Origin of the sequence: Altererythrobacter rubellus, from assembly GCF_030284385.1 — a bacterium.
GTDB lineage: Bacteria > Pseudomonadota > Alphaproteobacteria > Sphingomonadales > Sphingomonadaceae > Erythrobacter > Erythrobacter rubellus.
In genome coordinates, this window is sequence record NZ_CP127221.1 from 567024 (window position 1) to 679793 (window position 112770).

General features: G+C 57.2%; 112 protein-coding genes, 1 tRNA gene and 3 pseudogenes (2 of these 116 running past the window's edge). 72 read left to right on the forward strand and 44 right to left on the reverse strand.

Annotated elements, in window-relative coordinates; genetic code table 11:
• Window positions 1–739: the 5' portion of a sulfate adenylyltransferase subunit CysN gene (gene cysN / locus QQX03_RS02770; protein WP_285976360.1), read on the reverse strand. It extends 1184 nt beyond the left edge of the window; 739 of the gene's 1923 nt are visible here — the first part of the coding sequence; its start codon is at window positions 737–739; its stop codon lies off the left edge, out of view.
• Window positions 739–1641, reverse strand: a complete 903-nt coding sequence (gene cysD / locus QQX03_RS02775) for a sulfate adenylyltransferase subunit CysD (protein WP_285976361.1) — start codon at window positions 1639–1641, stop codon at window positions 739–741. Before cysD ends, cysN begins: the two co-directional genes overlap by 1 nt.
• A gap of 171 nt (window positions 1642–1812) precedes the next feature.
• Between cysD and QQX03_RS02780 the strand changes: the two genes are divergently transcribed.
• A tRNA-Gly gene (locus tag QQX03_RS02780) sits at window positions 1813–1886 on the forward strand.
• A 293-nt stretch (window positions 1887–2179) separates the two neighbouring features.
• On the opposite strand, the gene panC is transcribed toward QQX03_RS02780, so the two are convergent.
• Window positions 2180–3043 (reverse strand): pantoate--beta-alanine ligase, encoded by an 864-nt coding sequence (gene panC, locus QQX03_RS02785; protein WP_285976362.1) that lies wholly within the window; start codon window positions 3041–3043, stop codon window positions 2180–2182.
• An 89-nt stretch (window positions 3044–3132) separates the two neighbouring features.
• On the opposite strand from panC, the gene QQX03_RS02790 reads away from it, so the two are divergent.
• From QQX03_RS02790 to QQX03_RS02810, 5 genes are all read left to right on the forward strand, one after another.
• Window positions 3133–3942 (forward strand): division plane positioning ATPase MipZ, encoded by an 810-nt coding sequence (locus tag QQX03_RS02790; RefSeq protein ID WP_285976363.1) that lies wholly within the window; start codon window positions 3133–3135, stop codon window positions 3940–3942.
• Between the two features lie 3 nt (window positions 3943–3945).
• Window positions 3946–4245, forward strand: a complete 300-nt coding sequence (locus tag QQX03_RS02795; RefSeq protein WP_285976364.1) for a J domain-containing protein — start codon at window positions 3946–3948, stop codon at window positions 4243–4245.
• A gap of 61 nt (window positions 4246–4306) precedes the next feature.
• The gene (gene pgmG / locus QQX03_RS02800; protein WP_285976365.1) at window positions 4307–5710 is read left to right on the forward strand and encodes a phosphoglucomutase/phosphomannomutase PgmG; all 1404 of its coding nucleotides are present in this window, start codon (window positions 4307–4309) and stop codon (window positions 5708–5710) included.
• 49 nt (window positions 5711–5759) lie between these two features.
• Window positions 5760–6536 (forward strand): DUF2059 domain-containing protein, encoded by a 777-nt coding sequence (locus QQX03_RS02805; protein ID WP_285976366.1) that lies wholly within the window; start codon window positions 5760–5762, stop codon window positions 6534–6536.
• A gap of 28 nt (window positions 6537–6564) precedes the next feature.
• The gene (locus tag QQX03_RS02810; RefSeq protein WP_285976367.1) at window positions 6565–9027 is read left to right on the forward strand and encodes a ligase-associated DNA damage response DEXH box helicase; all 2463 of its coding nucleotides are present in this window, start codon (window positions 6565–6567) and stop codon (window positions 9025–9027) included.
• 325 nt (window positions 9028–9352) lie between these two features.
• Here QQX03_RS02810 and QQX03_RS02815 read toward each other — a convergent pair whose 3' ends face one another.
• The 4 genes from QQX03_RS02815 to QQX03_RS11540 all read right to left on the reverse strand — a co-directional run bounded on the left by QQX03_RS02815 (window position 9353) and on the right by QQX03_RS11540 (window position 11612).
• Window positions 9353–9793: an ExbD/TolR family protein gene (locus QQX03_RS02815; RefSeq protein ID WP_285976368.1), complete on the reverse strand. Its 441-nt coding sequence runs from the start codon at window positions 9791–9793 to the stop codon at window positions 9353–9355.
• A 33-nt stretch (window positions 9794–9826) separates the two neighbouring features.
• On the reverse strand, window positions 9827–10357 hold the full coding sequence (locus QQX03_RS02820) for an ExbD/TolR family protein (RefSeq protein WP_285976369.1): 531 nt from the start codon (window positions 10355–10357) through the stop codon (window positions 9827–9829).
• 76 nt (window positions 10358–10433) lie between these two features.
• On the reverse strand, window positions 10434–11213 hold the full coding sequence (locus QQX03_RS02825; protein ID WP_285976370.1) for a MotA/TolQ/ExbB proton channel family protein: 780 nt from the start codon (window positions 11211–11213) through the stop codon (window positions 10434–10436).
• Between the two features lie 63 nt (window positions 11214–11276).
• Complete coding sequence (locus tag QQX03_RS11540) at window positions 11277–11612, reverse strand: TonB family protein (protein ID WP_432762841.1); 336 nt, start codon at window positions 11610–11612, stop codon at window positions 11277–11279.
• Here QQX03_RS11540 and QQX03_RS11545 point away from each other — a divergent pair.
• The 4 genes from QQX03_RS11545 (at window position 11524) to QQX03_RS02845 (ending at window position 14944) form a co-directional block, all read left to right on the forward strand.
• Complete coding sequence (locus tag QQX03_RS11545; protein ID WP_432762855.1) at window positions 11524–11724, forward strand: hypothetical protein; 201 nt, start codon at window positions 11524–11526, stop codon at window positions 11722–11724. The genes QQX03_RS11540 and QQX03_RS11545 overlap by 89 nt on opposite strands.
• A gap of 596 nt (window positions 11725–12320) precedes the next feature.
• Complete coding sequence (locus tag QQX03_RS02835) at window positions 12321–13124, forward strand: hypothetical protein (protein WP_285976372.1); 804 nt, start codon at window positions 12321–12323, stop codon at window positions 13122–13124.
• Window positions 13125–13221: 97 nt separating this feature from the next.
• The gene (locus QQX03_RS02840) at window positions 13222–13641 is read left to right on the forward strand and encodes an acyl-CoA thioesterase (RefSeq protein WP_285976373.1); all 420 of its coding nucleotides are present in this window, start codon (window positions 13222–13224) and stop codon (window positions 13639–13641) included.
• Complete coding sequence (locus QQX03_RS02845; protein WP_285976374.1) at window positions 13634–14944, forward strand: homoserine dehydrogenase; 1311 nt, start codon at window positions 13634–13636, stop codon at window positions 14942–14944. The genes QQX03_RS02840 and QQX03_RS02845 overlap by 8 nt, the downstream gene beginning before the upstream one ends.
• A 203-nt stretch (window positions 14945–15147) precedes the next feature.
• Here QQX03_RS02845 and QQX03_RS02850 read toward each other — a convergent pair whose 3' ends face one another.
• A complete protein-coding gene (locus QQX03_RS02850; protein ID WP_285976375.1) occupies window positions 15148–15426 on the reverse strand; it encodes a hypothetical protein in 279 nt (92 codons plus the stop codon).
• A 189-nt stretch (window positions 15427–15615) separates the two neighbouring features.
• On the opposite strand from QQX03_RS02850, the gene glpX reads away from it, so the two are divergent.
• Both glpX and QQX03_RS02860 read left to right on the forward strand, forming a co-directional pair.
• Entirely contained in the window at window positions 15616–16611 is a 996-nt protein-coding gene (gene glpX, locus QQX03_RS02855; RefSeq protein WP_285976376.1) for a class II fructose-bisphosphatase, read from the forward strand.
• Between the two features lie 98 nt (window positions 16612–16709).
• On the forward strand, window positions 16710–17645 hold the full coding sequence (locus tag QQX03_RS02860) for a ribose-phosphate pyrophosphokinase (RefSeq protein WP_285976377.1): 936 nt from the start codon (window positions 16710–16712) through the stop codon (window positions 17643–17645).
• On the opposite strand, the gene QQX03_RS02865 is transcribed toward QQX03_RS02860, so the two are convergent.
• The 3 genes from QQX03_RS02865 to QQX03_RS02875 all read right to left on the reverse strand — a co-directional run bounded on the left by QQX03_RS02865 (window position 17642) and on the right by QQX03_RS02875 (window position 18630).
• Window positions 17642–17944, reverse strand: coding sequence for a hypothetical protein (locus QQX03_RS02865; RefSeq protein WP_285976378.1), 303 nt, complete (start codon window positions 17942–17944; stop codon window positions 17642–17644). The two genes, QQX03_RS02860 and QQX03_RS02865, sit on opposite strands and share 4 nt — an antisense overlap.
• Window positions 17945–18159: 215 nt before the next feature.
• On the reverse strand, window positions 18160–18330 hold the full coding sequence (locus QQX03_RS02870; protein WP_285976379.1) for a hypothetical protein: 171 nt from the start codon (window positions 18328–18330) through the stop codon (window positions 18160–18162).
• A gap of 45 nt (window positions 18331–18375) precedes the next feature.
• Entirely contained in the window at window positions 18376–18630 is a 255-nt protein-coding gene (locus tag QQX03_RS02875; RefSeq protein ID WP_285976380.1) for a hypothetical protein, read from the reverse strand.
• Window positions 18631–18715: 85 nt separating this feature from the next.
• Between QQX03_RS02875 and hisN the strand changes: the two genes are divergently transcribed.
• The 13 genes and pseudogenes from hisN to QQX03_RS02940 all read left to right on the forward strand — a co-directional run.
• Complete coding sequence (gene hisN, locus QQX03_RS02880; RefSeq protein WP_285976381.1) at window positions 18716–19498, forward strand: histidinol-phosphatase; 783 nt, start codon at window positions 18716–18718, stop codon at window positions 19496–19498.
• Window positions 19499–19710: 212 nt separating this feature from the next.
• Window positions 19711–19914 carry a 50S ribosomal protein L35 gene (rpmI, locus tag QQX03_RS02885; RefSeq protein WP_160727701.1) on the forward strand — a complete coding sequence of 68 codons (204 nt, stop codon included), beginning with the start codon at window positions 19711–19713 and terminating at the stop codon, window positions 19912–19914.
• A 27-nt stretch (window positions 19915–19941) separates the two neighbouring features.
• Window positions 19942–20301, forward strand: a complete 360-nt coding sequence (gene rplT / locus QQX03_RS02890; RefSeq protein ID WP_285976382.1) for a 50S ribosomal protein L20 — start codon at window positions 19942–19944, stop codon at window positions 20299–20301.
• Window positions 20302–20441: 140 nt separating this feature from the next.
• Complete coding sequence (locus tag QQX03_RS02895) at window positions 20442–21308, forward strand: helix-turn-helix domain-containing protein (protein ID WP_285976383.1); 867 nt, start codon at window positions 20442–20444, stop codon at window positions 21306–21308.
• 64 nt (window positions 21309–21372) lie between these two features.
• A complete protein-coding gene (gene pheS, locus QQX03_RS02900; protein WP_285976384.1) occupies window positions 21373–22473 on the forward strand; it encodes a phenylalanine--tRNA ligase subunit alpha in 1101 nt (366 codons plus the stop codon).
• Window positions 22470–24836, forward strand: a complete 2367-nt coding sequence (gene pheT, locus QQX03_RS02905; protein WP_285976385.1) for a phenylalanine--tRNA ligase subunit beta — start codon at window positions 22470–22472, stop codon at window positions 24834–24836. The genes pheS and pheT overlap by 4 nt, the downstream gene beginning before the upstream one ends.
• Before the next feature lie 20 nt (window positions 24837–24856).
• Window positions 24857–26389 carry a peptide chain release factor 3 gene (locus QQX03_RS02910; protein ID WP_432762842.1) on the forward strand — a complete coding sequence of 511 codons (1533 nt, stop codon included), beginning with the start codon at window positions 24857–24859 and terminating at the stop codon, window positions 26387–26389.
• 50 nt (window positions 26390–26439) lie between these two features.
• Window positions 26440–27309: an alpha/beta fold hydrolase gene (locus QQX03_RS02915; RefSeq protein ID WP_285976387.1), complete on the forward strand. Its 870-nt coding sequence runs from the start codon at window positions 26440–26442 to the stop codon at window positions 27307–27309.
• Window positions 27309–27869, forward strand: a complete 561-nt coding sequence (locus QQX03_RS02920) for a pyridoxamine 5'-phosphate oxidase family protein (RefSeq protein WP_285976388.1) — start codon at window positions 27309–27311, stop codon at window positions 27867–27869. Before QQX03_RS02915 ends, QQX03_RS02920 begins: the two co-directional genes overlap by 1 nt.
• Before the next feature lie 26 nt (window positions 27870–27895).
• Window positions 27896–28588 carry an endonuclease/exonuclease/phosphatase family protein gene (locus tag QQX03_RS02925; RefSeq protein WP_285976389.1) on the forward strand — a complete coding sequence of 231 codons (693 nt, stop codon included), beginning with the start codon at window positions 27896–27898 and terminating at the stop codon, window positions 28586–28588.
• A 166-nt stretch (window positions 28589–28754) separates the two neighbouring features.
• Entirely contained in the window at window positions 28755–29093 is a 339-nt protein-coding gene (locus tag QQX03_RS02930; RefSeq protein ID WP_285976390.1) for a P-II family nitrogen regulator, read from the forward strand.
• Between the two features lie 17 nt (window positions 29094–29110).
• A complete protein-coding gene (locus QQX03_RS02935) occupies window positions 29111–30448 on the forward strand; it encodes an ammonium transporter (RefSeq protein ID WP_285976391.1) in 1338 nt (445 codons plus the stop codon).
• A gap of 230 nt (window positions 30449–30678) precedes the next feature.
• Window positions 30679–31017, forward strand: a pseudogene (locus QQX03_RS02940) (GNAT family N-acetyltransferase); the annotation flags it as partial.
• Here the strand turns inward: QQX03_RS02940 and QQX03_RS02945 are convergent.
• Genes QQX03_RS02945 through QQX03_RS02955 form a run of 3 tightly spaced genes read right to left on the reverse strand, consistent with a single transcriptional unit; the run spans window position 31014 to window position 33981 of the window.
• Window positions 31014–32600: a GMC family oxidoreductase gene (locus QQX03_RS02945; protein WP_285976392.1), complete on the reverse strand. Its 1587-nt coding sequence runs from the start codon at window positions 32598–32600 to the stop codon at window positions 31014–31016. The pseudogene QQX03_RS02940 and the gene QQX03_RS02945 overlap by 4 nt on opposite strands.
• A gap of 24 nt (window positions 32601–32624) precedes the next feature.
• Window positions 32625–33572: a sterol desaturase family protein gene (locus QQX03_RS02950; protein ID WP_285976393.1), complete on the reverse strand. Its 948-nt coding sequence runs from the start codon at window positions 33570–33572 to the stop codon at window positions 32625–32627.
• A complete protein-coding gene (locus QQX03_RS02955) occupies window positions 33565–33981 on the reverse strand; it encodes a hypothetical protein (RefSeq protein ID WP_285976394.1) in 417 nt (138 codons plus the stop codon). Before QQX03_RS02955 ends, QQX03_RS02950 begins: the two co-directional genes overlap by 8 nt.
• Before the next feature lie 63 nt (window positions 33982–34044).
• On the opposite strand from QQX03_RS02955, the gene QQX03_RS02960 reads away from it, so the two are divergent.
• Entirely contained in the window at window positions 34045–35466 is a 1422-nt protein-coding gene (locus QQX03_RS02960; RefSeq protein WP_285976395.1) for an amidohydrolase, read from the forward strand.
• A gap of 16 nt (window positions 35467–35482) precedes the next feature.
• Here QQX03_RS02960 and QQX03_RS02965 read toward each other — a convergent pair whose 3' ends face one another.
• The gene (locus QQX03_RS02965; protein ID WP_285976396.1) at window positions 35483–35923 is read right to left on the reverse strand and encodes a protein tyrosine phosphatase family protein; all 441 of its coding nucleotides are present in this window, start codon (window positions 35921–35923) and stop codon (window positions 35483–35485) included.
• A gap of 290 nt (window positions 35924–36213) precedes the next feature.
• Between QQX03_RS02965 and QQX03_RS02970 the strand changes: the two genes are divergently transcribed.
• The 7 genes from QQX03_RS02970 (at window position 36214) to QQX03_RS03000 (ending at window position 43093) form a co-directional block, all read left to right on the forward strand.
• On the forward strand, window positions 36214–36951 hold the full coding sequence (locus QQX03_RS02970) for a cold-shock protein (protein ID WP_285976397.1): 738 nt from the start codon (window positions 36214–36216) through the stop codon (window positions 36949–36951).
• A gap of 121 nt (window positions 36952–37072) precedes the next feature.
• On the forward strand, window positions 37073–38254 hold the full coding sequence (locus QQX03_RS02975) for an aspartate aminotransferase family protein (RefSeq protein ID WP_285976398.1): 1182 nt from the start codon (window positions 37073–37075) through the stop codon (window positions 38252–38254).
• A gap of 8 nt (window positions 38255–38262) precedes the next feature.
• Entirely contained in the window at window positions 38263–39216 is a 954-nt protein-coding gene (argF, locus tag QQX03_RS02980; RefSeq protein WP_285976399.1) for an ornithine carbamoyltransferase, read from the forward strand.
• 54 nt (window positions 39217–39270) lie between these two features.
• Entirely contained in the window at window positions 39271–40161 is an 891-nt protein-coding gene (gene hslO / locus QQX03_RS02985; protein ID WP_285976400.1) for an Hsp33 family molecular chaperone HslO, read from the forward strand.
• Between the two features lie 86 nt (window positions 40162–40247).
• Entirely contained in the window at window positions 40248–40664 is a 417-nt protein-coding gene (locus QQX03_RS02990) for a hypothetical protein (protein WP_349665846.1), read from the forward strand.
• A gap of 60 nt (window positions 40665–40724) precedes the next feature.
• Window positions 40725–41420, forward strand: coding sequence for a 7-cyano-7-deazaguanine synthase QueC (gene queC / locus QQX03_RS02995; RefSeq protein WP_285976401.1), 696 nt, complete (start codon window positions 40725–40727; stop codon window positions 41418–41420).
• A 26-nt stretch (window positions 41421–41446) separates the two neighbouring features.
• Window positions 41447–43093, forward strand: a complete 1647-nt coding sequence (locus QQX03_RS03000; protein ID WP_285976402.1) for an MFS transporter — start codon at window positions 41447–41449, stop codon at window positions 43091–43093.
• Here the strand turns inward: QQX03_RS03000 and QQX03_RS03005 are convergent.
• Entirely contained in the window at window positions 43090–43602 is a 513-nt protein-coding gene (locus QQX03_RS03005) for a superoxide dismutase family protein (RefSeq protein ID WP_285976403.1), read from the reverse strand. The two genes, QQX03_RS03000 and QQX03_RS03005, sit on opposite strands and share 4 nt — an antisense overlap.
• A gap of 106 nt (window positions 43603–43708) precedes the next feature.
• Complete coding sequence (locus QQX03_RS03010; protein ID WP_285976404.1) at window positions 43709–44791, reverse strand: OmpA family protein; 1083 nt, start codon at window positions 44789–44791, stop codon at window positions 43709–43711.
• Window positions 44792–45082: 291 nt separating this feature from the next.
• Between QQX03_RS03010 and QQX03_RS03015 the strand changes: the two genes are divergently transcribed.
• Window positions 45083–45727 (forward strand): YqaA family protein, encoded by a 645-nt coding sequence (locus tag QQX03_RS03015; RefSeq protein ID WP_285976943.1) that lies wholly within the window; start codon window positions 45083–45085, stop codon window positions 45725–45727.
• A 2-nt stretch (window positions 45728–45729) separates the two neighbouring features.
• Here QQX03_RS03015 and QQX03_RS03020 read toward each other — a convergent pair whose 3' ends face one another.
• On the reverse strand, window positions 45730–46410 hold the full coding sequence (locus tag QQX03_RS03020) for a Crp/Fnr family transcriptional regulator (protein ID WP_285976405.1): 681 nt from the start codon (window positions 46408–46410) through the stop codon (window positions 45730–45732).
• Between the two features lie 50 nt (window positions 46411–46460).
• On the opposite strand from QQX03_RS03020, the gene QQX03_RS03025 reads away from it, so the two are divergent.
• Window positions 46461–47306, forward strand: a complete 846-nt coding sequence (locus tag QQX03_RS03025; RefSeq protein WP_285976406.1) for a sterol desaturase family protein — start codon at window positions 46461–46463, stop codon at window positions 47304–47306.
• Between the two features lie 60 nt (window positions 47307–47366).
• On the opposite strand, the gene spt is transcribed toward QQX03_RS03025, so the two are convergent.
• The 3 genes from spt to QQX03_RS03040 form a co-directional block, all read right to left on the reverse strand.
• Window positions 47367–48581, reverse strand: a complete 1215-nt coding sequence (spt, locus tag QQX03_RS03030) for a serine palmitoyltransferase (protein WP_285976407.1) — start codon at window positions 48579–48581, stop codon at window positions 47367–47369.
• A 10-nt stretch (window positions 48582–48591) separates the two neighbouring features.
• A complete protein-coding gene (locus QQX03_RS03035) occupies window positions 48592–48834 on the reverse strand; it encodes an acyl carrier protein (RefSeq protein WP_285976408.1) in 243 nt (80 codons plus the stop codon).
• A 114-nt stretch (window positions 48835–48948) separates the two neighbouring features.
• Window positions 48949–49317 (reverse strand): response regulator, encoded by a 369-nt coding sequence (locus QQX03_RS03040; RefSeq protein ID WP_285976409.1) that lies wholly within the window; start codon window positions 49315–49317, stop codon window positions 48949–48951.
• Between the two features lie 95 nt (window positions 49318–49412).
• Between QQX03_RS03040 and QQX03_RS03045 the strand changes: the two genes are divergently transcribed.
• Genes QQX03_RS03045 through QQX03_RS03065 form a run of 5 tightly spaced genes read left to right on the forward strand, consistent with a single transcriptional unit; the run spans window position 49413 to window position 52610 of the window.
• Window positions 49413–49661, forward strand: a complete 249-nt coding sequence (locus QQX03_RS03045; RefSeq protein WP_285976410.1) for a DUF3572 family protein — start codon at window positions 49413–49415, stop codon at window positions 49659–49661.
• Window positions 49658–50287, forward strand: coding sequence for an HAD family hydrolase (locus QQX03_RS03050; RefSeq protein ID WP_285976411.1), 630 nt, complete (start codon window positions 49658–49660; stop codon window positions 50285–50287). The genes QQX03_RS03045 and QQX03_RS03050 overlap by 4 nt, the downstream gene beginning before the upstream one ends.
• Window positions 50284–50739: a RidA family protein gene (locus tag QQX03_RS03055; RefSeq protein WP_285976412.1), complete on the forward strand. Its 456-nt coding sequence runs from the start codon at window positions 50284–50286 to the stop codon at window positions 50737–50739. The genes QQX03_RS03050 and QQX03_RS03055 overlap by 4 nt, the downstream gene beginning before the upstream one ends.
• Window positions 50740–50748: 9 nt before the next feature.
• Entirely contained in the window at window positions 50749–51477 is a 729-nt protein-coding gene (locus tag QQX03_RS03060; RefSeq protein ID WP_285976413.1) for a glycerophosphodiester phosphodiesterase family protein, read from the forward strand.
• On the forward strand, window positions 51474–52610 hold the full coding sequence (locus tag QQX03_RS03065) for a GNAT family N-acetyltransferase (RefSeq protein WP_285976414.1): 1137 nt from the start codon (window positions 51474–51476) through the stop codon (window positions 52608–52610). Before QQX03_RS03060 ends, QQX03_RS03065 begins: the two co-directional genes overlap by 4 nt.
• On the opposite strand, the gene QQX03_RS03070 is transcribed toward QQX03_RS03065, so the two are convergent.
• A complete protein-coding gene (locus tag QQX03_RS03070) occupies window positions 52607–52729 on the reverse strand; it encodes a hypothetical protein (protein ID WP_285976415.1) in 123 nt (40 codons plus the stop codon). The genes QQX03_RS03065 and QQX03_RS03070 overlap by 4 nt on opposite strands.
• A 302-nt stretch (window positions 52730–53031) precedes the next feature.
• Between QQX03_RS03070 and dksA the strand changes: the two genes are divergently transcribed.
• The 8 genes from dksA (at window position 53032) to QQX03_RS03110 (ending at window position 59024) form a co-directional block, all read left to right on the forward strand.
• Window positions 53032–53490: an RNA polymerase-binding protein DksA gene (dksA, locus tag QQX03_RS03075; RefSeq protein WP_285976416.1), complete on the forward strand. Its 459-nt coding sequence runs from the start codon at window positions 53032–53034 to the stop codon at window positions 53488–53490.
• A gap of 98 nt (window positions 53491–53588) precedes the next feature.
• A complete protein-coding gene (locus QQX03_RS03080; RefSeq protein ID WP_285976417.1) occupies window positions 53589–53864 on the forward strand; it encodes a PilZ domain-containing protein in 276 nt (91 codons plus the stop codon).
• 112 nt (window positions 53865–53976) lie between these two features.
• On the forward strand, window positions 53977–55413 hold the full coding sequence (locus QQX03_RS03085; RefSeq protein WP_285976418.1) for an ABC transporter substrate-binding protein: 1437 nt from the start codon (window positions 53977–53979) through the stop codon (window positions 55411–55413).
• A gap of 18 nt (window positions 55414–55431) precedes the next feature.
• Window positions 55432–55848: a DUF4112 domain-containing protein gene (locus QQX03_RS03090; RefSeq protein WP_285976419.1), complete on the forward strand. Its 417-nt coding sequence runs from the start codon at window positions 55432–55434 to the stop codon at window positions 55846–55848.
• Window positions 55849–55884: 36 nt separating this feature from the next.
• Window positions 55885–56679, forward strand: a complete 795-nt coding sequence (locus QQX03_RS03095) for a tryptophan 2,3-dioxygenase (RefSeq protein ID WP_285976420.1) — start codon at window positions 55885–55887, stop codon at window positions 56677–56679.
• Window positions 56679–57326, forward strand: coding sequence for an arylformamidase (gene kynB / locus QQX03_RS03100; RefSeq protein WP_285976421.1), 648 nt, complete (start codon window positions 56679–56681; stop codon window positions 57324–57326). The genes QQX03_RS03095 and kynB overlap by 1 nt, the downstream gene beginning before the upstream one ends.
• Window positions 57316–58545: a kynureninase gene (gene kynU / locus QQX03_RS03105; protein WP_285976422.1), complete on the forward strand. Its 1230-nt coding sequence runs from the start codon at window positions 57316–57318 to the stop codon at window positions 58543–58545. The genes kynB and kynU overlap by 11 nt, the downstream gene beginning before the upstream one ends.
• Before the next feature lie 230 nt (window positions 58546–58775).
• On the forward strand, window positions 58776–59024 hold the full coding sequence (locus QQX03_RS03110; RefSeq protein ID WP_285976423.1) for an anthrone oxygenase family protein: 249 nt from the start codon (window positions 58776–58778) through the stop codon (window positions 59022–59024).
• A gap of 157 nt (window positions 59025–59181) precedes the next feature.
• Here QQX03_RS03110 and QQX03_RS03115 read toward each other — a convergent pair whose 3' ends face one another.
• Window positions 59182–59790, reverse strand: coding sequence for an HNH endonuclease (locus QQX03_RS03115; protein WP_285976424.1), 609 nt, complete (start codon window positions 59788–59790; stop codon window positions 59182–59184).
• Window positions 59791–59918: 128 nt separating this feature from the next.
• Between QQX03_RS03115 and gluQRS the strand changes: the two genes are divergently transcribed.
• From gluQRS to QQX03_RS03135, 4 genes are all read left to right on the forward strand, one after another.
• Window positions 59919–60746, forward strand: coding sequence for a tRNA glutamyl-Q(34) synthetase GluQRS (gluQRS, locus tag QQX03_RS03120; protein WP_285976425.1), 828 nt, complete (start codon window positions 59919–59921; stop codon window positions 60744–60746).
• Window positions 60747–60758: 12 nt separating this feature from the next.
• Window positions 60759–60989, forward strand: a complete 231-nt coding sequence (locus QQX03_RS03125; RefSeq protein WP_285976426.1) for an HIG1 domain-containing protein — start codon at window positions 60759–60761, stop codon at window positions 60987–60989.
• A 21-nt stretch (window positions 60990–61010) separates the two neighbouring features.
• Entirely contained in the window at window positions 61011–61586 is a 576-nt protein-coding gene (locus QQX03_RS03130) for a cob(I)yrinic acid a,c-diamide adenosyltransferase (RefSeq protein WP_285976427.1), read from the forward strand.
• A 97-nt stretch (window positions 61587–61683) separates the two neighbouring features.
• Window positions 61684–62553: a 3-hydroxyacyl-CoA dehydrogenase NAD-binding domain-containing protein gene (locus QQX03_RS03135; RefSeq protein ID WP_285976428.1), complete on the forward strand. Its 870-nt coding sequence runs from the start codon at window positions 61684–61686 to the stop codon at window positions 62551–62553.
• Here the strand turns inward: QQX03_RS03135 and QQX03_RS03140 are convergent, their stop codons facing one another.
• Together QQX03_RS03140 and mutS are read right to left on the reverse strand one after the other, a co-directional pair.
• Complete coding sequence (locus tag QQX03_RS03140) at window positions 62554–62892, reverse strand: hypothetical protein (RefSeq protein ID WP_285976429.1); 339 nt, start codon at window positions 62890–62892, stop codon at window positions 62554–62556.
• A gap of 26 nt (window positions 62893–62918) precedes the next feature.
• Window positions 62919–65570: a DNA mismatch repair protein MutS gene (gene mutS / locus QQX03_RS03145; RefSeq protein WP_490401894.1), complete on the reverse strand. Its 2652-nt coding sequence runs from the start codon at window positions 65568–65570 to the stop codon at window positions 62919–62921.
• Window positions 65571–65680: 110 nt separating this feature from the next.
• Between mutS and QQX03_RS03150 the strand changes: the two genes are divergently transcribed.
• Window positions 65681–67942 (forward strand): NADP-dependent malic enzyme, encoded by a 2262-nt coding sequence (locus QQX03_RS03150; RefSeq protein ID WP_285976430.1) that lies wholly within the window; start codon window positions 65681–65683, stop codon window positions 67940–67942.
• An 84-nt stretch (window positions 67943–68026) separates the two neighbouring features.
• Here the strand turns inward: QQX03_RS03150 and QQX03_RS03155 are convergent, their stop codons facing one another.
• Together QQX03_RS03155 and trmB are read right to left on the reverse strand one after the other, a co-directional pair.
• Window positions 68027–68737, reverse strand: coding sequence for a DUF3592 domain-containing protein (locus QQX03_RS03155; protein ID WP_285976431.1), 711 nt, complete (start codon window positions 68735–68737; stop codon window positions 68027–68029).
• A gap of 137 nt (window positions 68738–68874) precedes the next feature.
• Complete coding sequence (gene trmB / locus QQX03_RS03160) at window positions 68875–69579, reverse strand: tRNA (guanine(46)-N(7))-methyltransferase TrmB (protein WP_285976432.1); 705 nt, start codon at window positions 69577–69579, stop codon at window positions 68875–68877.
• Window positions 69580–69684: 105 nt separating this feature from the next.
• Here trmB and QQX03_RS03165 point away from each other — a divergent pair, with 105 nt between their 5' ends.
• Window positions 69685–70896 carry a mechanosensitive ion channel family protein gene (locus QQX03_RS03165; protein ID WP_285976433.1) on the forward strand — a complete coding sequence of 404 codons (1212 nt, stop codon included), beginning with the start codon at window positions 69685–69687 and terminating at the stop codon, window positions 70894–70896.
• A gap of 70 nt (window positions 70897–70966) precedes the next feature.
• Here QQX03_RS03165 and ctrA read toward each other — a convergent pair whose 3' ends face one another.
• The 3 genes from ctrA to lptB form a co-directional block, all read right to left on the reverse strand.
• The gene (gene ctrA / locus QQX03_RS03170) at window positions 70967–71662 is read right to left on the reverse strand and encodes a response regulator transcription factor CtrA (protein ID WP_285976434.1); all 696 of its coding nucleotides are present in this window, start codon (window positions 71660–71662) and stop codon (window positions 70967–70969) included.
• A gap of 173 nt (window positions 71663–71835) precedes the next feature.
• A complete protein-coding gene (gene rpoN / locus QQX03_RS03175; RefSeq protein WP_285976435.1) occupies window positions 71836–73308 on the reverse strand; it encodes an RNA polymerase factor sigma-54 in 1473 nt (490 codons plus the stop codon).
• Window positions 73309–73313: 5 nt separating this feature from the next.
• Window positions 73314–74042 (reverse strand): LPS export ABC transporter ATP-binding protein, encoded by a 729-nt coding sequence (gene lptB, locus QQX03_RS03180; RefSeq protein ID WP_285976945.1) that lies wholly within the window; start codon window positions 74040–74042, stop codon window positions 73314–73316.
• 247 nt (window positions 74043–74289) lie between these two features.
• On the opposite strand from lptB, the gene QQX03_RS03185 reads away from it, so the two are divergent.
• Window positions 74290–74670 (forward strand): hypothetical protein, encoded by a 381-nt coding sequence (locus QQX03_RS03185; RefSeq protein WP_285976436.1) that lies wholly within the window; start codon window positions 74290–74292, stop codon window positions 74668–74670.
• A 12-nt stretch (window positions 74671–74682) separates the two neighbouring features.
• On the opposite strand, the gene ppa is transcribed toward QQX03_RS03185, so the two are convergent.
• Window positions 74683–75219 (reverse strand): inorganic diphosphatase, encoded by a 537-nt coding sequence (gene ppa / locus QQX03_RS03190; RefSeq protein WP_285976437.1) that lies wholly within the window; start codon window positions 75217–75219, stop codon window positions 74683–74685.
• Window positions 75220–75345: 126 nt separating this feature from the next.
• On the opposite strand from ppa, the gene hisS reads away from it, so the two are divergent.
• The 6 genes from hisS to metK all read left to right on the forward strand — a co-directional run bounded on the left by hisS (window position 75346) and on the right by metK (window position 82362).
• Window positions 75346–76584: a histidine--tRNA ligase gene (hisS, locus tag QQX03_RS03195; protein ID WP_285976438.1), complete on the forward strand. Its 1239-nt coding sequence runs from the start codon at window positions 75346–75348 to the stop codon at window positions 76582–76584.
• Between the two features lie 125 nt (window positions 76585–76709).
• Entirely contained in the window at window positions 76710–77777 is a 1068-nt protein-coding gene (gene prfA / locus QQX03_RS03200) for a peptide chain release factor 1 (protein WP_285976439.1), read from the forward strand.
• Entirely contained in the window at window positions 77774–78595 is an 822-nt protein-coding gene (gene prmC, locus QQX03_RS03205; protein ID WP_285976440.1) for a peptide chain release factor N(5)-glutamine methyltransferase, read from the forward strand. The genes prfA and prmC overlap by 4 nt, the downstream gene beginning before the upstream one ends.
• Before the next feature lie 232 nt (window positions 78596–78827).
• Window positions 78828–79439 (forward strand): DUF4167 domain-containing protein, encoded by a 612-nt coding sequence (locus QQX03_RS03210; protein WP_285976441.1) that lies wholly within the window; start codon window positions 78828–78830, stop codon window positions 79437–79439.
• 45 nt (window positions 79440–79484) lie between these two features.
• Window positions 79485–81080: an apolipoprotein N-acyltransferase gene (gene lnt, locus QQX03_RS03215; RefSeq protein ID WP_285976442.1), complete on the forward strand. Its 1596-nt coding sequence runs from the start codon at window positions 79485–79487 to the stop codon at window positions 81078–81080.
• A gap of 40 nt (window positions 81081–81120) precedes the next feature.
• A complete protein-coding gene (gene metK, locus QQX03_RS03220; RefSeq protein WP_285976443.1) occupies window positions 81121–82362 on the forward strand; it encodes a methionine adenosyltransferase in 1242 nt (413 codons plus the stop codon).
• On the opposite strand, the gene QQX03_RS03225 is transcribed toward metK, so the two are convergent.
• From QQX03_RS03225 to QQX03_RS03240, 4 genes are read right to left on the reverse strand one after another with little or no spacing between them, the layout of a single operon-like run.
• On the reverse strand, window positions 82359–83495 hold the full coding sequence (locus QQX03_RS03225) for a CaiB/BaiF CoA transferase family protein (protein ID WP_285976444.1): 1137 nt from the start codon (window positions 83493–83495) through the stop codon (window positions 82359–82361). The genes metK and QQX03_RS03225 overlap by 4 nt on opposite strands.
• Before the next feature lie 3 nt (window positions 83496–83498).
• Complete coding sequence (locus tag QQX03_RS03230) at window positions 83499–84161, reverse strand: CoA transferase subunit B (RefSeq protein WP_285976946.1); 663 nt, start codon at window positions 84159–84161, stop codon at window positions 83499–83501.
• Window positions 84161–84694, reverse strand: a complete 534-nt coding sequence (locus tag QQX03_RS03235) for a nuclear transport factor 2 family protein (RefSeq protein ID WP_285976445.1) — start codon at window positions 84692–84694, stop codon at window positions 84161–84163. Before QQX03_RS03235 ends, QQX03_RS03230 begins: the two co-directional genes overlap by 1 nt.
• Entirely contained in the window at window positions 84691–85398 is a 708-nt protein-coding gene (locus QQX03_RS03240; protein WP_285976446.1) for a CoA transferase subunit A, read from the reverse strand. Before QQX03_RS03240 ends, QQX03_RS03235 begins: the two co-directional genes overlap by 4 nt.
• A 187-nt stretch (window positions 85399–85585) precedes the next feature.
• On the opposite strand from QQX03_RS03240, the gene QQX03_RS03245 reads away from it, so the two are divergent.
• The 3 genes and pseudogenes from QQX03_RS03245 to QQX03_RS03255 form a co-directional block, all read left to right on the forward strand.
• Complete coding sequence (locus QQX03_RS03245) at window positions 85586–85879, forward strand: hypothetical protein (protein ID WP_285976447.1); 294 nt, start codon at window positions 85586–85588, stop codon at window positions 85877–85879.
• A 70-nt stretch (window positions 85880–85949) separates the two neighbouring features.
• Complete coding sequence (locus QQX03_RS03250) at window positions 85950–86318, forward strand: hypothetical protein (protein WP_285976448.1); 369 nt, start codon at window positions 85950–85952, stop codon at window positions 86316–86318.
• A 254-nt stretch (window positions 86319–86572) separates the two neighbouring features.
• A pseudogene (locus QQX03_RS03255) lies at window positions 86573–86854 on the forward strand (AAA family ATPase); the annotation flags it as partial.
• A gap of 55 nt (window positions 86855–86909) precedes the next feature.
• Here QQX03_RS03255 and QQX03_RS03260 read toward each other — a convergent pair.
• Both QQX03_RS03260 and polA read right to left on the reverse strand, forming a co-directional pair.
• Window positions 86910–88001 carry a mechanosensitive ion channel family protein gene (locus tag QQX03_RS03260; protein ID WP_285976449.1) on the reverse strand — a complete coding sequence of 364 codons (1092 nt, stop codon included), beginning with the start codon at window positions 87999–88001 and terminating at the stop codon, window positions 86910–86912.
• A 66-nt stretch (window positions 88002–88067) separates the two neighbouring features.
• Window positions 88068–90911, reverse strand: a complete 2844-nt coding sequence (polA, locus tag QQX03_RS03265; RefSeq protein WP_285976450.1) for a DNA polymerase I — start codon at window positions 90909–90911, stop codon at window positions 88068–88070.
• 249 nt (window positions 90912–91160) lie between these two features.
• Here polA and QQX03_RS03270 point away from each other — a divergent pair, with 249 nt between their 5' ends.
• Window positions 91161–91403: a hypothetical protein gene (locus QQX03_RS03270; RefSeq protein ID WP_285976451.1), complete on the forward strand. Its 243-nt coding sequence runs from the start codon at window positions 91161–91163 to the stop codon at window positions 91401–91403.
• Between the two features lie 104 nt (window positions 91404–91507).
• Here the strand turns inward: QQX03_RS03270 and QQX03_RS03275 are convergent, their stop codons facing one another.
• Window positions 91508–92533: a serine hydrolase gene (locus QQX03_RS03275; RefSeq protein ID WP_285976452.1), complete on the reverse strand. Its 1026-nt coding sequence runs from the start codon at window positions 92531–92533 to the stop codon at window positions 91508–91510.
• Window positions 92534–92834: 301 nt separating this feature from the next.
• On the opposite strand from QQX03_RS03275, the gene QQX03_RS03280 reads away from it, so the two are divergent.
• On the forward strand, window positions 92835–95066 hold the full coding sequence (locus tag QQX03_RS03280; protein ID WP_285976453.1) for a DUF305 domain-containing protein: 2232 nt from the start codon (window positions 92835–92837) through the stop codon (window positions 95064–95066).
• A 69-nt stretch (window positions 95067–95135) separates the two neighbouring features.
• Here QQX03_RS03280 and QQX03_RS03285 read toward each other — a convergent pair whose 3' ends face one another.
• The 4 genes from QQX03_RS03285 to QQX03_RS03300 form a co-directional block, all read right to left on the reverse strand.
• Window positions 95136–95375, reverse strand: coding sequence for a baeRF12 domain-containing protein (locus QQX03_RS03285; protein WP_285976454.1), 240 nt, complete (start codon window positions 95373–95375; stop codon window positions 95136–95138).
• Window positions 95376–95516: 141 nt separating this feature from the next.
• Window positions 95517–97175, reverse strand: coding sequence for a chaperonin GroEL (groL, locus tag QQX03_RS03290; RefSeq protein ID WP_285976455.1), 1659 nt, complete (start codon window positions 97173–97175; stop codon window positions 95517–95519).
• Between the two features lie 57 nt (window positions 97176–97232).
• Window positions 97233–97520: a co-chaperone GroES gene (gene groES / locus QQX03_RS03295; protein WP_285976456.1), complete on the reverse strand. Its 288-nt coding sequence runs from the start codon at window positions 97518–97520 to the stop codon at window positions 97233–97235.
• A 139-nt stretch (window positions 97521–97659) separates the two neighbouring features.
• Window positions 97660–99051: an MATE family efflux transporter gene (locus QQX03_RS03300; RefSeq protein WP_285976457.1), complete on the reverse strand. Its 1392-nt coding sequence runs from the start codon at window positions 99049–99051 to the stop codon at window positions 97660–97662.
• A gap of 336 nt (window positions 99052–99387) precedes the next feature.
• Between QQX03_RS03300 and QQX03_RS03305 the strand changes: the two are divergent.
• Window positions 99388–100170: pseudogene (locus QQX03_RS03305) on the forward strand (sulfotransferase domain-containing protein).
• Between the two features lie 173 nt (window positions 100171–100343).
• Here QQX03_RS03305 and rplL read toward each other — a convergent pair.
• Together rplL and rplJ are read right to left on the reverse strand one after the other, a co-directional pair.
• Complete coding sequence (rplL, locus tag QQX03_RS03310) at window positions 100344–100721, reverse strand: 50S ribosomal protein L7/L12 (protein WP_067597473.1); 378 nt, start codon at window positions 100719–100721, stop codon at window positions 100344–100346.
• 85 nt (window positions 100722–100806) lie between these two features.
• On the reverse strand, window positions 100807–101322 hold the full coding sequence (gene rplJ, locus QQX03_RS03315) for a 50S ribosomal protein L10 (protein ID WP_285976458.1): 516 nt from the start codon (window positions 101320–101322) through the stop codon (window positions 100807–100809).
• 354 nt (window positions 101323–101676) lie between these two features.
• On the opposite strand from rplJ, the gene QQX03_RS03320 reads away from it, so the two are divergent.
• From QQX03_RS03320 to gltX, 5 genes are all read left to right on the forward strand, one after another.
• A complete protein-coding gene (locus QQX03_RS03320; RefSeq protein ID WP_285976459.1) occupies window positions 101677–101976 on the forward strand; it encodes a hypothetical protein in 300 nt (99 codons plus the stop codon).
• A 296-nt stretch (window positions 101977–102272) separates the two neighbouring features.
• The gene (gene rpoB, locus QQX03_RS03325) at window positions 102273–106460 is read left to right on the forward strand and encodes a DNA-directed RNA polymerase subunit beta (protein ID WP_285976460.1); all 4188 of its coding nucleotides are present in this window, start codon (window positions 102273–102275) and stop codon (window positions 106458–106460) included.
• Window positions 106461–106527: 67 nt separating this feature from the next.
• Window positions 106528–110805 carry a DNA-directed RNA polymerase subunit beta' gene (rpoC, locus tag QQX03_RS03330; RefSeq protein WP_285976461.1) on the forward strand — a complete coding sequence of 1426 codons (4278 nt, stop codon included), beginning with the start codon at window positions 106528–106530 and terminating at the stop codon, window positions 110803–110805.
• Between the two features lie 152 nt (window positions 110806–110957).
• The gene (locus QQX03_RS03335) at window positions 110958–111224 is read left to right on the forward strand and encodes a hypothetical protein (RefSeq protein ID WP_285976462.1); all 267 of its coding nucleotides are present in this window, start codon (window positions 110958–110960) and stop codon (window positions 111222–111224) included.
• Window positions 111225–111459: 235 nt separating this feature from the next.
• Window positions 111460–112770, forward strand: partial view of a glutamate--tRNA ligase gene (gene gltX, locus QQX03_RS03340; RefSeq protein ID WP_285976463.1) — the 5' portion only. It continues 21 nt past the right edge of the window; only the first 1311 of its 1332 coding nucleotides appear in the window; the start codon lies at window positions 111460–111462; its stop codon lies off the right edge, out of view.

Here is a 112770-nt window from a genome sequence, read left to right on the forward strand (position 1 = left end):
CGCGAGTGTTTGCAAGCTCGACCGTTTCCAGATGATCGATCAGGCTTGAACCTGCATACCAAGGCGTGTTGGCCGATGGCGCGGTTGTAATGTTGTCGCCCTTGAACCCCGAGATGGGAATGGGGGTGAATGCCTCAGCGCCAATCTCCTTGGCGAAGATCTGATAATCGGCAACGATGCGATCGAAGATTGCCTGATCGTAGCCGACCAGGTCCATCTTGTTCACCGCCAACACCAGATGCCTGATGCCAAGTAGATGGACGAGGAAACTGTGCCGCTTGGTCTGTTCGAGCACGCCCTTGCGTGCATCGACCAGGATCACGGCCAGATCAGCTGTCGAGGCGCCGGTCACCATATTGCGTGTATATTGTTCGTGGCCCGGTGTATCCGCGACGATGAACTTGCGTTTCTCGGTCGCGAAGAAGCGGTACGCGACATCAATGGTGATGCCTTGCTCGCGTTCCGCCGCCAGCCCGTCAACCAGCAAGGCAAAGTCGATCGCATCGCCTTGCGTGCCGTGCTTTGCGCTGTCGCCCTCCAATGCGGTGAGTTGATCTTCGAAGATCATCTTCGAATCGTACAGCAGCCGCCCGATCAGCGTGCTTTTGCCGTCATCGACCGATCCGCATGTGATGAACCGCAGCATCTCCTTGTGCTGCTGCGCATCGAGATAGGCGGCGATATCGTCCGCAATCAAAGCTTCAGGGGCGTATGCCTGGTTCTCTCCAGAATAGGGCATCAGAAATACCCCTCCTGCTTCTTGGCTTCCATCGAGGCGCTTTCACCTTTGTCGATCGCGCGTCCCTGTCGCTCGGAGCCGGTCGCGAGCAGCATTTCCTGTATGATATCGGTTAGCTCGATCGCATCGCTTTCGGTCGCGCCGGTCAGCGGATAGCAACCCAGGGTACGGAACCGGACAGAACGCTCGACAGGTACTTCACCATCCTCGAAGCGGAAGCGTTCGTCATCGACCACCAGCGTCAACCCGTCCCGCTCAACAGTGGGGCGTTTCGCCGAATAATAGAGCGGTACGATGTCGATCTTCTCGGCCAGAATATATTGCCAGATGTCGAGCTCGGTCCAGTTGGAGATAGGGAAGACACGAATGCTCTCGCCGTCCTTCTTGCGGGCATTGTACAGATTCCAAAGCTCCGGCCTCTGGTTCTTCGGGTCCCAGCGATGCGATGCATTGCGGAAGCTGAATACCCGTTCCTTCGCGCGGGCCTTTTCCTCGTCGCGTCGACCACCGCCGAACGCTGCGTCAAATCCGTGTTCGGTCAGCGCGCGTTTGAGCGGATCGGTTAGCTGAGCCTGCGAATAGAGCGCGCTACCCGTGTCGAACGGGTTGATGCCTTGCGTATCGGCATCCTCGTTCTGGGCAATGATCAGTTCAAGTCCGTATTCCTTCACGGTGTTGTCGCGATGGGCAATCAGGTCCTTAAAATCCCAGCCGCTGGCGACATGCAGCATCGGGAAGGGCGGCGGCGCTGGATAAAAGGCCTTTCGCGCCAAGTGCAGCATAACCGAAGAGTCCTTGCCGACCGAGTACAGCATGACCGGGTTTGTGGCTTCGGCCACAACCTCCCGCATGATGTGGATCGCTTCGGCTTCGAGCCGCTGAAGATGGGTCAGGCTTTGCATAACGGGTCAGTTAGTTGTTCGTGTGCCGGTGGTTAAGCCCCAAAATTGGCTGCGCAAGAATAGAATTGGTTTGCGGCTAACAAGCAGTTCGCAAACTCGTCAGTCTTTCATTGACGAACCAGACCATATCGTGGCAATTGCGCGCCGCGCTTCGTAAGAGCGTCACAACGGGCGGGTATAGCTTAGTGGTAAAGCCCTAGCCTTCCAAGCTAGTTATGCGGGTTCGATTCCCGCTACCCGCTCCAACTTCCCGTTCATCGCTGTTCATTCCTGTCTAGACGTCGGCTGTAAATCCCCGGTATTCTGGTGCTAACTGTCCGCACGCATTCACCCGAGTTCAATGCCATCCGCACTCTAGTGGGGGGTATGTTTAGGAGGTATGCAATGGCAGTCTGGTCGATACCCCCAATGATAGGGGTGTTTTGCAGGTTGAGCCTTTGCGCAACTGCGGCGTGTTGGAGAATAGCAACAACTGGGTGGCTGCTATTCTTACGAATTGGCAAACGCTGGCTAACGCAAGTACTTAGAAGGACGCGGTTCAAACAGCCGGTCGCACCGCCATATTGTCGATCAGCCGTGTTTTCCCGATCCGCGCCGCTACCAGAAGACGCGCCGGGGCATGGGGTGTGGAATGGAGCAATTCCAGAGAGCTTGCGTCTGCCAAGGCTGCGTAGTCGACCGAATCGAAGCCGCTTTCTATCAGCACTCTCTTCAAAGTATCGAGGGCGGCATCCGGGGCTTGGCCGGCTTCGATTTCCGCAATCGCGAGTTTCATGCCGTTAGGGAGTGCGGTTGCCGCTGCGCGATGTTCAGGCGACAAATAGCGATTGCGACTGCTCATCGCCAAGCCATCGGCTTCGCGCACCGTTGGCACGCCGACGATGTTATCGACATGCGGACGGGTCAGATCGAGATCGCGCGCCAGCGCACGAATCACAGCCAGCTGCTGGAAATCCTTTTCGCCAAAAAATGCCATATCCGGCATCACCTGATTGAGCAGCTTGCACACAACCGTTGCCACGCCATCGAAATGGCCGGGGCGTGAGGCATCGCAAAACCCCTCACTCACTGTGCTGACAGAAATGTTGGTGACGAAGCCTGGCGGGTACATCGCATCCACTGTCGGCGCCCATAACAAAGCGACGCCTTCGGCTTCCAGCATCGCTGAATCTTCAGCCAGCTGGCGCGGATACGCATCAAGATCTTCGTTGGGGCCGAACTGGGTCGGGTTGACGAAGATCGAAGCGACCACGTGATCACATTTGGCCTTGGCTTGGCGCATCAGGGTCAAATGCCCTTCATGCAGCGCGCCCATTGTCGGGACCAGCCCTATGCTGCCGCCGTCAGCACGAAGCTCTGCGAGCGATTTTCTCAACATGTCGAGTGATCTGACGGTTTGCACGGTGGTGCCCCCTCAAGTATGATTTAAACCGCTTCCCTAGCGCGCTCGATATGCGCGAGACAAGAAATTCGAGAAGGCCACTTACCCCTATGTCTGCACCCGCTCCGCACCGGATTGTCTTCGCCAATGAAAAAGGCGGGACGGGAAAGTCCACCACCGCGGTGCATATAGCGATTGCGCTGGCCTATCGCGGGGCGCGAGTGGTGGCGATAGATCTGGATCAGCGACAACGGACGATGGCGCGCTATCTGGAGAATCGGACTACCACCGCCGAACGACGCGGTATCAAACTGCCGACTGCGGAGTGCCGCGTATTCGAAGGTGATATCGAGGGGCTGGAGGCGCTCAGCCGAGAGCTTGGCGCGAATGCGGACTACATCGTCTATGATACACCAGGCCGCGATGACGAGCTTGCGCGGCATGCGGCAACCGAGGCAGACACGCTGGTTACACCCATGAATGACAGTTTTGTCGATTTCGATCTGATCGGCCAGGTCGAAGGCGAGACATTCAAGGTCAAGAAACTGTCATTCTATGCCGAGCTGATCTGGGAGGCGCGTATCAAGCGCAGCCGGGCGACGATTGACCAGCACCGCCGTGAAATGGACTGGGTAGTCGTGCGCAACCGCACAGGCCATGTCGAAGCCCGCAATATGGTGCGGATCGAACAGGCGCTGACAGAGCTGTCGAAGCGCGTTGGTTTTCGCGTGGCGCAGGGCCTTTCAGAGCGCGTGATCTATCGCGAGCTTTTCCCGTCGGGTCTGACACTGCTCGACAAGGGGCATTTAGGCGAGTTGGGCACCAGCCATCTGGTTGCCCGTCAAGAATTGCGCGAACTCGTGCGCTCGCTTGCCTTGCCCGAATTCATGCCGCCTCAGCCCAAGCTGGTGCTTGTCTGACCGATGATCCGCTTGCTGATCATCGCGCTGATCCTGTCGCTGGGCGTAAAGCTCGTTTTCGGGCGCTGGCCGTGGGAATATCTGCGTGGTCGAACAACCCGCCAGCAAGCTGTTTTTAAAGCGCGCAAACTGCTGGCGGTGCAATCGAACGCCAGCCACAAAGACATTATGGAGGCGCATAAGCGATTGATCGCTATGGTGCATCCGGACCGCGGCGGCACGAATGAACAAGTGCATGAAGCCAATGCGGCGCGCGATTTGTTGCTCGACGAGCTGTCTCAAGACGGATTGTCGCAAGAGTGACATCCGCACATCGCATCGACTACGGTGCGAGCGATAACATTACGAATACGGACCTTTTCCCATGAGCCATACTTTCGATTCCACTGTCCTGCGCGAATATGACATTCGCGGTATCATTGGGGAAACACTGGGCGCTGATGATGCGCGCGCGATCGGGCGCAGCTTTGGCAGCATGCTGCGTGAAGCAGGTGGGCGCAAAGTCGCAGTGGGGTATGACGGACGAGTCAGCTCGCCCATGCTCGAACATGCTTTGATCGAAGGATTGACAGCTAGCGGCTGTGACGTGGTCCGTATCGGCATGAGCGCAACCCCCATGCTCTATTACACGGAGGCTTCAAGCGAAGATGTGGACGGCGGCATTCAGATAACCGGCAGCCATAACCCCGCCAATTACAATGGCTTCAAGATGGTGTTTCAAGGTCGTCCATTTTTTGGCGCAGACATTCAGAAACTGGGTGACATCTCTGCCGAAGGCGCCTGGATCGATGGTACCGGCAGCGTTGAGGCGCATGATATCCTTGATGAGTATGTCAATCACATGCTTGAGGGGCTGGACGGCGTTGATGCCGCCACCCTTTCCGGCCTGAAGGTCGGATGGGATGCAGGGAACGGCGCAGCCGGCCCTGCGCTTGAGCTGCTCGCTGCGCGTCTGCCGGGAGAGCATCATCTGCTCTACACCGATGTCGACGGGAATTTTCCTAATCATCATCCTGACCCCACGGTTGAAGCCAATCTGGCTGACTTGAAGGCGCTCGTCGCTGAGAAGAAGCTCGAGTTTGGCATAGCTTTTGATGGCGACGGCGACCGGATCGGCGCGATTGACGGCCAAGGCCGAGTCATCTGGGGTGATCAGCTGCTGATGATTTATGCTGAAGATGTGCTCAAATCGCATCAAGGCGCGACTGTGATCGCTGATGTGAAGGCCAGCCGGGCACTGTTTGACCATGTTGAAAAATGCGGCGGCAAACCACTGATGTGGAAAACCGGCCACTCGCTGATTAAGTCCAAAATGAAAGAAACAGGCTCTCCGCTGGCTGGCGAAATGAGCGGACACGTATTTTTCGCGGACACCTATTACGGGTTTGATGACGCGCTTTACGCCGGGCTTCGCTTGATTGCGGCATCTGCGCGGCTGGGCAAATCGGTGACCGAGTTGCGCAGTGCAATGCCTGAAATGCTCAACACGCCGGAAATGCGTTTCCAGGTTGATGAAAGCCGCAAATTTGCTGCGATTGAGGAAGTCAGCGCCCGTTTGGCGGACAGCCCAGCGGAAGTGAACGCCACTGATGGTGTACGGGTCACGACGCAAGACGGTTGGTGGCTGCTACGTGCATCGAACACGCAGGATGTGCTAGTCGCGCGCGCGGAAAGCGATACTCAGGAAGGGCTTGAGCGTCTACTCGGACAGATTGATGAGCAACTGGCGCTATCTGGCCTTGAACGCGGGACAAGCGTGGGGCACTAAGACTATTGTGAGAGGTATCGCAGCTATGAAATTTTGGAAGAAAGCAATCTTGGCCTCCGCGCCCCTGGCACTGACGTTTGGCACGCCCGCCGCAGCGCAAGATGCCGAGTCCGAAGAAGACGTCATGGCTATGATGGCTCAGATGTTTCCGGTTGAGCCGCTGACACCAGAGGAGGAAGCGCGACTGCCGATTAGCCAGGAAATCATCGACAAGATGATCCCGCCAGGCACTTTGGGCGAAATGATGGGCTCAATGTTCGACGGCATGATGGGGCCGATTATGGAGATGGCCTCGAAAGCCAGCTCTGGCGATGTGGCGAAATCGCTTGGCGTCAGTGCTTACGAATTGGACCTGAATGAAAAACAGCTGGCAGAAGTTGCGACGATCCTTGATCCGGTGCGGGAAGAGCGCAACGCGGCTATTGGCGCGGTAATGCCGGCAATCATGGGCCGCATGATGGATGCCATGGAACCAAGTATGCGCAAGGCCATGACGGAGGCCTATGCAATCACTTTTACCGATGCCGAACTCCAAGATATCAATGCCTTCTTCTCTACCGAGAGCGGCTTGAGCTACGCACGTAAGAGCTTCACTTTGGCAAGCGACCCGCGTGTTATCGGAGCGACGATGGAAGCCATGCCCGCGATGATGGAAGCGATGGCCAATATGGAAAGCGAAATGGAAGCAGCCACAGCTGACCTGCCACCTTTGCGAGCCTATGAAGAGCTTTCGCCGGGCGAGCTGTCGCGCATCTCCGAGCTGACGGGGCTTGGCCTTGAAGACATCAAGACGGGAATGATGGCGGCAAGTGAGGTTTCCGAATAGCCGCTATCCGCGCCATAGTGGGCAGATAATGTCCGCAAGCGATCCGCCCATTCAGGTTCCGCCTGAGATCACAGTCTGGTTCACCGGGCGCGGTTGGTGCGTGCGGCGGCATCAGGCGGAAATGCTCGCAGCTTCGGATGCGGGCAAGCACGCGCTGCTGGTGGCGGATACCGGTGCAGGCAAGACGCTGGCAGGGTTTCTGCCAACACTGGCGGATTTTGCGCCCTCCCGGTTTGCGGACAGCGCGCCGCATCAAGGCCTGCACACACTCTATGTCTCTCCGCTCAAGGCGCTGGCGCATGATGTGCAGCGCAATTTGCTGACACCAATTGAAGAAATCGGGCTGCCGATCCGGGTCGAGACGCGCAGCGGCGATACACCGTCTGATCGAAAGAAACGCCAGCGAGTGAAGCCGCCGCACGTACTGCTGACCACGCCCGAAAGCCTCTCGCTCTTGCTGTCCTATCCCGATAGTTTCGAGATGTTCGAAGGATTGAAGCGTGTAGTGGTGGACGAGGTCCACGCATTTGCGACCGGCAAGCGCGGCGATCTGCTCGTGCTCTCGCTAAGCCGGTTGCAGGCTATTGCACCCGATATGCAACGGGTTGCGTTGTCCGCGACAGTCGCTGACCCTGCTGGGATTTGCGGGTGGCTCGCTCCGTGGGGCGATGTTGACTCCATCCAGCTGGTCGAAGGCGAACAGGGCGCCGAACCCGAGGTCGATATCCTCTTGCCGTTCGAAGAGCGCGTGCCGTGGGGCGGGCATGCCGGGCGCTGGGCGATTCCTCAGCTCATGGAGGAGATTGGGCGCAACAAGACAACTCTCGTCTTCACCAATACGCGCTTTCTGGCCGAATTCATCTTCCAGTTGTTGTGGGATGTGAACGAAGACAATCTGCCGATCGGCATCCATCATGGCAGTCTTTCGGTCGAAGCGCGGCGCAAGGTCGAAGGCGCGATGGCGCGCGGCGAGCTGCGCGCGCTGGTGTGCACTGCCAGTCTCGATTTGGGTATCGACTGGGGGGATATCGACTGCGTAGTTCAGATGGGCGCGCCCAAGGGTTCCTCGCGACTGTTGCAGCGGATTGGCCGCGCCAATCACCGCTTGGACATGCCCAGCCGTGCGATCCTGGTGCCGGGCAACCGCTTCGAATTCCTCGAAGCAACCGCAGCGAAAGATGCGGTTGATGCGGGTCAACGCGATGGTGAGGATTTCCGGCCCGGCGGGCTCGACGTGTTGGCGCAGCATGTGATGGCATGTGCCTGTGCGGGGGCTTTCCAAGAGGATGCGCTGCTTGGCGAAGTGCGCTCTACGCTCGCATACAGCTGGGTCACACCGGAAGATTGGCAGCGCGTACTCGGCTTTGTCGAGAATGGCGGCTACGCCTTGCGCGCTTATGACAAGTTCAAGCGGATCGTGCGCGACGAAACAGGCGTCTGGCGGCTGACCCATCCCGAGCATGCGCAGCGCCATCGCATGAATGCGGGCATCATTATCGACAGCGAGATGCTGACCGTGCGGTTCAAGAACGGGCGCAATCTAGGCCGCGTGGAGGAACGCTTTGCCGCCACGCTATCTCCCGGTGACACTTTTTTCTTCGCTGGCCTCAGCCTGGAGGTCGAACAGCTCAAGGATATGGACGTGATCGTGCGCGCGGCGAAAAGAAGCGCGACGATCCCGAGCTATGGCGGGGCGCGTATGCCGCTAACCACGCATTTGTCGGCGCGCGTGCGGGAAATGCTGGTCGACCGCGCGGGCTGGGCGCGGTTCCCAGATGACGTGCGCGAATGGCTGGAAGTGCAGGACTGGCGCAGCGAGATGCCCGGGCCGGGCATGCTTTTGGTTGAAAGCTTCCCGCATCACAAGAAGCACTACAGCGTCTATTACACCTTCGAGGGCTGGAACGCGAACCAGAGCCTCGGCATGCTCATCACGCGGAGGATGGAGGATCGCGGGTTGCAACCGGGCGGCTTCGTCGCGAACGATTATTCGCTGGCGGTGTGGGGCCTTAAGCCAGTTGCCGATCCAGCACCGCTATTGTCGCCCGACATCCTCGAGCATGAATTTGTTGAATGGATTCAGGAATCGCATCTGCTGCGCCGCGCCTTTCGCGAGGTCGCGGTGATCAGTGGGCTGGTTGAGCGCCAGCATCCCGGAAAACGCAAGACCGGTAAACAAGTCACCTTCTCAACCGACCTGATCTATGACGTGCTGCGCAAGTATGAGCCTGACCATCTGCTGCTGGAAGCCGCGTGGGCCGATGCGCGCGAGCGGATGACCGATGTCGGGCGTCTGGGCGATCTGCTCGAACGGTCAGAGCGCGAATTGCGCCATGTCGAATTGGAGCGAGTGAGCCCGCTCGCAGTCCCGGTAATGACGATGATCGGCCGCGAAGCCGTGCCTCAAGGCGCGATCGACGAGGAACTTTTGCTGGAGGTGGAAACGCTGGCGGGAGAAGCTATGCGATTGGATGCCGATCGAGGTGAATAGCTGATAGGCTTGATCGGGCCCGGTCTATGCGGCCTTTTCGCGTACCAGAACGATATTGCCGTCTTCAATGAAGATCGACATTCTAGGCTCCACCCGTGCTTGCTCTGCGTCAAGGTGCAGTGAGATCGATTTCACGATCCGTCTCGTTAAGTGGATCAACTATGAGTGAATGAGAACGCGTTATCTTTGACCGAGAACAAATTTGGTGGAACGCATGCTGCCCTAGTTTAGACGCAGACTGGCATCAGGTGTCAACATCGTCTTGAGCCAACAAAAAAGGGGCGGATTGCTCCGCCCCTTGATAGTGTTTGGTTGTAGCTGACGTTTACTGTTGGCCGCCAGCGAAACTGCGATACTTCTCATTGCCGACGAAGCCGAACTTCGTCACGCCCGAGGCTTTGATGACGTTCAAAACGCGCGCTGAAAGCTCATAGCTTGCAAGCGCTTCGGGCTCGAACTGCAGTTCGGGTTCCGGATCGATCGTCAGCGATTGCTGAAGATTGGTTGCCAGCTCGCTCATGGTGATCGGCTGTGCATTCCACAAGATCTCGTTGGTCTGTGTGAGAACCAGCTTGTTCTTGATCGGATCAATCGGTGGTGGATTGTCATTCGGGCTCGGCTGCGGAAGGTCGATATCGACCGAGTGTGTAGCCACCGGAATGGTGATGATGAACATGATGAGAAGAACGAGCAAGACGTCGATCAACGGCGTCATGTTCATTTCCATCATTGGCGATCCATCGTCTTTACCGCCTGACATTGCCATAGGTGCGTACTCCTAAATTCTTGTTTCGGCGGATCAGATGCCCGGAGGAATCGGGTTCGAGATGAAGCCAACCGTTGGATAGCCCGAGGCCTGCACGTTGTAGATCGCGCCTGCGACACAACGCCATGGTGCGTTCACGTCACCACGGATGTGAACCTGCGGGATACGCTCTGGATCTTTCATGATCGCTTCGGGGCCGCCAGCAGCTGTCACAATCGCGTCAAGGCGAGCAAATGCCATGTCGTAAAGTTCTTCCGAACTCACCGGTGTGATGTTGTTGAAATACACCCGGCATTTTCCGTTGCGCGATGCGCCTTCAAAGCCCGGTTCGCCTGCGCTTCGGCCGCCTGCATCGGTTGTGCTCACAGTCAGCAGCAGGTTCTCGACCTTATCCTTCGATTCGATCGATTCCAGAACCGGAATCTCGAGCTTCTCGATAGTCTGGATAGCCACCGGAACCGCGATGAGGAAGATGATCAGAAGCACCAGCATCACGTCCACCAATGGCGTGGTGTTGATGTCTGACATCGGGGTCTCTGCCCCACCGCTCATCGAAATAGCCATTGCTAATTCCTATTCGTAATTTTCGCCAAGGGTTGTTGTCGGCGGGAGCCAGCGGCCCCCGCCTAACATTAGGCGATTAGGCCTTCGGTGCAGTCTGTGCGCCACCAGCAGTTGTTGCTGGTTTCGCAGCAGCACGTGCCGGAGCCTTGACCGCAGGGCGAACCGCACCATTCGAGCTGATGTTAGCCAGTATGTCGGTCGAGAAGCTTGAGAGCGCTTCAGCGATGCGGCGGTTACGGCTCTGGAGCCAGTTGTATGCGAACACCGCAGGCACAGCCACGAACAGACCGATGGCGGTCATGATCAGCGCTTCACCAACCGGTCCAGCAACTTTGTCGATCGATGCCGAACCCGCGATACCGATGTTGATCAGCGCGCGGTAGATACCGATAACCGTACCGAGCAGGCCGACGAACGGTGCAGTCGCGCCAACCGTTGCGAGGAACGGAAGACCGCCAGCCAGCTTTGCGTTGATGGCGTCTTCTGAACGCTGCAGCGAACCGTGCATCCAGTCATGTGCTTCAAGCTTGTCGGTCATCTTGCCGTGCTCGTCTTCTGCACGAAGAGCATCGTCGGCGACCTGGCGCCATGCGCTGTTCTTCTCAAGCTTGGTTGCGCCATCCTTGATCGAGCCGGCTTGCCAGAACTTGCCCTGCACGTCGCGCTTGTACTGCTTCATCACTTTGCTCTGCTCAAGCAACTTTGTGATGAGGATGTAGAATGAGCCAACGCTCATGATGATCATGATGGCAAGGATGAACCAGGCAACAGGGCCACCCTGTTCCATTGCTTCCATGAAACCGAAGCTGTTTTTGACGTCAGCTGCGTCTGCCGCTGCTAGAAGGTTGATAATCATAGCGAATAGTCCTTTTAATAATTGTCCCCGGAGGGCGCGGGCTCTCTCTGTTCTGCCCGACCCTTAGTTCAGTCGATAAACAATGCTGGTGTTGTACGATCCGGTCGTCGGATTGCCGGCTGCGTCAAGTGCGGGGTTAAAGCGCGCATAACGCTCCATTCCGCGACACGCCGCATCGTCGAGTACGCTAGAGCCGCTAGACCGCGACACACGACAGGATGCGACTCGCCCCTCCGGACTCACGACCACGCTTACGCCAACCGTACCTTCCACTTCCTCTCGTAAAGCGCGCGAGGGATAGTTTTCCTGAATGCGGGCAGCCCAACGCCCTTCACCACGGGTGGTTGCTCCGCGAGCCTGTGAAGGCGGCGCGGGCGGTGCCGGTGGCGGTATGACCAATGCCGGCGGAGCAGGCGGCGGAATCGTCGGCTGGGTCCGGATTGGCGGCGGCGCCGGTGCGATATTGATCGGCGGTGGCGGAGCCACAGGCGGAGGTGGTGCCGTTTCTTGAGGTTCAGGCGGAGGCGGTTCATCCTCCGGCTCAGGCGGTGGCGGTTCCTCGATGTCGATGGTGGTCACTCGTTCGACCACATTCTTCACCGCTGAAACTGCCAAACCACTAATGAAAAGGTAACCGACGAAAACATGGATCAGGGCAACAATTACTATTGCCGTGATTCGGTTACCGCTCGTTTGTTGGTCAGCGTAGGCCATCCAGTCGCTTCTCTCCATTCACTTTGCCGAGGTTGGGCTCGACAATTTTTGCCCCGCAAACCAAATTTGTTTGCGAAGCGAAAACTCCAATTTTCTCCCTGACCGGGCTGCGCGCCGGCGACCCGGAAGTTTGCAGGTAGTCCCGCAAGGGAGCCTGCAAAGGAACAAAGCTTAACAACTCCCCAACTTAGCCAAGTCCTTAGCTTTTCGCTTTAACGGCCAAGCTTGTGCCGCGCAAACGCTTTATCGGTTAATTGCCGATTCACACGTAATTGTCTGCTATCTATAGAATGTTTGCAAGGGTGCTGTTGTGAGCATTCGAATATTCCCACATTGCTCGAAGCAATCTGACTTGAGACTGAAATTATGCTACAAATCAAAAACTTGACTCTCTTGGTCGCTAGCGCTTCCGCTCTGGTGGCGGTGCCCATTTCCGCTCAAGAACAGGGTGCTTCTGCTCTTCCAACCTATGCGGAATTTGTCGATCTGGCGGACAACGCCGAGCTGGTAGTGCGGGCCAAGATTCGCCGCGCAATCGCGCTCGAGCCAGAGCGCGCGCCTGATGTCGCGCTCGGATTCGCGCGACTTTATGTAGAGGCCGAGACTATGGCGCTCTTGTCCGGTTCGGCACCGTTGGGAGAGAGTTTGCGCTATCTGGTCGATGTACCGCTCGATTCGCGTGGCAAGGTGCCCAATCTAAAGAAGCAAGAGGTGCTTCTTTTCGCGCGCAGTGTGCCGGGCCGCCCGTCCGAGCTGCAATTGTCCGGCGATTCGGCGCAGCAATTCTATTCTCCAGAATTTGAAGCGCGCCTGCGCCCGGTTTTGACTGATCTGGCCGCACCCGATTCGCCTCCGGTGATAGTCGGGGTGCGCGATGCCTTGTCCGTGCCCGGAAATCTGACGGGCGAATCGGAGACGCAAATATTCCTGGAAACGGAGAATGGCGCGCCGGTCTCTGTTGCGATCCTGCGTCGCCCGGGCCGACCGCCAACCTGGGGTGTGTCCTGGGGAGAAATCATCGACCAGTCCGCGCGGCCGCCCGAGCCCGAATCGCTCGAATGGTACCGTCTTGCCTGCGCCTTGCCCGCGCGGCTACCCGCTGAAGCCAATCTATCGAATGACAGCGCCGCCCGAACGCAGGCAGAACGCGACTATCAGCTGATGATGGGCGCTCTGGGGCCTTGCACCCGCAGTTAGGGCGAGCATGGCAAAGCTGGCCTAATCCACTGCCAAGACAAAGTGATCGCGAACCCTCTTCCCTATGGGCGGCACCTCGCGCTAGGGGCTGAAAGTGATGAGCCAAACTTTCAAACACATTTTTCGCGTGCGCTATGCCGAGGTTGATCCGCAATCGGTGGTCTTCAATTCGCGTTACCTAGAATATGCAGACATTCTGGTGACAGAGTACTTTCGTGATGCGCGCACTCGCGGCATGCCAGATGAGCTGGAATTCCATGTCCGCCGCGCCGAAGTGGATTATCTTGCACCAATGCGAGCGGATGAATTGATCGAAGGGCGCATGACTGTGCCGAAGATCGGCAATTCCAGCATGGAACAGTTAATCACTCTGCACGGTGCAGAGGACGGTTCACTGCGCGCGGAAATCCGGCTGGTTGCGGTGATGGTTGATCTGGCCAGCGGCAAACCGCTGCGTATTCCAGATACAGTTCGCCGCTCCTTTGGCCACCCGGTTCAGGAGAGCGTGGATGGCTGATACATTACGCATCGGCCTGGCCGGGCTGGGCACGGTTGGTGTTGGCGTAATTCGCCTTCTGGAAACCAATCGGGACCTTTTGACCGCCCGCGCGGGCATGCAGTTGAAAGTAACCGCTGTCAGCGCGCAAAGCCGGACCAAGGATCGCGGCGTGGATCTGTCACCCTTTGCGTGGGTAGATGATCCCGTGGCTCTTGCAACGCGCGACGACGTGGATGTTGTGGTGGAGCTGATTGGCGGGTCTGATGGACCTGCCTTGGAACTGGCCAAAGCCGCGCTCGCCAATGGCAAGGCAGTGATTACCGCCAACAAAGCGATGATCGCGCACCACGGGCTGTCGCTGGCAACCAGTGCAGAGGCACAAGACGTCGCGCTGAAATTCGAGGCGGCGGTCGCAGGCGGAATTCCGGTGATCAAGGGGTTGCGGGAAGGCACATCGGCCAACCAGCTCACCAGCATTTACGGAATTCTCAACGGCACCTGCAATTACATCCTGTCGACGATGGAAGACACCGGCGCGGACTTTGCCGATGTTCTGGCTGAGGCACAAGACAAGGGCTATGCAGAGGCAGACCCGACCTTCGACATCGAAGGGGTAGATGCCGCGCACAAGCTGGCGATTTTGGCGGCGATCGGTTTTGGCGCAGAGCTGGATTTTGATGCTGTGCGCGTGACAGGCATCACCCGCGTTGGCGCGGCAGATATTGCGCAGGCTGACACGCTTGGCTTTGTGATTCGCTTGATTGCGCAGGCCGATGTCGAACACACGCCAGGTGGGGATCGCCTGTTGCAGCGCGTGCGGCCTTGTCTGGTCTCGAAAGCGCACCCTCTTAGCGGTGTTGACGGGCCGACAAACGCGGTTGTCGCGGAAGGCAATTTTTCCGGCCGCCTGTTGTTTCAAGGTGCCGGCGCAGGCGAAGGCCCGACAGCCAGCGCCGTGGTCGCGGATGTAATCGATATCGCGCGTGATGAAGTGGGCGCGCCGTTCTCCATTCCCGTCGCCAACCTGTCGCCAATGCTGCCCGCCGAATCTGGCGAACGGACCGAGCGTACATATTTGCGGTTTACCGTAACAGACCGCCCCGGCGTGCTGGCAGAAATTACTGCAGCGATGCGCGACGCGGGTGTTTCGATTGAAAGCCTAATCCAGAAAGGTAGGGCGGATGATGGCGGCGGTGATGTGCTGGTCGCCATGGTCACCCATGAAGGGCCGGAGCGCTGCGTGCGCGGCGCGATTGACCTGTTGGAAGGGTCGGACAGCCTTACCGCCCCCCCGCTGGTTCTTCCGATTCTGCCGGACTAGTTTCGTCGCGTTTCGACTCAAGCTCGGTCGGGATCCGGTCGCCGGTGTCATTGCCAATCGGCGGTAGCCCACGCGCAATTCTGTCCGCGTCTGATCCTGCCGGCGCCTCTGGCAAGGCCTCTATATCAATGATCAGAGCCGGCGGTGGAGGGCATGGAGGGATGATGCAGCCAGTAATTGTCACACCTGCCCCCATTAGCGCTTTAGGCCCAGTGATGCCTTCGCCCGCAACATCGGGCGTAGGAATGGGGGTCAGCGTATTGCGTTTGCCGAGCATAGCGATCACGCGCATCCTCACGGCTACCGCTGTAGTAGTTGGAATTGTCTTCCACGATCTCGCGGCAAACCACGATAGTGCGCGAGATTGTCGAGGCATCCTGTTCCTCCTCGCATTGCTCTATACGGCGCTGATCTGCCGGGCCGTCAGGCATTTCGACCAGCAGGTCGACCGTGTCTGTCCGCTCGATCGGTTCGATATCCATTGGCTGGCGAAGGGGGGGAGGCGGAGGCGTGTATTCAGGCGCAACTTCTTGTGCGACTGCCGGAGTTACATAGGCCCAAACTAGCAGCAATGGGGCGCTTTTCCCGGTCCACCATACGGGTCTGCTCGACAAGCGCCGCTCCTTCTGTTTAGGGCAATTCACCAACACACTCGAGGGACTGAATTTTACATGAACACCGACCTCCTTGCTCAAAAATCCTCTGACGGAAACGCGCTCGACCGCGTTCTGGTTCTGGAGATGGTGCGCGTAACCGAGGCTGCGGCCGTCGCGGCATCGCAATTGATTGGGCGCGGGGACGAGAAAGCGGCCGACGCCGCGGCGGTCGAAGCGATGCGGCGGGCGTTCGATACGCTCTATATGGATGGCACGGTGGTGATTGGCGAAGGGGAGCGTGACGAAGCACCCATGCTCTATATCGGCGAGAAAGTGGGCGGCGCGCCGGGCAAAGGGCCGAAGATCGATATCGCGCTTGATCCGCTGGAAGGCACAACCATCACAGCCAAGGCAGGCCCCAATGCGCTGGCCGTGCTCGCCGCGGCTGAAGAGGGTAATCTGCTGAACGCACCTGACACCTATATGGACAAGATCGCGGTTGGCCCTGGCTATCCGCCGGATGTGATCGATCTCGCCAAATCAGCGACCGAAAATGTGCAGTCTGTAGCAGCTGCCAAAGGGGTCGAACCTTGTGAGATTATCGTGTGCGTGCTTGATCGGCCGCGCCATGCAGACCTGATTGCGGAATTGCGCGGCATCGGTTGCGGGGTAGTGTTGATCGGTGACGGCGATGTTGCTGGCGTGATTGCAGTAACGGACGAAGACACCACGATCGATATGTATATGGGGCAAGGCGGCGCGCCTGAAGGTGTTCTCGCAGCCGCTGCACTGCGCTGTGTCGGTGGGCAATTCAATGGTCGACTGGTGTTCCGCAATGAAGATGAAAAGGCCCGCGCCCGCAAATGGGGCATTGAAGATTTGGACCGGATCTACAAGCTGGAAGATCTGGCTAAAGGCGACTGTATTTTCGCCGCGACCGGTGTGACCTCAGGCTCGCTTCTCGAAGGCGTGAAACGCAAGCGCGGCGGATTGATGACAACGCATAGCGTAGTGATGCGCGCCAGTTCTGGCACTGTACGCTGGATCAAAGGCGAACATCGGTTTAAGTAAACACCAGTGCTGGGTAAAACCCATCACTTCACTCTGTTGCGTTTCTATGACTCTCCGCTAGGCCGGAGAAATCAGCTGCTTTCGGGGATTCGCTACTCATGAAGATTATGTCCGGCAATTCGAACTTGCCGCTTGCCCGGGCGATCGCCGCCTATCTGGAATTGCCGCTTACAGACGCGAGTGTTCGCCGCTTTGCCGATGAAGAGGTCTTCATCGAAATCAACGAGAATGTGCGCGGAGAAGATGTGTTTATCGTTCAGTCGACCAGCTTTCCAGCCAATGACAATCTGATGGAATTGCTGATCGGGATCGATGCCCTGCGTCGTGCATCGGCACGCCGGATCACCGCTGTAATCCCCTATTTCGGCTATGCCCGTCAGGACCGGAAGCCCGGCCCGCGAACGCCAATCTCTGCCAAGCTGGTTGCCAATCTGATCACCGAAGCCGGCGCAGACCGCGTGCTGGCGGTGGACCTTCACGCCGGGCAGATCCAGGGCTTTTTCGATATTCCAACAGACAATCTTTATGCCGCGCCGACCATGGCGGCCGATATCCAGGCACGCTATGGAGACCAGGATCTAATGGTGGTCAGCCCCGATGTTGGCGGTGTGGTGCGCGCGCGCGCGCTGGCCAAGCGGCTCGACAACGCCCCGCTCGCGATCGTTGACAAACGCCGCGACCGTCCCGGCGAAAGTGAGGTCATGAACATCATCGGTGATGTGAAGGGGCGCCACTGCGTTTTGATCGATGACATCGTGGATTCGGGCGGCACGCTGTGCAATGCGGCACAGGCCTTGCTCGATCAGGGCGCAAACAGCGTGGCTGCCTATATCACGCATGGCGTGCTGTCGGGCGGAGCTGTTGCGCGCGTCAACGGCTCTGCGCTCAAAGAACTGGTCATCACGGACACAATCCGCCCAACCGAAGCGGCTGAGGCATCCGATCGCATTCGCGTTCTGACAATCGCGCCGCTGATTGGTGAGGCTGTGCGCCGGATCGCTGACGAAAGCTCGGTCAGCTCGTTGTTCGACTAAGCCGGATTTTGCTCCAGATCGGCCAGCCAGGGCCGGTGTTCACCGGGTCTCAACCGCTTGAGCTCTTCTAGCCGGCGGGCTTGGCGTTGCTCCAGAGTTATGGTCAGGAGCGGGCGTGGTTGCGCACGGAATTTATGCGGCGTCACGCCAAAGAATGACGTGAAGTCACGGATGAAGTGCGATTGGTCAAAGTAACGCAGCGCAATCTCTTCCGCTTCCGAAGAATCTGCCACGCCGATAAGATTTGCGGCAATGTCCAGAGCGCGCGCGCCGCAGAACTTGTTTGGGGGTTTGGCCATAGGCCTTCTTCACTAGCCGCTCGAGCCGTCGGCGCTCTACCGCATGATCGCTGGCGAAATCTGCAAGATTAAGATTGGGATCAGCGAACGCTGCCTTGTCGAAAGCTTCGATGATCGGATCAGGCATTTTGGCACCGGCCCTTTCGATCAGTTGTACCAGCAGCTTTTCCGCCACGCGCAACCGCCGTTCCGGCGCTCCATCAGGATCGAAACATTCATTTCATCAACTGTTCGCTGGTGCCCCACGTGTGATCTCCGAAGATATCATCGTAATAGATGATCCGGTCCAGCGTGTCGGCCACGTCAGGTCCTTTGAGCATGCTGACCGCGCCAGGCTTCAGAGCAACGCCTAAAGTCGCAAAGCCACCGCGAATCCGTACGGGCATCAGTCTTGATTGTGGGCCAAAGAATGCCGTCGCGCGTTCATAGGCTCACACACCATGGCGTGTTTTTGCGGTCCATCTTCCGCGGAATAACATGCGCAGTATCGGTGTATCCGCGCATAGTCCGCAGTCGATCAAATGATCATCGGGCGCATCCACGTCGACAGCGAAGATCCGCGCCACCCATAGTGTCAGCTCGTCGCATGGCGCGCGATTTAGTGACAGCGGTTCCCCCACTTCCGTCATCCCAAATCGTGAACGCATTGCTGTATCATCGCTGCGGCGATTGTTATCAGCTGTCATTGCTTTAACGGTATCCCCGGTTTGGACTTTACTCCAATGTGCGACCCGGTTGCACGGTCTTCTATCGAGTTTTAAAGGGTTTGTCATGAAGTCGTCTGATATTGCGCTTGCTGCCCGTTTGGCTGATGCGGCTGGCGCAGCGATCCGTCCGCTTTTTCGCGGCGATTGCAATGAAGAAACGAAGGATGATCACACTGCCGTGACAGAGGCGGATCGGGCAGCCGAAGCGGCCATGCGCGCGATCATCGAAGCGGAACTGCCCGATGATGGGATCATTGGCGAAGAATACGGCACGCGCAATGAAGGCGCAGGCAGGCAATGGGTGCTTGACCCGATTGACGGCACGCAAAGCTTTGTCGCTGGTCGCCCGATCTTCGGTACGCTGATCGCGTTGATGCAGGACGGCTGGCCGGTTTTGGGGGTTATTGATCAGCCGATCCTTGGCGAACGCTGGGTCGGTGTGGTCGGTCAGGGCACTACTCTAAATGGCAAGCCTGCAACAACGCGCCGCTGCCGGTCATTGGAAGGGGCACGTGTTGCCACCACCAGCCCGCATGCCTTCGCGGAAGAAGAGGTCGATGCTTATCTGCGCGTCGTTGCCAAGGCATATCCTAAACACCCGTTCCCGGTTTATGGCGGTGATTGCTACAATTACGGCCTGCTCGCCTCGGGGCATTTGGATATCGTGATCGAAAGCGGGCTGAAGCTTCATGATTATGCCGCGCTGGTTCCCATCGTTGAGGGCGCAAGCGGACAGATGAGCGATTGGCAAGGCAATCCGCTTGATGCCGATAGTGACGGTTCAGTGCTGGCGCTGGGCGAACCCGCACGGCTGGAGGAAGTGCTGGAAGCGTTGGGCGGCGGGTAGCCTAATCGGTTGCACGCTGGCCACTATAGAATCACGTGCGCTCATGTGGGCGCTTTGCCTGCCAGACTCTCCTTGCATTACCCGCGAGAATCGCTATTACGCGCGCCTTCACTGACACGTGAATCATCTGCCGGTCTGGCCGTTAGGGCTGCCAGGGCTGGTTGGACGTGTCCCGGAAACGATATCGAACGATATCTGATTAGGAGATAAAAATGCCCAAGCTGAAGACCAAAAGCGGTGTGAAGAAACGCTTCAAAATCACCGCCACTGGCAAGATCAAACACGGCGTCGCGGGTAAGCGCCACCGTCTGATCAGCCACAATGCGAAGTATATCCGCCAGAACCGCGGCACGTCTGTCCTGTCGGAAGCCGACACGAAGACAGTCAAGAAATGGGCCCCTTACGGGCTCGATTGAGCGCGCTGGTTTTAAGGAGAATTTGAAATGCCTCGCATTAAACGCGGCGTAACCACACGCCAGAAACACAAGCGCCTACTCGATCAAGCCAAGGGCTATCGCGGTCGTCGCAAGAACACCATCCGCATTGCCCGCCAGGCCGTCGAAAAGGCTGGCCAATATGCATATCGCGACCGTAAGATCAAAAAACGTAACTTCCGCGCTTTGTGGATCCAGCGCATCAACGCGGCTGTCCGCGCTGAAGGCCTCACATATTCGCAGTTCATGCACGGCGTTAAGCTGGCTGGCATCGAGCTGGACCGCAAGGCTATGGCGGATCTCGCTATGAACGAAGCAGCGGCGTTCAAAACTGTGATCGCTCAGGCGAAATCAGCGCTTCCTGCTTAAACAGCGGATAAGCTAGCTAATTTGAGGGCGCTGGAAGGTAACTTCCGGCGCCTTTCCATTTGTAAGTTTGCGACACTTGCGCCAAACAGCGACGCATGGTGGGGTCGCAAAAGAATCTAGGGCGCTCGCCCTAGCATGAGATGCCCGAATATAAAGTGCGAAGTCGATTCTTCGCGCCGCCGCCTGAATTCGACGGGTGCTTCACCAGCTTCTACCATCTGGACCTGACAGTCGAAGTCGGTGGCACAATCTGTGATCACTTGCAGCCCGAGTGGGCTGGCATCCGCTTCATGGCAGGTTCTCGGCCCTTGGCGCAACTAGGCGAGACATCTGTCGAACGCCCACGCTTTGCCGCGAGCGGCCCCAGTGCCTTGCCCACCTATTTCGAGATCGGCTCCACCCGGCTGTGGGGCGTTGGATTCATGCCGCTTGGCTGGTGCAGATTTATCGATGTCGAAGCGAAGATCCTTGCGAACCAAACATGTGACGGAGAACGGCACCCGGCCTTTGCGAAGTTTGCGCCGCTGGCGGATATCTTGTGTGATCCTGAGATAGACGATCAGGCGCAATTCGAAGCTATCTGTGACACTATGCGTGGATTGATGCAGCCAACCCGCAATGACGAGAAAATCAGGCGCGTACACCGCGCGTTGGTGGACGAAAATCTCAGCAGCGTGTCGGAGTTTGCGAAGGAAGCCGGGCTCAGCACCCGCAGCCTGGAGCGGATTTGCAGCCGCTATTTCGGCTTTGCACCCAAGCTGCTGATGCGGCGTCAGCGCTTTATGCGTAGCCTCACCACATTCATGCTGCGTGAGGGCAGCAAGTGGACGGATGCGATGGACGAGCACTACCACTATCAGGCACAATTCACGCGCGAGTTTCAGACCTTCATGGGTATGTCACCCAGCGCCTATGCTTCGAAGGAACACCCGATCCTGACCGCATTTGTCGAAGCGCGCGCGCGGATTTGGGGTCCGCCGGCGCAAACATTGGACAAACCCGCCTGATTGCGCTTTGCGTTGAAGCCCATTTCCCGCTAGCGGAGCGCCCTTCAACCGCGAAGAATTAGCAATGACAGATTTGACACAACAGAAAGAGGCAGCGCTGGCTGCCGTTTATGGGGCGGAAACGCTGGATGCGCTCGAAGAGCAACGCGTAGCTGCGCTCGGAAAGAAGGGCTGGGTTAGTGCAGCGTTGAAGACGCTCGGCCAGATGGCACCGGACGAGCGTTCCGCTGCCGCGCCAGCTATTCAGGCTGTGCGTGGCGAGATTGCCGACGCAATATCAGCGAAGAAGGACGCGCTCGAGAGCGCTGCGCTCGAAGCGCAGCTCGCCAGCGAGAAGCTCGACCTGACGCTACCTGCACCCGATGCACCGAATGGCTCGGTCCATCCGGTCAGCCAGGTGATGGACGAGCTGGCGGAGATTTTCGCGGACATGGGTTTTGCGGTGGCAACCGGGCCCGAGATCGAAGACGACTGGCACAATTTCACTGCGCTCAATATGGATGAAAGCCATCCTGCGCGCGCTATGCATGACACCTTCTATTTCCCGGACAAAGATGTGGAGGGCAATTCCATGCTGCTGCGCACGCATACTTCGCCTGTCCAAATTCGCAGTATGAAAGAACAAGGTGCGCCGATCCGCATCATCGCGCCGGGGCGTGTCTACCGCTCCGACAGCGATGCCACGCACACACCGATGTTTCACCAGGTCGAAGGTCTGGTGATCGATCGTGACATTCACTTGGGGCATCTCAAGTGGACGCTTGAAACCTTTTTAAAGGCATTTTTCGAACGCGACGACATCGTGTTGCGCCTGCGCCCCAGCTACTTCCCGTTCACTGAACCGAGCGTCGAGGTGGATGTTGGTTATTCGAAAGAGAGCGGCCGCTGGGTTGTCGGCGGCAATGGCGATGATGACGGGCATGACTGGATGGAGCTGCTGGGCAGCGGCATGGTCAACCGCCGCGTGATCGAGATGGCAGGGCTTGATGCGGACCAGTGGCAGGGCTTTGCCTTTGGCGTCGGGGTCGACCGTCTGGCTATGCTCAAATACGGCATGACCGATCTGCGCGCTTTCTTCGACGGCGATGTCCGCTGGTTGCAGCATTATGGGTTCAGCCCGTTTGACCAGCCGACGCTGTCAGCAGGTGTAGGAGCGAAAGCATGATGTTCTCGCTCACTTGGCTGAAAGATCACCTCAATACCGAAGCTTCGGTGAAGGAGATCGTCGATACGCTCAACGCCATCGGCCTGGAAGTGGAAGGGGTGGAAGATCCCGCCGTTCGGCTGGCAGGCTTCACTGTTGCCAAAGTGCTGACGGCTGAGAAGCATCCTGATGCCGACAAGCTTCAGGTGCTGACTGTCGACACTGGGTCGGGAGATCCGCTTCAGGTAGTGTGCGGTGCGCCGAATGCGCGTGCTGGCATGAAGGGCGTGCTGGGGCAGCCCGGTGCGATCGTCCCGTCAAACGGCATGGAATTGCGCAAGAGTGCGATCCGCGGTGTCGAATCAAACGGCATGATGTGCTCTGTGCGCGAGCTGGAGCTGGGCGACGAGCATGACGGTATCATCGAACTGCCTGACAACGCGCCGGTGGGTCACAGCTTTGCCGATTATCACGGCACCTCGCCGATCATTGACGTTGCCATCACGCCCAACCGCCCCGATTGCATGGGCGTTTACGGGATTGCGCGCGATCTGGCGGCGGCCGGGCTTGGGACGCTGAAGCCCATCGCAATGCCGGAGTTCGAAACGTCCGGTGCTTGCCCGGTTGAAATCCGCACCGACGACCCTGAAGGTTGTCCGGCGTTTTATGGCCGCGTGATCACAGGCGTGAAAAACGGGCCTTCACCAGACTGGCTGCAGCAACGGCTGACTAGTGCGGGCCAACGTCCGATTTCGCTGCTGGTCGACCTGACCAACTATCTCATGCTGGCATATGGCCGTCCGGCGCACGCCTATGATCTGGCCAAGCTGACAGGCGCAGTAGTCGCACGCCGGGCAAAGAATGGCGAGCAAGTGCTGGCGCTCAATGAGAAGACCTACACGCTCGACGACAGCATGACCGTGATTGCTGACGATGCAGGTGTGCATGACGTCGCAGGCATCATGGGTGGCGAAGACTCTGGCTGCTCGGACCACACGACAGACGTGCTGCTGGAGATTGCCTATTTCGATCCGGCGCGCATCGGCGTGACGGGCCGCAAGCTTGGCTTGGCGTCTGATGCGCGCACGCGCTTCGAACGCGGTGTCGATCCGACGTTTCTTGATTACGGCCTGGACCTGCTGACCGGTTTGATCGTTGAATTGGCTGGCGGAACCGCGAGCGAGAAAGTGCACGCAGGCGTACCTCCAAGCGAGCCGAAAGTCATTGCGTTCGATACCGGCCTGACCGCGCGTCTGGGCGGCATTAACGTGCCGGTCGAAGAACAGAAGCGCATTCTGGAGAGCCTCGATTTCGCAATCGATGGAGACTGGAACGTGACCTGTCCGCTCCGCCGCCACGATATCGAAGGGCCGGCGGACTTGGTGGAAGAAGTTGTGCGTATCCACGGCCTCGACAAGGTAGAAAGCGTTGCTCTGCCGCGGGCAGATGGCGTTGCCAAACCTACCGCAACCGCAGTGCAGTTGACCGAACGCAGGCTACGCCGTGCCGCGGCTGCTAGCGGGCTCAACGAAGCGATCACATGGTCATTCATTTCGGAAGATCAGGCAGAAAGCGTTGGCGGCGGTAAATGGGTACTCGACAACCCGATCAGCGAAGACATGAAGGTCATGCGGCCGTCCTTGCTGCCTGGCTTGCTGTCAGCAGTTCAGCGCAATCTCGATCGCGGCGCTTCAAGCATACGCCTGTTCGAAATTGGGCGGCGCTATCTTGAGGATGGCGAACACCCGACACTGGTTTGCGTGCTGGCGGGTGACAAGGAGCGTCGCGGTTGGGCTTCAGGCAAGGCAACCACCTTTGATGCTTATGACGCGAAGGCTATCTGCCTCGAACTGCTTGAGGCGGCTGGCGCACCGGTCAGCAATCTGATGGTCATGGGTGAAGCAGGCGATGCTTATCATCCCGGTCAATCCGCCACCTTGCGTTTGGGGCCAAAGAACGTGATTGCAGGCTTCGGCATGATCCATCCGTCTATGCTCAAGGCCTATGACATTGACGTGCCCGTGGCAGCAATGGGTATCCATCTGGATGCTATCCCTGCGAAGAAGAATGCCAGCTTCGCTCGTTCGTCTTTTGCGCCACCTGCCTTGCAGGCTGTGACGCGTGACTTCGCATTCCTTGTTCCGACAGAGCTCGCCGCAAGTGATCTGGTGCGCGCGGTTAAAGGCGCGGACAAGATAAACATCGTCGATGCGCGTGTATTCGATGTTTTTGCTGGGCAAGGTGTGCCCGAAGGCAAGAAATCGGTCGCGGTTGAAGTTACACTTCAGCCGACCGAGAAAAGCTATAAGGACGCGGACCTCAAGGCGATTTCGGATGCAGTCGTGGCATCCGCCGCGAAGCAGGGAGCGGAGCTCCGCGGATAAGTCCCGCGCTGCCTATGACTATGTCCAATCGCCGCACATTCGCGATCATTTCGCACCCTGACGCCGGTAAGACCACGCTCACGGAAAAGCTGCTTTTACAAGGTGGTGCGATCCATCTGGCGGGCGAAGTCAAGGCGCGTGGACAGGCGCGGCGGGCTCGCTCAGACTGGATGAAGATCGAGCAGCAACGCGGCATTTCCGTCACTTCCTCGGTCATGACCTTCGAGAAGGAATTCGATGGTGAGACCATCACCTTCAACCTGCTTGATACACCGGGACACGAAGACTTCTCGGAAGATACCTATCGGACGCTGACCGCCGTCGATAGCGCAATCATGGTGATCGATGCCGCGAAGGGTATCGAGCCACAGACTCGAAAACTGTTCGAGGTCTGCCGCCTTCGGAGCGTTCCGATCATCACCTTCGTCAACAAGGTCGACCGTGAAGGCCGTCCGGTTTTCGAGCTGCTCGACGAAATCGCGGATATGCTTGCGCTTGATGTGTCACCGCAAATGTATCCGGTGGGAATGGGTGGCCAGTTCGAAGGCATTCTCGACTTCGCCACTGGTACAGTGGCGCGGCCCGAAGGCCCTTCCAAGGAATTTCACGGCAAGCGTGACGAGAATGCTCAGCTGCCCGAAGAGGTTGCAGAAAATGCCGAGCTCGCACAGATCGGTTATCCTGAATTTGATCTTGAGGCGTATCGCAATGGCGACCTAACCCCGGTCTACTTCGGATCGGCGCTGAAGAATTTTGGGGTCGAGGAGCTGATCGACGCGATTGCGAAGTTCGCGCCGCCCCCTCGCCCTCAGCCGGCTGGAGAAGAGCAGATTCCGCCATCGCGCGATGAAGTCACCGGCTTCATCTTCAAGGTCCAGGCGAATATGGACCCCAACCATCGTGACCGTATTGCCTTCATGCGGCAGGTTTCCGGCACGTTCAAACGTGGGATGAAGCTGACCCCCTCGGGACTGGGCAAGCCCATCGCTGTGCATTCGCCGATCCTTTTTTTCGCACAGGATCGCGAAATCGCCGACACGGCGGAAGCGGGTGACATTATTGGGATTCCCAACCACGGCACTTTGCGTGTCGGTGACACGTTGAGCGAGAAGAACACAATCCGCTTTACCGGACTGCCCAACTTTGCGCCGGAAATCCTGCGTCGGGTGCAGTTGAAGGATCCGACTAAGACCAAACAGCTGCGCAAGGCGCTCGACGATCTTTCCGAGGAAGGGGTAATCCAGGTCTTTTACCCGGAGATCGGTGCGCAGCATATTGTCGGCGTGGTTGGTCAGCTGCAGCTCGAAGTGCTGGTTTCGCGGTTGTCGGCCGAATATAAAGTCGAAGCCGGGCTCGAAGCCTCACCCTTTGCCACTGCACGTTGGGTCAAGGGGCCAGCAGCCGCGATTAAGCAGTTTGAGGATTTCAATCGCGCCAATCTGGCAAAGGACCGCGATGGTGATCTGGTGTTCATGGCGAAAAGCCCGTGGGACGTGAACTACCAGGCAGAAAACAATCCCGAGCTGACCTTTTCGGCGACGAAGGAACGTTAGAGGCGAGGCTGGGCTTGCAAGCTGCGCAAGCATCGCTCAAAGCTTGAGCCATGAACGGCTCAGGACCTACATCCCAGACATTCATCTCGCAGCGGCTCCGCCTTAATTACGAGGATTGGGGCAATGAAGGCAAACCGCCCCTTGTTCTGGTTCACGGCGGGCGCGACCATGCACGTAGTTGGGATTGGACGGCGCAGGCCTTGCGCGATGACTACCATGTTGTGGCGATGGATCACCGCGGTCATGGCGATAGCGATTGGGTGTCGGATGGCAATTACCGGGCGAACGACATGGTCTATGACCTCGCGCAGTTGATCCATCAACTTGGTGCAGGTCCGGTGACTATCGTCAGCCATTCGATGGGCGGAAACGTTGCCCTTAGGTACGCCGGAGTGTTTCCTGACATGGTGAAGAAGATCGTTGCGATCGAAGGCCTCGGCCCTTCGCCAGAACGACAGGCAGAGATGCGCGCGACGCCATATCCTGAACGTTTTGCGGAATGGATTGGCAAGAAGCGCGCGGCATCGGCCCGCATCCCGCGCAAGTATGAAAGTATAGAAGCGGCTTTTGCGCGGATGATTGAGGAAAACAGCTATCTAACCGAGGAACAGGCGCGGCACCTCACGATCCACGGGGTCAATCGCAATGAGGATGGCACGTACAGCTGGAAATTCGATCCGCATCTCAATGTCTGGGGCGTTGAGGACATTGCTGACGAATTCCTTCAGCAGATTTGGGGTGCGATTACTGCGCCTACGCTGCTGCTCTATGGCGCGGACAGCTGGGCTTCGAATCCGGAGAAGGATGGCCGGATCAAATATTTCAACAACGCCGAAGTGATTGAGTTCGAGCAAGCAGGGCACTGGCTGCACCATGACCAGTTCGACCGGTTCATGCAGGTACTTAAGGATTTTCTCTGATGGCAGATTTCACCGACAGTCTGCTCGACAAGCATATCGAAATGATCGGCAAACAGCCGGTCTTCTTTGTAGCGACTGCGGCAGAAGGCGCACGGATCAATTTAAGCCCCAAGGGCTATCACGCGTTTCGGGTGTTGTCGCCGACGCGGGTTGCCTATCTCGATCTTGGCGGATCAGGCAATGAGACGAATGCACATCTGGCCGCTGACGGTCGGATTACCGTGATGTTCTGCAATTTCCAGCAGCCGGCGCTCATCTTGCGAATCTACGGGCGCGGGCGAGCTGTATTACCACAGGACGATGAATGGAGCGGTCTTGCTGCGCATTTCACTTTGATGCCCGGCACGCGCCAGATTTTCGTGATTGACGTTGAAAGCGTCCAGACCAGCTGCGGCTGGGGCGTGCCGTTCATGGAGTTTCAGGATGAGCGACAAACGCTCAAGAAAGCTCATGCCCAGGCTGATCCAGATGAATGGGCGGCCAAGCATTCCTTGCGTATATCGAGTATTGACGGTCTGCCTACCCGTGCCACTGACCGCTACATTGCAGGTGAAACGTAATAGCGCACATGGGGAGTGGATCCCGCGTGGAACTGACATTCGCCAGCTACAACATCCACAAGGCGGTCGGGCTTGATGGACGCCGCGATCCTGACCGGATCATGTCAGTCCTGCGCGAAGTCGATGCGGACATCATCGCTCTACAGGAGGCAGATCGACGCTTTGGTGCGCGCGCAAGTGTGTTGCCGCGTGCTCTGCTGGACGATACGCGCTGGCGGCCCTTGCCGGTGGCCAAACGACCGCGAAGCCTTGGATGGCATGGCAATGCTCTTTTGGTCAGGCGGGACATAAAGTGTCTTCATGCAGAACCGCTTGATCTTCCGACACTCGAGCCGCGCGGCGCCGTTCTGGCGGAACTAGACTTGCGGGGGGAGCACATCCGGGTGCTGGGCGCGCATCTGGATCTTTCCGGGCTGCGCAGGCGTGATCAGATCAAGGCAATCCTCAAGCAGTGCACACGTCGCGGGAAGATGCCAACTGTAATCATGGGCGACTTCAATCAATGGGGCCGGTTAACCGGTGCAATGCAGGTCTTCGGGATGGGATGGCAACAGATCACACCTGGTGCGAGCTACCCATCGGCGCGACCTATTGCGCGTTTTGACCGGATTATTGCTACCCCTGATTGGAGCTATGAGACCAGCGGGGTGCATCACAGCGCCACTTCGGCTGCCGCATCAGACCATTTGCCGGTCTGGGCCTCTCTACGAACCGCCTAACATTTCATCGCATGCCTAATAGATAGGCAACTTAAGTCGAGTGCCTAAGGGCATTGTGCCTTCGCATCGGGGCCAAACGGCTGAATCCATGGTTTTCCAGATTCTGGCACGAGAATTGCTGCGTCTGCGACGTCGGGATGGGCCCGGCAAGCAGTAGGGGGCAAAGATGAAGTTCATCATCGCCGTAATAAAACCGTATAAGCTCGATGAAGTCCGCGAAGCGCTGGGCGCCATCGGGGTCGCTGGCATGACAGTGTCTGAAGTCAAAGGCTTCGGCAGACAAAAGGGCCAGACCGAGATTTATCGTGGAGCCGAGTATTCGACTAATATGCTTCCCAAGGTGAAGCTAGAGATTGCCGCGAGCGACGAAATCGCCGCTCAAGTGGTCGAGACTATTCAGCAAACAGCGAGCACAGATGCCATCGGAGATGGCAAGATCTTCGTGCTCGATCTCGCTTCCGCCACGCGCATCCGTACCGGTGAGACCGGTGACACTGCGCTGTGATCAAGGGGAAAAATAAGATGAATCGTAAAATCCTAACCCTTTCAACGCTTGGGCTTGGCGCACTTGCCATGGCACAGCCGGCTTTCGCCGCGCCTGCGGCTGAAGCAGTGGCGGCAGTTCCAAAGCCCGGCAACAATGCATGGATGATGACATCGACCGTCTTGGTCTTGCTCATGATCCTGCCCGGCCTCGCGCTGTTCTATGGCGGTCTGACGCGGTCAAAGAACATGCTGTCGACAATGACGCAGATCGGCGCGACCGCCGCCTTGGCTATGCTGGTCTGGGTGATGTGGGGCTTCTCGCTTGCATTCGGATCGACGCAAATCGAAGGCTGGCTCGGCAGCTTCTACAGCACGGGTAGCTACTTCCTTGCGGGAATGAGCGCGGAAACAACCGCAGCGACATTCACGGATGAAGTCATCTCTGAGTACGTCTTCGTGAGTTTTCAGATGACTTTTGCAGCCATCACAGCCGCGCTCATCCTGGGCGCCACCGCGGAGCGTATGAAATTCAACGCTGTCATGCTGTTCGTTCCGATCTGGCTGACAATTGTCTATTTCCCGATCGCGCACATGGTGTGGGCCGGTGACGGGCTCTTGTTCGAGAAAGGCGCGCTCGATTTCGCGGGCGGCACAGTGGTGCACATCAACGCCGGTGTCTCAGGTCTCGTTCTTGCTTACCTATTGGGCAAGCGTCGCGGCTACCCGTCAGAGCCAATGCCTCCACACAGCTTGACGCTGACCATGGTGGGCACAGGCCTGCTCTGGGTTGGTTGGTTCGGTTTCAATGCCGGTTCAGCACTCGAAGCTGATGGCTTCGCTGGTCTCGCGATGATCAACACCTTTGTGGCAACCGCAGCCGGTGCGCTAACCTGGATGGTGATCGAGCGCATGGCAGGCCACAAGGGCAGTGCCTTGGGCTTCTGCTCTGGCGTGATCGCTGGCCTGGTTGCTGTAACGCCTGCGGCTGGCAATAGCGGTCCGTTCGGCGCGATTCTGCTCGGCATCGCTTCCTCGGTTGTTTGTTACTTCTTTGTAGCCAAGGTGAAGGCCAAGTTCGGCTATGACGATAGCTTGGACGCATTCGGCATCCATGGCATCGGCGGTATTGTCGGCGCGATCGGGACAGGTCTGGTCTACCAGCCGTTCCTAGGCGGCCCTGGCGACGGCTCGACCGGCCTGGGTGCGCAGCTCTGGATCCAGACTGAGGGCGTTCTCATAACCGTCGCTTGGGCAGGTATCGGTACGCTGATTGCGGCCTATGCTGTCAAACTTCTGATCGGCCTGCGGGTTGATAAAGAAACCGAAGTCGATGGGCTCGATATCTCTGAACACGGAGAACGTGCTTACAACTGATCAAAAAGTTTGGCGGGGCGGGGAAACCTCTCCTCTCCCTCCTCGACCCGCCTCACCTCGTTCCTCCTGCGAACGAACAAACTGATAAGGGCCGGAGCCATGCGCTTCGGCCCTTTTTTTGTGTGTTGTATCCCCGCCACAGCGCGCGATTCGCGAGTTGCATCTGAAGCAATAAGCTTGCGCTGGCACGGGTATCTGCAACATCTTAAGAGTATAAAACAAATGGAGAGCTTGTCGGCTGCGGCGGCTGGCCCCGGCGCGCAACCCTCTATGGCGGCAACCATTCAGCTGGCCGCGATCCGCGCTTGCTCGATCCAGCCAGCGAACGTGCCTGGATCAGGGCGATGTACACCCATCCCGATCACACCAGAAAAGGCATAGGGAGGCTTATTCTCGACACAGCAGAAGCCGCCGCGCGGGCAGAAGGGTTCACAGCGATAGAGATGGCCGCCACCATGTCAGGCAAGCCGCTATACAGCGCGTGTGGTTATCAGGTCGAAAGCGAATGGCTTGACGAGAATGGCGCTGTGCCCGTGCCACTTGCGACGATGTGGAAATGCTTGGTCTAGGACGTCGCAGCCTTCACAAAGTCTGCGCAGCGCTCGCCGATCATGATGCTTGGCGCATTGGTGTTGCCGCTGACGATCTTGGGCATGATTGAAGCGTCCGCAATCCATAGCCCTTCAACGCCGCGCGCTTTCAATGTTGACTCCACCACCGCGCCTTCGTCCGATCCCATGCGACACGTTCCCACGGGATGATAGACTGTGTCCGCACGGCTGCGGATTAGCTCATCCAGCTCAGCGTCATTGTCGAGGTCGATGGGGTAACGATCGGTTGGTTTGTAGTCGGCGAGCGGCGGCGCATCAACGATCCGGTGCGATAGGCGAACCCCTGCGCGCATCACCGCCATATCGCGTTCATCATCCAGGAAATTGGGATCAATCCGCGGCGCGTCTGCGGCGTTCGGAGAGTTCAGTCTCACCGTGCCGCGGCTCTCAGGCCGCAATACGCAGGCATGGAGCGAGAAACCGTGCCCGTTCACTTTCTCTCGCCCGTGGTCTTCCAGCACAGCAGGAACGAAATGCCATTGCACATCGGGGGCCGGGCTGTCTGGCATTACTTTCCAGAACCCGCCGCTTTCAGCATAGCATGTCGTCATGATCCCGGTGCGCTTGCGGCGATGCTCGATTATCGCTTTTGCCATACGCCATGTACCCGCAAGCGAATTGCCGATCGGATCAGTGGACTGGGTCGCCCAGCCGGATACGTAATCGATATGATCCTGAAGCTCGCTCCCAACTGCCGCCTTGTCGATCACAACATCGATACCATGCTGCTGCAAATGTTCGGCCGGCCCGATTCCAGAGAGCATCAGTATCTGAGGAGAATTGAATGCGCCAGCAGACAGGATTACTCCGCGCCTCGCCTTCACCAATTCGCGTTTACGCCCCCGCTTAATGGCAACACCGGTTACACGGCCGTCTTCGATCACCAGCTTCTCGACCAGTGTGCCGGTACGGATTTCGAGATTGGGCTTGCCGCGCAGTGGCTCAACATAGGCGCGCGCCGCAGACCAGCGTTCGCCGTCCTTTTGCGTGACTTGATAAAGGCCGAAACCTTCCTGGCTATCGTCGTTGAAGTCTGTATTGCGCGGCAATTGCAGCTGCGCCGCGCTCTCAACGAAAGCCGTGCTGGTTGGATTGGGCCATTTCTGGTCAGAAACGGAAAGTGGCCCATCGCCACCGTGATATTCATCACCGCCGCGAATATTGCCTTCGCTACGTTTGAAGTAGGGCAAGACATCCTGATAGGCCCATCCGGCACATCCCATGGCGGCCCAATTGTCATAGTCCCACGCATTGCCGCGGATATAGACCATGGCATTGATTGCTGATGACCCGCCGAGGCCCTTGCCGCGTGGTTGATACCCGATGCGGCCATTCAGGCCCTTTTGCGGCACGGTCTCGTAGCGGTAATTGGCGTTCTTCAAAAGGAAGGGCATCATGCCCGGCGTTTTGACCAGGAAGTTATCATTCTTGCCGCCCGCTTCGATTAGGCAGACGGTCTTGCTGTCGTCTTCGGCAAGCCTGCCGGTAACTGCGCTGCCGGCGCTACCGCCGCCAATTACGATGTAATCGAAGGTATCCATTCTCTCTCCTTTTGCGGGAGAGTGTTAGGCAGGCTCTTGCTCGCCTGCAATCGCGTTTTCAGATGCAACTGAAGTTTTTACGATTTGTCTTTCCTGCCAGCGCGCGCGAATTGTATCGGATGTGTCGCGGCTGCCATCGTGAGACCAGCCGGGCTCACGCAACAGGTATGATAGCTTATGCTTCCAGGGGCTGCGCCACATATCGCTCAGCATGCCGATCCATTCGTGGAACACTGCCCATAACAGATTGAAGCTGCCCAGCTGTTTGATGATCCCATAGCGGATCTTCTCGTCATCGCTTTCAGGCTCGAATGTTCCAAACATCTTGTCCCAGATGATGAAAACGCCGGCATAGTTCCGGTCCAGATAACGCGGATTGGTGGCATGATGGACGCGGTGATGGCTAGGGGTATTCATTACCCCCTCGAACCAGCGCGGCATCCTGTCGATCGCCTCAGTGTGGATCCAGAACTGGTAGATCAGATTGAAGCCGCCACAGATGGCGATCATCAGAGGGTGAAAGCCGAGCAGCACCAGCGGCAATGCGAACAGGAACCCGAAGGTAAACGGCCCGGTCCAAGTTTGCCTGAGCGCGGTCGAGAGATTGTAGTGCTGGCTTGAGTGGTGGTTCACATGTGCGGCCCACATCCAGCGAATGCGATGACCTGCGCGGTGCACCCAGTAATATTTGAGATCGTCGAGCACAAAACACAGCGGCCAGGCCCACCAAACCGCCCACCATTCAGGACCGAAATCAATGAGCCGGTACTCCCACACGCCAAGGAAAAGCAGGAAGAAAAACCCGCCAAACAGCAAGCCGGACACCGTGCTGCCGAGGCCGAATGCGAGGCTGGTCAGCGTGTCACGCGGTTCATAGGCATCCGGCCGGTTGCACCACGCCCAGATCATCTCGATCAGGATAAGCAACACAAAGCCGGGAACGGCATATTCGGTGGGCGAAAAATCAGGCATCGCGTTCGGACCTTACTCCATTGATGCGATCGGCCCAAGACTGCGCGTGATCGATGGTAAGAATTACAAGGCCAAATCGCCGCTCTCCTGAATCGACAACCAGTTGCCCTTTGTCGATCCGGCCTGTTGCGGAATGCGTCAGCAATCGTCCGGCAAGTTTGTTTCCATGCCGCTTGAGGAGCAGGAGGCAGCCGGAGCGGTCACGTAAAATGGCGCCATTTCCATTCGCATCGACAGCAGTCTCGACCGATTCAAAGCCATCAATGGCCTCACTTGCGGCCGCCTGTGCTTCTCTATCGCTTGAAAGCTGAGGAGTGCTGCCCAGTTTCAGCCACCAGGCAAGCCCCGCCACCGCGAGAATTGCGACAAGCGAACCAAGAAATTGCATGAGTTCAGGCGAAACTTTCATTGAATTTGCAATTGGCACGGAGACCGCTTTGCGGCAAGCAGGCAATCGAGAGAGGAAACATCCATGAAGCCATATCTAAGTCTGATTGCCTTTGCAGTTTTGAGCGCCGCTCCGTTGTCCGCACAGCAAGCGGATCCCATTGCGAATGTCGAAGCTGAAGCAGAGCGCACGCATCGTGTCGCGCAACAGCTGTGGGATTGGGCCGAGCTTGGCTATCTGGAAGAACGCTCCAGCGCGCTGATGGTTGAAGAGCTGACTGCAGAAGGCTTCACCATCGAAGGCGGCATTGCCGAAATCCCGACAGCCTTCGTTGCTGAATGGGGCGAAGGCGGCCCGGTGATCGCGATCCTTGCTGAAATGGACGCGCTGCCTGGCATCAATCAGTCGGCTAAGCCGACCCGCGATCCAATTGAAGGAAAGGGCGCAGGCCATGCTTGCGGGCACAATTTGTTCGGCGCTGGATCGCTGACTGCGGCCATAGCGGTAAAGAATTGGCTCGAGGCAACTGGAACTCCCGGCCGAATTCGCCTCTACGGAACCCCCGCGGAAGAGGGCGGATCGGGTAAGGTCTATATGACCCGCGCTGGCATGTTCGACGATGTCGATATCGCGATCCACTGGCATGCGGACGACGAAAACAGTGCTGCTGCCCGGACTAGCCTCGCTAACCGCTCCGCGAAGTTTCGCTTTACCGGTGTTTCTGCGCATGCGGCCGGTGCTCCGGAACGGGGGCGATCCGCGCTGGATGGTGTTGAAGCAATGAACATGATGGCGAACATGATGCACGAGCACATCCCGCAGGATGCTCGGATGCATTACGTTGTAACGGCAGGCGGCAATGCGCCAAACGTCGTCCCTGATTTTGCGGAGAACTTTTACTATGTCCGTCATCCTGAACCACATGGGGTTCAGGAAATCTGGACGCGCCTCGAGGATGCAGCGCGCGGCGCTGCACTAGGCACAGGCACGCAGGTCGAATGGGAGATCATTCACGGCAATAATCCGCTTCTGGTCAATGAAACGCTGGCGAAAGTTATGGACGCCAAGCTTCGCCAAGTCGGCGGGGTTGAGTATTCTGATGAAGAGCGCGCATGGGCTGAAGCGATTCAGGAATCGCTGGGTGACGCTGCCAAACCACTAGAGAGTGCCGCCGAAATAGGGGCCTACAACAAGAGTCTGGGCTATGGCTCTACCGATGTTGGCGACGTGTCCTGGGCCACGCCAACTGTGGGCATACGCACGGCCACTTGGGTGCCGGGAACAAGCGCGCATAGCTGGCAAGCGGTTGCCGCAAGCGGGCACTCGATCGGCTATAAGGGGACTATGGTGGCGGCCAAAGCCATGACGCTAATGGCGGTTGAGCTTTATACCAATTCCGACCTGCGGGCGGCCGCGAGAGCAGAATTCGATCGCTCACGTGGGCCGGACTATCAATACAAGTCCCTACTTGGAGATCGCGCACCGCCCTTGGACTATCGCAAGTAAGGGTAAAGACTGGGCCTCAGCTTTTGGACTGTGCGGACAGCGCGTCCATCGCCGCTCTAACCGGCGATACGTCATAACCTGCTTGGCGGGCAGTGGCCGCAATCGCGTCAATGTCCTCGCCCGCGCGCGCTTGTGCGAGCGACCAAAGCAAAGTCGAGCGAGTTCCGCTGCGGCAATAGGCAAGAACCTTTCCATTCGCATTGCCAATGGCCTGCTGCATAGCTTCGACTTGAGGCTCGCCAAAGCCGGCGCTGCCGATCGGAATCGCCAGATAGTCCAGCCCCGCCTTCCGTGCAGCCGCTTCAATCTCCGGGCCTTGCGGTTCACCGGGAGACTCGCCATCTGGCCGGTTGTTGATGATCAGTGACACGCCTTGACCGGCTGCTTCGACAACGTCGGCTGGCCCGATCTGCGGGCTGGCTAGCATGGTTGGCGACAAAACGCGGAAATCGCTCATGACTCTCTCTTCTTGAATTCTCATGTCGGCGCAGGATGGTTCCTCGCGCCATTTGCGGCACACCAGCAAGGAATTTTCGAACACGCTACAATGCGAAAATGTCACATTTGCGCGCCTATGCTGGTACTCGTACTAAAATATTCGCACAAATGATCTTTGTGCGCTATGTTTCATATCAGTGAGGTGGGGTTCAGCAAAATCGCTGTGCTGCCTACTGCGTCGACAAAGCTGTCCGTCCACAGCGTTTGCGCGAGGTTTTTCGGGCGGAGTTACAAGGTACGAAGTAGGTTATGGGTTACGATAGAGGGCGCCGCCGCGGACGGGACAAGCGCGACGGGTTCGGTGAAGATAGCTTCGATCCATTTGGCGGCGGCGGTGATTCTTTTCCCCCACGCGACAATTTTGGTCAGCAAGATCGGTTTGGCGGCGGTGGCCGCCGGTTTGGCGATGATCGCGGCTCTGGCGGCGGTGATCGATTCGGCGGCGGCGGACGCGGCCCAGGCGGCGGCGGTGGCGGTGGCGGTTTCAGCCGTATGCCCGCCCAGGTTGTCGGCACCGGCAAGGGAACTGTGAAGTTCTTTAATAGTCAAAAAGGCTTTGGCTTCATTCAGCAGGAAACTGGCGGCGAAGATATCTTCGTGCATATCAGCGCTGTCGAGCGTGCTGGGCTAGAAGGTCTCGCGGAAGGTCAGGAGCTCGAATTCAATCTGGTCGATCGTGGCGGCAAGGTGTCCGCGCAAGATCTTCAGGTTGTTGGTGATGTGATTGCGGTTGAGCAGAAAACTGTGGCTCCGCAACGCGAACTAACTGGTGAGAAAGCTACTGGAACGGTCAAGTTTTTCAACTCGATGAAGGGCTTTGGCTTCCTGACTCGTGACGATGGTCAGCCAGATGCATTTGTACACATCAGTGCGGTAGAGCGTTCTGGCCTACAGGAAATCAATGAAGGTGAGCGTTTCGAGTTTGATCTCGAAGTTGATCGACGAGGCAAGCACTCTGCGGTCAATCTCGTTCCCGTCCAGGATTGATACGCGCTGACGGCGGCATGTTTGACCGCTGACCAGCACATGATTAGATGACGTGGAGATGGCGGTCCGATGGGCCGCCATTTCTCTTTCTAGAGCGCGCATATAAATTGAGGGTTTTGCCATGTCGATCACACCATTGATGCCTGTCTATCCCCGTTGCGGCGTACGTCCTGTACGCGGCGAGCATTGTCACCTCATCGATGAGGACGGCACTCGCTATCTCGATTTTGCCAGCGGGATTGCCGTGAACCTGCTTGGTCATTCACATGAGGGGCTGATCTCCGCTATTCAGAAACAGGCCGCCACATTAATGCATGTGTCGAACCTATATGGCAGCCCGCAAGGGGAGAAGCTGGCTCAACAGCTTGTCGACAAAACCTTCGCTGATACAGTTTTCTTCACTAATTCAGGCGCCGAGGCAGTTGAAACCGCAATCAAGACCGCGCGCGCCTATCATCAGCACGAGGACGATAGCACTCGCTTTGAGTTGATCACATTTGCCAACGCGTTTCATGGCCGCACGATGGCGACGATCAGCGCATCGAACCAGGAAAAGATGCACCACGGTTTCTCGCCGCTTCTTGCAGGCTTCAAATATGCCGAGTTTGATAATCTGGAGTCGGCCAAGGCGCTGATGGGACCAAACACAGCTGGTTTTCTGGTTGAACCTATTCAGGGCGAAGGCGGTATTCGCCCTGCATCCGACGAGTTCATGAAAGGCCTGCGTGCGCTCGCAGACGAGCATGATCTGATGCTGGTTCTGGACGAAGTGCAATGCGGCGTAGCGCGCACCGGTACTCTTTATGCCTATGAACAATACGGCATTGTGCCTGACATTGTGGCAACGGCGAAAGGTATAGGCGGCGGTTTCCCGCTTGGCGCATGCTTGGCGACTGAGAAGGCTGCGCGCGGAATGACCTTCGGTACGCATGGCTCGACCTATGGTGGCAACGCTCTTGCGATGGCGGCTGGATCAGCCGTGATGGAGGCCGTAGCTAACGACGAATTTCTTGGCGAAGTGCGCGAGAAGGGTGAGCGCCTGCGCAGCCGGCTCGAACAGTTTATCGGCAACTATCCTGAGCTCTTCGAGCTCGTCCGTGGCAAGGGGCTGATGCTGGGCATGAAGATGAAGGTCGAAAGCCGTCCGTTCTTTGTGCATTTGCGTGACAATCATCAGCTTCTGACCGTTGCTGCGGGCGACAACACATTGCGTGTGTTGCCTCCCTTGGTCGTCGGCGACGCCGAGATCGAGGAGTTCTTCGAGAAGCTGTCGGCTGGCGCAGCCAGCTACGAAAATCCGTAGGGCTGCTGATGCCGGAACCACTCGATCTTGCGCCTGAGGTGCGCAGCTTTCTCGATCTGTCCGATGCTGGAGGCGATGCAATCGCGGCGATGATTGCAGATGCAATCGATCGCAAAGCAGCGCGTCTAGGCTGGCCGAAGGGTAGGCCTGACGAAGATCAACCATTGGCAGGTCATGTCCTGGGTATGGTTTTTGAAAAGAATTCGACACGCACGCGCGTCAGCTTTGACATCGCGATGCGGCAATTGGGGGGCTCGTCATTGATCCTCGATTCCGCTTCAAGTCAGCTTGGGCGCGGAGAATCGATTGCGGATACCGCGCGCGTGCTGAGCCGTATGGTTGACGTCATCATGATGCGGACAGACGATCATGCCAAGGTCGAAGAGATGGCACATTATGCGCATGTGCCGGTCATTAACGGTCTGACCGATCGCTCTCACCCCTGCCAGATCGTGGCCGACCTCCTTACGATAATCGAGCATGGCAAGACACTGCCCGGCCTTGAAGTGGCGTGGTTTGGCGATGGCAACAATGTGCTTCATTCGATACTGGAAGCTGCCGGATTGATGAAGTTCAATGTGCGCGTGGCAACACCAGCCGGCTATCAGCCGGAAAGTGAGTTCGTGGACCTGGTAAAGGCAGGCGGTAGCAAGGTCATGCTAACTCAGGATGCCGGGCTTGCGGCAACTGGTGCTGACATCATTGTCACCGACACCTGGGTTTCGATGGGTCAGGATCACGCGCATAACAAGCTTGCCGCGATGGCGCCCTATCAGGTCAATGAGGCATTGATGGCAATGGCGAAGGACGATGCGAAATTCCTGCACTGTCTGCCGGCGCATGTCGATGAAGAGGTCAGCAAGGCTGTGTTCGAAAGCGATCAGTCAGTTGTATTCGATGAGGCTGAGAACCGAATCCATGCGCAGAAATCGATATTGCGCTGGTGCTTTGGTCAGCTTTAGGAATGCAGAGGAAGCGGGCTTTCAATTGATCCGATAGGCCCCATATTGTCGCCAATGACCAAGCACGTCGAAACCTATCAGGACCAATTGCTGAATTTTAGCATCCCTGCACGTGATGCGCGCGGGAGAATTGCGCGTCTGGATGATGTGGTTGCAGGAGTGCTAAGCGCGCACGACTATCCAGCTCCTGTGAAGCACTTGTTGGCTGAGGCGTTATTGCTGGGCGCATTGATGGGCGGGCTCCAGAAGGAAGAGGGCGCACAGCTCACCTTGCAGGCGCAGACTCAGACCGGCCCGGTTCGACTGCTTGTGGCTGACTTCAAGGAAGGTGCCCTTCGCGGTTATGCCGATTTTGATCGCGCTGCATTGGGCGACGTTGGCGCAAACCCCTCACTGATGCGCCTATTCCGCAGCGGCTATCTTGCGATCACTTTCGAAACGGGGAAGGGTCAGCGGTATCAGGGGATTGTCCCCCTCGAAGGCGCGTCGTTGGCAGAAGCCTGCGAGCACTACTTCTTGCAATCAGAGCAGATACCAACTCTTGTGCGGCTGGGCATTCGCTTTCACAAAGGGCAGTGCGTCGCTGGGGGAATGTTGCTCCAGCATTTGCCGCAAGGCGAAGTAGGGCGCCAACGGCTCGACGCGCAGGTTGACCACCCCGACTGGGAGCATATCGAAGCGCTGGGCGGCAGTCTTAGCCACGCAGAGTTGGTGGATCCAAAGCTTTCGATGGAAGCTCTGATTTGGCGGCTATTTCACGAAGAAGAGAAAATTCTCGTCGAAAAAGGCGCAGCTCTGTCAAAGGGCTGCCGTTGCACTGTCGAGCATTATGATGAGGTTGTGTCGCGTTTCCCCGAAGGTGAGCGGGATGCGATGCGAAACGGGCAAGGGCATATCGTGGTCGATTGTGCATTCTGCTCACGAGACTTCGTACTGAACCTATAATTTCAGTCTGTCGATGTTCAGCAACGGTTTATCGCATGCAAGCTACCCCTTTTTTGTGTAATTCTTGCCTGCAAGGCGATAAGGAAATGATGAAGAAACTGACCAACGCATTGATAGTGACTGTCAGCAGCGCTGCCGGATTGTTTGCGCTCGCAATGGCGGTGCCTGGATCTGCGCAAACGTCAGCGCTCGCGATGATGTCTGGACTAAACAAGGGCGAATGGACAATAACGTTTCGGGATGGAACTCCTAGCCGCCAGATCTGCGTTCGGGATGGAACTGAGTTTATCCAGCTCCAGCATACGGTTCAAACCTGCAGCCGTTTTGTCATTGAGGACAATGCAACAGAAGTAACTGTGCAATACACGTGCCGTGGCAACGGATATGGGCGCACAACGATACGACGCGAGACCGGTGCCTTGGTTCAGATCGATACGCAAGGCATTGTGGATGGGCGTCCGTTTGATTTGAGTGCAGAGGCGCGTCGCACAGGTAGCTGCTGAGGCCAATTCTTTCGATAGGAATCCCGTTGCAAGCAGGGCTAAATCTTCTAAGTCGGCCGCATGGCAGATATCCAACAACCTAAACAATCACCTGCTGTCGTTCTGCTTTCCGGCGGACTGGATTCTATGGTCACTGCTGCCCTTGCTATTGAACAAGGTTTCACGGTGCACGCAGTTACGATCGATTACGGGCAGCGGCACAGGCGAGAGCTTGCAGCCGCCTCCGCCATTGCCGAGAAACTTGGCGTTGAACGCCACCTTCGACTTGAGCTCGACATGCGCTCTATCGGAGGCTCGGCTCTCACTGATGAAATCGATGTCCCGAAGTCTGGAGTGGGGGGCGCCATCCCTGTTACATATGTGCCCGCTCGCAACCTTGTGTTTCTATCACTCTGTGTCGCGGCAGCCGAAGCTGCTGGTTCGACCGACGTATTTATCGGCGTGAATGCGCTCGACTATTCGGGGTATCCCGATTGCCGACCAGAATTCATTGCAAGCTTTATGAAAACCGCTCAGCTTGGAACAAAGTCAGGTGTGGAGGGCGGGGCTTTCACCGTGCACGCGCCGCTGCAACACATGACCAAGGCAGATATCGCGCGCGAGTGTGATCGACTGGGTCTCGACCCGTCGATGAGTTGGTCTTGCTATGATCCTGGTGAAGCAGGCCAAGCGTGCGGACTTTGCGATTCTTGTCGCCTGCGAAAAAAGGGCTTTGCCGAGGCCAGACTAGTCGATAGCACCCCCTACGTGGCCTGATCCCTACTGGAAGAGAAGCAGACAATATGGGCGAACCCGCGGCGCAAGCCGAGAAGTCGATCGATACTGAGCAAGCCGTTCCTGCCTATAGCTGGTATGCGCTTAGCGTTTTGGTTCTACTCTATGTTCTGAACTTCATTGACCGGCAGATTCTTTCGATTCTTGCCAATGATATCAAGGCCGATCTGGGCGTCGACGACGCATATCTTGGATTTCTATACGGAACGGCTTTCGCGATCTTTTATGCGCTTTTCGGCATTCCACTGGGGAAGCTTGCCGATAGCTGGAAGCGTATTCGGCTCATTACGCTTGGACTGACATTATGGTCCGCAATGACAGCGGCATCCGGGTTTGCGCGTGATGCCGCACAGCTAACGGTTGCGCGTATTGGTGTTGGAGTGGGTGAAGCCACGGCCAGCCCTTCGGCTTATTCGCTCATCTCGGATTGGTTTCCGGCGAGGCTGCGGGCAACCGCGCTCGCAATTTATAGCTCTGGACTATATATTGGCGGCGGTGTCTCGCTGGCCATTGGCGGCGTCATTGTTGACCGCTGGAACGCGGCCTATCCCGGCGGAGATCCTTGGTTTGGCCTGGCTGGTTGGCAGGCCGCTTTCATAGCGGTCGGGGTACCCGGCCTGCTGCTGGCAGTCTGGGTGGCGACGCTGCGCGAACCTGTTCGCGGTGCGATCGACGGGCTGCCAACGCCCGAAGATCCCAAGCCGTTTCAGGGCTTCGTCCGTGAGCTTTACACCGTCATCCCGCCGTTTACTTTCGTAGGTGCGGCATCGCGGGGGGCTGCTGCGCTGGGACTGAATATTCTTGTGTTCGCCGCATCTTTTGTGATTGCACATCTCATCACAGTGGCATTGGCCTCTGGCAATGGCGTCATTGTTGAAGCGCTCGGAGGGCTCCTGGCGCTCAGTTTACCAGCGATCACCGATCAATGGTTTCTTTTGGCTATCGGATATTACTCAGTTTTCTGCTGGGCAACGGCGCTTAAGCACCGTGACTATCCCACGTTTGCGCTGACATGGGGATCACCAGCATTTCTATTTACCATTCTCGGGTACGGCACGGTGGCGTTCATGGCATACTCTGCATCCTATTGGGGAGCTCCCTATGCCGAGCGCGTATTCGATGTTTCCAAGGCCGAGCTTGGGTTCTGGCTAGGCGGTGGCGGCGCAGCTGGCGGTTTCTTGGGAGTGATCCTTGGCGGCCGGATGGCAGATTTTCTCTACACCCGCATGTCCTCGGGGCGTGTTTGGGTAATATTGTTCGGACTGCTTTCCCCGATCCCGTTTGCGATCATTCAGTATACGACGGATAGCTTTACGCTTTTCCTGATACTCAATGTTGTTGTCGGAGCGCTGGCAGCGTCAGCATTGGGAGCGGCTGCAGCTAGCAGCCAGGCTCTTGTCCTGCCGCGCATGCGAGGGACTGCTACAGCGACCTTCTTCCTCGCAACCACCTTGGTTGGGTTGGCGTTGGGGCCCTATATGGCTGGCTATGTCTCTGCGCAAAACGATGGGGACCTAAGCACAGGTGTGTTGTCGACCCTGTGGATTACACCTATCGGATTAGTGCTTCTGCTTTCGGCACTGAAGCTCGTTCCCAAGGCAAATGAAACTGTTCTCCAGCGTGCGATTGCGGCCGGTGAGCCAACCTCGGCTTAATTGGCTGGTTTGACTACTCCGCACGCGATCCTTGGACCGGCAGCGCCGGCTGGGTCGCTGATATAGTCGTCCGGACCAGCGTGGATCATCACTGCTGTTCCGTTCGCGTCAAATATTTCCTGGATGAGATGGTCAGGATCGTCGGAGAATGTGAAGGTGAGTGTGGCTTGACCATTATCGTCCGTGGTAATGTTGGGCATGTCCCCAAGGTGCTGACCATCCGGATTTAGGCTGCCGTGCGCCCGCTCGAAAGGATTCAAGTGGCCTCCAGCGCTTGTGAAGTCTGGTGCATCGCAGGCCCCAGTTGAATGTAGATGAAGCGCGCGCTCGCCGGCTTCAAACCCGTTGACCTTGACCGAAATCGAGATGGCGCCCTTCGCGCGGATGATCTCGGCTGTGCCGATCTCCGTCCCGCTCGCTGTAGCTATCAATGCAGAGCCAATTACCGCGGGAGCCGATCCCATCTCGCCTTTGTCTTTCGAAGAGCCGGCGCAAAGCGCTGTGGGCAAGGTAGCAAGTGCAAGTATTATAGAGCGCAAAGCCAGTGTCTCCAGTAAAAACAAAAAGGGCCGGATTTCTCCGGCCCTTTTCTATCAATTCACCTGAAGAGGCAACTTACATACCGGAACCCGGGCCGTAGGTTACTTCAACACGGCGGTTCTGAAGCTCACGAACGCCATCTTCAGTGGCTACACGTGGCTGCGATTCGCCGAAGGCTTCACTGCCGATACGATCATCAGGAATTCCGCGACCATTCAGATAGTCACGAACTGATGAGTTACGACGTTCAGCAAGACCCATATTGTAGGTCGTCGTGCCTGAACGGTCGGTGTGACCTGCAAGCATTACGCTGGCCGTGCCGCAATCTGCGTACGCCGTTACCGCGTTGTCCAGCACTGTCGCAGCTTCTGGCGTAATATCCGACTCGTCCCAGTTAAAGAAGACGATGTACGGGCCAGTGTTGCACACCGGAGCCGGTGGAGGCGGCGGTGGAGGCGGTGGAGGCGGTGGCGGTGGTGGCGGTGGCGGTGGCGGTGGAGGCGGAGGTGGCGGTGGAGCCGGCTCTTCACCAAAATTGTAGGTCAATGTGCCAAGCAACGAGTGCGTTGACACATCGGTCTCAAGGCCGGTGCCATCACGTGCCACGATATTGATGCCAGGTGCGTTGAAATAGCGATATTTCAAACCAACGTCCCAACGATCAGTCAACGGTGCGCGCGCACCTGCAAGCAGCTGCCATGCAATGCCGGTGTCGGAATCATCGTAAAGCCCCGTAGCAGAACCTTGAGCAATCAACCCGTTTTCAAGCTGGGAACGTGCGATACCGAAGCCGCCACCGAAGAAGCCTTGGAGGCCGTCATCTTTACCGAAATCGAAAAGGCCATTCAGCATAAAGCTCAAGAAATTGCCTTCGCCATTGGCGGCGACTTCTGTGATACCGAAATTGATCGCCTCAAGGTTAGCCTGCTTATATGCGACTTCAGTTTCGAGGCGGAAGGCCCCAAAATCGTGGCCAACTACAGCGCCAAAATCACTACCTTCATTGTGATCGACCGAAATATCGGCTCCGTCCACAGATGCACTATCAACAATCATCGCGCCAGCATCGACACCAATGTACCATTGGCCCTCTTTAGCTAGCGCAGGTGAGGCGAGAGCAGTTGATGCCAACGCCAATCCCATTGCGAGTTTACGCATAGGTATAGTCCCTTTCAGTTAACCGAATTAATTAATTGACTGGGTTTTTATCCGTTCGCGCGCCATGAAGCAAGCGGACATTGCCGCTTAACTGTTGCAATTTCGTCGCTACGTTGATCAACGCGTGCCTGGACGCCGGAGCGAAACTTCTCGACGTGCTGAATACACGAAGATAGACAATCTTCTCCCGTGCGAAGACCGCGCTCACTTGCTAATCGTGTATATTTGAGAGATTGCCCCGCTTCCTAACGTAAATTCTCAGTAGTCCCTTGAAGGTGTGGCTCCGAAATGATGCATTTGCTGCGCGGTCTTTATGACTGGACAATGGATAAGGCTGCTCATCCATATGCCGCATGGTGGCTTGCCTTTTTCTGTTTCATAGAATCGAGCTTTTTCCCGATACCGCCGCATCCATTGCTTGGCCTGATGTGCCTTGCCGAACCGAAAAAAGCGATTCGGCTGGCACTGGTTGCGACGCTCGCTTCGGTTGCGGGCGCGCTGCTCGGATATGCAATTGGCTGGGGTCTTTACGATACCGTTGGTGCCTGGCTCATCGGCGCGCTAGGCCTGACGGAAAGTTTCCCCGTCGCCGCTTGTTATCTGCGCGAATACGATTGGGAAGCCATAGTCATAGCAGGCGCGACCCCTATACCGTTCAAGCTCCTGACGATCACCGCTGGCTTCATCGGGATGAACCTGATCACATTTGTTCTGGCAAGCCTCGCGGCGCGCGCGCTCATCTTCATGACGGTCGGTTTCTTGTTCCGACTGTTTGGCGCTCCGATAAAGGCAATCATCGACAAATATCTCGGTACTGTCACAACGCTCTTCGTCGTTTTGGTGGTTGGCGGATTTTTGATCCTGACACAATTCTCAAGCAGTGATGAAGCCGTTGCGGATAAATGCGAGAACGCCACACTGTTTCAGGTGAACTGAAGCTAGGTCAGTGATGCGAGATCGAGCGTAGCTTTGTCCAGCACTTCGATCTGCCCATAGCGCCTGGCAATGGCGCCAGCTGCCTCCAGCTCCTTGAGCGCGGCGTTGATCGTAACGCGCGTCAGGCCAAGCAATTCGCCCAGCTCTTGCTGCGTCAGGCGGACTTTGGCAGGCAAAGGGGATGCTCCGGCCAGCGCATCCAGCAGCCCTGCAACGCGGGCGTGGGCTGTGCCCCGACGGATCCCCGCCATCACGTCAATCATGTCTTGAAACTGAACGGACATTGCGCCAAGCAGCATCCGCATTTCTTCCGCCCTGCCTGCAATTGCTGCCTCGAAATCTGCGCTACTAATGAAACGAACTTCGCAAGGGCCACGCGCGATTGCGTCGACAACACGTGGACGGTTCGCGAACATGGCCAGCTCACCCCAGGAATCCCCGGGGCCAAGTACCGCCACGGCACGAAATTCGCCCTTGGAGAGGAACTGCCCAATCGAAACTGAGCCACTTGCGATGAGGTAGAAGCCATGCGCTGTCTCACCGCGCTGCTGGATGATCTGGTCTTCCGAATATTGTTTTGCCAGCGCGCTGGAGATCAGCTGCCCACGCAGTTCTGCTGACAACGCAGAGAACAACATCGGCGCAACAAGAGAGCGCGCAGAAGAATGTAAAATATCTGACATTCTGGCAGTGGACTACGCTGTATAGGGTCGACTATCAAGCGGAGAGAATCATGCCAACATCAACGATTGCTGTCCTTGGAATCTTCCTCGGTTTCGCTGTGCTCGAACTATGGCGCACCAAGCTATTCGCTAAGGGCGGACAGACCCGCGATGACGGGATTGTTGAAGGCATCAGCATGACGATGCTGCTCGCGGTCACTCAGCCTGGCATCGTTTTCCTGTCAGCGGCGATCATGAGCGTAGTGGCGCCCAGTCTTGAGGGTGCGCTTTCAGATATCAACATCTTCGCGGCGACTGCCTTGTTCTTGGTGCTTGAAGACATGACGCAATACTGGTGGCACCGCGCCAGCCACACTTTTCCGTGGCTCTACAATCTGCACCGCGCGCACCACAATGCGAAGTATATGAGCGTGCGCCTCGTCTATCGGAACAACATCATATACTACATGTTGATGCCCGGTCTGTGGACCGCAGGCGCCTTGCTCTACATGGGGCTGGGATGGGTCTATGCCGGTTATCTGTTGGTCAAAATGGCTGTCATCATCGGTGCACACTCAGACGTCGCTTGGGACAAACCGCTGTACCAGATCAAATGGCTCTCACCGGTCATGTGGGTGGTAGAACGGACCATCTCAACGCCTTCTACGCACCATGCGCACCACGGCCGCCATGCGGATGATCCGGCGGTCAACTACAAAGGCAATTACGGCAATTTGCTGTTCTTCTGGGATGTCCTGTTCGGCACAGCCAAAATCACACGCTCGTATCCGGAAAGCTACGGCGTAGAGAACCTCGCGCCTGCGACGCTGGGCCAGCAGCTGCTGTGGCCAATCTTTCCGGAGAACAAGGAAGCTGATCCAGGGGTTAGGAAGAAGGTGGCGGCTAAAGTCACCTGAAAAAGGGCTGGCGGCCGGGAAGGAGAGGACCTAGCCGCCGCCTGATCTAACCCAAAGAGGTTAGATTATTCCTTTAGCCTTACCTGCGCGTTCGAACATTCCGAGTATCGTGGCGACTTCTTCTTCGCTGTGCTCCGCGCATAGCGAGCAGCGCAGCAAAGTCATGTTTGCGGGCGTCGCAGGTGGCCGCGCAAGGTTCACATAAAGCCCCTCTTTGAGCAAGGCTTCCCACATCATCGCGCCTTGTTGGAGATCGGGCATGATCACCGCAATGATTGCGCTTTGCGGCTCCTCCGTTCCAAGCTCAAAGCCTAGATCCTTCAGCCCGCGATGCAGTTTCTTGGAATTTTCCCAGAGATGCGCGCGCTTGTTCGAACCATGCATGAGCTTGCGGATAGACGTAGCCGCCGTGGCCACAACGCTGGGCGGCAGCGAAGCCGTGAACACGTAAGGACGGCATACGAGCCGCATTACTTCAAATTTGGGATGGTTGGAGACGCAGAACCCGCCGACTGTTCCGACGCTCTTAGAAAAGGTGCCGATGATGAAATCGACATCATCCATAATGCCTGCTTGCTCGGCCACGCCACGGCCATTCTCTCCGATGAAGCCCATGGAATGCGCTTCGTCGACTAGAACCATGGCGCCATATTTCTTGGCGATAGCGACCATCTCCTTAAGCGGCGCCACGTCGCCCAGCATCGAATAGACGCCCTCGAGAACCACCAGTTTGCCGGCATCCTCGGGAATACGGCGAAGGCGCTTTTCCATCGCTTCGATGTCGTTATGCCGGAATGGCACGATTTCCGCATTGCCCATGGCGCAGCCATCATAGATGCTGGCGTGGCTATCGATATCGAGCACTACATAATCGCCCTTGCCGGCAATCGTGGCGATGATGCCGAGGTTGGCCTGATACCCAGTTGAGAACACCATGGCATGATCCATGCCGTAGAATTCCTTCAGCGCGTCCTCGCATTCCTTATGGCCCTGATACGTGCCATTGAGAACTCGGCTGCCGGTAGTGCCGGTACCAAAATTTTCCAGTGCGTCCTTGCCGGCTTCAATCACATCGGGATCGAAAGTCATGCCCATGTAATTGTATGTGCCGAGAAGGATCGTATCGCGTCCGTTGCAAATCGCGCGAGTCGGTGAGAGCACCTTTTCCATCACGAGATTGTAGGGATCCTCAACGCCGGTTGCGAGAATCCCTTCGCGCATCGCAATAAGCTCGTCGAATTTGGAGAATAGGTCTTTGGGCGCAGTGTCGCTCATGGGTACGCTCTTACAAGTCCTTAAGTTTGGTAACGGCATCAATCAACTGCCCGAAATTTTCGATCTCGGCCTGTTGATTCATGCTGATGATGATATCGAATGCGTCTTCGATCTCTGCCACGAAATCCATGACAGTCAAACTGTCAAACTCCAGATCATTGGCAAACGTCGTCTCGTCAGCAATCTCGACACCTTTTTTGTTAAAAGATTCAATTAACGAGCGGATCTTCGTATCGACTTCAGCACGGTCCATTAGGATAAATAACCTTCCTTCGATGCATTCTCGCCTAGAGCATTCCGTGCGAGCTGGGGAAAGTTCAGTCCTTACCCGCGATTTTCAACCATCGCCACTCCCTAAGGTAAAACCTTACTCAGGCAGGAGTTCCTTAACAGCTGCCATAAACGGCCCAATCGATACGGGCTTAGACAGATAACCGGCCGCGCCGGCTGCACGGATGCGTTCTTCATCGCCTTTGGCAGCATAGGCGGTAACGGCAAGGATAGGGATCGACTGAAGGTTCAAATCTTGCTTGGCTTGCTCTATCAATTCGACGCCAGATACTTCGGAAAGCTGGATATCCATCAGGATGAGATCAGGAGAAGTCTGACGCGCAGTATCGAGTGCAGCCGTGCCGTCGGCAAGCGGTTCCACCTCGAAGCCATTTGCTTTGAGCACGTCGCAGAACAATTTCCGGTTTAGGTCGTTATCCTCGACAACAAGGATTCTCTTTGCCACTTGGCTCTGGCACTCCCATGTGTTGATCCCCAGATAGTCCAGCGGAAAGGCGGCTGACAATTCAAAATCACCTAACATCCCCCGATGAAGCAGGGATGGACCCGCAAACGCTCACACTTGCAGCGCTTGGCTGGATCCTGGAAGACGAAGCGCGAGCACAACGGTTTCTGACATTGACGGGCCTTGATCCAGACACGCTTCGTGTCGGCTTGACCAATCCTGCAGTGTTGGCCGCCGTGGTCGAATTCCTCGGCAATCACGAGCCAGATCTCATTTGTGCATCAGAAGCATTGGCCGTTGCGCCAGATGAACTGGTCAGAGCAGGACAGGAGCTGGGCCGATGAGTCGTCCCTTGGTAATTAGCGATTGCGACGAGGTGCTGTTGCACATGGTTGCACCCTTCAAGCAATGGCTGGAAGAGAGCCAGGGGGTGCGGTTCGAGCTGAAGGGCAACAACTTCGCTACAGCCATGAAATGGGCAGATAGCGGGGAAACGCTGGCGCAAGAGGATATCTGGAAATTCCTTGGCGGGTTCTTTGATACGGAAATGCATCGTCAAATGCCGATTGACGGCGCGGTAAATGGCATCAACCGGGTGGCAGAAGCGGCCGATGTGGTCATTCTTACGAATCTCAACGATGACCGCCAAGCCAAACGCACCAGTCAGCTGGCCGAAGTTGGCATAAATGCGCGGGTGTTCACGAACCAGGGCCCCAAAGGGCCAGCGCTTCAGGCTATTCTTGATGAATTCCGGCCGAGCAAAGCGATCTTTATCGATGATTTGCCGCAGCATCATCATTCAGCATCAGAGACTGTGCCAGGCATCTCGCGCTTACATATGTGCGGCGAACCGATGATCGCAGATCATATCGATTGCGCGCACAAGGCCGGTCATGCACATGCGCGGATCGACCGCTGGGACGAGGCCTTGCCCTGGCTATTGGAAGAATTGGAAAGGGACCCGCGATGAGTATCGAAGCGCGTTTGCAGGAATTGGGAATTGTTCTGCCAGAAGCGGCAGCGCCGGTAGCAAGCTATGTACCTGTCGTGGTGCAAGGCGGATTTGCACATGTCTCTGGCCAGCTACCATTTATCGATGGAGAGCTGGTGACCGGGCGGCTTGGCGAGGACATCTCGGTAGAGGCAGGCACGGCAGCAGCGCGTGCTTGCGGGCTCATGATCCTGGCACAATTGAAGGCCGCCGGGGTGCTTGAAAAGGTTGAGCGTGTGGTGAAATTGGGCGGATTTGTAAGCTCAACTGCAGAGTTCTCCGACCAGCCAAAGGTTATCAATGGCGCTTCTGATCTGATGCTGGACGTATTCGGGGAAATCGGAAAGCATGCGCGCGCGGCTGTTGGCGTTCCTGCACTGCCTCTGGGTGCCGCCGTCGAAGTCGATGCGATCATCGCGCTTGCTGATTAAAGGCGCTGAATGAGGCGGCGCGCTGTACCTGACTGGTTGACGCGGTGGGAATATACCCATCGCGGCCTGCACGGGAACGGCGTGCCAGAAAACTCGCTGATGGGCGCGCGGCTCGCGATCGACGCGGGGTTCGGCATCGAATGCGATATCCAACGCAGCGCAGATGGAACGGCGATGGTGTTCCATGATTGGACGTTGGATCGCTTGACCGAAGCGGAGGGGCAAACTGAAGCGAGCAGGAAGGATGAGCTTGAAGCGATCAGCTATCGCGAAAGTGACGAGCATATCGCAACGCTGGCCGATCTGCTCGCACTGGTCGCAGGTCGTGCCCCGCTGCTGATCGAGATCAAATCGAAGACGGGCTACGACATAGAGAAATCCTGCGAGGCGGTCGCGGCCGCGTTGGCGAGCTACTCCGGCGAGCATGCCATCATGAGTTTTGATCCACGCGTCGCCCGTTGGTTCCGCAAGCATTCACCGCTTACATGCGTTGGACTTGTGATGCGTGAAGATGAGCACGGATACACGCAATCGGCGTGGCAACGGAGAATGGCTTATTGGATCGCGCTGCCAGACTTCATTGCCTACCACATTGCTGCCTTGCCCAGCCACTGGGTCGAGCGGTTGCGGAAAAAAGGCCTGCCAGTGCTAACCTGGACCGTCAATTCACCTGAGACGCGTCGGCGCGCGCTGAGCCGAGCGGATGCCTTGATCAGCGAAGGGGCAGGTTTGGCGTGAGTAATCGCGAACTGACTGTGCGAATGGTTCCGTCCGTCGGACATGTTTCCGCGGATCAATGGAATGCGCTGGGCGGGGATCGCAACCCGTTTGTCAGTCACGAGTTTCTGACTGCGTTGGAGGATTCAGGCAGTGTAGGCGAGGGGACTGGCTGGGAGCCAGCGCCGGTCATCATTACGGACGACGCCGGTGATTTGTTGGGTGCACTGCCAAGCTATGCCAAGGGCCACAGTCAGGGCGAATATGTGTTCGACCACAGCTGGGCCGACGCTTTGGAGCGTGCCGGTGGACGCTATTATCCCAAGCTTCAGATCGCCGCACCATTCACCCCAGCAACAGGGCCGCGTTTGTTGATGAAGGACGCAAGCTTGGCCCCGCATCTCTTACGGGCAGCAGAAGCCGTTTGCTTGCAAAGCCAGCTATCTTCGGCCCACGCGACATTCATCGAGCCTGAGCAATTGCAGTACTTCGAAGATGCTGACTGGCTGCTGCGTAGCGACCTTCAGTTCCATTGGAAAAACCGCGAATACGCCAGTTTCGACGAGTTCTTGGAGCAACTTGCTTCACGCAAACGCAGAGCGCTCAGAAAGGAACGCAAAGGTGCACAAGAGGGCTTGAAGATTGTCACTCTGACAGGCGATGACATCAAGCCGCAACATTGGGACATATTCTGGATTTTCTATCAGGATACCGGCGCGCGCAAATGGGGCACGCCATACCTCACGCGCGAAGCGTTTAATCTGCTGAGCGAGCGTATGGCCGATCGGATGGTGCTGGGCCTGGCCTATCAGGACGATACGCCAATCGCGGGCGCGCTGCATTTCATCGGGCAGGATACGCTGTACGGGCGCTATTGGGGGTGCACTCAGGAGAAGCGCTTCCTGCATTTCGAAATGTGCTATTATCAAGCGATCGATATCGCAATCGAGCGTGGTCTCAAGCGGGTTGAGGCTGGCGCGCAAGGCGGCCACAAACTGTCTCGCGGATATGAACCCGTCCAGACATGGTCCGCCCACTGGATCGCCGATCCTGGCTTTCGCGCCGCCGTCGCAGACTTTCTAGAGCGCGAGCGAAGGGGCGTTGCAACCGACCAGATGTTTCTGGATCAGCGGACGCCCTTCAAAAGAACTTAAGCTGCTTTCCGGCGCTCTGCAGGCAACCATTCACGAGCCAGACACTTCGCAATCATCATCTCGCCTTCACGAGAAATGACTGGCTTGGCTTCTACTCCATCAATTGCTTTCAGTTCCATTATTCGGTCCCCCAGTTTGCCTGAGCGGGCATTTCCGCTTTTGGCATCACTGAATTCGCCAGAACAGTTTCATTAAATGGTTAACGCGACGGCAAACTTTATTCACCATAATCGGCAATTCCCTCGGAAACCGGTCACAATTCATTCATTCAAAAGCATTATTTCAACAGTCTGCGAAACGCCTTGTGCGGCAAACTTCACGAGCCTATAGGCCCGCTTACAAATGTCATTCTTTGTCACCGCAAAGCGGGACAGCAGGATAGGAACGGCTGGGCGGAAAATGACTGGGTTGAGAGGAATACATGGCCACTGCGGCGTCTGAAGAAATCGATGTTCTCGAAAAAGCCAAGCGTGTGATTGGCCCGGATTATGTTCCGAGCGAGGACGAACCCTACATGAACGAGAAGCAGCGGAACTATTTCCGCATGTTGTTGCTCGAATGGAAGCGCTCGATTCACGACGCTGCCGGTCAGACTCTGCAATCGCTGCAGGATGGCCCAATCCGCGAACCGGATCTGAACGACCGCGCATCCAGTGAAACTGATTGGGGCATTGAGCTGCGCACGCGCGATCGCCAGCGTAAACTCACCGGCAAGATCAATGCGGCGCTTCGCCGGATTGATGAAGGTGAGTATGGCTATTGCGAAGTGAGCGGCGAACCAATCGGTCTGAAACGTCTTATCGCACGGCCAGTTGCGACCATGACTGTCGAAGCACAAGAAGCGCACGAACGCCGCGAGAAGATATCCCGCGACGACTAAGCTTGGGCCGAAATACCCGCTTTAACTTTTCGTTAGCCGTACTGGCCTATTTTTTGCCCTTCGCCGCCGTAGAATCGGTGTGGACTAACGGGTGAAGCATGGCCGAACTAACGCAACGCAGAGCAGAAACGCGCGTGGACACAGTCCAGCACGCGCAATTGCGCGTAGGCCGCGAGCCGATGCCGCATCCGATAAAGGTCCGGAATCTTTCGCGCAATGGCATGATGGGTGAAGGCCCGTTCCCCCTCCGATCCGGGACCAGATTGACGATCAGTCTGCCCGAACAAGGCGACGTGGCCGGAACGGTGGTCTGGGTGCAGGAGCCACGCTTTGGCGTCGCTTTTGATAATGAGGTTGATCCGACCTTTGCTTGATTTCCGAGCACCAAATCGATTTATTCGCGCAAACTCAATTTTCTCCTGACCTCGATTGCCTGACCTGCTAGCTCAACCGCTTATGCGGATTGCGCTTGCTCTTCTCTCGGCCATGACAATGGTATCGTGTGGCCCTTCGACACCGGAGGGGCCGGTCAATGTTGCCATCATCGGAGACGCTGACAGCTTGATCTCAAGCGGGATGCGCTTGTCACCGGCTGGCCAGCACTATCGCGCCGCAACGGCCGAAGGCCTCGTGACTATCGACGAAGCCGGCAATGTGGTCCCGGCATTGGCCGAGCGCTGGATCGTGACCGACGATGGCCTGAGCTATATCTTTCGCCTGCGCAATTCCGATTGGCCAAACGGTGCCGAGATGACCGCTGACGATATCCGCACCGCGCTTCGACGAAACATGCGCGATTTGCGCGGCACGTCATTGGGGCTGGACCTGTCGAAAGTCGACGAGATCCGCGATATGACCGCGCGTGTCATCGAAATCACTTTGACGAGTCCGATGCCCGATTTTCTTCGCCTGCTTGCTCAACCGGAGATGGGTATTGTTCTAGAAGGCGGCGGCTCCGGACCTATGGTTCGATCTGACCAGACTGACTCCTTGCCGGTTGTGCTCGAACCCATCCCACCCGAAGCACGCGGCTTTCCGGCACGCGAGGAATGGCAATCCCGTACGCGACCAGTGGCGGTCTCCGTCATGTCAGCGAGAGAAGCGGTGGATGCATTCTCTGATGGCGAGATTGATCTTGTCCTGAACGGTACACTGGCGGATTTGCCACTCGCGGATACCGGCCCGTTGACGCGTGGTACAATCAGGCTTGATGCCGCGCTTGGTCTGTTCGGCCTGATCGTTCGGAGCGATAGCGGGTTCCTGGCAGATCCGGCGCGCAGGCAGGCCCTGAGTCTGGCGATTGATCGTGGAGGCCTGTTGCAGCCGTTCAATGTCGGCGGCTGGCAATCGACCAGTTGGATCATTCCGCAAGAGCTGGCAGTGGGTGTGGCTGCTCTTGGCGACCGTTGGGCCAATCTTTCGCTGCAACAAAGGCGAGAGATAGCGAGCCGACGGGTTGCCGCTTGGGAAGGGGCACAAGGGGAAGAGCTTGTGCTTCGTATCGGCCTACCAGAAGGGCCGGGCAGCGATACATTGTTCGAACAGCTGAGCAACGGTCTAGGGCAAATCGGTATCACCGCAGTCCGAACGGGCATGGGCGAAGGTGCAGAATTGGAATTGCACGATCGGCTGGCAAGATTCTACTCGCCGCGATGGTTCTTGAACCAGTTTCATTGCCGCCTTGAGCTGGGCCTCTGTTCTGAAGAGGTGGATGATCTGGTCGAGCAATCAATTGTAGAAAGAGATGCAGCTGTGAAGGCGCAACTGCTCGCCGCCGCACACATGCAGCTTATTGGATCAGAAGTTTTTATCCCGCTGGGCGCGCCCGTACGTTGGTCACTTGTTCGCGGCAACATAACGGGTTTCGAAGAGAACCGTTGGGGGCTGCACCCCTTGTTCCCGCTTTCACAACCTCCCACATAAGCGAGGAAGGAGACGCATTTGAACAATCCGGACGAACCGCAAATCGTTGGTATATCGCTGCCAACCGGAACTGACGTTCAATCGATCAGCCAGCGTGTGGAAGCAATGGAGATGCTCCTCGAGCGCAGTTTCAAAGTCCCGGGTACCAACTTTCCGATTGGTCTGGATTCAATCATAGGCCTCATACCCGTGCTGGGCGATATCGTGACGACAGCGTTGGGTGCCTACATTGTCTGGGCAGCGCGCAATCTGGGCCTGCCGAAGTGGAAGCTGTGGCGGATGGCCGGCAATATTGCAGTGGATACGGCCATTGGTGCGGTTCCTCTGGTAGGGGACGCGGCGGACGTCCTGTTCAGGTCAAACACGCGCAACCTTCGCATCATCAAGAAGCATCTGGACAAGCATCATCCCGAGGCGCGGATTATAGAGGGATAGTTTCCATTGTGACTGTTGCGGGTTAAAGCGTTCGCCATGGCGAAAAGCGACGTAACTTACACCGGCTATCTCGATCTTGAGCGCATTCTTGGCGCGCAGTACCCGGCCTCCGGTGCGCATGACGAATTGCTCTTCATTATCGTCCATCAGGCGAGCGAATTGTGGCTCAAATTGTGTCTGCATGAGTTGACACAAGCTCGCGCTCAGATCGAGGCCGACGACTTGCGCCCTGCGTTCAAAATGCTCAGCCGTGTCGCAAGAGCACAGGGACAGTTGATCCAGAGCTGGGACGTGCTCAGCACCATGACCCCGCATGATTATTCGACCATTCGCCCGCATTTGGGCACATCGAGCGGGTTTCAATCTCCGCAATATCGGATGATGGAATTCATGCTGGGTGGGCGCGACGCCAAACATATCCAACTGCATGAGAAGACTGGCGATTGGTCACAGCGACTGACACGCGAGATTGCTCGTGGCAGCATTTACGACGAAGCGGTCAAGCTCTTGGCTAGGCGTGGATTTGCGATTGATCCGGCGGCGCAGAACCGTGATCCGGTCGCAGCCTATGAACACAATGCCAGCGTCGAGTCCGCCTGGGCGGAGATTTACCGTGACCCCCAGAAACATTGGGATCTCTATGAGTTGGCGGAAAAGCTGGTCGATCTGGAGTATCATTTCCAGCGGTGGCGCTTCGGACATCTCAAGACTGTAGAGCGCATTATCGGCTTCAAGAAGGGGACCGGCGGCACACCCGGCGCGCCCTATCTGGCAGGCGTCCTGAAGCAGGCATTCTTCCCGGAACTGCTTAGCGTGCGGACCGCGATCTGATGTCGCCCAGAAAACGTCAACGCATCTGGGACATTTCCCAAAAGCTGCACGCCGATGTGCCGGTTTGGCCCGGCGATACCGCGTTCGGGCAAGTCGACACCTGGCAGATCGGGGATGGTTCGCCGGTCAATGTATCCGCTCTTACCATGTCGACCCATACCGGCGCGCACGCAGACGCGCCGCTGCACTATGATGCCGCGTCACCGGATATCGCATCGGTCGATCTGGACGCGTATCTGGGTGAGTGCCTGGTGGTCGATGCGCGCGATTGCGGGGCCGCGATCCAGCCTGAGATTTTGCCTGACTTGGGCGAAGCGCAGCGCATCTTGTTTCGGACCTATGACGCATTCCCGCATGATGCATGGCGCGAGGATTTTACCGCGATCGCGGCAGAGACAGTAACCGAGCTCGCATCGCGCGGCGTCAGATTGGTCGGGATCGACAGCCCTTCGATTGATCCGCAGAACTCCAAGACAATGGATGCGCACAAGGCTGTGCTCACAGCGGATATGCGCATCCTTGAAGGTTTGGTGCTCGATAGCGTGCCGGCCGGGCGTTACGAGCTGATCGCACTGCCTCTGCCCATCGCGGGCGGCGATGCGTCGCCGGTGCGGGCGATATTAAGGGAGCTGGCAGATGCTGGATAGGGCGCGTGAGCTAGATGGTGCCGACCCGCTTGACGGTTTCCGTGATCGCTTCACGCTGCCAGATGGGGTGATCTACCTTGATGGCAACTCGCTTGGGGCGCTCCCGAAGGCGGCCGTTGAGCGGGTTCATCAGGTCGTAACGGGTGAATGGGGCGAAGGCCTGATCCGAAGCTGGAACGCCTCTGATCTTGGGGTGGGCTGGATCAATCTGCCGCAGCGGATCGGGGCAAAGATCGCCCCGATGATCGGCGCGCGCGCGAGCGAAGTGATCGTAGCGGACAGCGTCTCCGCAAACCTGTTCAAGCTCATCAGCGCGGCGCTCACAATGCGTCCCGGCCGCAAGGTTATCCTGTCCGAACTGGGCAATTTCCCGACTGACCTCTACATGATCCAGGGTTTGCAGGAGCAGGGATTGGCCGAGCAACGGCTGGCCGCGCGCGAGCAGATCGCTGACGCATTTGACGATGATGTAGCGCTGCTTTTGCTGACTCATGTTCACTACAAGAGCGGCGCAATGCATGACATGGCGGCGCTGACCAATGCCGCGCACGAAGCTGGCGCGCTGGTGCTTTGGGATCTGTCGCACACAGGCGGCGCGATGCCGGTCGATCTTAATGCTGTCGGCGCGGATTTCGCGGTTGGCTGCGGGTACAAATATCTGTGCGGGGGGCCCGGCGCGCCCGCCTATGCTTTCGTTGCTGGGCGGCACCATGAAACGCTGTGCCAGCCTTTGTCCGGCTGGATGGGGCATGCGCGGCCCTTTGCATTTGACGATGCTTACATTCCTGCGCCCGGTGTCGACCGATTGCTTTGCGGCACGCCGCAAGTTCTCTCCATGTCCGCGCTGGAAGTGGGCGTCGATCTGATCGCGGAGATTGGCGTTGATCGGCTTTATACCAAGTCTCAGGCGCTGTCCGAATTCTTTCTCGAATGCTTGTCAGACCGCGATATCGCGCTTGAGCTGGTTAGCCCATCAGACAGCATTAGGCGTGGCAGCCAGCTCAGTTTCCGGCATGAGAATGCCTACGCCATTTGTCAGGCACTGATCGCCCGCGGCGTGATCGGCGATTTCCGTGATCCGGATATTTTGCGGTTGGGCTTTGCGCCGGCATACTTGCGGTTCGAGGATATGGCCGAGGCCGTGCGTCATCTGGCCGAGGTGCTGCAAACCGGCGAATGGCAACGCGACGAATTCAATCAAAGAGCGGCGGTGACTTGAGTATTCGATCTCGAGGCGGAAAAGATGCATGCCAACTGTACGAGATTGGCGCTACGCGCGTCTTATTGGTAGATATCAATCACAGACCGCAGTTCTAGGGAGGATCGCATGGAAATCGTCATCGATGGGCTGCTATGGTTCACCGCCATTTCGGTGGGTATCATGGCGGGTGTTTACTTTACCTTCTCGGCATTTGAGATGCGATCGAGGCCCCGGCGGGGATGCTTGCCATGCAGTCGATCAATCGGATCATCCTCAAATCGGTATTCTTGCCGATCTTCTTTGGCAGCTCGCTCGCCGCAGCGGCCCTTGTGGTACTGATGCTGTTTGAGCCATCCTTGCCTGGCGCGCAGTGGGCGCTTGCGGGAAGCGGCCTATACTTCCTGGGCATGTTCGTTGTTACGGTGGTCGGGAATGTTCCGCTGAACAATCGCCTGGAATCGACCGATGCAAATGGATCTGGTGGCAGCGAGATGTGAGCTGTTTATCTCGCGAAATGGACCGTTTGGAACCATGTGCGCACCATCGCCTGCACCCTATCGCTCGCATTGCTGATCGCAGCGATTGCCGTTCGCATCTTGTACTGCTGGGGTGTTTGGCGATGTCCGCAACTGACTGATTGGCAGGCGCCACCAATCACTCTTCCAGTTCGATGTCCCAATAGAGGTAATCGCGCCAGGTCTCATGCAAATGGTTGGGCGGGAATAGCCGTCCGCGCTGCTGCAATTGCCAGCTGGTCGGGCGGATCGGCCGCTCGCGCAGATGCATATGCGCCTGTTGCGGTGTTCGCCCGCCCTTCTTCAAATTGCACGGCGCGCAGGCGCTGCTGATGTTTTCCCAAGTGGTCTTCCCGCCCAAGCGGCGCGGGATCACATGGTCAAAGGTCAGATTGTCGCCGCTGCCACAATATTGGCATTCAAAGCTGTCACGCAGAAACACGTTAAAACGTGTGAAGGCGGGGAATTCGTTTTGCCTGACATATTGTCGCAGGGCGATAACGCTTGGAATCTTCATGTCGAGCGAGGGCGAGTGCACTTCGCGTTCATAGCTGGCGACAATGTCTACCCGGTCAAGGAACACCGCTTTGATCGCGGTTTGCCAGGGCCACAGGCTAAGCGGGTAATAGGATAGCGGGGTGTAGTCCGCATTCAGCACCAGCGCGGGGCATGCCGACAGATTGCGTGTCGGATCCTCCTCCGCCCGTCGGAAGTGAGCCGCAGTTTCGATCAGTTCGGTTTTGAACACGGTTTGCGTGCCTCCCTGATTGATTGCAAAGAATCATTTGCTGACAAAAGCGTCAACCCCGTGACAAATGCGCTTTCCACAAGCATGATTTGACGCACACGCGGGCAGGCAGGGAATTTGAGTCAACAATGGTCGTCACCAGATTCGCTCCAAGCCCTAATGGCATGCTGCATCTGGGCCATGCATGGTCCGCGATTATTGCGCATGATCTGGCGAAGGAAAGAGGCGGCCGGTTTCTTCTGCGCATCGAGGATATCGACGGCGTGCGAAGCAAGCCCGAGCTGGCCGACGAATTTCGCCGTGATCTGGAATGGTTGGGGCTGGAGTGGGAAGAAGTCCCGGCGCAATCGACGCGGCTGGACAGCTATCAAGTAGCTGCAAAGCAATTGCAGGATGCGGGCCTGCTCTATCCCTGCGCCTGCACCCGGTCAGAGATTGCCGCTTTGCAGCCGCGCATTGGGCCAGAGGGCTTGGTGTATCCCGGAACTTGCAAGGGCAGGCGCGTAGATGAAGGTAAGCAAACGGTGTTGCGGCTCGATGTCGAAGAGGCGATGGCGCGCGTTGGAGAGATTGTCTGGGAAGACGAGATCGCTGGTATCGCAGTGGCTGACCCGCGCCCATTTGGCGATGTGGTGCTGGTGCGCAAGGAAGGCCCGGCAAGCTATCATCTGGCCGCGACGCTGGACGATGCGGCAGATGGTGTGACGCTGGTCACGCGCGGCGCGGATCTGTTCACTTCCACGCATATCCACCGCGTACTGCAAGAACTGCTACAGTTGCCCGTGCCCATTTGGCATCACCACCAGCTGTTGCTTGATGACACTGGAGAGAAACTTGCGAAACGCCGCGACAGCCGCTCTCTCGCGGACCTGCGCGGTGCCGGAGTAGATGGGCGTCAACTCGCAGATAATCTTCTTTGCGGGAACCTTCCTGCTGGCATTTCGCTGTCTGAGTAGTAGGTAGGTGATATGAACGTTATTCTGATTATTGCGCTTGTCATATTGATGGCATTGGTGATGTTCTCGCTGGTTCGCGGCGTTGTGGCGTTTCTCAAGACGACCAAGATTGATCTGGAATCGGGCGAAGGCGAAACCGTCAAGGAAATGCAGTTGATGCAGAACAAGGCGATGTTCGCGCGTATAAAATATCAAGCGCTTGCTGTGGCAGTGGTCGCCATTCTGCTAGCCGTTTCGCAATAGCGACAAAGTTCAGCGATCCGCATGGTCAAGCTCAACAAGATATACACACGAACTGGCGATGATGGCACGACCGGCCTGGTCGATGGGTCACGCGTTGCCAAAGCTTCCTCGCGGATCGAAGCGATCGGCAAAGTGGACGAGGCGAATAGCGCGATCGGCTTGGCTGCTGCCTCTCTAGAATCAGGTGCGCATGCTGATGCTTTGTTCCGGATCCAGAATGACATGTTCGATCTGGGTGCCGACCTTGCCACGCCGGCTCCTGATGCGGATTTTGCGCCATCGGAAATGGTCCTGCGCGTAACGCAGGAACAGGTCGATTGGATCGAGCAGGCAATTGACAGATTGAATGAATCTCTGGAACCGCTGTCGAGCTTTGTCTTGCCGGGCGGAAGCGAAGCGGCTGCGCGCACGCATGTGGCACGGGCTTCGGTCCGCGCCGGAGAGCGTGCTGTGACCGCCTTGGCGGCGGAGGAACCGATAAACCCGGCGGCCGTCGCCTACATCAACCGGCTGTCAGACTATCTTTTCGTGTTGGCGCGCGTGTTGAATGACAATGGCGCGGATGACGTGAAATGGGTGCCAGGCGCGAACCGTTAGAATTTGTCCGCTGACATCTCGGCGCTAGCCAAGCCGGAAAACCGCCGCTAACAGCCTTCGCATAGCAAATGCTGCAGTTGCGAAGGGATTGATCATCATGCGGACAGTTGGCGTAATCGGCGCAGGCCAAATGGGCACCGGGATTGCCCAGACCGTGGCTCAGCACGGGATGCAAGTCATGCTGGCCGATGTTGATCTCGCACGGGCAGAAGCGGGCAAAGCGACAATCGAGAAGGCGCTGGGCAAGCTGGTTGGGCGCGGCAAGGTCGAGATCGACCAGGCAGAAGCCACTCTCGCCCGGATCACGCCTATTGCCGATTATGCACCAATGGCTGATGCCGGTTTGATCATTGAAGCCGCGACTGAGCGCGAAGAAATCAAGAAAGCTATCTTCGAATCTGCCGGTGTCGTTCTTGATCCGCAAGCGATCATGGCCAGCAACACCAGTTCGATTCCAATTACCCGTATGGCGAACTTCTTGCCCGACCCAGCTCGTTTTATCGGCTTGCACTTCTTCAATCCGGTGCCGGTGATGGGCCTAATCGAAGTCATTCCGGGCCTGGCAACGGCAGCGGAAACCACTGCGACAATCTCCGCCTTTGCAGAAGGGCTGGGCAAGCAAGTCGTCCTCAGTCAGGATGAACCAGGATTCGTTGTGAACCGCATCCTGCTGCCTATGATTAACGAAGCGGTGTTTGTTCTGGGCCAGTCAACTGCAAGCATTGCCGATATCGACAAAGGGTGTCGCTTGGGCCTGAATCACCCGATGGGGCCACTGGAGCTCGCTGATTTTGTCGGGCTGGATACCTGCTTCGAGATTATCAAGGTGCTCTACGAAACGACCGGTGACAGCAAATATCGCCCGGCTCCCTTGCTGGTGAAATATGTCGAGGCGGGCTGGCTGGGCCGCAAGACGGGCCGCGGTTTCTACGACTACACAGGCGAGGCGCCTGTTCCGACGCGCTAGCTAAAATTCATCTTCCAGATAATATTCGTCGCCATCAGCCGGATCAAATTCGTCCGGGGTCGGATCAAAACCGGATGTGTCGTCAATCAAGTCGGTATCCTCTGCCCAGCCATCAATTTCAATGACTTCGCTGGACCGTTGCACTTGCCGCATGGGCTGAGGGTTTGCATTGAACTCCTGTCGCGCCGATGCCTTGGCCGCGTTGTTCTCGACGCTCGCCGCCGCATGCACCAATGCGCCCTCCCGGTCTTCAGAACCGACCAGGATCACGGCACCAAACATGGTCGCGCCAACCATCATCAACGCCTTTTTCGGACTTTGAAAAATGCTCTTCGACATAATACGAAGACATAGCCGATTGGGCGTTAACTTTTCGTAGCCCTGGCTTCGGATGATAATTCATACAGAATATCAAGAGCTTCGCGAGGGGAAAGCGAGTCGATGTCGATCTCTGCCAACCGGTCTACGAGCGTTTCCTGATGTTCCGGCTCACTCTCTTCCAGCGCGGCGAAAAGAGGCAACTCGCCTAATCCAGCCGCCGAACCGCCCGTTTCCGTCCGGTTTTTCTCCAACTGCTTGAGCACTTGCTTTGCGCGGCTGACGACTTGGTCAGGCACCCCGGCAAGCCGCGCGACAGCCAGGCCGTAGCTGCGGTCGGCCGGACCTTCGGACAACTCATGCAGCAGAACAAGGTCGCCCTTGTATTCGCGCGCGCGGACATGATGCAGCGAGAGTGCTTCACATCGTTCCGCCAGCCTTGCCAGCTCATGATAGTGTGTCGCGAACAGACAGCGGCATTTGATATTTGTGTGGACCGCTTCAACCACCGCCCACGCCAGTGCAAGGCCATCATAGGTAGAGGTTCCGCGCCCGACCTCGTCCAGAATAACGAAGCTGCGATCCGATGCTTGGCTCAATATAGCCGCAGTCTCGACCATTTCGACCATGAAGGTTGAGCGACCGCGCGCAAGATTATCCGACGCACCGACACGGCTGAACAATCGATCCACCAAGCCAATTCTTGCCGCGTTGGCTGGCACAAATCCACCCGCCTGCGCGAGTAGCACGATCAGTGCGTTCTGCCGCAGGAACGTCGATTTACCGCCCATGTTGGGGCCGCCGATCAGCCACAACCGGTCACTCGGCGCCAGCGCGCAATCATTGGCAACAAAGCGATCACCTGCCTTGGAGAGCGCGGCCTCCACTACCGGGTGTCGCCCGCCTTTGATATCAAGCACCGGATCCTCTTCGATGTCGGGCTTGCACCAACCGCCTTCGGCTGCGCGTTCAGCCTGGCTTGCGCTCACATCGATCCGCGCAAGGGCTGCGGCGGTTTGAGCGATCGCTTCTCGCGCCGCGTTCACTTCGCCGACCAAATCTTCGAAATGTGCCTCTTCAGCGGCCAAAGAATGGCCACCAGCCTCGGCAATGCGGCTCGCCTCTTCGTGCAGGTCGACTGAATTGAAACGGACGGCACCGGCCATGGTCTGGCGATGTGTAAAGCCGCTGTCTGGCGCCATCAAAGCGTCGCCGTGCTTGGCTGGCACTTCGATGAAATAGCCTAGCACACCGTTGTGCTTGATCTTGAGCGATGAAATGCCAGTGTCATCACGATAGCGCGCTTCCATCGCCGCGATGGCCTTGCGTGCATTACCTGATACCGCACGCAATTCATCGAGGGATGCGTCATAGCCTTCTGCGATGAAGCCGCCATTGCTGCGTTCGGTTGGCGGAGAATGCACGAGCGCGCGGGTCAGCAAATCCACCAGCGCGCCGTGGCCGCGCAATTGCGGCAGCAGGTTTGCCAGCAGCTTTGGAACATCTGGCTGGCTTCCCAGAAACAGTTCAATGCGCCGTGCATCGTTTAGCCCGTTACGGATCTGTCCCATATCACGCGGGCTGCCGCGACCTGCGACTATCCGGCCCAGCGCACGCCCCAGGTCTGGCAGATTACGCATCATCTCGCGAAGTTCTGCTCGATTGAGCGGATCAATATGGAGCCACTGCACCAGTGCCAGACGCGCTTCGATGGCACCGCGATCAAGCAATGGCGCTGCCAGATCTTCAGCTAGCAATCGCGCTCCGGCTCCAGTCACACAGCGATCTATCGCGCCAATCAAGCTTCCCTCGCGCTGCCCGGATTGGCTGGAGAGTATCTCGAGGCTTGAACGCGTGGCTTCGTCCATGGCCATGGTCTGTCCCGCATCGCGCTTTTGCGGGGGCAATAGCAGGGGCAGCGTGCCGCGCCCGACATGTTCGAGATATTCAATCAGTCCGCCTGCAGCTGCCAGCATGGCGCGAGAAAAATCACCGAAGCCATCAAGCGTCGCAACCGCGTGTACCCGCTGGAGGCTCGCTTTGCCGTTCTCACTTTCGAATTCGGATTTTGCGCGCGGGATGGCATCATTCGGACTGAATTCGGTGCCCTCAGGCACAACACATTCGCTGAAGGTTAGTCTTGCCAGCGCTGCATCCAGGGCTTCGAGCGGGCACTCTTCCAGCACCATTTGCCCGGTCGAAATGTCGCAGCTTGCAATGCCAATGGTGCCGCGCACATCTGCCAAAGCGACCAGCAGGTTAGCCCGCCGCGGCTCAAGCAAAGCCTCTTCGGTCAGCGTCCCTGCCGTCACAAACCGTACGATGTCGCGCTTCACCAAAGCTTTGCTGACAGGCCTTCCTTCGGCCTTTGCGCGTGCCTTCGATTCTTCAGGCGTTTCTACTTGTTCTGCTATCGCGACGCGGCACCCGGCCTTGATCAACCGCGCAAGATATCCTTCTGCAGAATGCACAGGCACGCCGCACATCGGGATAGGATCGCCGCCATGTTCACCCCGGCTGGTGAGCGCGATATCAAGCACTTCTGCGGCAACCTTTGCATCTTCGAAGAACAGCTCGAAGAAATCCCCCATGCGGTAGAATAGCAGAGACCCACCTGCTTCGCGTTTGAGTGCAAGATATTGCTCCATCATGGGAGTAACCTTGCCCGATCCGGCAGAAGTGGTTCTGGTTGCGGCCATTGCTATGGCCTAACGCGGAGCCATCCGATTCGATACGGGTGATACGCAGCTTTCCCCTATCGCTCTTGATCTGGCTGGTTTACAGGACGCGGCAGATACGGAGGTTGGCCTTGGCCGATAAAGAAAAACTGAGTTTTACGACCCGCGAAGCGCTGTTCTATCACGAGACAATTCGTCCGGGGAAAATCGAAATCATCGCGTCCAAGCCGATGGCGACGCAGCGCGATCTCAGCCTGGCCTATTCACCCGGTGTGGCAGCACCAGTGGAAGCGATTGCTGCAGACCCCCGGCTGGCGGCCAAATACACTGCGCGTTCGAACCTTGTGGCGGTAATTTCAAACGGCACGGCGATCCTTGGTCTCGGCAATCTGGGCGCGCTCGCCTCCAAGCCGGTGATGGAAGGCAAGGCGGTGTTGTTCAAACGCTTTGCCGACGTCGATTCTATCGACATCGAACTCGACACCGAAGATCCGCAGAAATTCATCGAAGCGGTGGCTCTGATGGAGCCAAGCTTTGGCGGCATCAACCTGGAAGATATTGCCGCGCCCGAATGCTTCATTATCGAGCAAGCCTTGCGGGAACGGATGAATATTCCCGTCATGCATGATGACCAGCACGGAACGGCGATCATCTCAGCCGCCGGCCTTATCAATGCGTGCCACCTGACCGGTCGCGAACTGAAAGATGTGAAGATGGTTGTGAACGGGGCGGGAGCCTCGGCACTGGCGTGCACATCGCTCGCAAAATCTCTGGGAATCCGTCACGAAAATGTCATCGTGTGTGACCGTGCCGGGCCGATTTATCCCGGGCGCGAAAATGTCGACCAATGGAAAAGTGCGCATGCGGTGGAAACCGAAGCGCGCAGCCTGGAAGAAGCTTTGGGCGGAGCGGACATCTTCCTTGGACTTTCCGCGGCGGGTGCTTTGAAGCCGGAATGGGTGAAGAAGATGGCGGACAGGCCAATCATCTTTGCCATGGCCAACCCGACGCCAGAGATCATGCCGGATGAGGCGAAGGCTGTCCGTCCTGATGCGATCATTGCCACTGGCCGATCGGATTTCCCGAACCAGGTCAACAATGTGCTGGGATTCCCGTTCATCTTCCGCGGCGCGCTCGATGTGCAAGCGACCACGATCAATGATGAGATGAAGATTGCCGCGGCGCGTGCCATTGCTCAGCTGGCGCGTGAAACTGTGCCGGAGGAAGTCGCTGCCGCCTATGGCGAAACGCATGCTTTTGGCGAGGACTACATTATTCCCGCGCCATTCGATCCGCGTTTGATGGAAGTTGTATCTTCGGCCGTTGCCAAGGCGGCAATGGATTCAGGCGTAGCACTCGCGCCGATTGAGGATCTTGACGCCTACCGTCATTCACTCAAAGCGCGCCTCAACCCCACGACTTCGGTTCTGACGCAGGTCTATGAAACCGCAAAAGCCAATCCGAAACGTGTGGTCTTCGCTGAAGCGGAAGAGGATGTGGTGCTGCGCGCCGCGATCCAGTTCCGCGATTTCGGTTATGGCACGCCAGTGCTGGTTGGCCGCACGGAAAAGGTCAAAGAAAAGCTGGCAGAGCTGGCGGTGGACGACATTGACAGTTTCGAAATCCAGAACTCGAAAACGTCAGAGCACGTACCGGCGATGAACGAGTATCTCTATAATCGCTTGATGCGCCGGGGCTATACAGAACGTGACGTGGGACGCTTGGTAAACCAGGAGCGCAATGTGTTCGCGGCACTGCTCGTAGCGCTGGGCCATGGCGATGCAATGATTTCGGGTCTTACGCGGACCTTTGCTCAGACGGCACGGGAAGTGAACCTGGTGCTTGATCCCAAGCCAGATGAGATCCCCTACGGCATTCATCTGATGATCGGCAAGAATTACACCGTATTCCTTGCTGATACCACGATCAACGAACGCCCGAGTGCAGAACAATTGGCCCATATCGCCAGGAAAACCGCAAAAGTGGCGCAACGGTTGGGGCATGAGCCACGCGTGGCATTCCTGAGCTATTCGACCTTTGGCAACCCCTCCGGCAAATGGCTCGACAGCATTCGCGGCGCGGTCTCAATTCTCGATGAAGAGAAGCCGAACTTCGAATATGAAGGCGAGATGGCGCCAGACGCCGCGCTCAATCCCAAGGTCATGGAGCTTTATCCGTTCAGCCGTTTGTCGGCGCCCGCCAATGTGTTGGTGATGCCAGGCCTTCAGTCGGCAAACCTTTCTGCAAAGCTGCTGCGTGAACTGGCGGGTGCCTCTACGATCGGGCCGATGCTGGTAGGCATGCAGAAACCGGTCCAGATCGCGCCGATGACTGCAATCGCCCCGGATGTGCTGACGCTGGCGGTGCTGGCTGCGGCTGGCGTAGTGGATTGAGCCAATAGCCGGCAACTTCACAAGATCCCGCGACAGGATCGTTCGAAAGCATCCAGCCGCATAAAGATTGCTACCGACCCGCGCCTATGCGAATTCGTCTTCGCTGACCGACTGGCTCAGGTCGACGTGACAGTGTTTGGGGTTCGAAGGATCGATCAGCACTGGGACTTCTTTATTCTCGAGAGTTGAGGTGAGGTTGATCCAGATCGGCGGGCTCTTGAAGCTTGTGATTTTACCTGTGGCAGGATGCGTTGCTTGTGCGAACACATGATACGGGCTGCGTCCGTTTATTTTAGTACGGTAGTCGCGCTCGCATTGTTGGAAGCTTGCTTGCAGCGGCACCCCTAACTGCTTCAGGCTGGCAATGATCCGCGTATGCGTGATGCGGAGATAGATTAGCCAGCCACCAATCGCGGCAAAAAGTGATCCAAAGCTCGCGATCACCAATGGAAACAGAAATCGGGTGGAAAAGCTGTCGATCATGGCATCAGATGGATCCCATGGGTCATAAATAACCTTGACCCGTTCGCCGCGAGAGAATGCGGCAGGATTGCTGCCGTGCTTGCTGACAAATTCGTATCGAACCCCGCTATTGTCGCGAAACTCGACGACGGGACGGTAGATGAACTTCCCGTCGTTGTTCCTCCTTCGCTCAATTTCCACGACCTGCCCTTGAGCTTGCTGGCCGTTCGCTGACAGTTGGGATGAATGCCAAAAATTCCACGCTCCGACACCGGCGAAAAGCAGACCGACCAGAAGAAATATGCTGCCGATCGAGCGGACAACCTTGGGCATAACGGGCACTCCAAAGAATTTGCCGGCTGCCGGGACAACAATGTCGCAGTCCTTCCGGTTCTCGGGTTAATTCCTAATAATTTACAGCCTGTTACCCGTTTGTCTTTGGGCGCGATTTTGCGACGACAGTTCGCAAACTAGGGCAACCGACGATAGCGGAAGTACCAAACTTCGTGCCCGTAAACTGTACGCGCCTTGTGTTCATAGCGGGTCTCGCACCAGCCCGACGGGCGGTTTTCCCAGCTGTCACGCCCTTTGACCTGCCATTCGAATTTGTCGGTGTGGCGCTGCATCACCATCAGCGCGTGACGCAGATAGACATCGTGGTCTGTCCCGAAGCGGAATTCACCGTCGGGTTTCAGTTTGTCAGCAAACAGTTTCACCGGGCCGTCGTTCATCATCCGGCGCTTGGCATGCTTGTTCTTGGGCCAGGGGTCTGGATGCAACAGATAGATCATCGTCAGCGCACCGTCCGGAATGCGTTGCAGCACGTCCAGCGCATCGCCCCAATGCAAGCGCACGTTCGCAAGCGTTTGCTCCTCGACATGGGTCAATGCTTGCGCGACACCGTTCACAAACGGTTCTGCACCGATAAACCCGTGATCAGGCAACAGGTCAGCGCGATAGGCCAGATGTTCACCGCCGCCAAATCCGATTTCGAAATGTAGCGGCCGATCATGTCCGAACAGGATCTCGCTAGTCACAGGGCCTTCAGCTGGCACTGCGATCTGCGGCAGCAGGTTGTCGACCAACCCTTGCTGGCGCGCGCGCAGCGGCTTGCCCTGACTCCTGCCATAGAGCCGGTTAAGCGTCGTCGGATCACCTTCTTTGAATGCAGACATAGCGCAGCCGATTGGCGAAGCGCGAGCCAATTGTCCAGTCAGGCTTTGCGATCCGGACGCTGGGCTAGGGGTTGAGGTGCCTTCACAAGTCCCTATATCCGGCGCGTGTTTGAACAAATCACTACATATCTGTCGGGGCTCGCCCCATGGGCGCAGTCAGCGGTTGGTCTTGTAGCGCTCGCGCTGCTTTCATTGACCGTCAATTATATTCTCAAAGACGTGATCCTCAGAATCGCCGAGCCCTATCTCGACGGAAAAACCAAAACGATAGACAAAGCGGCGGCCTGGCTCGCAACAGTGGCGCCATTGCTGATCATATCGCGCGGCATTGCCTACGTGCCCAACTTGCCGGCCGAGATCTACGATGGCGTCAGGAATATCGCACAGGCGCTGATTGTGGTGTCTGTCGCTATGGCGATCGTTCTTGCTCTTGCTTACGCAAACGAGCTCTACGAGCGGCTTCCACGGTCCAAGAATCGCCCGATCAAAGGCTTTATCCAGGTCATAAAGATCCTTGTCCTGTGCGGCGCAGCGATCATCATGATCTCGGTACTGATCGATCAGTCGCCTTTGCTTTTGTTGTCCGGCCTTGGGGCTGTCACTGCCGTTCTGTTGTTAGTGTTCAAGGACACGATCCTCTCGCTCGTTGCATCGGTCCAACTCACGACCAATGACATGCTGCGCGTGGGCGACTGGATCGAAATGCCCAGCATGCAGGCTGATGGCGATGTGATCGATATCTCGCTCCACACAGTGAAGGTGCAGAACTTCGACAAGACCATCACGACTATACCAACGCACAGGCTGGTCTCTGATGCCTATCGCAATTGGCGCGGGATGAGCGATGCCGGGGGCCGCAGGATCAAGCGCGCGCTTACAATCGACCAGAATTCGGTGCGTTTCATGGACGATGACGAAGTGGCCGCGCTTAAGCGTTTCCGCGTGTTGCGCGACTATCTGGACAAGAAAAAGCAAGAGATCGCCGATTGGAACGAAAGCGAATTGGCGGGCGAGGACGCGGTAAATGCGCGTCGGATCACCAATATCGGGACCCTGCGCGCCTACATTATCGGCTATTTGAAAAGCCATCCCGAGATCAATGATGAAGGCTTCACTCTGCTTGTTCGGCAATTGCCGCCAGGGCCGGAAGGGCTGCCGATCGAGATCTATTGCTTCACCTCGACTACGAATTGGGGCGAGTATGAAAGAATTCAGGCGGATATCTTCGATCACCTCTTGGCGATCCTGCCAGAGTTTGATCTGAAGATATTCCAGGAGCCGAGCGGCGCCGATTTCCAGCGCGTGCTCACTAACTAAGACCCGAATAGCAAACGGCCCGCTCTCCCTCAGGAACAGCGAGCCGCTCAAGTTCCGTCTTGTTGGAAACTTAGGCTGCTTCAGCAGCTTCTTCCGGGTCACGCAGCACATAGCCGCGGCCCCATACCGTTTCGATATAGTTCTCGCCGCCACCTGCCAGGCTGAGCTTCTTGCGGAGCTTGCAGATGAAGACGTCGATGATCTTCAATTCCGGCTCGTCCATTCCGCCATACAGGTGGTTGAGGAACATTTCCTTGGTCAGCGTAGTGCCCTTGCGCAGCGAAAGCAGCTCAAGCATCGCATATTCCTTGCCTGTCAGGTGAACGCGAGCGCCGTCGACTTCAACGGTCTTGGCATCGAGGTTCACTGCCAGCTTGCCAGTGCGGATGATCGATTGGCTGTGGCCCTTCGAACGACGCACAACAGCGTGGATGCGAGCGACCAGCTCTTCGCGATGGAACGGCTTGGTCACGTAATCGTCAGCGCCGAAGCCGAAGCTGTGGATCTTGCTGTCCATTTCCGCGATACCCGAAAGGATCAGAACCGGTGTCTGCACCTTGGCAACGCGCAGCTTCTTCAGCACGTCATAGCCGTGCATATCCGGCAGGTTCAGGTCGAGCAGAATGATATCGTAATCATACAGCTTGCCCAGATCCAAGCCTTCTTCGCCCAGATCAGTCGAGTAAACATTAAAACCTTCAGTCGTCAGCATCAGCTCAATAGCCTTTGCTGTTGTCGGTTCGTCCTCAATCAATAGCACGCGCATGGGTGGTTTCCCCTTTGCCCCAGACTTGTGGTAACCCTTCCTAAAGAGTGGTTGCCGTGAATTAACCACACGAGGTCTCAACGAAAAAGGTTAATTTCCCGTAAAGCCCTTCAGCGAACGACTTCGCGCGAGTAGTGAGTCTTTTGAGTCACAGAGGGTGGTGAATGTGAAAATCACAAGTTTTCCAGCTTCTTCTGCCTTCTGCGCTGGACGGAAGAGCCAATCCCCATGGCTTCGCGATATTTGGCAACTGTTCGGCGCGCTAGTTCGAAGCCCTCGGCCTTAAGCATTGTTACCAGAGTGTCATCGCTTAAAATCTTTCTGGGATCTTCTGCATCGGTCAATGCCTTGATACGCGCCTTGACCGCTTCGGAGGATGCGCCTTCGCCGTCGCTGGAGCCCACACCGCTGGTGAAGAAATACTTCAGTTCAAACGTTCCGCGTTCACAGCTCAGGAACTTGTTGCTGGTCACACGGCTAACCGTGCTTTCGTGCATGTCGATCTTGTCGGCGACCATCTTCAGCGTAAGCGGCTTAAGCTCTGACACACCCCGCAAAAAGAAACCTTCCTGACGTTTCACGATCTCTGCGGCAGTCTTGAGGATCGTTTTCTGGCGCTGGTCCAGCGCCTTCATCAACCAGTTCGCATCCGCCAGCTTTTCGTCGAGCCAGCGGCTGGCTTCCTTGTTGGTCCCGCCGCCCTGCAGCTCAAGCATATATGCACGGTTGACGATCAAGCGCGGCAAAGTCTCCTCATTAAGCCTGATGTCCCAGCCTTCCCCTTCTTTGGAGCTGACCAGAACGTCAGGAATGATAGCTTCTGTTGCACTCGAACCATATGCAAGCCCGGGCTTGGGGTCGTAGTTTCGCAGTTCGGACAGCATGTCTGCAAAGTCTTCATCGTCGACATCACACATCCGCCTGAGGCGCGGGATTTCGCCGCGCGCAAGCAGATCGAGATTGTCGATCAAACGCTGCATACAGGGGTCGTACCGGTCTGCTTCTTGTGCTTGGATTGCCAGGCATTCGCTTAATGACCGTGCGCCAACGCCGCTCGGCTCCAGCTGCTGCACACGCGCAAGAGCCCGTTCAGTTTCCTGAATGGTGACGCCCAGATCGCCTGCGATTTCGCTCAACTCGAAAGACAAATAGCCGGTATCATCCAGCAACCCGATGATGTGACGGGCGATGAACTCGGTCTTGGGGTCATCGTAGTAAGCCCCGATCTGAAGCTGTAGATGCTCTTCCAGGCTGACATCGGCGGAGCTACGCTCCTCAATACTGGGCAGATCGGATGCGAGCCCCCCACTCACATGGGCCGCGCCCCATTCGGCATCTCCGGTATCATAGTCGCGATCAAGCGCGCTGGCATCAAGATCTGTCGGCGCTTCGGCTTCGCCTTGCCCTTGTGCAATCAGGACATCCGATGTGACCTCTTCGCGCGGAATATCATCTGGTTCAGGGTCGCCAACATCTTCGCTCGACACTTCTCCGGCTTTGAGGAGCGGGTTGTTTTCCAGCTCTTCTCCGATGAAAGCTTCGATTTCGAGGTTGGAGAGGGCCAGGAGCTTGATCGCCTGCTGCAATTGCGGCGTCATCACCAGCGATTGTGATTGCCTAAGGTCTAGGCGAGGACCCAAAGCCATCGGAGCTACAGCGTAAAGCCCTCACCGAGATACAGGCGACGCACATTCTCATCCGCGACCAGATCTTGCGGAGAGCCCGCGAAAAGCACCTGGCCGCCATAGATGATGCAGGCGCGGTCCACGATATCGAGTGTTTCGCGCACATTGTGGTCCGTGATCAAAACGCCGATCCCGCGCTCTTTCAGATCTTTCACAAGATCGCGAATGTCGTTGATCGAAAGCGGGTCGATCCCTGCAAACGGTTCATCCAGCAGCATGATCGAGGGCTTGGCCGCTAGCGCTCGCGCAATCTCGCACCTCCGCCGCTCGCCGCCCGAAAGCGCCATAGCCGGGCTTTCGCGTAGTCGCGTCAGACCGAATTCATCGAGCAGCCGCTCCAGCTCTGCGGCACGGGTATCCGCATCGGGCTCGACCATTTCGAGCACGCAATTGATGTTCTGCTCCACAGTCATGCCGCGAAAAATGCTGGTTTCCTGCGGTAGATACCCCAGGCCCAGGATTGCGCGGCGATACATCGGCAGATTGGTGACATCTTCGCCGTCCATCAGGATACGGCCGGAGTCAGGCCGGACCAGACCCATGATTGAATAGAAGCAGGTAGTTTTGCCTGCGCCGTTTGGTCCGAGCAGCCCCAGCACTTCACCCTTGGCGACATGCAACGAGATATCGGTCAGGACCGCGCGCTTGTCATAGCTTTTCGCGATGGAGATGACTTCGAGTCCGCCGTTGGGCATATCGACTCGTTCAATTGCACCCGCCGCATCGGCGTGACTGTCTGTGGCTAGAGTTTCCATATCGTCCATCACCAACAGCTTTAGCATCCCAGCATCTGCAGAAAACCCCCGTTTTCGCCAAATTGGCAAGATTTATGCATGGCAAAGCTTTGGGGCTAAATATCATTGCATGGTTAGCAGTCTTGCCTTGGGCGCGACTCTCTGTGATACTCTGCGCCGTGAGAGGAACTTTGGGGAGAGCCTTTCGATGAGCGACACGTTCTCGAATAACAATGCAGCGCCTGCGGGTGCACGCGAATACGCGCACGACTGGCGCAAGAAAATGAGCGATCATGTCGCCTATGCACTGTTGGTTTATACCGGCCTGCAGATCTTCGCGACGATGGGTGCGATGAAAGAAACGGGCATGAAGATGATGGCGTTGTTCGCTCTCGTCGTTCTCGTTGGCGCAATCATACCGGCCTGTCGAAAGTTTGAACGGCGCTGGCGTAACCTAACCGACGAGCAAGCATCGGATATGGCTTATGAAAGCGCGTTCAAGCGCGATCTGATTGGGCTTTGGTTGCTCGCGATCGGCTTGCCGTTTGTGCTGACCATGCTCTTCAAGGGCATTGCCGCAATAATGTAGAACCTGCCGCAATCAGCCTTGAGCTGATTTCGCGCGTTCAATCGCTTCCACGACTACTTGTCGGGCTTCGTTAGCGTCGCCCCAGTTGCCAACGCGCACCCACTTTTCTGCCTCCAGATCCTTGTAATGTGTGAAGAAGTGCTCGATCTGCTGGAAGATGATTGAGGGCAAGTCTTTGGTTTCGCCAACATCCGAATAATACGGGAAAGTCGTGTCCACAGGCACGCAGATCAGCTTTTCATCGCCGCCATGCTCGTCCTCAAGGTTCAAGACACCGATCGGGCGCGAACGCACAACACAGCCTGGAATGAACGGGCTGCGGGCGATCACCAATGCATCCAGCGGATCGCCATCGGGCGACAGCGTATGCGGGATAAAGCCGTAGTTCGCCGGATAGCGCATCGGCGTGTGTAGGATACGATCAACGAATAGCGCACCCGATTCCTTGTCGAACTCGTACTTCACCGGTTCGCCGCCGGTCGGGACTTCGATGATGACATTGAGTTCTTCTGGCGGGTTCTTGCCGGCGGGGATCATATCAATACGCATTGTGGTCTCGTCTTTACAGCGCTGCCCCACTCCCCCGACGGAGCTGCGCTAGTTTTTATTTGACGCGGCCTTTAGCGATACATGCGCCATTGCGAAAGGCCTTCCTTGGTCCTAATCGCGCATCTCATGAGCAAGAACACGCCAAATGCCATTCGCGGCACTCAGGATATTTTCGGCGCCGATGCCGAAGCTTTCGCTTTCGTGGTCGAAACATTCGAGCGCGTGCGCAAACTCTATCTCTTTCGGCGCGTCGAGATGCCGGTCTTCGAAAAGACCGAAGTTTTCAGGCGCGCGATTGGCGAGACGACCGATGTCGTATCGAAGGAAATGTATTCGTTCGATGATCGCGGCGGAGAATCGCTCACGCTGCGGCCTGAATTCACTGCAGGGATCGCTCGCGCATACCTCACCAATGGCTGGCAGCAGCACGCGCCGCTGAAAGTCGCAACCCACGGCCCGCTGTTCCGTTACGAGCGTCCGCAAAAGGGGCGCTATCGCCAGTTTCACCAGATCGATGCAGAGATTATCGGTGCGGCGGAACCGCAGGCCGATGTCGAGCTGTTGGCGATGGCGGATCAGATCATTCGCGAGCTGGGCATTGAGGGCGTGACGCTGCACCTCAACACGCTGGGCGACGCGGAAAGCCGCGATGCCTGGCGCGCGGCGTTGGTCGAGTATTTCCGTGCGGTGAAGGATGAGCTCTCCGAAGATTCGCAGGAACGTCTGGAGAAGAATCCGCTGCGTATTCTCGATTCAAAGGACCCGCGCGACCGCAAGTTCGTGGCGGATGCGCCCAAGATCGATGCCTTCCTGTCAGACGAGGCGAAGGCGTTTTTCGAGGCGTTGACCAGCGGCTTGGATGCGGCTGGAGTCAAATGGACACGCGCGGAAAGCCTCGTGCGCGGTCTCGACTATTATCGTCACACGGCGTTTGAGTTCATTCCTGATGAAGGCAGCGAAGCGGCTGGCAAGCTTGGCAGCCAGAGTACGATCCTGGGCGGCGGGCGCTATGACGGGCTGATGGAAAGTCTCGGCGGCGCACCGACGCCTGCAGTGGGCTGGGCAGCCGGGATCGAGCGGCTGGCGATGTTGGTTGGGGAGAAGGGTGAGCCCATTGCCGATGTAGCGCTTGTCGTTGAAGACAATGACCGGATCGCCGAAGCGATCAGTGCGGCTCGCCAGGCTCGTGAGGATGGGCTCGTGGTTGAGATATTCGCCAATGGGTCGCCACGCAAGCGCTATGACAAGGCCACAAAGAGTGGAGCGGCGGCAATCGTGTCACTGCAAAAGGATATGGGTCACAGCTTCACAAGTGCCGGAGAGCCCAACCCCCTGGTTTTGGAAAGCTTTAGGCCCTACGTCTAGCCATTCGTCATCCCCGCGAAGGCGGGGATCCAGAACGAAGCCACCGTTCGTGTCAAACCGGATTCCCGTGTTCAGCCTTCGGCTGTGTTTCACAACCACGGGAATGACGATAAGAGAAGTCCCACATGCAAATACCCGCTGAACGCCTTGACCAGATTACGCATCGCTTTGCCGAGCTTGAAGCGCGCATGGCTTCGGGCACGCTTGAGGGCGAAGCCTTTGTGCAGGCCAGCCGCGACTATGCCGAGCTGGAACCCGTCGCCAAGACCGCCGCCCAGGTGAAATCCATGCGCGAAGAGATTGCGGGACTCGAAGAAATGCTCGGCGATCCCGAAATGAAGGCTATGGCCGAGGAAGAGCTCAGCGAGATCCGCGAGAAGCTGCCTGAGGCCGAGCGGAAGCTCGCGATCGCCATGCTTCCCAAGGATAGCGCCGACAGCAAGCCTGCCATGCTGGAAATACGCGCGGGGACCGGCGGCGATGAAGCCGCGCTGTTCGCGGGCGATCTCTACCGCATGTACGAACGCTTTGCGGCGGAACAGGGCTGGAAGGTTGAGCCGGTCAGCATGAACGCATCCGAAGTTGGCGGCTTCAAGGAAATCGTTGCCAATGTTACCGGCACAGGCGTGTTCGCGAAGATGAAGTTCGAAAGCGGCGTTCATCGCGTTCAGCGCGTTCCCGTAACCGAAAGCGGCGGGCGCATTCACACTTCGGCGGCAACCGTAGCGGTGCTGCCCGAACCCGATGAGGTCGATGTCCAGATCGAAGACAAGGACCTCAAGATCGATATCTATCGCGCGTCGGGTGCGGGCGGTCAGCACGTCAATACGACTGACTCTGCGGTGCGGATCACGCACTTGCCAACCGGAATCGTTGTGCAGCAGCAAGACGAGCGCAGCCAGCACAAGAACAAGGCCAAGGCGATGCAGGTGCTGCGTACGCGGGTTTATGATCATCTGCGCGAGCAGACGCAGGGCGAAGAGGCGGCGGCGCGCAAGGCGATGGTCGGCAGTGGCGATCGTTCAGAACGCATCCGCACCTACAATTTCCCGCAAGGCCGCGTGACCGATCACCGGATCGGGCTGACGCTGCACAAGCTGGATGAAGTGCTGGCGGGCACTGGCCTCAGGGAATTGATCGATGCGCTGATTGCAGAGGACGAGACCAAACGTCTCGCCGCGATGAACGAGTGACTGTTGCAGTCGCTCTGCGCGAAGCAACGGCACGGCTGACAGAAACCAGTGATACCGCGCGGCTAGATGCAGAGCTTTTGATGGCACATGCCTTAGGCGTAAGTCGTTCGGACATGCTCCTAAGACATATGTCAGATGATGCGCCTGCTGGTTTCGCATCGCTTGTTGATCGCCGTGTTCATCGGGAACCGATTGCTTACATCCTGGGTGATGCCGAGTTTTATGGCCGCCGATTCATTGTCACTCCCCATGTCCTGATCCCGCGCAGCGATAGCGAATGTGTTGTCGAAGCCGCGCTCGCGGTTGCACCGGACAGCGGGCGCGCACTCGATATGGGAACGGGATCAGGCGCACTGTTGATCACATTGCTGGCCGAGCGGCCTTCGCTAGTGGGTGTCGGGATTGATGCCTCGCTTTCTGCCCTGTCGGTTGCGGCAGCGAACGCAGCCAGGCTTGGCGTTGTCGAACGCATGCATATGTTGCGTGCCGACTGGCACGAGCATGGTTGGAGCGATGATGTGGGCCAATTCGATCTCATCATTGCCAACCCGCCCTATGTTGAAACCACGGCTCAGCTCGATCCGGACGTGCGCAACTTTGAGCCTGCCAGCGCCTTGTTCGCCGGCGAAGAAGGGCTTGACGACTACCGGGCGATTATCCCGCAGCTGCGTCAACTGTTGACAGAAGGAGGGGCGGCTGTGCTCGAAATCGGAGCCTCTCAGGCGGCGCAGGTAACGAATATTGCAGAGAAAAACGGGTTCTCGGCCGAATTGCGCTGTGACTTGTCCGGGCGCCCGCGCGCGCTGATTCTGCGATAAAGGCTTGGCAAACTCGATCTGCGAGTCTACCCACGAATCAGTTCCCGGATAGCCTGAGTGCTCACCGAGGACCTAAGCTCCACATTTTCAAAGAGATAGGCAGAGCGAAAACGCTTGCTGGATCATGTGGATAGGACTGCCCCGTCCCATGGACAGGGCGCACATAAAGGGGTGAGATGACCCTGCGTTACATTTTTAGACGCGTAGGGGCCTCCAAACAGGATGGAATTCCTTGAATAACAACCGCAATAATCGACGTCGCGGCCGCGGCAGTAACCGTAACCAGGGCGGTAGCAATAGCGCCAATCGCATTGACAACCGGGCGCGTGGTAATGCGCCGCAGCTTCTCGACAAGTACAAGAAACTGGCACAGGACGCGCAGCATAATGGCGACCGCGTATTGATGGAGCAGTATCTTCAGTTCGCTGACCACTATTTCCGTGTGATAGCCGATAACAAGGCGCGTCAGGGCGAGGCCAAGGCGAGACGTCAGGATGAGCGTGGCCAGTCCGACGATGACAATGACGATGATGATGGCGACGATCATCGCCGTAACAACCGCCGCTCGCGTGGCAATCGCGATAGTCGCGACGACAGCACCAGCGAAGGCAGCCGGGGCTACGAAGGCGAACCCATCGATCAGTCAGGTGACGAGGACGAAAAGAAGCCGCGCCGCACGCGCCGCAAACCGCGCGAAGACACCAGTGGCAGCGCAGATGGCGAGATTGACGCAGCGGTTCTTCCGCCAGCGATAGCAGCCTTGGACGACGATAGTGAAGCCGCGCCCAAGCCACGCCGCCGCCCTAAACAGCCAAGCGAAGATAGCGAAGAAGCCGTAGGCTAAAACCGTTCAGGCTTTGGTTGAGGCGAAAGGGGCAGCATTCGGATCATGACCGAAAAAGTCCTCCGGATGTGGCAGGTGCTGCTTCAGTGGCCTCGCGTGTTCGCACTTGTTCTCGGCGCATTGTCTGCCACCGCATATCCCCCGCTGGGGCTATGGCCGGCTGGTCTGGTTGGTGTCGCTGCCTTTATCGCTCTGCTTCGGGCCGCTGAATCAGGGAAAGCAGCGGTATTATTGGGCTGGTGCTTTGGCTTGGGGCATCTAACCCTAGCCAACAACTGGATCGCTACGGCGTTCACATTTCAATCTGAAATGCCGGTGTTCCTTGGGTGGCTCGCAGTTCCGCTGCTCTGCATCTACCTTGCCATTTATCCTGCACTTGCGGCGCTGGCCGTGCACGTCATCGCGCGTAGCGGCACGATGACGGTCTTCACTTGTGTGTTCGCGGGTACGTGGATTGTGGCTGAGTGGCTGCGCAGCTGGGTTTTTACCGGATATCCCTGGCCCCCGTTGGGATTGATGCTGTTGGGCGACTTTGACAGCCCGGGCATCGCCTTGCTGCTACCGTGGCTGGGCACCTACGCGCTCTCCGGCGTCGTCATTTTGATAGCAGGGCTGCCGATCGCGTTTTGGAGCATGGGTCGCGTACGCATGCTCTCGTTCGTCGTCGCGGTTGGCGTATCGGCAGCAATGCTTTTCCCTGCCGCGCGATACGTCAACGATGAAGGCACGGTTCCATTCGTGCTGGTCCAGCCGCTGATCCCGCAGGAGGAGCGTGACGACCCGACCAAATACGAGGAACAATTTGCACGGCTGACTGAGAATACGCTGCCTGGCCGCGATGAACCCCGCCTGGTACTTTGGCCTGAAGCCGCGATTCCGGACTATCTCGAAGACGGCTATCCTGATCGATACTATCGCGCGCGTACAGCCGGTCGTGATCCGCAGTTTGCGCGCCAACGGATTGCCGCAGTCATCGGTGAGAAGTCGATTCTTCTCTCTGGTCTCGTTCATTTGAACATGGGGCAACCCGATGGGCGGGTGCGCGCGGTCAGCGCTCGCAATGCGGTGAGCGCAATTGATGGTCGCGGCGACATTTTTGCGAATTATTCCAAGGCACATCTTGTGCCCTATGGCGAATATCTGCCGATGCGTTCCATTCTTGAACCGATCGGACTTTCCAGACTTGTTGCCGGCTCTATTGATTACGAGCCGGGCGCTGGCCCTGCGACGTTGGAGCTGAGGCGTTTTGGCCGTGCAGGCATCCAGATATGCTACGAGATTGTGTTCTCTGGTCAGGTTGTCGATCGCGCAAACCGGCCGCAATTCATTTTCAACCCGTCCAATGATGGCTGGTTCGGGAGCTGGGGGCCGCCGCAGCATCTGGCGCATGCACGGCTGCGCGCGATCGAAGAAGGTCTGCCTGTACTGCGTTCAACCACCACGGGTATCAGCGCAGTCATCGACGCAAACGGAATCGTCCGGTCGTACATTCCCAGCGGGGTCGATGGCCGGCTCGATGGAGCGATCCCGCCTGCAAAAGGCGCAACGCTATTCGCGAAGCTCGGCAATATCCTGCCATTGGGTTGGGCTTTTTTCTTGATCGGCGCTTCTCTGGTTGCCTTGCGATTGCGCCGCAGCTAGGAAACGCGCACACATAAAGAACTCTTTATATCGAGGTATCATGCGCAGCGATTTTCTCTTCACCTCCGAAAGCGTTTCAGAAGGTCATCCGGACAAGGTCTCTGACCAGATCTCCGATGCTATTGTTGACCTCATGCTCGCCAAAGATCCGGAAGCGCGTGTCGCCTGCGAGACGATGACCACGACGCAGCGCGTCATTCTGTCGGGCGAAATTCGCTGCGCACCAATGTATGACGAAAATAACGAGGAATGGGCGGTCAACGGCGGCTGGGCTCCCGGCGCCAAGGAAGAGATCGAGCAGGCGGTCCGCACCACCGTGCGTGATATCGGCTATGAGCAAGACGGCTTCCACTGGAAGACCTTGACGTTTGAAAACCATTTGCACGGCCAATCGGCGCACATCGCGCAAGGCGTCGACGCAGGTGCCGAAGGCTCGAACAAGGACGAGGGTGCCGGCGACCAGGGCATCATGTTCGGTTTTGCTTGCGATGAAACGCCTGACCTGATGCCTGCGACGCTCGATTACAGCCACAAGATCTTGGAGCGGCTCGCCGCGGATCGTCATTCTGGCGTGGCACCTTTTCTGGAGCCAGATGCCAAGAGCCAGGTCACGCTGCGCTACAAGGATGGAAAGCCGGTTGTTTGCACGGCCCTGGTGGTCAGCACTCAGCATGCGGAGGGCTATGACGAGGGTGCGAAAGAAGCCGAGCTCAAGTCCTATGTGAAGGGCGTGGTGGCAGATATTCTACCCGACGGCTTCCTGTCCGATGAGACACAATGGCACATCAATCCGACCGGTAGCTTTGTGATCGGCGGGCCCGATGGTGACGCTGGCCTGACGGGCCGCAAGATCATCGTCGACACCTATGGTGGTGCCGCGCCGCACGGCGGCGGTGCCTTCAGCGGCAAGGACCCGACCAAGGTGGACCGTTCGGCGGCCTATATCACGCGATACCTTGCAAAGAATGTTGTTGCGGCAGGCCTTGCCAAACGCTGCACGATCCAGATCGCCTATGCGATTGGCGTTTCGGAGCCGCTATCGCTCTATGTCGATACGCACGGTACTGGCACCGTTGACGATGCGAAGCTCGAAGCGGCGATCAATTCGATCGGCAAGCTGGGCGGGCTGACCCCGCGCGCGATCCGCACGCATCTGGGTCTTAATAAGCCGATCTATCGCAAGAGCGCGGCCTATGGCCACTTCGGCCGTACCCCTGAAGGCGATCTGTTTCCTTGGGAACGGACCGATTTGATCGATGATCTGAAAGCTGCGGTCGCTTAACTGTCCTTGCCCAATGTTGGCGAAGGCTTGTCCAGCGCCAACTCTGCGTCGGAGAATCTAAACGGGCTGCGCACGCCGGGCATTCCGTCTAGCTTCACCTGCATGCCGCGGGCTTGAATCTGGGGGTCTGCGAAGACTTCATCCAGATTGTTGATCGGGCCGGCAGGTACGCCAGCTTCTGCGCAGTGGCGCAGCAAAACATCGCGTTCCCAAAGAACGGTTTCTCGAGCGATCATGGTGTCGACTTCTTCGCGATTGGCGACACGGGCTTCGTTGGAAGAAAAGCGGGCGTCATCGAGCAGATCATCCCGGCCCAGCACGTTCAGCAGCTTGCGAAACAGATTGTCGTTTGCAGGTGCCAGCACGACCGGGCCGTCCTTGCTCGGGAATACGCCATAGGCGCTGACTTGCGCATGCGCATTGCCCATACGCGGTGGATTTGTGCCGGTCGCGAAATAGCTCGAAGCTTGGTTTGCGAGCAGTGAGACCGAGCAATCGAGCAAGCTCATATCGATCCATTGTCCCCTTCCGGTGCGCTCGCGCATCAGCAGCGCCGCCTGAATGGCATTGGCGGCATATAGGCCGCAGGAAAGGTCAGAAATCGAGACGCCGAACTTCATGGGATCGCCGCCGGGCTCACCGTTCAAAGACATGAATCCGCTCATGCCCTGGATCACGAAGTCGTAACCGGGTTCGTTGCGCCGTGGGCCATCCTGTCCGAAGCCTGTGACCGAGCAATAGATAAGCTGAGGGTTTGCCCTCGACAGCGTCGGATAATCCAGGCCGAATTTAGCGAGCTTTCCCGGAAGGAAATTTTCGAGCACTACATCCGCCCCGGAAGCGAGCCCGATAACATTAGCGATATCTTCCTGCTGGCGGAAATCCGCTACGATCGAACGTTTTCCGCGATTGCACGCGTGATAGTAGGCCGAGGTCTTTTCGCCATTATGCTCGACCCAGGGTGGCCCCCAGATACGCGTATTGTCCCCCTCCGGCGCTTCGACCTTGATCACATCCGCGCCCAGATCGGCGAGGATTTGCCCTGCCCATGGCCCAGCCAGCACTCGCGCCAGCTCAAGCACTTTGAGCCCGGCCAGCGGGGCGTTCGGGTTGCGAGGCTTTTCGAGCCACATGGGCTATGCGCTCAGCGCGACTTCATATTTCGCCGTTGTCTGGGCGGCGATATCATCTTCCGTCACACCCGGTGCCAGCTCGATCAGGCGGAACGGGCTTTCGTGATCCTTGCGGTGAAATACACCCAGATTGGTGATGATCATGTCGACCACATTGGTGCCTGTCAGCGGCAAGGTGCATTCGGGAATGAACTTTGGCTCGCCCGCCTTGCTGGCGTGATCCATCACCACGATGATCTTCTTCACGCCCGCAACAAGGTCCATCGCGCCACCCATGCCCTTAATCATCTTGCCCGGGATCATCCAGTTGGCGATGTCACCGTTTTCGGCAACTTCCATCGCGCCCAGCACAGTCAGGTCGATATGCCCGCCGCGGATCATGGCAAAGCTGGTTGCGCTGTCGAAATAAGCGCTGTGCGGCAGCTCGCTGATGGTTTGCTTGCCAGCGTTGATCAGATCCGGATCAACCTCGTCGTCATAGGGGAATGGGCCGATACCCAGCATGCCGTTCTCGCTTTGCAGCGTGACATGCATGCCATCGGGAATATGGTTGGCAACCAGCGTCGGGATACCAATGCCAAGGTTGACGTAATAACCGTCTTCCAGCTCTTGCGCCGCACGCGCGGCCATCTGGTTGCGGTCCCAGCCTTTTGCTTCAGCGCTCATCATTCGGCCTCCGTCTCGGCAAGGTCAGCAGGAACCGGCAGCTTGTCATTAGCGGCCTGCCACAGGATCGAGAAAACCTTCCAGCCATTCTCGGTTTTTACCAGCTGGAAGCTGTTGATGCCGGTCACGAAGACAGGGCCATCCGCACTACCGGTGCGGCCTTCATAGGCGGACCAGACTTGGGCGAGATTGCCATAGATTTCCATCCGGTTGCCAGTTTCGATCTCGAAGAACCCTTGGCTCATCAGAAACTCTTCTGACCGCGCAACATAGCCATCCACGTCATACGAGCTGTGGCCGTCGGTCCCGATTGGCGTGAGACGCGCATCTTCGGTCATCAGAGCTCGCATCTTGTCCCAGTCGCGCGCCGCGCCGACCGGACCCGAGATCACATCATAGACGCCATCAATAGTGGTTTGAATGGCGGCTTGTTCATTGACCACGAGCTCTACTCCTTCGGGATGACTTGCGAATGCCGGGTAGGCGGGTATGGCAGCGAGCGAGAGCGCAACTGCGAATGCGATCGGATTCATACGGCCTCCCTTTCGCGCACCGTACGGAACTCGATCTTCTTGTCGTATGGCGCGCCCACAATCATGCGGTTCACGAAGACACCGGGCAAATGGATGCAATCCGGGTCTAGCTCGCCGATGGGCACGATCTCCTCGACTTCGACGACGCAGACTTTGCCGCATGTCGCCGCGGGCTGATTGAAATTGCGTGCGGTCTTCCGGAACATCAGATTGCCGGTCTCATCCGCTTTCCACGCTTTGATGATCGACAAATCGGCAAAAATTCCGTGTTCCAGGATGTAGGTTTCGCCGTTGAAGTCCTTGTGTTCCTTGCCTTCGGCGACCTGTGTTCCAACCCCGGTCTTGGTGTAGAATCCGGGGATGCCTGCGCCGCCGGCGCGCATGCGTTCGGCCAGGGTACCTTGCGGGCAGAATTCAACCTCCAGTTCGCCGGACAGGAACTGGCGCTCGAACTCGTTGTTCTCGCCCACGTAGGAACTGATCATCTTCCTGACTTGCTTGGTGCGCAACAGCTTGCCGATCCCCTCGTTATCGATTCCGGCATTGTTGCTGGCAAAGGTCAGGCCCGAGACGCCACTTTCACGGATCGCGTCAAGAAACCGCTCTGGAATTCCGCAAAGGCCAAAGCCTCCGGCGGCGATCAACATGTTATCTGATAGCAGCCCTTCCAGGGCGGCCGCGGCATCGGGAAAAATCTTTTGCATCAACGCCTCGTTGGAGTTCGTATGGAGAGGGTTACGTAGCGGCAGCGCTTAGCGTCTTGAAAGCCGGCTGTCATCCGCTCTCTTGATCGAAAACCGTCGCGCCTTGGTCGGTGCGGGATTGCGAAATCGCTTCAATGGTACACTCCTGCCCTTGCAACCAAGGGGTAGTGAAATGCGAAGAAAATCAATGCTGGCTGCATTGGCCAGTGTCGTAATTGCTTGGGGGACGCCAGCATTGGCCGATCCGGCAAGCGATGCAGTGGCAGACCAAAGCCGTAGCGAAGCAGATTGGGCGCTGGATGAAGGCCGCAACCCGGTCGAAGTTTTGCGCTTCTCAGGACCGTCAGGAGGCGGTGTTACTGCCGATTTCATGGCAGGAGATGGCTACTACAGTGCATTGCTGGCCCAAGGCAAGGGGCGCTGTCTATGCGCTCAATCCTGCTGCATTCCACAATCCAGGAATCTGGGAAGCGAGAACTGACAGGCATAGCAATATCCGGCCAATCGGAACTCGCAATCGTGCCATGGTTTTGGCGCCCGATAGTGTCCACATGATCTTCACCAATCAGACCTTTCATGACATCTACTGGACGTCCGAGTGCTTCCAGATGGAGCGGATCGACGAGCGCGCGATGCTTGCCAACTGGCTTGCGGCGTTGAAGCCGGGAGGGCACGTAATTGTGATCGATCATGTCGGACAGTCCGGGGATACCCGGGAAGTGGTGGATGCGGTCCACCGGATTGATCCCACCACAGTGCTCGCGGCAATGCAGGCGGCAGGGTTTGTGCTTGTCGGCCAGTCGGATATGTTGCGCCGCAGCGATGACGAGATAACGAAATCCATCTTCGACGAGAGTGTGCGCGGCAAAACCAACCGCTTTATGATGAAATTTCAGAAACCTACGGAGTCGGAGCGCTAAGGTTGTTGCGCATTTTGCAACACAGGATGTTCTTTTCGCACTTGCGAAAAACAATGCTGCACTGCAAATAGACGGTGCCTTTTAGGCATCCTCTCCCAAAGACTTTCAAGCCCGGTCATTTTTGACCGGGCTTTTTTCTTGCCTGGCCTGCATTGCTCGCCCGCACAGCTCATATCATAGTTTGATTGCACTCCGCCTCTGAGCTTCCTAGCTTAGCGGTTCGACGATCTCTGTTCGCAATCAAAGAGAGCCCAATGGCCGACGCTGATTCTCCCAAGAAAGAGAAGACCAAAAAAGGTCTGAAGTCCGTTCGCCTGCAAGTCGCAGCGGCGCGGCAAGAGGAATCGGGTCAGGGTATTGCCCGAATTCCGCGTTCCGCCTTTCAGGAGCTGGGAATCACCGAAGGCGATGTTGTAGAGATAACCGGCAAACGCAGTACGCCAGCGATCGCCATGGCGGCTTACACTGAGGATGAATCGCTCGACGTCATCCGGCTCGATGGCCTGCAACGCGGCAACGCAGAGATCGGCTCGGGTCGCGAAGCATGGCAGCTCGCCTGAAGAGAGCGGGATCGAATAAGAACTCTTGCGTTTACGGCTCGCCCGCCTTCGGGTGGCCGTTGGGGACTTCGAGCCGGTGGCGGATCAGCGCATCGGGCTGGTTCTCGCGCAGCCATTTGAGCATGTGTTCGCGAAGGTCACAACGCAGCTGCCAAAGTTCGCCTATGGTACTGGCGCTCACTGACAAACGCAGCTCGACACTTTCGGGATAAGCCTCAGTCATGAGAAGCGCCATGTTGCGTCCGTCATAAAGCTCATGCGCCCGGACGAAGCGCTCAAACTCGGCGCGAATCGGCGCTACATCGGCGATCGGATCAAGGTGCAGCATGACAGGACCGGAAAGCTTTTCGTTCTCGCGCGACCAGTTTTCAAAACTTGCGTCCAGGAAGCGCGACGTGGGCACAATGATCACCCGCTCGTCCCATGTGCGGACAGTGATGAAGCTCATCCTGATCTCTTCGACGCGCCCTACTTCACCGTCGACTTTGACAAGATCGCCGAGCCTAAGTGGCTCGGTCAATGCGATCTGAAGGCCAGCGATCAACGATTTGAGTGCGGGTTGAGCTGCTGCACCGATAGCCAGAGCAGCGAGGCCTGCAGAAGCCAGCATTGTCGTGCCGATTGCTCGCACCGATGGGATAGTAAACAGCATCAGTCCAACGGTAATGACGATTATCCCGAACGTCAGAACGCGCGAAAGCACAGCTAGGCGGGTCCGCCGGCTGCGCATTGCAACAGGATCATCGCTGATCTCGATTCGCGCTTCGATGGCGGCGGTGAAGCCCTTCACTGCGTTATATGCAATCCAGCCGAGCAGAGCGGGTCGCAGGAACTGAGCCAGCGGTTCCCACAGCAATCCCAGCGACGCATCATATTGCGCCGCAAGGGTGACGGCGATGGCGATAAAGGACCATTTGATCGGCGCACGGATGCGGCCGACAATCTCGTCATCGACATTTGTCTCCGAAACGCGGGTTACGCGGCTGACAAGGTGGAATGCTGCGCGGTAAATCAAATAGGCAATAACGACCGCGACCGCGACAATCAGCGCGGATACGGTGATGTCATAAGCCAGAACATTCAAATCGATGCGCCAGCTAGCTGGATTGATTTGGTCAAACATTGCGAGCGGCGTATGTGCTGAATTGGCATTTTGCAACACATGCCGGAAATGGCTCAGGTGTGCCGGTCAATGTGCCGCATCCCAGCTGATGCCTGTTCCGATCTCAATGCCCAGCAGCACATCCAGTTTTACGGCTGGCCCAGCGGCTTCCGCCATAACCCGCTCGATAATGGGTGAGGCCGCAGCAACGTCGCCTTCGGGCAGTTCGAACACAAGCTCGTCATGCACTTGCAACAGCATGCGCACGTGACCGAGACCGGCGTCGTCCAGCGCGGGCATCATGCGGACCATGGCACGCTTGATGATATCAGCGCTGGTCCCTTGAATCGGGGCATTGATCGCGGCGCGTTCGCTACCCTGGCGTTCTGCAACGTTCTTGGAGTTGATCCTTGGGAACCAGGTTTTGCGACCGAACAGTGTTTCGGAATAGCCGCGCTCGCGAACCGTCTCCAGTGTCTCGTGAATATATCGCTGGATGCCGGGAAACCGCTGGAAATAGGTGTCGATCATCGCTTGCGCCTCATCCGGCTCTACCTCCAGCCGCCCGGCCAGCCCCCAACGCGAAATGCCATAGAGTATGGCGAAATTGATCGTCTTGGCCTGCGCCCGCGTATCGCGGTTGACTTCACCGAACATCTCCTTGGCTGTTCGCGCGTGAATGTCTTCGCCTTGCGCGAAGGCCTCTTTCAATGTCGGGACGTCGGCCATATGCGCAGCTAGCCGCAATTCGATCTGGCTATAGTCAGCGGCCAGCAAGACGTTGCCTTCATCTGGGACAAAGGCTTCGCGGATCTGGCGCCCGATTGGCGTCCGGATCGGGATGTTTTGCAGATTGGGGTCAGTTGATGACAACCGGCCAGTTTGCGCGCCGACCAGAGAATAGCTCGTATGCACACGGCCCGTGTCGGGATTGATCGCTTCTTGCAGAGCGTCGGTGTAGGTCGATTTCAGCTTCGCAAGCTGACGCCATTCGAGGACTTTCTTCGCGATTTCCGCGCCTTCGCCGGCGAGTTTTTCCAGCATGCTGTGGTCGGTTGAATACTGCCCGCTCTTGCCTTTCTTGCCGCCTTTGAACCCAAGCTTGTCGAACAGAATGTCACCCAGTTGCTTGGGGCTTCCGACCGTGAATTCCTGTCCCGCTATGCCGTGAATTTCCCCTTCGAGCCGAGCTGTCTCCTTGGCGAATTCTTCTGAAAGTCTGGAAAGGCGTGCCCGGTCAACCTTGATGCCGTGACGCTCCATTTGGGCCACTACAGGAATGAGAGGGCGGTCGACCCGCTCATAGATGCGCGTGCCACTTTCATCAGCTAGCCTTGGTTTCATGTGACGATGCAAACGCCAGGTTACGTCGGCGTCCTCGGCGGCATATTCGGTAGCGCGATCGAGATCCACTTCCCCGAAAGGAATCGCTTTCTTTCCCGTCCCGCAGACTTCCTTGAAGGACAGCGGAGTGTGGCCCAGATGACGGTCAGACAATTCGTCCATGCCGTGCCCGCCCATGCCGACTTCACCGCGACCGGCATCAAGCGTGAAGCTGATGATCATTGTGTCATCAACAGGCGCCACATCGATGCCATACCGCGAAAGCACGTTGATATCGTATTTGATGTTTTGACCGATCTTGATGACCGAATCGTCTTCCAGCAGCGGCTTGAGAGCGGCCACCGCCTGGTCACGATCAATCTGCTCGGGCCTTTCGGCGAACATATCATTGCCGCCATGTGCAAGCGGTATGTAGCATGCATCATTCGGGCCTAGCGCGAGGCTTACGCCGACCAGCTCTGCGCGCATTGCATCCAGGCTACTGGTCTCGGTGTCGACGGCAACGAGGCGTGCGGCGGTTGCGCGTGTGATCCACGCCTCAAGACGCTCCATGGTCTGGACTGTCTCGTAAGAGCCGCGATCCACAGCCGGCATCTCTGGCAGCGGTTGCCGGCTGCCCTGTGCCGAAGCAACGGCGCCTTCAGTTTCCTGTTTTGCAGGGTTCAGATTGTTGGGCCGCTCCGGGCTTCCCTTCCCAGAATCCAACCGCCGCAAAAGCGAACTGAACCCATGCTTTTCCAAGAACGCTGCCAATGGTTCGGGAGGCACGCCATCGAGTTTGAACTCATCGAGCGGTTGCGGAAGATCGCAATCCTCCTTGAGAGTGACCAAGACCCGGCTCATCTCCGCGTCTTGTCTGCTTTCCAGCAGCCGCTCTTTCAGTTTTGACTTCTTCATCTCCGGCGCAAAATCCAGCGCTGCGGTTAGCGAGCCGTGCTCTGCGATCAGCTTGCTTGCTGTCTTGGGACCAATTCCATAGATCCCGGGAATATTGTCGACACTGTCGCCCATCAGCGCCAGCACATCACCCACCAGCTCGGGTTTCACCCCAAACTTCGCCTCTACTTCTTCGATGTAGATCCGCTGGCTCTTCATCGTATCGAGCATATCGATGCGCGCCGGCCCATTCGGACCTTCTCTCTCGCCAACAAGCTGCATCAGATCTTTGTCTGAAGACACGATTGTAACGTCCCAGCCCTGCGCTTGCGCGGCACGGGCATAGGTTGCAATCAGATCATCTGCTTCCAGACCCTGCTCTTCGATGCAAGGGAGACTAAACGCGCGGGTCGCATCGCGGATCAGTGGAAATTGTGGCACCAAATCTTCCGGTGGAGGGGGGCGATTGGCCTTGTATTCGGGAAAAATATCGTTGCGGAAAGACTTCCCCGAAGCGTCGAGAATCACCGCAAGATGGGTTGGACCATCTGCTTCATCAAGGTCAGTGGCCAGCTTCCAGAGCATCGTGGTGTAGCCATAGACTGCGCCTACCGGTGTGCCTTCGGGATCGGTGAGCGGCGGAAGCCTATGATAGGCGCGAAAAATGTATGACGATCCGTCGACGAGATAAAGATGCTGATGCTCGGCCATATGTGCTTGCTAGCAGCGCTTTGCCCCGCGTGTAAGCCGTCATTCTGGCGATTTTCCCACACGTTGCGCGGGGAATGAGGTGAACGACCAACGGTGAAGAATAAGGCGGAAAAGAGGCGAGAACGTGTGGTTTCGCTTGCATTGCCACATTCCAGCCATTATTTAGCTAGTCGAAGCGATGCGAGAAGCTCGCTTTGGCAGACCCAGATCGGATCTGCCTTACACACTTGCTGATCGAGGATTTATATTATGCGTAAGATCGTACTTGCTGCTGCTGTTGCAGCTTCTGCTCTTGGCCTGGCTGCTTGCTCGGAAACTGCTGATTCGGCTGCTGAAACTGCAGACGCAATGGCTGCAGACGCTGAAGCAAACACCGACGCAATGGTTGAAGCTACAGACGAAGCTGCTGGTGAAGCTGCTGACGCAACTGCAGAAGCAGTAGACGGCGCTGTTGAAGCTGCTGAAGAAGCTGCTGCTGAAGTTGCTGAGTAATTTCAGCTCAAATCGATTTTTCGATTGAAATAGGGGCGGTGCCAGCGATGGTGCCGCCCTTTTTCTATGCTGCGGCTTAAGCACCGCGAAATAGGTAAGAGGAATCAGCCGCCGGGACGGGCCGTACTGGTCCAGACCCGAGGGCTCGCCACGCCGGCTTTCTCTGCGAAGCCATCATAAAGTGCACGCGCAATCGAAGCGATCCGGGCTTCGCGAGCGCCCCGCGCGCCTTGACCGGTCACATAAATCGCAACAGCAATCGCATGTCCGTTCGGGCCTTCAAGAATTCCGATATCGCTGGACGTGTTGTTGAGCGAACCGGTCTTGTGCATCACTTGGACATAGCCCGGCATTTCGGCCGGAATCCGGCGCGTTCCCGTGCGGGTTTTTGCCATAGCGTCAAGGATCACTTGCCGGCTTTGGGCGGACAGGAACTTACCCTGATAGAGGCCTTGCAAAAGCTCTACCATGGCCTTGGGCGTGGCGGCATCGCGTGTGTCGATGTGTGCGGATGGATCGTACTCTCCATCATCGCGCACTAGAGTTGCGATATCTCGATTAATACTGAATTCTTTTATGCCTTGGCGACGCATCCAGTCGTTCACGGCTGCGGGTCCGCCAACCACACGCAGGAGCGCGTCAGTCGCGGGATTGCTCGATCGAGATATCATGATCTCGATCAGCTCACTGGCCGGCATATAATTGCCTTCGCGAACCGGTGCAGCTCGCGAAGAAAACTTCGCTGAACGGACCGGGATCAACAGTGGAAACTCGCTTGTCAGCGAATACCGGCCTTGTTCAACCAGCTCCAGATAGGCAGCAGCCACGGCAATTTTACTGGTCGAAGCCAGCGGGAACAACTGATCGCCAAGTACCGCAATCTCTTCACCAGTGTTAAGATTTATGGCAGCAACACCGATGCGGCCGCGGCTGCCGTCTGCCAGTTGCGCGATCCGCCGCTCGAAAGATGTCTCGTAGACGGCTTCGAAGCTCTCTGGTGCCCTGACCTCTGTGCCAAAGGTACTGTCGAAAGCGGCTTCGAGGTCGTTTGACTGCGCCAGAACTGGGCTTGCGACAAACGCAATTGCGCCCAAGGCGGCGATCAGCGATTTTCCCAAAAACTGTTCCATACTCGGTGAACTATCCTGTTTTGTGTTGTTGGGAGATTAACAGACCGGGATTCGCCTAGGCAAGCATTGAAGCAATTCGGGGCGACCGGATGTTCCGGAGATGCGACCGGATTCCTGCAAAATGTAAGGAACCACTGGGCTATGCATGTCGTTTGCAGAGTGACGCCAATCGTTTTCATAGATATTGGCGCATTTGCGCAGGGCCGGGGTCTAGCGGGTTTGCGGGGTTGGCCATATTCTGGCTTTGAGTGCGGGCATGCTGTGGCGGCATGCTTGATATTTGAGAGAATTGGGTTTTTGCATGAATATTGATCGCGTCAGCCTGTCATCGGCAGGTATGAAGGCTGCTGTTGCCGCGCTGATGGTAAGCAGTTCCACCGCTGCATTTGCGCAAGGTGTTCCAATCGTGAAGCCGGGTGCGCCCGGTGAACGGAACACCGTTCTGACAGTCGAACAGGCGAGCCAGCTTGCCGGTGCGACCTATACGCCTGCCGATGTCGATTTCATGCAGGGCATGATCGTCCACCACCAGCAAGCTGTTGAGATGGCCGCGCTGGTTGATGGCCGTACCAATAATGAAGATATCGTCGCGCTCGCCGGCCGGATCAATGCGAGCCAGAAGGACGAGATTGATTTCATGGCCGGCTGGCTTACCGACCGCGGCGAGCCTGTGGCTATGCAGATGGCGCATCATGGTGGCGATCATTCAATGCATCATGGGCACCACGAGATGATGGGCATGGCAACGCCGGCTCAAATGGCAGAGCTCGCCGCGTCTAGCGGCACGGCTTTTGACCGCCTGTTTTTGCAACTCATGATCCGTCATCATGCTGGAGCAATTGATATGGTCGATGATCTGCACAGCCAGCCAGGCGCTGCTTATGAGCCTGTGATGTTTGAGTTCACAAACGATGTTGCGGGCGATCAGAAGACTGAAGTCGAACGGATGAACGAATTGCTTGCCGGGCTGTCAGATGATCCGCGTGCCACGCTAGCTGCAGGTTTCCGTGACGCAGGTGAAGCGATCAGCAATCTGCGCTTGGTCACTGCAATGCCGAAGCCAGCTGGATTCTTTGATCCTGCAAATCCGGCTGGTCTTCAGCCGCGCATCGAAGATGATGATGAAGAGGATGCAAACCAAGACAGTGCGGACGATGGTGAAGAGGCGGAACCCCGCTTCAGTAGTCGTTCTTCGCCACTGGATTTTGCAAACACCGATATCGCGTTTTCCGGTAATATGATGGTCGCGGGCAATTATCACGGCTTCAACGCTTATGAATTGGGCGAAGATGGCGTTCCAACGCTGGTCAGTTCGATTGTGTGCCCGGGCGGACAAGGTGACGTTTCCATCGTCGGCGACATTCTCGTGATGAGTGTCCAGGACAGCCGCGCACGGCTCGATTGCGGGCTCGAAGGGGTTCAGGGCGATGTCAATGAAGAACGCTTCCGTGGTGTTCGCGTTTTCGACATTTCCGATATTCGCAATCCTGTGCAAGTCGGGCAGGTGCAGACCTGCCGCGGCTCGCACACGCACTCGATTGTCGATGCCAATGATGAACGCATAGTGCTCTATAACTCGGGCACCTCTTATGTTCGCGACGATGAAGAGCTGGAGGGTTGCTTCAACAGTGCTGGCGATGAAACTGCGCTGTTCAGCATTGACGTGATCGAGATCCCGCTCGCTGATCCGTCTGCTGCTCGCATCACGTCAAGCCCTCGCGTATTTGCAAAGGGTGGTAATATTGCGGGCCTGTGGCGTGGCGGTGACCATGGCGATGGAACGCAGGAAACCAGTGATACGAACCAGTGCCATGACATCACTGTTTTCCCGTCGTTGAACCTCGCGGCTGGTGCGTGTTCAGGCAATGGGATCATCATGGATATATCCGATCCATACAATCCGCAGCGTATCGACGATGTCACTGACACTGGCTTCGCCTATTGGCACTCGGCCACATTCAACAATGATGGTACCAAGGTGCTGTTCACGGATGAATGGGGTGGCGGTGGCCGCCCGCGCTGCCAGGCTGGTGACCCGATGAACTGGGGCGCCAACGCAATCTATGAAGTGGTAAATGGCAAGCTAGAGTTCCGCAGCAATTACAAGCTGCCTGCACCACAAAGCAGCAAGGAAAACTGCGTCGCTCATAACGGCTCGATTATCCCGGTGCCTGGGCGCGATATCTTCGTTCAGGCTTGGTATCAGGGCGGCATTTCAGTGATTGATTTCACGGACGCAAAGAACCCGAAAGAGATCGCCTTTTTTGATCGTGGACCAATCGACAACGACCAGTTGATAACGGGGGGCTATTGGTCGGCCTATTGGTACAATGGCCGTATCTATGCGACCGAGATTACTCGCGGACTTGACGTCTTTGCGCTTGAGCCGAGTGAATTCCTGACGGCAGAGGAAATTGCTGCAGCCGAAGCCGCACAATATCCGGGTGATGTGTTCAATCCGCAAACGCAGACGCAGGTAACCTGGTCTGACGAGGTGCTCGAAATGGTCCAGGCTAGCCGTAAGGGCGGTTGATCTGTTTGTTCAATGACTGGTTTGAGAAGGGCCGGAGCTTTCCGGCCCTTTTTCTTGCCCGCTGACAGGTCAGGCTGCGTCGATTGCGGCTTCGATCTTATCGATCGGCAGACCAGTCAATGTCTTGTCGATTTCGCCGGCAAGTTTGCTGCGAAGCTCTGTATGATAATGCTGGCGCATTTCACCAAGGGTCTTTGGGTCAGCAATTACCAGCACCTCTTCAATCTGCCCGCCGATGGCTTTCTGATTGAGCCATTCGGCAGCCGCGGCACCGTGAGCCAGTTCATCAAGCTGCGTTCGCCCTAACATCTACCCCAGTTGATCCTGATGCCGCACACCCGCGCTGAAATTGGTCGCCTTCAAATCGGGCGTTTCGACCAACGAAAAACCCCGCGGGACGAAAGTCCCACGGGGCTCTTCTTTTTCAGCTTTTGAAGCGTGTGGGTTGGCTTAGAAGCCGCCCATTCCGCCCATTCCGCCCATGCCGCCCATGCCGCCCATATCGGGCATGCCGCCGCCAGCCTTGTCTTCCGGAGCGTCAGTGATCGCCGCTTCGGTGGTGATCAACAGGCCAGCAACCGATGCCGCGTCCTGCAGCGCTGTGCGGACAACCTTGGTAGGGTCAATCACGCCAGCTTCCACCAGGTTTTCATAGGTGTCTGTCGCTGCGTTAAAGCCCTGCTTTTCGTCATCTTCGCGCAGCAGATTGCCAGAGATCACTGCGCCATCATGGCCAGCATTCTGAGCGATCTGGCGAACCGGAGCGAGGATAGCCTTGCGCACAATGTCTATACCGCGGGTCTGGTCATCATTCGCGCCCTTCAGCCCAGCAAGAGCCTTGGTTGCGTAAAGCAGAGCTGTACCGCCGCCAGGGACGATGCCTTCTTCAACCGCAGCACGGGTAGCGTGCAGCGCGTCATCAACGCGGTCCTTACGCTCCTTAACTTCGACTTCCGAAGCGCCGCCAACCTTGATCACAGCTACGCCGCCAGCAAGCTTTGCAAGACGCTCTTGCAGCTTCTCTTTGTCGTAATCGCTTGTGGTGGTTTCGATCTGCGCACGGATTTGTTCGACGCGAGACTTGATGTCAGCTTCGCTGCCGGCACCGTCAACAATCGTGGTGTTGTCCTTGTCGATAGTGACGCGCTTGGCTTCACCCAGCATGCCGAGCGTGACGTTCTCGAGCTTGATGCCGAGGTCTTCGCTGACCATTTCGCCCTTGGTGAGGATCGAAATGTCCTGCAGCATCGCCTTGCGGCGATCACCGAAGCCCGGTGCCTTGACCGCAGCCACTTTCAGGCCACCGCGCAGCTTGTTGACAACGAGTGTCGCCAGCGCTTCGCCCTCGATGTCTTCTGCGATAATAAGCAGCGGACGGCCAGACTGGACAGCCGCTTCGAGGATCGGAAGCATCGCCTGCAAGTTCGAAAGCTTCTTCTCGTGGATCAGGATGTATGGGTTGTCGAGTTCAACCGTCATTTTGTCCGGGTTAGTGATGAAGTACGGGCTGAGGTAGCCGCGGTCGAACTGCATGCCTTCAACAACATCGAGTTCAAACTCGAGGCCCTTGGCTTCTTCAACGGTGATAACGCCTTCTTTGCCGACCTTTTCCATCGCTTCAGCGATTTTCTCGCCAACTTCACGGTCGCCATTGGCAGAGATAATGCCGACTTGAGCGATTTCAGATGAGCCAGCGACATCCTTTGAACGGCCGACGAGGTCTGCGACCACTTTCTCGACTGCGAGGTCGATGCCGCGCTTCAGATCCATCGGGTTCATACCCGCGGCGACGGCTGTCATGCCTTCGCGAATGATTGCCTGGCCCAGAACCGTTGCAGTCGTTGTGCCGTCACCAGCAAGATCGTTCGTCTTCGACGCAACTTCCTTGAGCATCTGAGCGCCCATGTTCTCGAACTTGTCTTTGAGTTCGATTTCCTTGGCGACAGTCACACCGTCCTTTGTGATGCGCGGTGCACCAAAGCTCTTGTCGATCACGACGTTGCGACCTTTCGGGCCAAGCGTGACTTTCACAGCGTTTGCGAGCGTATCTACGCCCTTGAGGATGCCTTCGCGGGCATCACGGCCGAACTTTACGTCCTTAGCAGCCATAGTTGTTTCTCCTGGTATTCAAATGAAAGAGGGAAAAGCGTGTGGGTGTCCGGCTGATCAGCCGATGATCCCCATAATGTCGCTTTCCTTCATGATCAGCAGGTCTTCACCGTCGAGTTTGACTTCGGTGCCGGACCATTTGCCGAACAGGATGCGGTCGCCAGCTTTGACGTCCAGTGCAACACGGTTACCTGAATCGTCACGGGTGCCTTCGCCAACGGAGACGATTTCGCCTTCGCTTGGCTTTTCCTGAGCGCTGTCTGGGATAATGATGCCGCCAGCGGTTTTCTGGTCGGCTTCGATGCGACGGACCAATACACGGTCGTGCAGCGGACGAAATGCCATGGTAATGACCTTTCTTGCTTGGGTTGATAATCACGAATTGGCACTCTCCTTGTGAGAGTGCCAGCGAGGGGGTAAATGGGTGCGCCAGCTGCATGAGTCAACAGCTTGCCCAACAAATTTTTTCAGAATTTTCGGTCGTTCAGGCCGATCGAAGCGTCAGCCTGATCCGTTCGCGCAACATCCAGCGCCAGGTAAGCAGGACCGCTGCGAACGCTAGGCCCGTTGCCAGCCCGATCCATAGGCCAACACCGGCAAGATTTGTGAAGGAACCAAGCACGAAGGCAAGGCCAAATCCAGGCACCCAATAGCTGAATATTGCAATCCACATCGGCACGCGAGTGTCCTGCAGGCCTCGCAATGCTCCAGCAGCAACCGCTTGCAGGCCATCGACCAATTGGAAGGCTGCCGCGAGCACCAAATACTGCAGCGCAAACCCGACCAGCGCTGCATTCTTGGGGTCATCTATGTCGACATAGATGCGCAGCAGCGGCTCGGGAATGAAAACCATTGCCAAAGCGGTGAACGCCATAAAGCCGGTTCCGATTGTCAACGCGACCCAGCCAGCCAGCTTGATCCCGTCCTTGTCTCTTGCGCCATAGGCATATCCCACCCGAATGGTTGCGGCCTGTCCCACGCCGAACGGAACCTGGAATGCCAGTGCGGCGATATTGAGCGCGACGATATGACCGGCCAGCTCGGCCGCACCAATTCGGCCCATCAAGAATGCGGCGGCACTGAAAACGCCTGCTTCCGCCGCAACGGTCAACGCAATCGGTGTGCCGATGCGCACGATCCGCCAGAAACGTTTCCAGTCGGGGCGCCAGAAGCGGTGGAAGATGCGATAGCGCGCCAGCTTAGGGAAGATGAGGATCACCAAGATGTACGCACCCAGGGTAATCAAGGTCGTGATGATCGTAGCGACCGCCGCACCGGTCAGCCCCATCTCTGGTGCACCGAGGTTGCCGAAAATGAAGGCGTAGTTGGCTATGGCGTTCACAGGAATACCAAGCGCAGTGATCGCCGTTGCAAACACAGGCCAGCCGAGCGCCGATACATAGTTGCGCAAGACTGACGCGAGCAGCATCGGCATAAGCGAGAATACGACCAAGGAGTTGTACTCAAGCGCGAGCGCGATGATACTTGGGTCTTGGCCGGTTACGCGCATGACGGGGCCAAGCAGCGACGCAAGGCCCATGCCTAATATCCCTGTGACGAGCGCTACCCAAAGGGCCATGCGAGTGGCGCGGCGTACTGGTCTTAGCGAACGGCCTTTCGCGCCAATAGCTTCGGCAATCAGTGGTGCAACCGCACCCGAAAGCGACGCCAAGGACCATACGATCAGCCCGAATAAGCCCGCAACAAGGCCAGATGCCGCAAGCGGTGCTTCACCTAGCCGCGCGATAAAAATGACATCCACCATGTAGATGCCCATTTGCATAAGATTGGCGAGCACCAGCGGCCATGCGAGCTTGAACATCTCGCCGGTTTCCTTGCGCCATGAGGGCGTATCAAGATGCTCTGTCTCACGCATGAAGCCGGATCGGATATATGCGTGGGCGCGTCTGTCAAAGCTTGTTGTAGCAGCCGGCGAAACTTAGCGCGCGTGCTGCGGCATAGCGGTTACACCGCCATCAAAGATCAGGAAGTCCGCAGGCAGATCGAAATCGAACTAGCGGAAGATCATTTGGTTCGATGGCGCTTTCAATTTGCCTAGAATGCGAAGGCGCACTAGCCTGCCGCTCACAAGGGTCGCGCTCTGAGAGGAATCCGTTTGATGACGAGCATGCCGACACGTTCACGCATCTATTAAAATCATTATCTGGATTCGACGCGGTGGAATTGGTTCACTCCGCGTGATGACGATATCGTGGTCGCAACGTCGCATAAGGCCGGAACGACCTTGATGCAGACAATTGTCGGCAACCTCCTTTTTCCGGACGGTGATTTGCCCGGGCCCGCTTCGTTCATCTCCCCTTGGCTTGATTTCCGGCCTATTCCTCTGGAAATGGTGTTCGGTCAACTCGAAGCGCAAGTACACCGCCGCTATATCAAGACACACACTCCGCTAGACGGGCTTCCGTATTTCCCCGAAGCGAAGTACCTGTGCGTGAGCCGCGATCCCCGCGATGTATTCATGTCCCTGCTCAACCATTGGGGAAGCCATACTTAAGAGTTCTCTGCCGCTGCAAACGGTCTGCCGGGCCGCGTCGGAGACGAGTTTCCCAGGTTCACCGGTCAGACGAAGCAGATCTGGCGGGATTGGATCACGCAAAGCTGGTTTGATTGGGAAATTGGCGGTTACCCCTATTGGTCGCATCTCAGTTATGCGCAAACCTTCTGGAATTTCTGGTACTTGCCCAACATCAAGCTCGTCCATTTCAACGATCTTCTAAGCGATCTGGACGGCCAGATGCGGGATATCGCCGATTTCCTTAATATCGAGGTGCCCGATGAATTGTGGGCGGATGTCGTGAAGCGCTGCACATTTGCTGAGGTCAAGAAAGACCCGTCGAAAGTGGTCCGAGAGAACATCTCCTTTGCTTTTAAGGGCGGGGCAGACACGTTCATTCACAAAGGCACCAACGGGCGCTGGCAATGCGCAAGCTTCCTGCAGATTATGCGCAGTGGCTGGAAAACGGCGGCCCTGTAAGAATGCAGGGATAGTCGCACTAAACCGAGTGTCGTCATCTGGGTCGCTAAGAGACACCAAGAAAAAGGGCGGCACCTTGCGGTACCGCCCCTCCATCTGCGGGCGCTTCAAGACACCCACAAAACTTAAGATCAAGATTGCTTGAGCGAGCCCAAGCAGTCCTGCAAACTCAATTACTTGAGTTCGACAGTACCGCCAGCTGCTTCGATCTTGCCTTTGATTTCTTCGGCTTCAGCCTTGTTGACGCCTTCTTTGAGAGGCTTAGGAGCGCCCTCAACGAGACCCTTGGCTTCGGTGAGGCCCAAGCCGGTGATGGCGCGGACTTCTTTGATGACCTGGATCTTCTTGCCACCGTCGCCGGTGAGAATGACGTCGAATTCGTCTTTTTCTTCAGCAGCAGCGCCGGCATCGCCGCCGCCAGCAGGTGCAGCAACAGCGACAGCAGCAGCGGCGCTAACGCCCCATGCTTCTTCAAGTGCAGTTGCGAGTTCGGCTGCCTCAAGGACAGTCAGCTTCGAAAGTTCTTCAACAAGCTTGGCAATATCAGCCATGATGTCTTACTCCAATTGTGCGGGGCGGCCTATCCAGGTCACACCCCCAAAACGTGGTTCAAAATCGCGTTTGCGAAAGCGTCTCTTAAGCAGCGTCCTTGGCGCCGTAGGCACCGAAGACACGAGCAAGCTTGGCAGCCGGTGCGTTAACGACCTGAGCAACCTTGGTTGCAGGTGCGTTGACGAGGCCAACAAGTTTGCCGCGCAGTTCGTCGAGGCTTGGCATCGAGGCGAGCGCCCTGACACCTGCTTCGTCGAGAACCTGCGTGCCCATCGATCCACCAACGATTTCCAGCTTGTCGTTCGACTTTGCGAAATCGACAGCAGCCTTGGCGGCTGCGACCGGATCAGTTGACCAGGCCAGTGCAGTCGGTCCGGTGAGAAACTCATCGAGACCGGCGTAATCGGTGTCTTTCAGGGCGAGCTTGGCGAGACGGTTCTTCGCAACCTTAAAGGACGCACCAGCTTCACGCATCTTCCCGCGCAGTTCAGTGGACTGATCCACCGACAGGCCAAGATTGCGGGTGACAACCACCACGCCAACCTCGTTGAAGACCGAGTTAAGCTGAGCGACCGCGTCGGCTTTTTGCGAACGATCCATGCCATACTCCTTCACTATGATCGCCATTGCACGAATGCTCCGGCGACCGGCTCAAATTAGCCCCGAGGCTTATGCCCCGAAGCGAGTCCGTTGATGGGGAAGGAGTGCCTGCGAAACAGGCGAAAGCAATGCACATTGCATCGCGAGAAATCTCGTTTCCCCGTCTAGGCTGGAAATTAAGAAGGCCCGATTGCCTTCACCAACTGTCTCGGACGGATGACCGCTCGAAAGCAGTCGGATCGCTCAATTAGCGGGATTGGGTTCAGAGTCAAGCCAAATGCCCCCATCGGGCTGGATTGGCGGGTCAACGAATGGCATCTCGTACTTGCGTCATTTGTCGTTTAGCACCTGCCTATGCCGCATCATCAAACCGCGCCTGTCCATCAAGCCGGTTCCTACCGGGCCTGGGACATGTCTGGCCCGGATCAGATTGCCGACCTTGCCTGGTATTGCCGGGTTGAGCATGGCCAGCCTGAAGTGCACCGGTTACTGCCCTTTTGTGAGCCATCGCTGGTCATTCGCCGCCGGTTTGATCGCGAGGGACGTGCGCTGGATTGCCGCTTGCTGATCAGCCCGGCAATCCCAGATGGCGGTCGAATCAAAGCTAAGACTGGTGGTAAATTGACCCGAAATCAGGGTTCCGGATGCGCCTGATAATTACCGCCGCAATATAGCCATTTGACAGGCGTGCACTCCATTCCTATGTAGCCATTTGACATCAGCTTCGAGCAACTCCGATTCATGCGCGGGATTCGGTTTTAAGGATGGAAGCGATGGGTTCCATATTCGCGACGAACGATTGTGCTGCAGCAGCGCGCCGGAGAAGGCGTGCCTTTCGCTGCGGCCTTTTCTTGTGTCGTGACCCGGAGTCAAATTTCGCGTGACCGTTTGAGTTCACGAATAGTTAGCCAGCACCTGGCTGATGCATAAATCAAGAGGCACACCTCTCCATGGCGACTAAGGCAAAGGCCCCAAAGGCGTCGGGTACAGCAAAGAAGCGTATCCGTAAGATTTTCGGCGACATCCATGAAGTAGTCGATATGCCGAACCTGATCGAGGTTCAGCGCGAAAGCTACGAACAGTTCCTTCGTTCGAACAAGGAAATCGACTATGTTTCCGGTCTGGAAAAGACGCTGCGCAGCGTTTTCCCGATCCGTGATTTTGCCGGCACGGCCGAGCTTGATTTCGTTCACTACGTGTTGGAAGAGCCAAAGCACGACACCACAGAGTGCAAGCAGCGCGGAATTACCTATGCTGCGCCCATGAAGGTGACGCTGCGCCTGATCGTGTTCGAAGTCGACCAGGAAACCGAAACCCGCTCCGTCCTCGATATCAAGGAACAGGATGTTTACATGGGCGATATGCCGCTCATGACCGGGAACGGCACATTCATCATCAATGGCACAGAACGTGTTATCGTGTCGCAGATGCACCGTTCGCCAGGTGTGCTGTTTGACCATGACCGCGGCAAAACTCACAGCTCGGGCAAGCTTCTGTTTGCAGCGCGCGTTATTCCATATCGCGGCAGCTGGCTAGATTTTGAATTCGACGCCAAGGACATCGTGAACGTCCGCATCGACCGCAAGCGCAAGCTGCCTGTAACGGCGCTGCTCTACGCGCTTGGCATGGATAGCGAAGAAATCCTCGACCACTTCTATGACAAGGTCGCGTGGAAGCGTGCCTCTGGCAAGAAGGGCGAAGGCTGGACTATCCCGTTCGTGGCGGAGCAATGGCGCGGTCAAAAGCCCGCGTTTGCTCTGGTCGACGCCAAGACCGGCGAAGAAATCTTCCCGGCCGGCCATAAGATCAGCCCGCGCGCAGCGAACAAGGCGGAAAAAGACGGCTTGAAAGAGCTGCTGCTTCCAACCGAAGAGATCGTAAGCCGTTATGCATCGGTCGACATGATCGATGAGAAGACCGGCCGCATCTATGTCGAAGCGGGTGATGAACTCACGCTGGAGCATGTCGAAGCGCTCGATAACGCTGGCATCGACCAGATCAATCTGTTGGACATTGACGAGATCAATACCGGTCCGTGGATCCGCAACACGCTGAAAGTCGACAAGGCTGAAAACCGTGAAGAAGGCCTTGAGGCCATCTACAAGGTTATGCGTCCGGGCGAACCGCCTACACTCGAAACCGCTGAAGCCCTGTTCGAAGGCCTGTTCTTCGACAGCGAGCGCTACGACCTTTCTGCGGTTGGCCGTGTAAAGCTCAACATGCGTTTGGATCTCGATGCAGAAGACACAGTCACCACGCTGCGCAAGGAAGACATTCTTGCTGTGGTTAAGGAGCTGGTCGGCCTGAAAGACGGCAAGGGCGATATCGATGACATCGATAACCTTGGCAACCGCCGTGTTCGCTCTGTGGGTGAGCTGCTTGAAAACCAGTACCGCGTCGGCCTGTTGCGCATGGAGCGCGCGGTCAAGGAACGCATGAGCAGCGTCGATGTGTCGACAGTGATGCCGAATGATCTGATCAACGCGAAGCCGGCTGTGGCCGCTGTGCGTGAATTCTTCGGGTCTTCGCAGCTCTCGCAGTTCATGGACCAGACCAACCCGCTGTCCGAAGTCACCCACAAGCGCCGCGTATCGGCGCTTGGCCCGGGCGGTCTGACACGCGAACGCGCAGGATTTGAAGTCCGCGACGTTCACCCGACCCACTATGGTCGTATCTGCCCGATTGAAACGCCTGAAGGCCCGAACATCGGTCTGATCAACTCGCTGGCATCATTCAGCCGCGTGAACAAATACGGCTTTATCGAAACGCCATACCGGACTGTTGCTGATGGCAAGGTCACCAGCGAAGTGATCTATCTGTCCGCGATGGAAGAGCAGCGTCACACTGTTGCGCAGGCTTCGGCCGAGCTCAACGAAGACGGCAGCTTTGCGGAAGAATTCGTCTCTGCACGTCAGAATGGCGATTACTTCATGGCGCCGCGTGAGCAGATCACGTTGATGGACGTTTCGCCCAAGCAGCTCGTTTCGGTTGCAGCCTCGCTGATCCCGTTCCTAGAGAACGATGACGCGAACCGCGCCTTGATGGGATCAAACATGCAACGTCAGGCTGTGCCGCTGGTCAAGGCGGAAGCGCCTTGGGTTGGCACCGGCATGGAAGAGACCGTGGCGCGCGATTCGGGCGCTGCGATCACTGCCAGCCGCGGCGGTGTCGTTGACCAGGTTGATGCGACCCGTATCGTGATCCGCGCGATCGGCGATGTAGAGCCAGGCCAGTCAGGCGTGGACATCTATTCGCTTCAGAAGTTCCAGCGTTCGAACCAGAACACCTGCATCAACCAGCGTCCGCTGGTGAAGGTGGGCGACGTGATCGAGCAAGGTGACATCATCGCTGACGGTCCGTCGACCGATCTGGGCGAACTGGCACTGGGCAAGAACAGCCTGGTCGCCTTCATGCCGTGGAACGGATACAACTACGAAGACTCGATCCTGATCAGCGAGCGCATCGTGAAAGACGATGTGTTCACTTCGATCCATATCGATGAATTCGAAGTGATGGCACGTGACACCAAACTTGGTCCGGAAGACATCACACGCGATATTCCGAACGTCGGTGAAGAAGCTCTCCGTAATCTGGACGAAGCAGGTATCGTATATATCGGTGCGCAAGTGCATCCGGGCGATATTCTGGTCGGCAAGATTACTCCGAAGGGCGAAAGCCCGATGACGCCGGAAGAAAAGCTTCTGCGCGCTATCTTCGGAGAGAAAGCTTCGGATGTTCGCGATACGTCGCTGCGTCTGCCGCCGGGTGTTGCGGGCACGATCGTTGAAGTGCGTGTGTTCAACCGTCACGGTATCGAGATCGATGACCGTACACGGGCGATCCAGCATGAAGAGATCGAGCGCCTGCGCAAGGACAGTCAGGACGAGCGCGCGATCCTGAACCGTGCAACCTACAACCGCCTGAAGGACATGCTGATCGGTCAAACCGCTTCTGCAGCACCGAAGGCTGTGAAGAAGGGCGAGAAGATCACCGAAGAGATGCTGGAAGGTGTTGAACGTTTCGAGTGGTTCAAGTTCGCTGTTGCGAATGACAAGCGCCAGACGCAAATCGAAGCGGTGAAGAGCCAGTACGACGAAGCCGTCGCTGTGATCGATGCCAAATTCGAAGACCGTAAGGAAAAGCTGGAGCGCGGTGACGAGCTGGCACCAGGTGTTCTCAAGATGGTCAAGGTCTTCGTGGCTGTGAAGCGCAAGCTGCAGCCGGGCGACAAGATGGCCGGGCGTCATGGTAACAAGGGTGTGATTTCGCGCATTCTGCCGATCGAAGACATGCCGTTCCTTGAGGATGGTACTCCGGTCGACATCGTGCTTAACCCGCTGGGCGTGCCTTCGCGTATGAACGTAGGTCAGATCTTTGAGACGCACCTTGGCTTCGCAGCGCGCGGGCTGGGCATGCAGATCGCTGAAGATCTTGAACAGTGGAAGCTGGACAACCCGAACGCGGCGGAAGACTATAAGAAAGCCAAGCCGCCTACAGCGGTCATTGACCGTCTGAAGAATGTCTATGGTGAGCAGTATCACGATGAAATCGATGCCCGCAGCACCGAGGAAATCGTCGAGCTTGCCGGCAATCTGACTGCGGGTGTCCCGATGGGCACACCGGTGTTTGACGGCGCGCGTGAAGGCGATGTGACGACCGAGCTTGAGAAAGCCGGCATTCACAGCTCTGGCCAGTCGGTCCTCCATGATGGCCGCACAGGTGACGCATTTGACCGTAAGGTGACAGTGGGCATCATCTACATGCTCAAGCTGCACCACCTGGTTGATGACAAGATCCACGCACGTTCGATCGGTCCGTACTCGCTCGTCACGCAGCAGCCGCTGGGTGGTAAGGCGCAGTTCGGTGGCCAGCGCTTTGGTGAGATGGAAGTCTGGGCACTGCAGGCATATGGCGCTGCTTACACCCTGCAGGAAATGCTCACTGTCAAGTCTGACGACGTGGTTGGCCGTTCGAAGGTTTACGAGGCGATCGTCAAGGGTGACGATACCTTCGAAGCGGGCATTCCAGAGAGCTTCAACGTTCTCGTGAAGGAAATGCGCAGCCTTGGCCTCAATGTCGAACTGAAGTCGCTGAGCGATGGCGAAGACGAGGACGAATGGCCGGAGGCGGCGGAATAAGGGGACGAGGCTTCTGGCCTCTTCCTTCAACCGCCCCGAAGAATCCACCCGTAAGGGAATGTGAAAAATGAACGAACTGAGCAAATTCACCAATCAGCTGGCAAAGCCGGAAACATTCGACCAGATCCAGATCGGCATCGCTTCGCCAGAGCGTATCCGCAGCTGGTCTTTCGGCGAGATCAAGAAGCCGGAAACCATCAACTACCGTACGTTCAAGCCAGAACGTGACGGCCTGTTCTGTGCGCGTATCTTTGGCCCGGTAAAGGACTACGAATGCCTTTGCGGCAAGTACAAGCGCATGAAGTACAAAGGCGTCGTCTGCGAGAAGTGCGGCGTTGAAGTGACTGTGACCAAGGTGCGTCGTGAGCGCATGGGCCACATCGAACTGGCTGCGCCGGTTGCGCATATCTGGTTCCTGAAGTCGCTGCCTTCGCGCATCGGCCTGCTGCTCGACATGCAGCTCAAGCAGCTCGAGCGTGTGCTCTATTTCGAACATTATGTCGTGATCGAGCCGGGCCTCACGCCGCTGGAGAAATTCCAGCTGCTGACCGAAGACGAACTGCTCGAAGCGCAGGACGAGTATGGCGAAGACGCATTCAGCGCCGGCATCGGTGCGGAAGCGGTCAAGGCCATGCTGATGGATCTTGATCTTGAGCAAGAACGCGATGACCTGTTGGAAGAGCTTGCAACGACCAAGTCTACGCTGAAGCCGAAGAAGATCATCAAGCGGCTGAAGGTTGTCGAAAGCTTCATCGATTCGGGCAACCGCCCGGAATGGATGATCCTTGAAGTGATCCCGGTTATTCCGCCTGAGCTGCGCCCGCTGGTGCCGCTGGATGGTGGCCGTTTCGCGACGTCCGATCTCAACGATCTCTATCGCCGCGTGATCAACCGTAACAACCGACTGAAGCGCCTGATTGAACTGCGTGCGCCGGACATCATCGTCCGCAACGAGAAGCGCATGCTTCAGGAATCGGTCGACGCATTGTTCGACAATGGTCGCCGTGGCCGCGTAATCACCGGCGCGAACAAGCGCCCGCTGAAGTCGCTGTCCGACATGCTCAAGGGCAAGCAGGGCCGCTTCCGTCAGAACCTGCTCGGTAAGCGCGTCGACTATTCAGGCCGTTCGGTCATCGTGACCGGTCCGGAACTGAAACTGCACCAGTGCGGTCTGCCAAAGAAAATGGCTTTGGAGCTGTTCAAGCCGTTCATCTACGCACGTCTCGATGCGAAGGGTCTGTCGATGACCCTGAAGCAAGCGAAGAAGTGGGTCGAGAAAGAGCGCAAGGAAGTCTGGGACATCCTGGATGAAGTGATCCGTGAGCACCCGGTTCTGCTGAACCGCGCGCCTACGCTTCACCGTTTGGGCATCCAGGCGTTCGAGCCTGTGCTGATCGAAGGTAAGGCGATCCAGCTTCACCCGCTGGTTTGCGCCGCATTTAACGCTGACTTTGACGGTGACCAGATGGCTGTGCACGTTCCGCTGAGCCTGGAAGCTCAGCTGGAAGCGCGCGTCTTGATGATGTCTACCAACAACATCCTGTCGCCAGCCAACGGCAAGCCGATCATCGTGCCTTCGCAGGACATGGTTCTGGGTCTCTACTATCTCTCGATGGAACGTCAGGAGAAGACGCCTGAATTCATCGAAGAGAAGGACGGCACCAAGATCGAGAAGCTGCCACGCTTCTCTGACATGGCTGAAGTGCATCAGGCGCTGGAGGTCAAGTCGGTTACCCTGCACAGCAAGATCATCGCTCGCGTCCCGCAAGCCGATGAAAACGGCAATGTCTCGATGAAGCGCTTTATCACGACGCCGGGCCGCATGCTGATCGGTGAATGTCTGCCGAAGAACCACAAGGTTCCATTCGACATCATCAACCGCCTTCTGACGAAGAAAGATATCGGTGACGTGATCGACGAAGTGTACCGCCACACGGGCCAGAAGGACACCGTGCTGTTCGCTGACGCGATCATGGTGCTGGGCTTCCGTCACGCGTTCAAGGCCGGCATCTCTTTCGGCAAGGATGACATGATCATCCCGCACGAGAAAGATGATCTGGTTGACCAGACCAAGTCCCTGGTTGCTGACTATGAGCAGCAGTATCAGGATGGTCTGATCACTCAGCAAGAGAAGTACAACAAGGTGATCGACGCCTGGAGCCGTTGCGGTGACCAGGTGGCCGATGCGATGATGGCGAAGATTAAAGCGCAGCCAATCGGTGACGATGGCAAGGAAGCGCAGATCAACTCGATCTATATGATGAGCCACTCTGGTGCGCGTGGTTCGCCAGCGCAGATGAAGCAGCTTGCCGGTATGCGCGGCCTTATGGCCAAACCATCTGGCGAGATCATCGAAACGCCGATCATCTCGAACTTCAAGGAAGGTCTGACCGTTCTTGAATACTTCAACTCGACCCACGGCGCGCGTAAGGGCCTGGCTGATACAGCGCTCAAGACGGCGAACTCAGGTTACCTGACCCGCCGTCTGGTGGACGTGTCACAAGACTGCGTTATCGTGGAAGAAGACTGCAAGACCGAGAACGCGCTGGAAATGCGCGCGATCGTTCAGGGCGGTTCGGTTATCGCATCACTGGGTGAACGTATCCTGGGCCGTACGCTGGCCGAAGACGCGGTCAATGCCGCAACTGGCGAAGTGATCGCCAAGGCCGGCACGCTGCTCGACGAACCGATGGTGAAAGCGATCGAGGATGCGGAAGTTCAGTCGGCCAAGATCCGTTCACCGCTGGTTTGTGAAGCAGCGCAGGGCGTTTGCGGCACATGCTACGGCCGTGACCTGGCTCGCGGTACACCAGTGAACATCGGTGAAGCTGTCGGCGTTATCGCGGCACAGTCAATCGGTGAGCCTGGTACGCAGCTGACCATGCGAACGTTCCACATCGGTGGTGCGGCGCAGCTCAACGAAACCAGCCACCTTGAGGCTATCTCTGACGGTAAGGTCGAATATCGCGACATGCCGACGATCACGGATTCGAAGGGCCGTATCCTTTCGCTCGCCCGCAATGGTGAGATTGCCGTGATCGATAAGGAAGGCCGTGAGCGTGAAATTCACAAGGTACCTTATGGTACGGTTCTGATGAACAAGGATGGCGCGCAGGTGAAGGAAGGTGATCGTCTGGCGGAATGGGATCCGTTCACGCTGCCGATCATCACCGAGCAATCCGGTGTCGTGAAGTATCAGGATCTTGTCGAAGGCACGACTTTGGAAGAACGCACCGACGATGCCACCGGTATCGCTCAGCGTGTTGTAACAGAGAACCGTGCAACCGGCCGCAAGAAGAAGGAAGATCTGCGTCCGCGTATGACACTTCTGGGCGAAGGTCAGACCGAAGAAGGCGAAACCGAAGCGCAGCGTTATATGCTGGCTCCGGGTACAACCCTTTCGGTGCAGGACGGTCAGACGGTTCAAGCCGGTGACATTCTGGCACGTGCATCGCGCGAAGCCGCGAAGACGCGTGACATCACCGGTGGTCTGCCACGTGTTGCCGAACTGTTCGAGGCGCGCTTGCCAAAGGACATGTCGGTTATCGCCAAGATTTCGGGCAAGATCGAATTCGTCCGTGAATACAAAGCGAAGCGCAAGATTGCGATCGTTCCCGAGGAGGGGGATCGCGTCGAGTACCTGATCCCGAAGACCAAGGTCATCGACGTTCAGGAAGGCGACTTCGTGAAGAAGGGCGATACGCTGATCTCTGGTTCGCCGAACCCGCATGACATTCTTGAAGTCATGGGCGTCGAAGCGCTGGCTGAATATCTCGTCAACGAAATTCAGGAAGTGTACCGACTTCAGGGCGTGAAGATCAACGACAAGCATATCGAGGTGATCGTTCGCCAGATGCTGCAGAAGGTCGAGATCACCGATGGCGGCGACACCACCTTGCTGCCGGGCGAGCAGGTCGATTACGAGGAAATGCTCCAGTACAACGCCAAGTTGACGAAGAACAAGAAGCCTGCCCAGGGTACGCCAATCTTGCTCGGCATCACCAAGGCGTCGCTACAAACACGCAGCTTCATCTCTGCTGCATCGTTCCAGGAAACCACCCGCGTGCTAACGCAGGCTTCGGTTGAAGGCAAGAAGGACACGCTGATCGGTCTCAAGGAGAACGTGATCGTGGGCCGCCTGATCCCGGCTGGTACGGGCGCTGGTATGAACCGCATGCGTGTAATGGCCTCCAGCCGTGACGCTGCGCTGCGTGCACAGTGGAAGAAGCAGCAGGAAACGCTGGCAGCGGCCAATGCGCCTGAACCAGAGCCGGTGGCTGATGCCATTCCGTCAGAAGACGCGATGAAGGCAGCTATGGGTGGCGGCGAAACTGCTGCTGAATAACTCTCGCTAGCTTTGCTGGCTTAACAGATAAAAGCCCCGCTGGAAGTACGCTTTCAGCGGGGTTTTCTTTGCCTCACCACCTCTATAAATGCTATTGCGAACCATTTGCAAATAAACTAGCCATGTCTCCATCAGATTGAGGATGGGCAGCGATGAAGGACAGACATGGCGGGGAGACCAGGGGTGCCGCGGGCTGGATTGCGAGGTTGCATGTGCCAGCCACGGTCAACGACCTTTCTCCGATTGCCCAGCGCTTCATCTTCAGACTGCGTGTGGTCGCAGTATATCGCAAGGCTGGCCGTGACCCGGTCGCTGAACTGACAAGCCGGGTGGGGAGTATCACTGTCGCTGTAAAATCGCTGCAGCTGTTTGAATCGATGGCGCACGTCTGGCCGGAGCCGGTGCATGTGCAGCGATGATGCTGCCAGATTTTGAGCCATGACGAACTCATAATAGCCCGCGCCCTTGAGGCAATTGCTGAGAACAATGTTGACGGCTTCGATGCCCAACTTGCTGATCTAATGCCGTCCGACACTCGCAAGACCATTGCCAATGCGGCTGGTGAATTGATTGTGGCAGAATTCGGCTAGACATTCGCACTGACACGTCAGCAAACACTTCTCACTCCAGCGCAGGCCGCCTATAGGGGCGCGCATGACCACTACCCGTTTCGCACCTTCTCCGACCGGCCGCCTGCATGTCGGCAATATCCGCACCGCGCTGCATAATTGGATGCTCGCCAAGAAGAGCGGCGGTAAATTCGTATTGCGGATCGATGATACCGACGCTGCGCGTAGCAAAGAGGAATATGTCGATGCAATCCGCGCTGATCTGGTGTGGCTCGGGATCGAGGCGGACAGCGAAGAACGGCAATCGCAACGGCTGGATCGCTATGACGCTGCATTTGAAAAGCTGAAACAAGCGGGCCGCGTATATCCGGCTTACGAGACTGCGCAGGAGCTGGAGCTGAAGCGCAAGGTGCAGCTGGGGCGCGGGTTGCCGCCAATCTACGATCGCGGTGCATTGGAGCTCAAAGAAGAGGAGCGCGCGGCCAAGGAAGCCGAAGGCATTGCGCCGCATTGGCGATTCAAACTTGACCACGACGAAGCACTTGCATGGGATGACGGTGTTCGTGGCGCTTCCAAATTCGATCCCAAACTTCTGTCCGACCCGGTAATCCGCCGCGCGGACGGCAGCTGGCTGTATATGCTTCCAAGCACAGTTGACGATATCGAAATGGGCATCACCCATGTGCTGCGCGGCGAAGATCATGTTTCGAACACGGCGGTCCAAATCCAGATGTTCACTGCCATGGGCGCCGCCGCTCCGGAATTCGCGCATGAGGCGCTGCTGGTGGGCAAAGAGGGTAAGCTCTCCAAACGTCTTGGTTCGCTTGGCTGCGATGCGTTCCGCGAACGCGGGATCGAACCGGAAGCATTGATTGCCACGCTGGCGCGGCTCGGAACTTCCCTGCCGGTTGAGCCGATCTCTGATCGATCAGCTCTGCTCAGCACTTTCCATCTATCTACCTTTGGCCGTGCGCCTGCGAAATTCGATGATGCCGAGCTGGATCGGATCAATACCGCGATCGTCCATGCGATGCCGTTCGAGGCGGTCCGGCACCGCCTGCCCGAAGGGATGGATCAAGCTGGCTGGCGCGCCGTACAACCCAACATTGGAACGATTGGCGAAGTTGCCGATTGGTGGCGTCTGGTCACCGGCCCCATTGACCGGATCGAATTCGGGGCGGAAGACCGCACCTATCTGGCGCAGGCTGCCGCAATGCTCGCTTGGTCAGATGACCCCTGGCATTGCCTGACCAACGCCTTGAAAGATGCCACGGGCCGCAAGGGTAAGGCGCTGTTCTTGCCGCTGCGCCAGGCGCTGACCGGCATGGATCACGGCCCTGATATGGGTGAGCTATTGCCGCTGATCGGTGAAGCTGAAGTGCGTGCGAGGCTGCAA

Coding starts and splice junctions, on each gene's coding strand:
- cysD (WP_285976361.1), bottom strand. CDS start 1,641: ATGCAAAGCCTGACCCATCTTCAGCGGCTCGAAGCCGAAGCGATCCAC.
- QQX03_RS02790 (WP_285976363.1), top strand. CDS start 3,133: ATGTCTGCACCCGCTCCGCACCGGATTGTCTTCGCCAATGAAAAAGGC.
- QQX03_RS02795 (WP_285976364.1), top strand. CDS start 3,946: ATGATCCGCTTGCTGATCATCGCGCTGATCCTGTCGCTGGGCGTAAAG.
- pgmG (WP_285976365.1), top strand. CDS start 4,307: ATGAGCCATACTTTCGATTCCACTGTCCTGCGCGAATATGACATTCGC.
- QQX03_RS02810 (WP_285976367.1), top strand. CDS start 6,565: ATGTCCGCAAGCGATCCGCCCATTCAGGTTCCGCCTGAGATCACAGTC.
- QQX03_RS02815 (WP_285976368.1), bottom strand. CDS start 9,793: ATGGCAATGTCAGGCGGTAAAGACGATGGATCGCCAATGATGGAAATG.
- QQX03_RS02820 (WP_285976369.1), bottom strand. CDS start 10,357: ATGGCTATTTCGATGAGCGGTGGGGCAGAGACCCCGATGTCAGACATC.
- QQX03_RS02825 (WP_285976370.1), bottom strand. CDS start 11,213: ATGATTATCAACCTTCTAGCAGCGGCAGACGCAGCTGACGTCAAAAAC.
- QQX03_RS11545 (WP_432762855.1), top strand. CDS start 11,524: ATGCGGGCAGCCCAACGCCCTTCACCACGGGTGGTTGCTCCGCGAGCC.
- QQX03_RS02840 (WP_285976373.1), top strand. CDS start 13,222: ATGAGCCAAACTTTCAAACACATTTTTCGCGTGCGCTATGCCGAGGTT.
- QQX03_RS02845 (WP_285976374.1), top strand. CDS start 13,634: ATGGCTGATACATTACGCATCGGCCTGGCCGGGCTGGGCACGGTTGGT.
- QQX03_RS02850 (WP_285976375.1), bottom strand. CDS start 15,426: ATGGATATCGAACCGATCGAGCGGACAGACACGGTCGACCTGCTGGTC.
- glpX (WP_285976376.1), top strand. CDS start 15,616: ATGAACACCGACCTCCTTGCTCAAAAATCCTCTGACGGAAACGCGCTC.
- QQX03_RS02860 (WP_285976377.1), top strand. CDS start 16,710: ATGAAGATTATGTCCGGCAATTCGAACTTGCCGCTTGCCCGGGCGATC.
- QQX03_RS02865 (WP_285976378.1), bottom strand. CDS start 17,944: ATGGCCAAACCCCCAAACAAGTTCTGCGGCGCGCGCGCTCTGGACATT.
- QQX03_RS02870 (WP_285976379.1), bottom strand. CDS start 18,330: ATGCCCGTACGGATTCGCGGTGGCTTTGCGACTTTAGGCGTTGCTCTG.
- QQX03_RS02875 (WP_285976380.1), bottom strand. CDS start 18,630: ATGACAGCTGATAACAATCGCCGCAGCGATGATACAGCAATGCGTTCA.
- hisN (WP_285976381.1), top strand. CDS start 18,716: ATGAAGTCGTCTGATATTGCGCTTGCTGCCCGTTTGGCTGATGCGGCT.
- rpmI (WP_160727701.1), top strand. CDS start 19,711: ATGCCCAAGCTGAAGACCAAAAGCGGTGTGAAGAAACGCTTCAAAATC.
- rplT (WP_285976382.1), top strand. CDS start 19,942: ATGCCTCGCATTAAACGCGGCGTAACCACACGCCAGAAACACAAGCGC.
- QQX03_RS02895 (WP_285976383.1), top strand. CDS start 20,442: ATGCCCGAATATAAAGTGCGAAGTCGATTCTTCGCGCCGCCGCCTGAA.
- pheS (WP_285976384.1), top strand. CDS start 21,373: ATGACAGATTTGACACAACAGAAAGAGGCAGCGCTGGCTGCCGTTTAT.
- pheT (WP_285976385.1), top strand. CDS start 22,470: ATGATGTTCTCGCTCACTTGGCTGAAAGATCACCTCAATACCGAAGCT.
- QQX03_RS02910 (WP_432762842.1), top strand. CDS start 24,857: ATGTCCAATCGCCGCACATTCGCGATCATTTCGCACCCTGACGCCGGT.
- QQX03_RS02915 (WP_285976387.1), top strand. CDS start 26,440: ATGAACGGCTCAGGACCTACATCCCAGACATTCATCTCGCAGCGGCTC.
- QQX03_RS02920 (WP_285976388.1), top strand. CDS start 27,309: ATGGCAGATTTCACCGACAGTCTGCTCGACAAGCATATCGAAATGATC.
- QQX03_RS02930 (WP_285976390.1), top strand. CDS start 28,755: ATGAAGTTCATCATCGCCGTAATAAAACCGTATAAGCTCGATGAAGTC.
- QQX03_RS02935 (WP_285976391.1), top strand. CDS start 29,111: ATGAATCGTAAAATCCTAACCCTTTCAACGCTTGGGCTTGGCGCACTT.
- QQX03_RS02945 (WP_285976392.1), bottom strand. CDS start 32,600: ATGGATACCTTCGATTACATCGTAATTGGCGGCGGTAGCGCCGGCAGC.
- QQX03_RS02950 (WP_285976393.1), bottom strand. CDS start 33,572: ATGCCTGATTTTTCGCCCACCGAATATGCCGTTCCCGGCTTTGTGTTG.
- QQX03_RS02955 (WP_285976394.1), bottom strand. CDS start 33,981: ATGAAAGTTTCGCCTGAACTCATGCAATTTCTTGGTTCGCTTGTCGCA.
- QQX03_RS02960 (WP_285976395.1), top strand. CDS start 34,045: ATGAAGCCATATCTAAGTCTGATTGCCTTTGCAGTTTTGAGCGCCGCT.
- QQX03_RS02965 (WP_285976396.1), bottom strand. CDS start 35,923: ATGAGCGATTTCCGCGTTTTGTCGCCAACCATGCTAGCCAGCCCGCAG.
- QQX03_RS02970 (WP_285976397.1), top strand. CDS start 36,214: ATGGGTTACGATAGAGGGCGCCGCCGCGGACGGGACAAGCGCGACGGG.
- QQX03_RS02975 (WP_285976398.1), top strand. CDS start 37,073: ATGTCGATCACACCATTGATGCCTGTCTATCCCCGTTGCGGCGTACGT.
- argF (WP_285976399.1), top strand. CDS start 38,263: ATGCCGGAACCACTCGATCTTGCGCCTGAGGTGCGCAGCTTTCTCGAT.
- hslO (WP_285976400.1), top strand. CDS start 39,271: ATGACCAAGCACGTCGAAACCTATCAGGACCAATTGCTGAATTTTAGC.
- QQX03_RS02990 (WP_349665846.1), top strand. CDS start 40,248: ATGATGAAGAAACTGACCAACGCATTGATAGTGACTGTCAGCAGCGCT.
- queC (WP_285976401.1), top strand. CDS start 40,725: ATGGCAGATATCCAACAACCTAAACAATCACCTGCTGTCGTTCTGCTT.
- QQX03_RS03000 (WP_285976402.1), top strand. CDS start 41,447: ATGGGCGAACCCGCGGCGCAAGCCGAGAAGTCGATCGATACTGAGCAA.
- QQX03_RS03010 (WP_285976404.1), bottom strand. CDS start 44,791: ATGCGTAAACTCGCAATGGGATTGGCGTTGGCATCAACTGCTCTCGCC.
- QQX03_RS03015 (WP_285976943.1), top strand. CDS start 45,083: ATGCATTTGCTGCGCGGTCTTTATGACTGGACAATGGATAAGGCTGCT.
- QQX03_RS03020 (WP_285976405.1), bottom strand. CDS start 46,410: ATGTCAGATATTTTACATTCTTCTGCGCGCTCTCTTGTTGCGCCGATG.
- QQX03_RS03025 (WP_285976406.1), top strand. CDS start 46,461: ATGCCAACATCAACGATTGCTGTCCTTGGAATCTTCCTCGGTTTCGCT.
- spt (WP_285976407.1), bottom strand. CDS start 48,581: ATGAGCGACACTGCGCCCAAAGACCTATTCTCCAAATTCGACGAGCTT.
- QQX03_RS03035 (WP_285976408.1), bottom strand. CDS start 48,834: ATGGACCGTGCTGAAGTCGATACGAAGATCCGCTCGTTAATTGAATCT.
- QQX03_RS03045 (WP_285976410.1), top strand. CDS start 49,413: ATGGACCCGCAAACGCTCACACTTGCAGCGCTTGGCTGGATCCTGGAA.
- QQX03_RS03050 (WP_285976411.1), top strand. CDS start 49,658: ATGAGTCGTCCCTTGGTAATTAGCGATTGCGACGAGGTGCTGTTGCAC.
- QQX03_RS03055 (WP_285976412.1), top strand. CDS start 50,284: ATGAGTATCGAAGCGCGTTTGCAGGAATTGGGAATTGTTCTGCCAGAA.
- QQX03_RS03060 (WP_285976413.1), top strand. CDS start 50,749: ATGAGGCGGCGCGCTGTACCTGACTGGTTGACGCGGTGGGAATATACC.
- QQX03_RS03070 (WP_285976415.1), bottom strand. CDS start 52,729: ATGGAACTGAAAGCAATTGATGGAGTAGAAGCCAAGCCAGTCATTTCT.
- dksA (WP_285976416.1), top strand. CDS start 53,032: ATGGCCACTGCGGCGTCTGAAGAAATCGATGTTCTCGAAAAAGCCAAG.
- QQX03_RS03080 (WP_285976417.1), top strand. CDS start 53,589: ATGGCCGAACTAACGCAACGCAGAGCAGAAACGCGCGTGGACACAGTC.
- QQX03_RS03085 (WP_285976418.1), top strand. CDS start 53,977: ATGACAATGGTATCGTGTGGCCCTTCGACACCGGAGGGGCCGGTCAAT.
- QQX03_RS03095 (WP_285976420.1), top strand. CDS start 55,885: ATGGCGAAAAGCGACGTAACTTACACCGGCTATCTCGATCTTGAGCGC.
- kynB (WP_285976421.1), top strand. CDS start 56,679: ATGTCGCCCAGAAAACGTCAACGCATCTGGGACATTTCCCAAAAGCTG.
- kynU (WP_285976422.1), top strand. CDS start 57,316: ATGCTGGATAGGGCGCGTGAGCTAGATGGTGCCGACCCGCTTGACGGT.
- QQX03_RS03110 (WP_285976423.1), top strand. CDS start 58,776: ATGCAGTCGATCAATCGGATCATCCTCAAATCGGTATTCTTGCCGATC.
- gluQRS (WP_285976425.1), top strand. CDS start 59,919: ATGGTCGTCACCAGATTCGCTCCAAGCCCTAATGGCATGCTGCATCTG.
- QQX03_RS03125 (WP_285976426.1), top strand. CDS start 60,759: ATGAACGTTATTCTGATTATTGCGCTTGTCATATTGATGGCATTGGTG.
- QQX03_RS03130 (WP_285976427.1), top strand. CDS start 61,011: ATGGTCAAGCTCAACAAGATATACACACGAACTGGCGATGATGGCACG.
- QQX03_RS03135 (WP_285976428.1), top strand. CDS start 61,684: ATGCGGACAGTTGGCGTAATCGGCGCAGGCCAAATGGGCACCGGGATT.
- QQX03_RS03140 (WP_285976429.1), bottom strand. CDS start 62,892: ATGTCGAAGAGCATTTTTCAAAGTCCGAAAAAGGCGTTGATGATGGTT.
- mutS (WP_490401894.1), bottom strand. CDS start 65,570: ATGGCCGCAACCAGAACCACTTCTGCCGGATCGGGCAAGGTTACTCCC.
- QQX03_RS03155 (WP_285976431.1), bottom strand. CDS start 68,737: ATGCCCAAGGTTGTCCGCTCGATCGGCAGCATATTTCTTCTGGTCGGT.
- trmB (WP_285976432.1), bottom strand. CDS start 69,579: ATGTCTGCATTCAAAGAAGGTGATCCGACGACGCTTAACCGGCTCTAT.
- ctrA (WP_285976434.1), bottom strand. CDS start 71,662: ATGCGCGTGCTATTGATTGAGGACGAACCGACAACAGCAAAGGCTATT.
- rpoN (WP_285976435.1), bottom strand. CDS start 73,308: ATGGCTTTGGGTCCTCGCCTAGACCTTAGGCAATCACAATCGCTGGTG.
- lptB (WP_285976945.1), bottom strand. CDS start 74,042: ATGCCCAACGGCGGACTCGAAGTCATCTCCATCGCGAAAAGCTATGAC.
- QQX03_RS03185 (WP_285976436.1), top strand. CDS start 74,290: ATGAGCGACACGTTCTCGAATAACAATGCAGCGCCTGCGGGTGCACGC.
- ppa (WP_285976437.1), bottom strand. CDS start 75,219: ATGCGTATTGATATGATCCCCGCCGGCAAGAACCCGCCAGAAGAACTC.
- hisS (WP_285976438.1), top strand. CDS start 75,346: ATGAGCAAGAACACGCCAAATGCCATTCGCGGCACTCAGGATATTTTC.
- prfA (WP_285976439.1), top strand. CDS start 76,710: ATGCAAATACCCGCTGAACGCCTTGACCAGATTACGCATCGCTTTGCC.
- lnt (WP_285976442.1), top strand. CDS start 79,485: ATGACCGAAAAAGTCCTCCGGATGTGGCAGGTGCTGCTTCAGTGGCCT.
- metK (WP_285976443.1), top strand. CDS start 81,121: ATGCGCAGCGATTTTCTCTTCACCTCCGAAAGCGTTTCAGAAGGTCAT.
- QQX03_RS03225 (WP_285976444.1), bottom strand. CDS start 83,495: ATGTGGCTCGAAAAGCCTCGCAACCCGAACGCCCCGCTGGCCGGGCTC.
- QQX03_RS03230 (WP_285976946.1), bottom strand. CDS start 84,161: ATGAGCGCTGAAGCAAAAGGCTGGGACCGCAACCAGATGGCCGCGCGT.
- QQX03_RS03235 (WP_285976445.1), bottom strand. CDS start 84,694: ATGAATCCGATCGCATTCGCAGTTGCGCTCTCGCTCGCTGCCATACCC.
- QQX03_RS03240 (WP_285976446.1), bottom strand. CDS start 85,398: ATGCAAAAGATTTTTCCCGATGCCGCGGCCGCCCTGGAAGGGCTGCTA.
- QQX03_RS03245 (WP_285976447.1), top strand. CDS start 85,586: ATGCTGGCTGCATTGGCCAGTGTCGTAATTGCTTGGGGGACGCCAGCA.
- QQX03_RS03250 (WP_285976448.1), top strand. CDS start 85,950: ATGATCTTCACCAATCAGACCTTTCATGACATCTACTGGACGTCCGAG.
- QQX03_RS03260 (WP_285976449.1), bottom strand. CDS start 88,001: ATGTTTGACCAAATCAATCCAGCTAGCTGGCGCATCGATTTGAATGTT.
- polA (WP_285976450.1), bottom strand. CDS start 90,911: ATGGCCGAGCATCAGCATCTTTATCTCGTCGACGGATCGTCATACATT.
- QQX03_RS03270 (WP_285976451.1), top strand. CDS start 91,161: ATGCGTAAGATCGTACTTGCTGCTGCTGTTGCAGCTTCTGCTCTTGGC.
- QQX03_RS03275 (WP_285976452.1), bottom strand. CDS start 92,533: ATGGAACAGTTTTTGGGAAAATCGCTGATCGCCGCCTTGGGCGCAATT.
- QQX03_RS03280 (WP_285976453.1), top strand. CDS start 92,835: ATGAATATTGATCGCGTCAGCCTGTCATCGGCAGGTATGAAGGCTGCT.
- QQX03_RS03285 (WP_285976454.1), bottom strand. CDS start 95,375: ATGTTAGGGCGAACGCAGCTTGATGAACTGGCTCACGGTGCCGCGGCT.
- groL (WP_285976455.1), bottom strand. CDS start 97,175: ATGGCTGCTAAGGACGTAAAGTTCGGCCGTGATGCCCGCGAAGGCATC.
- groES (WP_285976456.1), bottom strand. CDS start 97,520: ATGGCATTTCGTCCGCTGCACGACCGTGTATTGGTCCGTCGCATCGAA.
- QQX03_RS03300 (WP_285976457.1), bottom strand. CDS start 99,051: ATGCGTGAGACAGAGCATCTTGATACGCCCTCATGGCGCAAGGAAACC.
- rplL (WP_067597473.1), bottom strand. CDS start 100,721: ATGGCTGATATTGCCAAGCTTGTTGAAGAACTTTCGAAGCTGACTGTC.
- rplJ (WP_285976458.1), bottom strand. CDS start 101,322: ATGGATCGTTCGCAAAAAGCCGACGCGGTCGCTCAGCTTAACTCGGTC.
- QQX03_RS03320 (WP_285976459.1), top strand. CDS start 101,677: ATGCCGCATCATCAAACCGCGCCTGTCCATCAAGCCGGTTCCTACCGG.
- rpoB (WP_285976460.1), top strand. CDS start 102,273: ATGGCGACTAAGGCAAAGGCCCCAAAGGCGTCGGGTACAGCAAAGAAG.
- rpoC (WP_285976461.1), top strand. CDS start 106,528: ATGAACGAACTGAGCAAATTCACCAATCAGCTGGCAAAGCCGGAAACA.
- QQX03_RS03335 (WP_285976462.1), top strand. CDS start 110,958: ATGAAGGACAGACATGGCGGGGAGACCAGGGGTGCCGCGGGCTGGATT.